We start from the raw sequence: 112875 nt of genomic DNA on the forward strand, positions 1-112875 counted from the left end.
GTGGGCCACCAGTTGTTGGAGAAGTTGCTGCACACCGCGCGCTGGCTCGGGGTTCGTCGCGTTTTCTGCCTGACCTTCGAAGTGGACTTCTTCGGCAAGCACGGCTTCGTGGAGATCGGTGAGACGCCGGTCGACACCGATGTCTACGCGGAGCTGATGCGTTCCTATGACGAGGGCGTAGCGGAGTTCCTCGGACTCGAACGAGTGAAACCGAACACCTTGGGCAACAGCCGGATGCTTCTGCATCTGTGATCGTGCCCCCTCATTCCGGCGGACCTGCCTTGACCGGTGCCCTATGTCCGAAACGCGCACGTTTCCGGGCGAGGGGCGGGCTGTCGGCCTCTCCCAGGGGTTTGTGTTTTTCCGGCAAAAGCGGTTTGCTTTCCGACGTACTGCAGTACTGCATATAACAGGGCGCGGCTAAACGGCGGACGCCGCGGACCCCCGTCCCTCACGTTATCGATGAAAGGAAATCCGGTGGCACAGAAGGTTCAGGTCCTTCTTGTCGACGACCTCGACGGCGGCGAGGCTGACGAGACCGTGACGTTCGCGCTGGACGGCAAGACCTACGAGATCGACCTCACGACCGCCAATGCGGACAAGCTGCGCGGGCTTCTCGAGGCCTATGTGAAGGGTGGCCGTCGTACCGGAGGCCGTGCCGCGGGCGGGCGTGGAAAGGCGCGTGCCGCTTCCGGCAGCAGCCAGGACACCGCTCAGATCCGCGCGTGGGCGAAGGAGAACGGTTTCGAGGTCAACGACCGTGGCCGCGTTCCGGCGACCATTCGCGAGGCTTACGAGAAGGCCAACGGCTGAGCGGCGAGCCGACGCAGCCGGACACGGTGACAGTGCGCTGCCAGCGTGTCCACCAACCGCACCAGATCGGGGGCGTCCTTCACGCCCCCCGACGCCGACACCGTCGGCAGCGAGGCCTCGACCTCGCACCCCGCCACGGGGGGCCGCAGCCATACGGCGGCCCCCTGCACCGGCGTTACCGGCGTACGGCGCCGGCAGCCCGGGACGAGCCCCGGCGGCATCGGCGCTTCCATGAGGGAGCCCTCGCCGAGCGCCGTCAGATCCAGCGGCAGCCCGCCCCACTCCAGCCACTGGAGGATCCCCGGCAGCTCCTCGGCGCTCCCGGCGGCCACCAGGAGCCGCATCCGGCAGCCCGTGCCGCTCCCCTCCCCGCCGGTCGCGCCCGTAGAGGCGGTCCTGCCGGTCCTGCCGATCGCGTCCGTCCCGCCGGTCGCCTCCGTCCTGCCGGTCCGGCCCGTACCGCCGTGCACGGCCACCGGGAAGTCCGGTGCCCGGCGCCCCAGCGCCGCGCGGCCCGCCTCCGCGGGGACCTCCAGGACGTCGAAGCGGTCGCCCACCGAAAGTCGTACCGGCTCCCCGGGCACGGTCGCCCACCCCAGTTCGTTCTCGTACCAGCCGCGGACCGGCCCGTCCGGGCGGCGGGGGAGAGGGATGGAGCGGACCATGCCGAGCAGAACCATCGGAAGAGCCCCGGAGTTACGCTGGGTTCCGTCGCGGTCGCGCACAGTGGCGAACGGCGGTGCGCGCAAGGGGCTCGGGAGGCGCAAGGTTGTTCGCCCGTAGCGGAGGGAAAGGGTGCGCACGGCATGGACTGTCCGTCCCGGCGGGTAAGACTTCCCTAGTGGGAGGGGGCGACACGCAGGAAAGGACGTCTCACGTTCGCCATCGGCGTACTGATGGTGAGGGTAACTGCCTGGCCTGCGGGAACATCGTCTCGCACCATCGGGTTGGAGCATATGTCGGCGTTCGGGGTCAGGAGGCCATCGACGGTGTCGGCAGTTGGAATGAGCGGTCCCTGCTTGCGGGACTAAGCTGCGGTAGGACAGGGAGGGGAAGTTCCCCCCACTGCCTGACCGCTCTGAGGAGCGATTAACGATGTTCGAGAGGTTCACCGACCGCGCGCGGCGGGTTGTCGTCCTGGCTCAGGAAGAAGCCCGGATGCTCAACCACAACTACATCGGCACCGAGCACATCCTCCTGGGCCTGATCCACGAGGGTGAGGGTGTCGCCGCCAAGGCCCTTGAGAGCCTCGGGATTTCGCTCGAGGCGGTCCGCCAGCAGGTGGAGGAGATCATCGGCCAGGGCCAGCAGGCCCCGTCCGGGCACATCCCCTTCACCCCCCGTGCCAAGAAGGTCCTGGAGCTGTCGCTCCGCGAGGCCCTTCAGTTGGGCCACAACTACATCGGCACGGAGCACATCCTGCTCGGCCTGATCCGCGAGGGCGAGGGCGTCGCCGCCCAGGTCCTCGTCAAGCTGGGCGCAGATCTCAACCGGGTGCGGCAGCAGGTCATCCAGCTGCTCTCCGGCTACCAGGGCAAGGAGACCGCCACCGCCGGCGGGCCTGCCGAGGGCACCCCCTCGACGTCCCTGGTCCTCGACCAGTTCGGCCGGAACCTCACCCAGGCCGCTCGTGAGTCCAAGCTCGACCCGGTCATCGGGCGCGAGAAGGAGATCGAGCGGGTCATGCAGGTGCTGTCCCGCCGTACCAAGAACAACCCGGTCCTGATCGGTGAGCCCGGCGTCGGCAAGACCGCCGTCGTCGAGGGCCTCGCCCAGGCCATCGTCAAGGGCGAGGTGCCCGAGACCCTCAAGGACAAGCACCTCTACACCCTCGACCTCGGCGCGCTGGTCGCCGGCTCCCGCTACCGCGGTGACTTCGAGGAGCGCCTGAAGAAGGTGCTCAAGGAGATCCGCACCCGCGGCGACATCATCCTGTTCATCGACGAGCTCCACACGCTGGTCGGTGCGGGTGCCGCCGAGGGCGCCATCGACGCGGCCTCCATCCTGAAGCCGATGCTGGCCCGCGGTGAGCTCCAGACCATCGGCGCCACCACGCTCGACGAGTACCGCAAGCACCTGGAGAAGGACGCGGCCCTCGAGCGCCGCTTCCAGCCCATCCAGGTCGCCGAGCCGTCGCTGCCGCACACCATCGAGATCCTCAAGGGTCTGCGTGACCGGTACGAGGCGCACCACCGCGTCTCCATCACCGACGAGGCGCTGGTCCAGGCCGCCACCCTGGCCGACCGGTACATCTCGGACCGCTTCCTGCCGGACAAGGCGATCGACCTGATCGACGAGGCCGGTTCCCGGATGCGCATCCGCCGGATGACCGCTCCGCCGGACCTGCGCGAGTTCGACGAGAAGATCGCCGGCGTCCGCCGCGACAAGGAGTCCGCGATCGACTCGCAGGACTTCGAGAAGGCCGCCTCCCTGCGCGACAAGGAGAAGCAGCTCCTCGCCGCCAAGGCGAAGCGCGAGAAGGAGTGGAAGGCCGGCGACATGGACGTCGTCGCCGAGGTCGACGGCGAGCTGATCGCCGAGGTCCTCGCCACGGCCACCGGCATCCCGGTCTTCAAGCTCACGGAGGAGGAGTCGTCCCGCTTGCTGCGCATGGAGGACGAGCTCCACAAGCGGGTCATCGGCCAGGTCGACGCCGTCAAGGCGCTGTCCAAGGCGATCCGCCGTACCCGCGCCGGTCTGAAGGACCCGAAGCGTCCGGGTGGCTCGTTCATCTTCGCCGGCCCGTCCGGTGTCGGTAAGACCGAGCTGTCCAAGGCGCTCGCCGAGTTTCTCTTCGGCGACGAGGACGCGCTGATCTCCCTCGACATGTCGGAGTTCAGCGAGAAGCACACGGTCTCGCGGCTCTTCGGCTCCCCGCCCGGATACGTGGGCTACGAGGAGGGCGGCCAGCTCACCGAGAAGGTCCGCCGCAAGCCGTTCTCCGTCGTCCTCTTCGACGAGGTGGAGAAGGCCCACCCGGACATCTTCAACTCGCTGCTGCAGATCCTGGAGGACGGTCGCCTGACCGACTCCCAGGGCCGGGTCGTGGACTTCAAGAACACGGTCATCATCATGACGACCAACCTCGGCACCCGGGACATCTCCAAGGGCTTCAACCTGGGCTTCGCGGCCTCGGGCGACTCGAAGAGCAACTACGAGCGCATGAAGAACAAGGTGTCGGACGAGCTCAAGCAGCACTTCCGCCCCGAGTTCCTCAACCGTGTCGACGACGTGGTCGTCTTCCCGCAGCTCACGCAGGAGGACATCCTGCGGATCGTCGACCTGATGATCGGCAAGGTGGACGAGCGCCTGAAGGACCGGGACATGGGCATCGAGCTCTCCCAGTCCGCCAAGGAGCTGCTGTCCAAGAAGGGCTACGACCCGGTGCTGGGCGCGCGTCCGCTGCGTCGCACGATCCAGCGCGAGATCGAGGACACGCTCTCCGAGAAGATCCTCTTCGGCGAGCTGCGTCCCGGTCACATCGTGGTCGTGGACACCGAGGGCGAGGGTGACACCAAGACCTTCACCTTCCGCGGTGAGGAGAAGTCGGCCCTGCCCGACGTCCCGCCGATCGAGCAGGCGGCCGGCGGCGCCGGTCCGAACCTGAGCAAGGACGCGTAGGCGCCGCGCTCGGTCTGAGAGCACAAAGGGGCTGCCCCGGGACTCACGTCCCGGGGCAGCCCCTTTTTCACGGTGCCTTCCGTCAGGAGAGCTGTCCGTCGTAGTCCGGCAGCTTGTACGTCTTCTCGGCGTGGCCGCCCGACAGGTCGGTGGCGCTGTTGCCGATGTTCGCGATGATCGTGTAGCCCTTGTTCTCGATGTCGACGCGCTGGGCGGTCTTGTAGGCGGCGACGTCCTTGAAGAGGTCGAGCAGGCCGCGGACGTAGAGCCCGGAGACCTTGTAGCCGACGTACTTGAGGTTGTAGTCGGTGAAGGAGTAGATGATGTCCGGGCGGGCGGTGACGAAGAACAGCGCGACGCCGTGGTCCTGGGCGTACTTGGCGACGTCGAGGACCGGCTTGTTGGCCGGCTGCGGGTAGCTGAAGCCGAAGTCGGTCTCCAGGGTCGTGTTGTCGATGTCGAAGACGATCGCCTGCTTCTCGCCGGTCTTGGCGGCGGCGATGCGCTGCTTCAGATAGGGCAGGGCCTCGTTCATCACCGACTGGCAGTCGGCCTGCCAGGTGGCGTAGTCGACGTCCTCCGCGGCGGCGGTGGCGACGGTGGAGGTGCTGGTGGCCGTAGCGGCCTGGGCGCCCGCCGGGACGGCCATGGCGGTGACGGCGGCCGTTGCCACGGCCGTCATGGCTATGCGGCGCTTCCAGGTGCCTGTGGTCATGTGAGGTCCTCTCGCGTCCTGGCCTGCCTGTGTCGTGGGCATGCTGCGCTGTGGGGATGGCCTGAGGGGAACCAGCGGGTTACCGGGGGAAACCTGCGGGTTACTGGACGGTAAGGGGCGGTGAGACTCCGCTCACAGACCCGTGCACAGTTCGTGACGCGGGTCACAAGTCCCCCATGCGGCAGGGGAGTAGCCCCCGTCACATCCCGAAGTCCCTTTTGATGGGCGGCCGGTGACAAGCGGCACAGGTCATCGGTGGGCTACTAGCGTGGATAGTGGCAGCGCAAAATCTGGCAAAAAGGACATAGCGTTCGGAGCCCCCGGAGGCTGTGCGGCCTCCGGCATGGATCGCCGTCAAATGGGGCGTCCCGGGTCATCTGTCAAGAAGGTGGAAATTCTGGGGTGAAGTACTAGCTTCCGTCGTACGTCACACGTTTGGGGGTCCATCGCCCTCGGGGTTACCAAGGGATGGCCCACCCGGCAGGCGTTCCTGCGCCGGGTGGTCTTCCTGTCCCCGAACCCACGAGGTCTTCATGTTCCAGCGCGTCACGTCCCGTTCTTCCCGTACGTCCCTGCTCCGCACCCGCGTGGCCGTCGGGGCCGCCGCCCTGGGTGCCACGGCCGTGCTGGGAACCGGGGTGGCGTCCGCCGCCGTACCCGCCGCCAAGACGGCCGTCTCCGCCAACGCCTGGGTCAAGCCGGTGGCGCACTACACCAAGTCCGCGACCTTCCACCAGGCCGGTGCCATGTGGCAGTCCACCCACAGCGGCCAGGACTTCGCCGTGCCGAGCGGCACCAAGGTCGTCGCCGCCCACGGCGGCACCGTGGTCAAGGCCGGCGGCAACGGCGCCGGTGACGGTCCGGCCTACGGCAACGCCATCGTCATCAAGCACGCCAACGGGACCTACTCGCAGTACGCCCACCTGTCGCACATCGACGTCAAGGTCGGCCAGATAGTCAAGACCGGCCAGCGCATCGCCCTGTCCGGCAACACCGGCAACTCCAGCGGTCCCCACCTGCACTTCGAGATCCGCAAGACCGCCAACTACGGCTCGGCGATCGACCCGGTCGCCTTCCTGCGCGCCCATGGGCTGACCGTCTGACGGTGACGGGTGATCAGGCGCCCTGATGCGCCTGGGTCACGAGATCGACGGCGACCTCGAGGACGGCTGCGCGCTTGTCCTCCGGGTCGCCTTCGAGGTCCTGGAGGAAGAACATCCCGGCGTGCAGCGTGAAGATCGCGCTCACACAGCGGACCTGGTCGGTGAGCGGGGCGTCCGGGTCGATGATGATGTCCCGCAGCCCGCGCATCCGGTCCTTGAACGAGTCGCCGATCTGCAACTCCCGTACCGTCGCCTGGTTCTCCTGCATGAAGCGGAAGAGCGGGGTCGCCTCGGCCAGGGCGCGGCTGTAGCGCCGTACGAGTTCCTGCTTGGTCTCCAGGGTGTGCGGCTGGCTCGCGCCCCACTCGATCAGGTCTTCGATCGGTTTCGTCAGATCCGTGAAGATGCTGACGATGATCTCTTCCTTGGTCTTGAAGTGGTAGTACAGGGCCGCCTTCGTCACCTCCAGCCGCTCCGCGATCTCGCGGAGGGAGGTCTTCTCGTAGCCCTGCTCGGCGAAGAGTTCGAGCGCGACGTCCTGGATGCGCTGGCGGGTGTTGCCGCGGCGCTGCTGCTTGGTGCCGTCCATGGTGCCGTCCATCCTCGTACTCCTCGTGCTCCCACGGAAACTTACTTGACGACCGGCTAGTGACAGGTCTACTTTCCTCAGTGTAGTGAACTAGCCGGGCGGCAAGTAAGTGGGCGGCCCGAGGCAGTGCCCAGGGGAGTGGAATCAATGGCGGACACCCAGACGGTCGAGACCGAACCGGAGAAACAACCGAAGAGTGTGCGGGTCGTCCTGCTCGCACTGATGATCACGATGATGCTCGCGATGCTCGACAACATGATCGTGGGCACCGCGATGCCGACGATCGTCGGCGAACTCGGAGGGCTGGAGCACCTCTCCTGGGTCGTGACCGCCTACACCCTCGCGACTGCCGCGGCCACCCCGATCTGGGGCAAGCTCGGTGACATGTACGGGCGCAAGGGCGCCTTCATGACCTCGATCGTGATCTTCCTGATCGGCTCCGCGCTCAGCGGCATGGCCCAGAACATGGGCGAGCTCATCGGCTTCCGCGCCGTGCAGGGCCTCGGCGCCGGTGGTCTGATGGTCGGCGTCATGGCGATCATCGGCGACCTGATCCCGCCGCGAGAGCGCGGCAAGTACCAGGGCATGATGGCCGGCGTCATGGCGCTCGCGATGATCGGCGGTCCGCTCGTCGGCGGCACGATCACCGACAACTGGGGCTGGCGCTGGTCCTTCTACATCAACCTGCCGCTCGGCGTGATCGCCCTGGCCGCGATCAGCGCCGTCCTGCACCTGCCGAAGAAGCGGGCCAAGGCGGGCATCGACTACCTCGGTGTCGTGCTGCTGACCGTGGGCATCACCTCGATCGTCCTCGTCACCACCTGGGGCGGCACGGAGTACGCCTGGACCTCCGCGCGGATCATGGAACTGATCGGGATCGGCGTCGCCTCCCTCATCGGGTTCGTGTTCTGGCAGACCCGGGCCGCCGAGCCGATCGTGCCGCTGCACATCTTCCGCAGCCGCAACTTCACCCTGATGTCCGTCATCGGCTTCATCACCGGCTTCGTGATGTTCGGCGCCACCCTCTTCCTGCCGCTCTACCAGCAGTCGGTGCAGGGCGCCTCCGCCACCAACTCCGGTCTGCTGCTCCTGCCGATGCTCGGCGCGATGCTGGTGACCTCCATGGTCGCGGGCCGCATCACCACCAGCACCGGCAAGTACAAGGTCTTCCCCGTCGTCGGCAGTGTCCTGATGGCCGTCGGCCTCTACCTGCTGTCCACGATGGACACCGGCACCTCCCGCTTCACCTCCGGCGTCTTCATGGCCGTCGTCGGTCTGGGCATGGGCTGTCTGATGCAGATCACCATGCTGGTCGCGCAGAACAGCGTGGAGATGAAGGACATGGGCGTCGCCTCGTCCTCCACCACCCTGTTCCGTACGCTCGGCTCGTCCTTCGGTGTCGCGATCATGGGCGCGCTGTTCAACCACCGCGTCCAGGACGTCATGGCCGAGCGGGCCGGCGCCCTCGGCTCGAAGATCACCGAGCAGTCCGCGCAGCTGGACGCCGCCAGCCTGGCCAAGCTGCCGGCCGCGGCCCGCGAGGCCTACCAGCATGCGGTGTCCGCGGGTACCCACTCGGCGTTCCTGCTGGGCGCGATCGTCGCGGTGGCCGCGCTGCTCGCCGCCGTGTTCGTCAAGGAGGTTCCGCTCAAGGGGGCAGGACCGCAGAAGGCGGACGAGGAGCCGGCAGCCGTCACCCCGCCGGTCGTCGAGGCCGTCTGACCACCGTTCCACCGAAGGCCCCCGGGAGTCCGCCCCGGGGGCCTTCGCCATACCCCCACCCCCGGCCCGCCCGAACCACCGCCCGAGCGGCCAGCCGAGCGGCCAGGCGGACGGCGGCTTCGCCGGACGACAGCTTGGCCGCTTGGCCGCTTGGCCGCTTTGCTGGTCCGGCGGGCTGCTGGACTGCTGGGGCGCCGGGCGCCGGGCGCCGGGCCCCGGGGCGCTGGCCGCCGCGCCGCCAAGCCGCTGGATCGCCGGAGCGTCAGGCTGCGGGGTCGCCGGGGCGCTGGGTCGCTGGACTGCCGGGGCTGGGCCGCTGGACTGCCGGTCGGTCGGGCCGCCGGGGGTGCCAAGCCGCTGGAGCGCCGGGCCGCTGGGGTGCCGGAGCGTCAGGCCGCCGGGGCACCGGGTCGCTGGACTGCCGGGGCTGGGCCGCCGGGCCGCCGGGCGGTCGGGTTGCCAAGCTGTTGGTGCACCGAGCCGCTCGTCCGGCGGGTCGCCAGGCCGCTGGGTCGCTGGGCCGCCGGGCGGTCGGGTGGCTGGAATGCCAAGCAAGCCAGAAGGCTGGCGCCGGTCTCGACACCTTCGCCCAGCGCCGGCCCGAGGCCGCCGCACAGGGGCTGAGGGTGTTCGAGGTCGACCGGCCAGGCCCCCAGGCCTGGAAGCGCCGACGCCTCCTGGACCTCGGCCTCGGTGTCCCCGACTGGCTGCGGCTGGTGCCGGTCGACCTCGAGGGCGACTGGTGGGGTTCGCTGCTCACGGCCGGACTCGACCCCGCGCGGCCTGCCGGCGTGGCCTCCACCGGCGTCACCATGTACCTCACCGCCGAAGCCGTCGAGGCGACCTTCCGCCATGTCGCCGGCCTCGCCCCGGGGTCGACCTTCGTCACGAGCTTCCTGCGGCCCCTGGAGGACGTCGTACCGGAGGAGCAGGAACAGCTCCGGATCGCGATGAACGGCGCCCGCGCGGCCGGGACCCCGTTCCTCAGCTTCTACACCCCACCGCGGATCCTCGCCCTGGCCCACGAGACCGGCTTCCATGAGGCCCGCCATGTCTCGGCGGCGGACCTGGAACAGCGGTACTTCGCGGGCCGGACGGACGGGCTGCGACCGTCGAGGGGCGAGGAGCTGCTGGTCGCCGTCGTCCGAGGGGCTACCAGCAGCTCCTCCGATGACGGCCTCCGATGACCGCATCCGACGGCGACCACCGCCGTGGCCCGCCACGCCGTCATCACCGCCCGCTACGGCATCATCGGGTAGCTTCCCGTGTTCGTCGGCGCGTGCTCGGGCAGCCACAGGACCGCCACCGCGCCCTCGGCCGGTATGTGCTCCGGCGCCCCGGCGGGGCGGACATTGCGGAAGGTGAGACGGGCGCCCAGGACCCGGGCCTGGCCCGCCGCGATGGTCAGGCCGAGGCCGTGGCCCTGCCCGGCCCGGTCGGCGCTGCCGGTGCGGAACCGGCTCGGGCCCTCGGCCAGCAGGTCCTCGGGGAACCCGGGGCCGTGGTCGCGGACCCGGATCACCCGGCCCTCGACGGTGACCTGGATCGGCGGCTTGCCGTGCCGGGCGGCGTTGGCGAGGAGGTTGAAGAGGACCCGCTCCAGACGGCGGGGGTCGGTCGTGACCATCGACTCATGGACGACCCGCACCTCGACCGCCGGGTCCTTGGCCGCCACCCGCCGTGCGACGAACTCGCCCAGCAGGAGGTCCTGCAACTCCGCCCGCTCCGAGGCGCTGTCCAGGCGGGCCACCTCCAGGACGTCCTCCACGAGCGTGCGCATGGCCTTCGCCCGGTCCAGGACCAGCTCGGTGGGCCGGCCGGGCGGCAGCAGCTCCGCCGCGGTCAGCAGACCGGTGACCGGGGTGCGCAGTTCGTGCGCGATGTCGGCGGTGACCCGCCGCTCGGCCTCCAGGCGCTGCTGGAGCGCGTCGGCCATGGCGTCCACCGCGCTCGCCAGGTCGTCGGTCTCGTCCCGGACGACCCCGCCGATCGCGTCCCGCACCCGGACGTCGGACTCGCCCTTGGCGACCTGGTGGGCCGCGGCCGCCGCCTTGCGCAGCCGGCGCGAGAGCTGTCCGCCGATGAGCACCCCGAGCGCGCTGCCGCCGAACACGACCGCGATCGAGCCGATCACCAGTGCCTGGTCGAGGTCGTTGAGGATGTCGGTGCTCCGGTCGGTGAAACCGGTGTGCAGGGACATCACCCGCCCGTCCTTGAGCGGTACGGCCGCCCAGATGTCCGGCGTGCCCCCCGCACGGTCGGACACGTAGGTCACCCGGCGGCCCTGGGAGACCTTCTCCCGCACCTCCGACGGCAGCCGGGAGTCGTCGATCTTGATCTGGGGGAAGTTCGGGCGCCCGGTCATCTCGAAGTTGCGCTGGGCGATCTGGATGCGCTCGTCCGCGAGGTCGCGCGCGTTGTCCAGCATCGAGACCCGGGCCGCGTTGTGCACGACGAGACTGAGCGCGATCGCCACCAGCGCGCCGACCAGCGCGATCGCCGCGCTCAGCTTCCACCGCAGACCGGTACGGATGCCCGCGCCCTGTGCGCGGCCCGGAACCAGGTGCCGGATCATCCCCCTCACCCCCCGCCCGCTCAGGCCTTCAACTTGTAGCCGAAGCCGCGGACCGTCTCGATACGGTCCTGGCCGATCTTCGTCCGCAGCCGCTGCACATGGACGTCCACGACGCGGGTGTCACCGCCCCAGCCGTAGTCCCAGACGCGCTCCAGGAGCTTGTCCCGCGACAGGACCGTGCCCGGCGCGGAGGAGAACTCCAGCAGCAGCCGCATCTCGGTCGGCGTCAGGGCCACCGGCCGGCCGGCCCTGCGCACCTCCATGCCCTCGGTGTCGACCTCCAGGTCGCCGAAGGTCAGCACACCGCCCGCGGGCGCGGTGTCGTCGGTCCGGTCCCCGCCGCCCGCGTGCCCGAAGCGGCGCAGCACCGCGCGGATCCGGGCGACCAGGACGGCGCCGTCGAACGGCTTGGTCACATAGTCGTCGGCGCCGGCCTCCAGGCCCAGGACGACGTCGATGGAGTCGGCGCGCGCCGACAGCATGATCACGGGCACGGTGGACTCGTCCCGGATGCGTCGGCAGAGGCTGACCCCGTCCAGGCCGGGCACCATGACGTCCAGCAGGGCGATGTCGGGGCGGTCGGCCCGGAACGCGTCCAGGCCGGAGAGACCGTCGGGCATCGCGGTGACCACGAAGCCGTCCCGCTCCAGGGCGAGCTGGGTGGCCTCGCGGATGACGTCGTCGTCCTCGACGAACAGGACGTGGGTCTGGTCTGCCATCCCGGTGCTCTCAGTCCTCGTGTTCGGTGGTGCGTCGTCGGTGGTGCGTCGGTGATGCGTGTCTTCGGGCGCCGTACACATGCCCGGGTGCCCCTTGAAGGGGACGCCGGAGGCTTCCGCCGCGTTCACTCCCGGTGCGCCCACTCATTGATCGGATCGGGCGGCCCGATCGGTTCACGCCTTCCGGAGATTTTTCCAGCCCGCCCGAAGTCCGAGGTCAGCCGGTCCCGGGCACCGGCGTCGGGTCCCCGTCCCCGTCCACGATGCTGCTGTACTCGTTGTGGATGGTGAACTCCTTGACGAAGTGATCCGCGCTGGTCCAGCGGTAGGTGATCACGTTCTCACCGGACGGGCTGGAGACGGAGTCGCCCTTCGCGTACACCTGCTTGGTCACCACCAGGTCGCCGCGGTCTATCTCGGCGTAGACCGGGGGCTCCTCGGTCTTGAAGACGTTCTCGTACCGGCCGTCCTTCTCCCGGTACACGTACGAGCCGACACCGACCGCGTCGCCGCAGGTCAGCACGTTCACCACGATGTCCGTGACGGGACCGCCGGTCAGATCGCCGTAGGAGACGTCGACCGGGTACTCGTCGCCGACGCACGGCTTCAGCTCGCCCTTGACCTCCGCCGAGACCTCGGGGTCGGCCTTGACGAGCTGGACCGCGTCCACCCGGGAGGGGGTGCGGGTGGGCGCGGCCGAGGGAGTCGCCGTCGCGGCGCCGGGCACCGCGTCCGCGTGCGCGGGGCCCTCGTCACGGGTGCCGGTTCCGCCGGTGGCGCACGCGGACACGAAAAGGGCGAGGGCGGCGAGCACGGTCACCGCCGTGATCGCCGCCTGGAAGGTGCCTCGGGCCGCTGTGGGCCCTGCCTGGGCCGGTGTCGGCCCGGCCTCGGTCAGGCCGCCGCGCAACGCTCCCGCTCCTCACGCTCCAGCGCGCGTGCGTCCAGATCGCGGGCCTCCAGCTCCTCGCGGAGCCGGGCGAGCGCCCGGTGCAGCGTGCTCTTGACCGTTCCCGCGGACATGCCGAGGGCGGCGGCCGTCTCCTCCGTGGACATCTGCTCCCAGTGTCGCAGCACGACGACGCTTCGCTGCTTCGGAGCGAGCACCTTCATCGCGTCCATCAGCAGGGCGCGGTCCGCGTGCTGTTCGGTGGAGTCGTCGATGCAGGCGTCCGGGAGCTGCTCGGTGGGGACTTCCTCCAGCTTGCGGGCCCGCCACCACTCGGTGCGGGTGTTGATCATGACCCGGCGCAGATAGGCGTCCGCGAGCCGCTTGTCCGCGATGCCGTCCCAGCGGCCGTACGTCCGCGCCAGCGCGGTCTGCAGCAGGTCCTGTGCGTCGACCGGGTCCGGGACCAGCCGGCGGGCGCTGCGCAGCAGCGCGTCCTGCCGGGTGCGGACGTACTCCTCGAACTCGAGCACCTCGCCCTGCGCCATGGTCAACCCCTCCGTCTACCCCGTTTGCGGCGCGCGGTCGTCCGCCGGATCTCCGCGTGGTCTGTCGCCGTCGTGCCCTCGGTGGGCACGCAACTGAAGCTACGGAGCTGTTGTCACGGGGCTGTGCGGAGCAGCCTGCGGCCAGCGCGCGGCTGTCCGTCGGTTGTGTAACGGAACGGGGTTCTGGGTAAAGAGGCAGCCCGAAGAGTAGGCGTATGTACTGATTTATTCGGCCGTCGAAGGTGACAGACGCCGGGCGGGGGCCGTGACGAAGCCCGTTGTCTGTGACATGACCGTGCGTCAGGTGAGCGGCAGACGGTACAGACCGTCCGGCAGCGGCTCCACCAGTCCGTCCGCCACGAGCCCGTCCAGGGCCCGCGCGCGCTGCACCGGCTCGTGCCACACCCGGTCCAGCGCCGCCTGCGGCACGGGCGCGTGCGCCTCCCGCAGCACGGCGAGCAGCTTGCCGCGCACCTGCCGGTCGGTACCGGCGTACGTCTGTCCGCGGCGCGGCGGGCCCTCGTGCTCCGGCTTGCCCGCGAGCCGCCACGCGCACTGCGCGGCGATCGGGCAGCGCACACAGGTCTCGTTCTTCGCCGTGCACACCAGGGCGCCCAGCTCCATGGAGGCCGCGGCCCAGCGGGCGGCGGTCCGCTCGTCCTCGGGCAGCAGGGCCCGGGCCAGCTTGCGCTCGGCGGCCGTGGTGGCGTTCGGCGGGTAGCGCACGCCCGTGACGGCCCGGGCGAAGACCCGGCGGACGTTGGTGTCCAGCACGGCGTGCCGCTGCCCGTACGCGAACGAGGCGACCGCGGCGGCCGTGTACTCGCCGATGCCGGGCAGCGCGAGCAACTGCGCGTGGTCCGCCGGTACGTCGCCCCCGTGCCGTTCCGTTATGGCCACCGCCGCGCCGTGCAGCCGCAGGGCGCGGCGCGGGTAGCCGAGCCGTCCCCACGCGCGTACGGCCTCGCCGGGGGCCTCCGCGGCCAGGTCGGCGGGGCGCGGCCAGCGGGCGAGCCACTGCTCGTAGACCGGCAGGACGCGGCTGACCGGCGTCTGCTGGAGCATGAACTCGCTGACCATCACACCCCAGGCACCGGCCTCGGGGTGCCGCCAGGGCAGGTCGCGGGCGTTGTCCTCGAACCAGTCGATGACGGGGGCGTGCAGGTCCGCGCCGGCGGCGGCGTCGGCGGGGCTGCGGTGCGGGGGCTTCGTGGGCGCAGTCATGACCCTTCCGATCCTGCCATGGGCGATGGGGCACGCGTGCGTACCGCCACTCGTCCGGGTGGCCGGCCGGGAGCGTGGCCCCGCGCCGCGCGCCCCGGTCGTGGCCAGAGGTGCAAGCGGCGCCCCCGCAAAGCGCCGGGGGTCTGCGCGCAGGGTGAAGTCGGGGGCAAGGATGCGGAGTCCGGGATGATGATCCGGAAAAGTTGTACTCCGGGCGGCGGGTAGGGCCGGTTAACGCGGCGATCTCTCGTACAGTTTGCGCCGTGGGATCTCTGCGCAATCCGATCGGGCCGCTTCCCTCCTCCATCTACTGGCGCCGGAGGGTCGTACTGCTGTCCGTGATCGCCCTGTTGGCGCTGGTCGTCACCTGGGTCGTCACCTCCGACGGCGGTGGCGGCTCCCACGACGCGAAGGGGTCCGGCGGAAAGAATCCCGCGTCCTCGATCACGCCGGGGCCGTCCGGCTCGGGGCCCGCGATCAGCCAGGCGCCGGGCGGGCGCGACGAGTCGAGCGAGGGCGCCACCGAGGGCTCGGACTCCGGCTCCGGGTCCGGCTCGGACACCGGTTCGGGCGGCGACGGCTCCGGGTCCGACGGTTCGGGGTCCGACGGCTCCGGCTCGGACACGGGCGGCGGCACGGACGACGGGGCCAACGGCAGCGGTTCGAGCGCGACCCTCCCGGCCGGTACGACCCTGCCCAACTGCACCGCCAGCGTGGTCAAGTTGACCCTGCGCAGCGTCCGGAACTCCTACTCGCCCGATGAGACGCCCACGTTCCAGCTCGTCGCGAAGAACTCCTCCGGCAGCGACTGCAAGGTCGACCTCGGGCCGAAGACGGCGGTACTGACGATCACGCAGGCGGGGAGCGCGGACGACTACTGGTCGTCGGCCGACTGCCCGAAGGCCTCCGGGAGTCTGCTGTACCGCGTGCCGGCCGGCGGGACCTTCACCTACACCCTGAAGTGGGACCGCAAGCCGAGTGCCGCCGAGTGCGCGACGCCTCCGGCGGGCACGGCCGGGGCGGGGACGTATCTGGTGGAGGCGAAGGCTCCGGGGTTCACCACGGCACAGACGTCGTTCGTGCTGGCGGCCGACTAGGACCTCGGACCGTCAGACGTAGCGCTCCAGGATCGACGACTCCGCCAGCCTCGACAGGCCCTCGCGGACGCTGCGGGCCCGGGCCTCGCCCACACCGTCGACCGTCTGGAGGTCGTCGACGCTCGCGGCGAGGAGTTTCTGCAGACCGCCGAAGTGCTCCACCAGGCGGTCGATGATGGCGCCGGGCAGCCGGGGCACCTTGGCGAGGAGGCGGAAACCGCGCGGGGAGACCGCGGAGTCCAGTGCCTCGGGAGAGCCCGTGTAGCCCAACGCGCGGGCCACCGTGGACAGTTCGAGCAGCTCGGCGTGGGTGAGGGCGTCCAGCTCGGACAGCGCCTCGTCTACCGTGCGGGAGCGCTTGGCGGTGGGCTCGGGGACGTAGTCCCGGACCACCAGCTCGCGCTCCGGCTCCACGCCCGCGATCAGCTCGTCGAGCTGGAGCGCCAGCAGACGGCCGTCGGTGCCCAGTTCGACCACGTACTCGGCGATCTCGGTGGCGATACGGCGCACCATCTCCAGGCGCTGGGCCACCGCGGAGACGTCCCGGACCGTCACCAGGTCCTCGATCTCCAGCGCCGACAGCGTGCCCGCGACCTCGTCGAGCCGCAGCTTGTAGCGCTCCAGGGTGGCGAGGGCCTGGTTGGCGCGGGACAGGATCGCGGCCGAGTCCTCCAGCACACGGCGCTGGCCGTCGACGTACAGGGCGATCAGCCGCATCGACTGGGAGACCGAGACGACCGGGAAGCCGACCTGCTTGGAGACGCGGTCCGCCGTGCGGTGCCGGGTGCCCGTCTCCTCCGTGGGGATCGTCGGGTCCGGGACCAGCTGGACGCCGGCCCGCAGGATCTTCGACAGGTCGGAGGAGACCACGATGCCGCCGTCGAGCTTGCACAGCTCCCGCAGCCGGGTGGCGCTGAACTCGACGTCCAGGACGAACCCGCCCGTGGACATCGTCTCGACGGTCTTGTCGGAGCCGAGCACGATGAGCCCGCCGGTGTTGCCGCGGAGCACCCGCTCGAGCCCGTCGCGCAGGGCGGTGCCCGGAGCCACCGCGCTCAGTGCGGCGCGCATCAGGCTCTCGGTACGGGAACTCCCACCGGACTTTCCGGGAGCTGCCGCCCGGTCGTTGGCTGCCACTGCACTCCTCCGGTCGCAGGTTCTTCAGGCGCTCCCGTGCGCGCACTCGGTTCGTACGGACGGGCGAGACCAGGGCAAAGTCTACCGGCGCTCCTCCGCCTCCCGTGGGGCCTCTCGGCGACGGGACCTCGGCAGGACCCGCAGCGCGTCCCCCATGTCGGCGACCTCGAGCACCTTCATCCCGGGCGGGACCTTGCCGGGATCGCCCGGCACGAGCGCGTGCGTGAAGCCCAGCCGGTGGGCCTCGCTCAGTCTGCGCTGGACGCCCGTGACCCGTCTGACCTCGCCCGCGAGACCGACCTCGCCGATCGCGACCAGGTTCTTCGGCAGGGGGGTGTCGCTCGCCGCGGAGGCCAGGGCCAGCGCGATCGCCAGGTCAGCCGCGGGCTCGGAGAGCTTCACCCCGCCGACCGTCGCCGAGTAGATGTCCCGCTTGCCGAGCGCGCTGATCCGGCCGCGCTGCTCCAGCACCGCCAGCATCATCGAGACCCGGGAGGTCTCCAGGCCCGAGGTGGTGCGCCGGGGCGAGGGGATCTGGGAGTCGACGGTGAGCGCCTGGACCTCGGCGACCAGCGGGCGGCGGCCCTCCAGGGTGACGGTCAGACAGGTACCGGGGACCGGTTCGTCACGTCTGGTCAGGAAAAGTCCACTGGGGTCGGCGAGACCGGTGATGCCCTCGTCGTGCAGTTCGAAGCAGCCGACCTCGTCCGTCGCGCCGTACCGGTTCTTCACGCCGCGCACCAGGCGCAGGCGCGCGTGCCGGTCGCCCTCGAAGTGCAGGACGACGTCCACCAGGTGCTCCAGCAGACGGGGGCCCGCGATCGCGCCGTCCTTCGTGACATGGCCCACCAGCAGCGTGGACATGCCGCGTTCCTTCGAGGCGCGGATCAGGGCGCCGGCGACCTCGCGCACCTGTGCCATGCCGCCCGGCGCCCCGTCGATCTCGGGGGAGGCGACCGTCTGCACCGAGTCGAGGATCAGCAGCGACGGCTTGACCGCGTCCAAGTGGCCGAGGACGGCGGCCAGATCGGTCTCGGCCGCCAGATACAGATGGTCGTCGATGGCCTTGATCCGGTCCGCGCGCAGCCGGACCTGGCTCGCGGACTCCTCGCCCGTCACATACAGGGTGCGGTGTTCGTCACTCGCCGACTTGGCCGCCACGTCCAGCAGCAGGGTCGACTTGCCGACGCCGGGCTCGCCCGCCAGCAGCACCACCGCGCCGGGCACCAGACCGCCGCCGAGCACCCGGTCCAGCTCGGGCACACCGGTCGTACGGGCGGTGGCCTGCCGGCCGTCGACCTGGCCGATGGGCACGGCGGAGGTGGTGACCCGCCCCGGTGCCGTCGTACGGACCGCGGGCGTGCCGTACTCCTCGATCGTGCCCCAGGCCTGACACTCGGGGCAGCGGCCGAGCCACTTGGCCGTCTGCCAGCCGCATTCGGTGCAGCGGTAGGACGGGCGGTCCTTGGTGGTCTTCGTACGGGCAGCCATGGGGAAACCGTAACCGCCGCCACCGACAGCCGGACCGGCCTGTGGACAACCGGCCGGCTCCCACAGGGGACACCTGTGGAGAATCCGGACACCCCCTGTGATCCGGCCACGCCCCCTCACGAACGAGCCACGGAACCCCCCATTCCTGTCCCCTTATGAGGGATCGTTTCACCCGTACGGATTAAAAGGACTCAAGGGACAAGAAGAGCCCGTTCCGCGCCGCCTACGGTCCACGGGTGATGAGCAGCAGCCCCGAGATCTCGACCCGCACGACCGGCGCACACCGGGCGCACCGGGAGGCGCGCGATCGCGCCGCGGGGCGCACGCTCGCGCAGCGTCCGCCCGCCCGCTACGAGCCGTATCTGGACGGACTGTTCACCTACTGTCTGTCCGCGCTGTGCGACCACGACGCGGCCACCGCCGCCCTCGGGGACGTCCTCGCGCTCGCCGAGCGGCGCGGGCAGCGCATCCCGGAGGCCGGGGAGCGCCGGGCCTGGCTCTACGCACTGGCCCGCTGGGCCTGTCTGCGCAAGCTGGCCGAGGCCAGACAGAAGCGCCAGAGCGCGCATGCGGCCGGGCGCACCGCGGCCCACCGCCCGCCCGGCGCGCACTCCGGCGCACAGACCGGCGCCCCGTCCGGCACCCCCGGCCCGGACAGCCCGGCCGCACCCGACGGCCTCCAGGAGGAGCGCCGCCGCGAACTCGCCCTGCTGGCCTGGCCGGAGGCGGCCGGCACCACCCCCGAGCAGCGCGAGGCGCTCGAACTCGCGGTACGCCACCACCTCGCCGCCCACGAGGTCGCCGCCGTCCTCGGCATGGACCACGCCGCCGCCCGCGAGCTGCTCGCCTCGGCCGCCTGCGAGGTCGAGCGCACCCGCGCGGCCCTCGCCGTGGTGGAGACCGGCGGCTGCCCCGGAGTGGCCCGCCTCACCGGCGAGCACCAGCTCGTCCTCAGCGCCGCCCTGCGCCGCGAGCTCGTCCGGCACGTCGACGACTGCCCCCGCTGCCGCCGGGCCGCCGAGCGCGCCGTCCCCGGCCGCTGGCCCGGCGCCGGGGTCACCCCCGCCGAGCTGCCCGTCCTGGAGGCGCCCCGCCCGGCCCTGCGCGTCGCCATGGCGCACCTGCCCCGCGCGCGGGGTGCCGCCGCGCCCCGGTTCGACCGGCGCGGCTTCCCGATGGACCCCAAGGACCGCGCCGCCCGCCGCGACCGGCTCCGCGCGCGTGCCGTCACGACCACCGTGGTCGCCACCGTCGTCGCGGCCCCCGTGCTCGCCCTGTGGGCGGCCTACCGCAGCGCCCCCGCCGGGGACGCCGACGGCCGCCCGGCCAGCGCCGGCGAGGCGCACGGCCCCGGCAGCCCGGACGGCGAGGGCACGAGCGGCTACGAGAACGCGGGGAACGCCAGGACCAGGCCCGGCACCGGCTTCGGCAAGGGCCCCAAGCCGGATGTGTCCGTGGAGGTCGTCAGCGTCGCCGGGATCGGCGCGAGCGACGCGAAGCGGCTGACCGTGAGCGCCGTCACCAGCGGCGACACCACGCTGATCACCCTCACCGCCGCCCGGGACGCCGACGGCCCCGTCCGCTGGTCCGCCGCCACCGGGGCCGCCTGGATCTACCTCAGCCGCGCCAACGGCACCCTGTACCCCAGCGAGTCGGTGACGATCAAGGCGTACGTCGACCCCCTGCGTGAACCCTCCGGGCACTGGCACGCGCGCGTGGCGATCGCCCCGGCGGGCGCCGTGGTCACCATCGAGGGCTACGGCACCGCGTCCGGCCCCGCCCCCGGCACCGGCGAGGGAACCCGCCCGGGCACCCCGGCCCCGCCGACCTCCCGCCCGGACCCGGATCCTCCCGTTCCGCCGGTTGTGGACCCCACCCCGAGCACGCCCCCGCCCTCCACCGATCCGCAGCCCACCCCCAGCGACTCCCCGACCGCCCCCGGGGGCTCGACCCCGCCACCGGCCGACGGCGGCACCACCGGCCCCGCCACCCCCTAGGGGTGTCGGCCGGACGTCAGTCGACGGGATCCGCCGGATGCGGTGCCAGCAGCGGAAGCCGCGAGGCCAGACGCTCCTCGCACAGCTCGACGAGACGGTCGTAGCCGGCCTTGCCCATCAGCTCGGTCAGCTCCGCCCGGTACGACACGTACACCGGGTCGCCCGCGCCGTGCGCCGAGGTCGCCGACGTGCACCACCAGTGCAGGTCGTGACCGCCCGGACCCCAGCCGCGGCGGTCGTACTCGCCGATCGACACCTGGAGCACGCGCGTGTCGTCCGGCCGGTCGATCCAGTCGTACGTCCGCCGCACCGGAAGCTGCCAGCAGACGTCCGGCTTGGTCTCCAGGGGCTCGCGGCCCTCCTTGAGCGCCAGGATGTGCAGCGAGCAGCCCGCGCCACCGGCGAAGCCCGGACGGTTCTGGAAGATGCAGGAGCCCTGGTAGGGGCGGGTCTGGCGGTCCCCGTCCTCGTCCTCGGCCACCCAGCCGTTCAGCAGCCCCTCGGCGTGGTGCTGCCAGATGTCGGGGGTGAGCCGCGCCACATGAGAGGCGACCCGCCGCTCGTCGTCCTCGTCGGAGAAGTGGGCGCCCAGCGTGCAGCACCCGTCGTCCGCGCGGCCGGCCTGGATGCCCTGGCAGCCACTGCCGAAGACGCAGTTCCAGCGAGAGGTCAGCCATGTCAGATCACACCGGAAGACCTGCTCGTCGTCCGCCGGATCCGGGAACTCCACCCACGCACGCGCGAAGTCGAGCCCCTTCTCGTCCGACGCCGCCGTCACCGGGTTCGCCCGCGAAGGACCGCCGGTTGTTTTGTCGGTCTTCGCCTTTTTCGTCTTTGGCACCCGTCCAGGGTAAGTCGCCGAAGGCTGCTTCGGGGACGGCCCATGGCCTCACTGGCAGTAGCGTTCCCTTCATGAGACTCGGTGTCCTCGACGTGGGATCGAACACGGTGCATCTGCTGGTGGTGGATGCACACCCCGGCGCGCGCCCGCTGCCCGCGCACTCGCACAAGGCCGAACTGCGCCTCGCCCAACTGCTCGACGGGGACGGCGCCATCGGCCCCGACGGCGTCGACAAACTGATCACGGTCGTCCATGAGGCGCTCCAGGCCGCCGAGGACAAGGGCGTCGAGGACCTCCTGCCGTTCGCGACCTCCGCCGTGCGCGAGGCCACCAACGCCGACGACGTCCTCGCGCGCGTGCAGGCCGAGACCGGCGTCGAGCTCCAGGTCCTCACCGGCTCCGAGGAGGCCCGGCTGACCTTCCTCGCCGCCCGCCGCTGGTTCGGCTGGTCGGCCGGCAAGCTGCTCGTCCTGGACATCGGCGGCGGCTCCCTGGAGATCGCCTACGGCATCGACGAGGAGCCCGACGCGGCCGCCTCCCTGCCGCTCGGCGCGGGCCGCCTCACCGCGGGCTGGCTGCCCGGCGACCCGCCCGCCCCCGAGGACATAAGGACCCTGCGCCGCCACGTCCGGGCACAGATCGCCCGGACGGTCGGCGAGTTCAGCCGCTTCGGCGCCCCCGACCACGTCGTCGCCACCTCCAAGACGTTCCGGCAGCTCGCCCGCATCGCCGGAGCCGCCCGCTCCACCGAGGGCCTCTACGTGCAGCGCGAACTCAAGCGCGAGTCCCTGGAGGCCTGGGTGCCCCGCCTGGCCGGCATGACCTACGCCCAGCGCGCGGAACTCCCCGGCGTCTCCGAGGGCCGCGCCAACCAGCTCCTGGCCGGCGCCCTGGTCGCCGAGGGCACGATGGACCTGTTCGGCGTGGAGACGGTGGAGCTCTGCCCCTGGGCCCTGCGGGAGGGAGTGATCCTGCGGCGCCTGGACCACATGGGATCGGAACGGCCGGCCTAGGCCCTGTCGTCACATTCCCGCCTGCCCCGCCCTTCGGGCGACGGCGGGAATCTGACGACAGGGCCTAGGGGCGCGGGGCGCTGTCCGATATGCGGCTCCGTCGCGGGGCGCGAACCACCACGACGGCGCCGCACCCGCCTATGGCGAACACCACAACGGCGATTGGGCGCCCGGCACTCAGCCAACCGCACCCCGTAACCTGTCCCCCATGGCAGAGCCAGTCGTACGGATCCCGGACGCGAAGGTCGCCCTGTCGACGGCGTCCGTGTACCCGGAGCCGACGGCGACGGCCTTCGAGATCGCCGCGCGCCTCGGATACGACGGCGTCGAGGTCATGGTGTGGAACGACCCCGTCAGCCAGGACATCGAGGCGCTGCGCAGGCTCAGCGACTACCACGGCGTCCCCATCCTCGCCGTGCACGCCCCGTGCCTGCTCATCACCCAGCGGGTCTGGTCCACCGACCCCTGGGTGAAGCTCCAGCGGGCCCGCGCCGCCGCCGAGAAGCTCGGCGCGACCACCGTCGTCGTGCACCCGCCCTTCCGCTGGCAGCGGCAGTACGCGCGGGACTTCGTCCAGGGCATCTGGCGGATGGCGCACGAGACGGATGTGCGCTTCGCCGTCGAGAACATGTACCCCTGGCGCTACCGCGACCGCGAGATGCTCGCGTACGCCCCCGACTGGGACGTCACCAAGGACGACTACCGGCACTTCACGATCGACCTCAGCCACGCCTCCACCGCCCGCACGGACGCCCTCCAGATGGTCGACCGCATGGGCGACCGCCTCGGCCACGTCCACCTCGCCGACGGGAACGGCTCGGCCAAGGACGAGCACCTGGTCCCCGGCCGCGGCGGCCAGCCCTGCGCCGAGCTGCTGGAGCGGCTCGCGCTGAGCGGCTTCGACGGCCATGTCGTCATCGAGGTCAACACCCGGCGTGCCATGTCCGGCGCCGAACGTGAGGCCGACCTCGCGGAGGCCCTGGCGTTCACCCGGCTGCACCTGGCGTCGGCGGCAAAGGTGCCCCGCCCGTGAGCGAGCCGGACGGGACCTCCCGGCGCCGCGGCCGACCCCCTCGTACGGCGGCGTCCGGCACCGGCGGGACCGCCCGCAGACGCGGCCGGCCCCCGCGTACCGAGGCGGCCGACACGCGCGACCGCATCCTGGCCGCCGCGCGGGAGGAGTTCTCCGAGCGGGGGTACGAGAAGACGTCCGTGCGCGGGATCGCCAAGGCGGCCGGGGTGGACTCCGCGCTCGTGCACCACTACTTCGGCACCAAGGAGCAGATCTTCGAGGCGGCGATCGAGGTCGCCTTCGCACCCGCGTTCGAGGCGCCCCTGGCGATCGTCGAAGGGCCGCTGGACGGCGTGGGGGAGCGGATGGCCCGGTTCGTTCTCGGCGTCTGGGAGAACCCCGCCACGCGCGCGCCCCTCCTCGCCATCGTGCGCTCGGCCGTCAACAACGACACCGCGGCCGCCGTCTTCCGCCGGCTGGTCGCCTCCCAGGTACTGCGCCGGGTCGCCGCCCAGGTCGACCTGCCGGACGCCGAACTGCGCGCCGAGCTGGCGGCCGCGCAGCTCGTCGGCTGCGCGATGCTGCGGTATGTGATCAAGGTGGAGCCGCTGGCCTCGGCGGACGTCGAACTGATCATCGCGCGGGTGGCGCCGGTCGTACAGGGACACCTCACCGCACCCTGACACCGAGACGAGCATCCCGCATTCCGGACACCTCGTCCCGCACCCTGGATGACCGGCGTACGCTCATTAGCAGCCCTATCTGTCAGATAGCAGCCCTATCAGTCTCAAGGAGCGAGCGACGATGCCCGAGCTGAGGTCCCGCACAGTCACCCACGGCCGCAACATGGCGGGCGCCCGCGCCCTTATGCGCGCCTCCGGTGTACCCGGTGCGGACATCGGCCGGAAGCCGATCATCGCGGTGGCCAACAGCTTCACCGAGTTCGTGCCCGGTCACACCCACCTCCAGCCGGTCGGCCGGATCGTCAGCGAGGCGATCACCGAGGCCGGCGGAATCCCCCGCGAGTTCAACACGATCGCCGTCGACGACGGCATCGCCATGGGCCACGGCGGCATGCTCTACAGCCTGCCCTCCCGCGACCTGATCGCCGACTCGGTCGAGTACATGGTCGAGGCCCACTGCGCCGACGCCCTGGTCTGCATCTCCAACTGCGACAAGATCACCCCGGGCATGCTCATGGCCGCCCTGCGGCTGAACATCCCGACGGTCTTCGTCTCCGGCGGCCCCATGGAGTCCGGCCGCGCCACCCTCGTCGACGGCACGGTCCGCACCCTCGACCTGGTCGACGCGATCTCCGACGCCGTGAACGACAAGATCTCGGACGAGGACATCCTCCGCATCGAGGAGAACGCCTGTCCGACCTGCGGCTCCTGTTCCGGCATGTTCACCGCCAACTCGATGAACTGCCTGACCGAGGCCATCGGCCTCTCCCTCCCCGGCAACGGCTCGGTCCTCGCCACCCACACCGCGCGCAAGCAGCTCTACGTCGACGCCGCGCGCACGGTCATGGACATCACCCGCCGCTACTACGAGCAGGACGACGAGACGGTCCTGCCGCTCAACGTCGCGACCTTCGCCGCGTTCGAGAACGCCATGGCGCTGGACATCGCGATGGGCGGCTCCACCAACACGATCCTGCACCTGCTGGCCGCCGCCCAGGAGGCGGGCGTCCCCTTCGGCCTGGAGCAGATCGACGCCGTCTCGCGCCGGGTGCCGTGCCTGGCGAAGGTCGCGCCCAACGTCGCCAAGAACCGCACGTACTACATGGAGGACGTGCACCGCGCCGGCGGCATCCCCGCCCTCCTCGGCGAACTGCACCGCGCGGGTCTGCTCAACGAGGACGTGCACGCCGTCCACAGCCCGTCCCTGGCGGACTGGATGAAGACCTGGGACGTGCGCGGCGGCTCCCCGTCCGCCGAGGCCGTGGAACTGTGGCACGCGGCGCCGGGATGTGTGAGGTCCGCCGAGGCATTCTCCCAGTCCGAGCGCTGGGAAGCCCTCGACGACGACGCCGAGGGCGGCTGCATCCGCTCCGCCGAGCACGCCTACTCCAAGGACGGCGGCCTCGCGGTCCTGCGCGGCAACCTCGCCGTCGACGGCTGTGTCGTCAAGACGGCCGGCGTCGACGAGTCGATCTGGACCTTCGAGGGCCCCGCGGTCGTCTGCGAGTCGCAGGAGGAGGCCGTCGAGAAGATCCTCAACAAGCAGGTCACCCACGGCGACGTCGTCGTCATCCGCTACGAGGGTCCCAAGGGCGGCCCCGGTATGCAGGAGATGCTCTACCCGACGTCCTTCCTCAAGGGCCGCGGCCTCGGCAAGACCTGCGCGCTGATCACCGACGGCCGCTTCTCCGGCGGCACCTCGGGCCTGTCCATCGGCCACGCGTCCCCCGAGGCGGCCTCCGGCGGCACCATCGCCCTCGTCCGGGACGGCGACCGCATCCGCATCGACATCCCGGGTCGCTCGATCGAGTTGCTCGTCGACGACGCGGAACTCACCCGCCGTGAGCAGGCGTTGAACGGGGTGTACGCCCCGTCCGGCCGGGAGCGCAAGGTCTCCGCCGCGCTGCGCGCCTACGCCGCGATGGCCACCAGCGCCGACAAGGGCGCCGTGCGGGACGTGTCCAAGCTGGGCTGACCGCCGACCGGTGATCCACAGCCTGTGGACGAAGGGGCCGCCTCATGAGGGGCGGCCCCTTCGTGTCGTTCCGACCGGCGCGACCTACCAGCCCGAGGGATCCCGCCCGTCCACCGCGAACACGCTCCCGTCGGGCGCGCCGGCGTAGACCCGGCCGTCGACCGGCAGCGGCGCCGGCAGCGAGGCCGCCACCCGGTCCGAGTTCTTGCCGAGCCGCGCCCGCGTCTGCCCGAGCAGCTTTCCGCTGCGGGCGTCCACGCCGAGGAGCCGTCCGTCCGCGCCGGTGACGTACACATGCCCGTCCCCGACGGCCGGCCGCGAGCCGCGGAACAGGCCCGTCTCCAGGCTCCACAGCCGCTTGCCCGCCGCCGTGTCGACGGCCTCCAGCGCCCCGGCGGTGGACATCAGGTAGACCACGTCGCCGTCCACGGCGGCCGCCGGGGCCTGCCGCGGCACGGGCAGCGCCACCCGGCGCGTCTTCCGGGTCTCCGGGTCGTAGCGCACCACGGCCTCGGTGTCCGAGGTCGTCCGGTCGTCGGAGAGGAAGAAGACGTCCCCGTCATGGCTGCCGACCCCCTCCAGCGAGCCCTCCAGCCGCGCGCTCCACCGCACCTGTCCCGAGTCCGGGTCCACCGCGGTGACCTCGGTCGTCCCCGTGTCGGAGACGTTCACCGCGTAGGCCAGCGGGTCGCCGGGGAAGGAGGAGAAGTACGGCACACCCCGGTCGGTGACCGCGTGCCGCCACTTCGTCCCGCCCGTGGCCGCGTCCACGGCGGTGACCGTCCCGTCGGCCCCGCTGAACAGGAGCGTGCCGCCCACCGCCCGCGACCCGGTGTGCTCGGGCATGTCCCGCCCCCAGCTCACCTTCCCCGTCGTCGGGGCGAGCGCCTCCAGCCGCGGGTCCGGGTCCGTCAGCGGCTGGACCAACTCCCCGGCCAGCACCGGCGGGCCGCTGCGCAGGGCGTCGGCGACGGAGTGCTTCCACAGCAGGGAGCCGTCGGCCGGGTCGAGCGCGAACACCACACCGGGCTGCCCGCACAGCAGTTCGCCGGCCCCGTACGAACACTGGGGCGTGCTCTGCGTCTTCGCCACCGAGGCGACGTCCCACGCGTCGAACGCGGCCGTCGTGGTCCGCGGACTCGACTCACCCGGCGCCGGTGTGTCGCCGAGCACCTGCACCGAGGCGAACACGCCACCGGCGAGCAGACCGAGCGCGCCGGCCGCGACGGCCGCCCGCCGCACCCTTCGACGGGGACCGGCGGACGTCCGTTCCGGCCGTTCAGCCTGTGCGGCCCGTTCAGCATGTGTAGCCCGCGCAGCCTGCGCAGCCCGTGCGGCTTGTCCAGTCTTTTCAGCCCGTACGTCCCGCCCGCCCCGCCCGTCGGCTGCGTCACCGGAAGCGCCACCCGGCGCACCGGCACCCGACCCCGCACCCTCCGCCCGCTGCTCCGGTATGAACGCCTGCGTGTCGTACGACGCCGCCACCGACCGCAGTTCCCGCATCAGCTCGTCCGGCGTCGGCCGGTCCTCGGGCTCCTTGGCGAGACAGCGCACCACCAGCGGCGCGAGATTCTCCGGTACGCCCGTCAGGTCCGGCTCGTCGTGCACGACCTGGTAGGCGACGACGTACGGACTGTCGGAGTCGAACGGCCCGCGCCCGGTCGCCGCGTGCACCATCACCGACCCCAGCGCGAAGATGTCCGCCGCCGGCCCGACCTCGCGCGGCCGCCGGAACTGCTCCGGCGCCATGAAGGGCGGAGTCCCGATCAACTTGCCGGTCTCGGTCCGCAGTTCGCTGTCTTTCGGCCGGGAGATCCCGAAGTCGATGACCTTCGGACCGTCCTCCGCGAGCAGGACGTTGCTCGGCTTGAGATCGCGGTGCACGACCCCCACCCGGTGGATGTCGCGCAGCGCCTCCGCGAGCCCGGCCATCAGCCGCCGCAACTCACCCGACGTCATGGGCCCGTTCCGCTTCACCTGTTCGGCGAGGGTCGAGCCGGGGATGAACAGGGTGGCCATCCAGGGCCGTTCGGCGTCCGGGTCGGCGTCCACCACCGGGGCGGTGAACGCACCGCTCACTTTCCGCGCGGCCGCGACCTCCTGCCGGAAACGCCCCCTGAACTCGGGATCGCGTGCGTAGTCGGCATGGACGACCTTCACCGCGACCTTCATCCCGGAGGTGCTGCGGGCCAGATGGACCACACCCATGCCGCCGGAACCCAGCCGTGACTCCAGGCGGTAGTGACCGGCGTACTCCGGAAGTTCCGCTTCCGCGCCCTGCCCGGTGTTGCGCTGTGGCGACATGGACCACCCCCGTGCTGTTCTCCGCGCGCGCGACGCACGGAGCCTAGTCGATGACTTCTACGGGACAGAGGCGGCTTGCTAGCCTCCGCGTACGAATCACGTACATGTGTTTCATGGCGTGTTTTAGGGGAATGAAGGTGACCCCATGGCAGTCATGGGGTCCAACGGGGGAGGTTTCGCATGTCTGTCGACCGTGTGGAAGAGGCCGAGAACACCGGCGAGTCGGAGGCCGTCGTCACGGCGGCCGCGGCGGCCGTCACCTACTACCCGATCGCCCCGGGCGTCCGGCTGAACGTCCGCAGCGGTCCCGGCACGGGCTACAGCGTGGTGCGCGTCCTGGCCGAGGGCTCCAAGGTGCCGATCTACTGCCAGACGCCCGGCACGACGGTGACCGGCCCGTACGGCACCTCGAACATCTGGGACAACATCGCCAGCGGGGAGTACGTCTCCGACTCCTACGTCCACACCGGCAGCGACGGCTACGTCGCCTCGCGCTGCTCCTGATTCCGAGGGATCCCGGGAGATCCTGAGGCATCCCGAGGCGACCCACCCGGGAGCTCTGCCGCCGACCGGAGCCATAATCGTCCCGTGAGCGACGAGAACGGCACCCCGGACACCCCGGCGGGCTCCCGGGACACCCGGGACGCCCACGGCACGCAGGACACGTCCGCCGACCGGCCGGTGGCCCCCGGCGGCCCCCGCCCCGAGGCCCTGCGCTTCTTCGGCACCACCTGGGTGGAGCACGACCGGGGCTACACCGTCCGCCGTCTCGCCGTGGCCGTCGGCGCACTCGCCGCCACCGTCGCCTCCTGTCTCGTCCTGCGCTTCGCCTACGAGGGCCTGGCGATCGCCGAGACCGGCAGCTTCGTCACCCTGCTCGTGGTGGTCATGTTCACCGTCTGCAGCGCGCTCGCCTTCCGCACCACCTGGGACGGCTTCGCCAAGCGCCCCGACCCCGACCGCCAGGCCTCCCTGCGGGGCCTGCTGGCCATCGGCTTCGTCGGCTCCCTCGCCGCCTACTTCTTCCGCGCCCTCATCGAGGCCCCCGGCGAGAGACTCCACCGCGAGGAGTACGAGACCGCGCTCAAGCAGCACGACAAGCGCGCCGAGCGCCGCACCGGCAACCCGTCGAAGAAGCGCCGCCGCCGCTGAACGTCCGACCGGCATCCGGCGTCCCCGTGCCAGGGACGCATCAGCCGCCCCCGTCACCGCTCAACCCCGCCCCGCGCCCTGGGTGGTCGGCGTCGTACGGAAACTCGATGCCGTCACCGTGGACGGGAAGCGCCACGACGTCCCCGAGGGCGGCGCGAGGGTCGGCAACGGCAACGGCACCCTGCCCGCCGCCGACCACGTCACCTTCCTCCTCCGCGCGCGGGAAACCGCCGCCTGATCGCCCGCCCCCGGTTCACCATGGACGTATGACGGCCTCCCCCGCATCCCGGACCCAGGCTCGCGCCCACTCCTTCAACGCCGCCGCGGCCCAGTACGCCGCGAACCGCCCCTCCTACCCGGCCGCCCTCCTCGACACGATCGAGACCCTCACCGGCCGCCCCCTGGCCGGCGCCCGGGTCGCGGACGTCGGCGCGGGCACCGGCATAGCCACCGCCCTGCTGCACGCCCGCGGCGCCGAGGTCGTCGCCGTCGAACCGGGGGAGGGCATGGCGGCGCAGTTCCGCCACGGCCTCCCCGGCGTCCCGGTCGTCCGCGGCGACGGCAACCACCTCCCCCTCGCCACCGCCTCCCTGGACCTGCTCACCTACGCCCAGTCCTGGCACTGGACCGACCCGGCCCTCGCGGTCCCGGAGGCGCTGCGCGTGCTGCGGCCGGGCGGCGCGCTGGCCCTGTGGTGGAACACCAGCGCGGTCGACGTGCCCTGGATCGAGGCCCAGGCCGTCCGCATGCAGCAACTCTTCGGCATGGACCACGTCGTGCAGAACAACGGAGACGGCAGCCCCGCCGCCCTGGCCGGCCCCACCGGCGGCCTCGACTTCACCCACCGCACGGTCCGCTGGAGCCGCCGCGTCCCCCTCGACCTCCATTTGGCCAACATCAGTAGCCACTCGCTCTTCCTGGTCCACGACGAGGAGAGCACCGCAGCCTTCCTCTCCGAGGAACACCGCCATCTCCTCGCCGCGTTCCCCGACGGGACGATCGAGGAGACGTACGACGTCGAACTCCTCCTCGCCACCACACCCCACGAGGCCTGAACCCCTTCAGGACGCCGGGCTCCCCGCCGCCACCTCATCCCCCTGACGCCCCGTCGCCCGCCGTTCCCGCGCGGTGGCCCAGCTCTCCAGGGCCGCCGCGCACGCGTGGTCCACATGCCGCAGCCCACCCAGGTCCAGCCGCACCTCCCGGTCGGCCGGCAGCGCGTCCAACGCGTCCAGCAGCTTCGGCAGCCGCAGGAACGTCGCGTGCCCCAGCACCCGCACCACGATCCCGGCCTCCCCCCGGTCCTCGGTCTCCACCTGCACATGGCTGATCTCCCACGCCGTCTTGGCGACGGCGAGCGCCAGCCCGACCAGCACCCCCTCGAACAGGTTCCCCACGACGATCGCCACCGCCGTCACCCCGAGCACGAGCAGCTCCCCCCGATGCCCGCCCCACAGCGCTCGCACCTCGCGCACCGGCACGAGCTTGCACCCGGCGTACACGAGCAGCGCGGCCGGCGCCGCCACCGGAATGACCCCCAGCACCCCGGGCACCACGGCCGTGAACAGCAGCAGCCACACCCCGTGCAGCACCCGCGACGCCTTGGTCCGCGCCCCGGCCTGCACGTTCGCCGCGCTCCGCACGATCACCGCCGTCATCGGCAGCGCGCCCAGCACCCCGCACACCGCGTTGCCCGCGCCCTGCGCCATCAGCTCCCGGTCGTAGTCCGTCCTCCTCCCGTCATGCAGCCGGTCCACCGCGGCCGCGCTGAACAGCGACTCCGCCGACGCGATCAGCGCGAACGCCACGACGGTCCCGATCACCCCCACCTCCGTCAGCCGCCCGAGATCCGCCGCCTGCGGCATCCGGACGACCTCCCACAGCCCCTGCACCCGGACCCGCCGCACCTCCAGGTCGAACCCCCAGGTCACCGCCGACGCCACCGCCACCGCCACCAACGGCGCCGGAACCAGCCGCGCGCCCCGCCGCCACCGCCTCCACAGCAGCAGTACGACCAGGGTGACAGCCCCCACCGACAACGCCACCGGATCCACCCGCCCCGGCAGCGCCACCAGCCCGGCGAGCTTCCCGGGGCCGCCCGGCGGAGCGGCCGCGTCCCCGAGGGCGTACACCTGCCCGGCGACCAGCACCAGCCCGATCCCGGCGAGCATCCCCTGCACGACGGCCACCGACACCGCCCGGAACCACCGCCCGAGGCGCAGCGCCCCGAGCGCGAGCTGCACCAGCCCCGAGGCGAGCACGATCGCCCCGAGCGACTCGAGCCCGTAGGCGCGGACGGCCTCGAAGACCAGCACGGTGAGCCCGGCCGCCGGCCCGCTCACCTGGAGGCTGCTGCCGGGCAGCAGCCCGGCGACCAGCCCGCCCACGATTCCGGTGACCAGCCCCAGCTCGGCGGGCACACCCGAGGCCATGGCCACCCCGACGCACAGCGGCAGGGCGACGAGGAAGACGACAAGAGAAGCGCACAGATCGGCCTGGGCGACCTCGCGCAGACGACGGGACAGCATGGACGGCACCTCCGGTAGGGAACGGGAGATGCGTGGGCGCGCCGCACCGGGGGAGGGCACGGCGTCATGAATTCCATTGTCGGTTAACGCGAGCGGCTGGGGCAGGGGTTCGTGCACGGGACGCGTGCGGGCCGAGGCACAGGAAGCGGACCGTCCGCTTCCAATCCCACCCACGCGCGCCTGCGCCGCCGTACGCACCCACCCGCCCCGGGCCGCCCACCCGCCCAAGCCGCTTGACGGCCCGCCGCCCCGCGAGGATTATTCATCACATGATGAATTCTGTGCCCGGGCCGCCCGGCCCACCCGACACCGGCCCCGCCATCACCGCCCACGACCTCACCGTCGCCCGCGGCCCCCGCACCGTCCTGCGCTCCCTCGGCTTCACCGTCCCGCGCGGCCGGATCACCGGCCTCCTCGGCCCCTCCGGCTGCGGCAAGTCCACCCTGATGCGCGCCGTCGTCGGCACCCAGGCCAAGGTCACCGGCACCCTCGACGTCCTCGGCCACCCCGCCGGCCACCCCGCGCTGCGCACCCGCATCGGCTACGTCACCCAGGCCCCCTCCGTCTACGACGACCTCACCGTCCGCCAGAACCTCGACTACTTCGCCGCGATCCTCGACCCCGGCCGCGCCGCCGCCGACCGCCGCCACGACCACGTCACCCGAGCCATCGCCGACGTCGACCTCACCACCCACGCCGACGCCCTCGCCGGCAACCTCTCCGGCGGTCAGCGCGGCCGCGTCTCCCTCGCCGTCGCCCTCCTCGGCACCCCCGAACTCCTCGTCCTCGACGAACCCACCGTCGGACTCGACCCCGTCCTCCGCCGCGACCTGTGGGCCCTCTTCCACCACATCGCCGACACCCGCGGCGCCACCCTCCTCATCTCCTCCCACGTCATGGACGAGGCCGAACGCTGCCACCGCCTGCTGCTGATGCGCACCGGCGAGATCCTCGCCGACGGCACCCCCGACTCCCTGCGCACCCGCACCGGCGCCGACACCGTCGAAGCCGCCTTCCTGCACCTGGTCGACCAGGCGGCCGACGCCGCCCGCGCCAAGGAGACCACCCGATGACCACCGCACCCGCCGCCCCCACCCGCGGCCTCAACGCCTCCCGCACCACCGCCACCGCCGCCCGCGTCCTGCGCCAGCTCCGCCACGACCCCCGCACGATCGCGCTGCTCCTCCTCATCCCCTGCCTGATGCTGGTCCTGCTGCGCTACGTCTTCGACGGCAGCCCGCGCACCTTCGACAGCATCGGCGCCTCCCTCCTCGGCATCTTCCCGCTCATCACGATGTTCCTCGTCACCTCCATCGCCACCCTGCGGGAACGCACCTCGGGCACCCTCGAACGCCTCCTCGCCATGCCCCTCGGCAAAGGCGACCTGATCGCCGGCTACGCCCTCGCCTTCGGCACCCTCGCGATCATCCAGTCCGCCCTCGCCACCGCCCTCGCCGTCTGGTTCCTCGACCTGGACGTCATCGGCTCCCCCTGGCTCCTCCTCCTCGTGGCCCTCCTGGACGCCCTCCTCGGCACCGCCCTCGGCCTCTTCGTCTCCGCCTTCGCCGCCTCCGAGTTCCAGGCCGTCCAGTTCATGCCGGCGGTGATCTTCCCCCAACTCCTCCTCTGCGGCCTCTTCGCGCCCCGCGACACCATGCACCCCGCCCTGGAAACCCTCTCCGACGTCCTCCCCATGTCCTACGCCGTCGACGGCATGAACGAGGTCCTCACCCACACCGACATGACGGCCACCTTCGTACGGGACACCCTGATCGTCGGCGGCTGCGCCCTCCTGGTCCTCATCCTCGGCGCGGCGACACTGCGACGCCGGACAGCCTGAGGGTGGCGGGGGCGAGAGACCGACGTCCGCCCACCGGACAAGCACCCCGCACCACCCCGGACCGGTGCGAGGATGAACCCGGACGACGCAACCCCCGGAGGGCCCCGCACCATGACCCAGAAAGTCGCAGTCCTCGGCACCGGAAAAATCGGCGAAGCCCTGCTCAGCGGAATGATCCGAGGCGGCTGGCCCCCGGCCGACCTCCTCGTCACCGCCCGCCGCCCCGAACGCGCCGAGGAACTCCGCACCCGCTACGGCGTCACCCCGGTCACCAACGCGGAAGCCGCCAAGACCGCCGACACCCTCATCCTCACGGTCAAGCCGCAGGACATGGGCACCCTCCTCGACGAACTCGCCGGCCAGGTCCCCGCCGACCGCCTGATCATCAGCGGCGCCGCCGGCATCCCGACCTCCTTCTTCGAGGAACGCCTCGCCCCCGGCACGCCCGTCGTCCGCGTCATGACGAACACCCCCGCCCTCGTCGACGAGGCCATGTCCGTCATCTCCGGCGGCAGCCACGCCACCGCCGACCACCTCGCCCACGCCGAGGAGATCTTCGGCTCCGTCGGCAAGACCCTCCGCGTCCCCGAGAACCAGCAGGACGCCTGCACCGCCCTCTCCGGCTCCGGCCCGGCCTACTTCTTCTACCTGGTCGAAGCCATGACCGACGCCGGCATCCTCCTCGGCCTGCCCCGCGACAAGGCCCACGACCTCATCGTCCAGTCCGCGATCGGCGCCGCGACCATGCTCCGCGACAGCGGCGAACACCCCGTCAAGCTCCGCGAGAACGTCACCTCCCCCGCCGGCACCACCATCAACGCCATCCGCGAACTGGAGAACCACGGCGTACGGGCCGCCCTCATCGCCGCCCTGGAGGCCGCCCGCGACCGCAGCCGCCAGCTGGCCTCCGGCAAGAAGGACTGACCCTCCCGCGACCGGGGGCGGTCACCGCGCCGCGTCCACCACCTCCCGGGTGGTCACCACCCGCGCGAACCCGCCCCCGTGCAGCGACACCGCCGACGCCTGCGCCAGCTCCTCCGCACTCCGCCGCCAGCCGAACGGCCCCTCCAGGTCGAACGTGTGCGTGGCGTCGTACGCCACCACCACGTCGTACCCGAGATTCCCGCCCATACGGGCCGTCGTCTCCACACACATGTTGGTCTGGATCCCGGCCAGCACGATCTGCGAGATCCCCGCGGCCCCGAGCCAGGCCCCCAGATCCGGCGTCCCGAGGAAAGCCGAGTTCACGGTCTTCGTGACGAACAGCTCGGCACCGGCACCCTTGCCCCTCCTCTCCTCCACGTACGACTTCAGCTCGTTCCCCTCGTACCCGAGCCGCAACGGCGACCCGGGCTTCACCGAGTCATGCCGCACGAACACCACCGGCCGCCCCGACGCCTGCCATACGTCGATCAGCGCGGCGATGTTGTCATCGGCCCCCGGGTTGTTCCGCGCCCCCCAGAAACCGGCCTCCTCGAAGCCCTTCTGCACGTCCACGACCACCAGTGCTGCGTTCTCCGCGATGTCCATGCCCACGATCCTGCCGCCGGCACCGGACCCGCCCCAGAGGCATGGAAGTCATCGATCGATGGTTTACTGCCAGCCATGGCCCCCGGCTCACCCACCCACCGCGTAGCCCTCGTCGCCTTCCCCGGTATCCGCGCCTTCGACGTCTCCGTCATCACCGAGGTCTGGGGCACCGACCGCACCGACCGCGGCGCCCCCGCCTTCGACCTGCGCCGCGTCGCCACCGACACCACCCCCGTCCCGATGCGCGGCGGACTCGCCCTGCACCCCGACCGCACCCTGGCCTGGCTCACCCGCGCCGACCTGATCCTCGTCCCCGGCCTCGACGACCACCTCACCCCCGCACCCACCCCCGTCCTCGACGCACTCCGCCGCGCCCACGCCCGCGGCACCACCCTCGCCGCACTCTGCGGCGGAGCCTTCACCCTCGCCCAGGCAGGCCTCCTCGACGGCCGCCGCGCGATCACCCACTGGAACCTCATCGACCTCCTCCGCAGCCACCACCCCCAGGTCAGCGTCGTCCCCGACGCCCTCTTCATCGAGGACGACAACATCTGGACCGCCGCGGGCACGGCAGCCGGCATCGACCTCTGCCTCCATCTGGTCCGCCGCTCCCACGGCGCGGAAGCCGCCGCCACCATCGCCCGCTCGATGGTCACCGCGCCCTTCCGCACCGGCTCCCAGGCCCAGTTCATCGAGCACCCGACGACGCCCGCCGACCGCGACGCCGACACCCTCGCCGCCGTACGCGAACACGCCCTGCGCCGACTGCACGAACCACTCACCGTCGCCGACCTGGCGGCTCACGCGGGTATGTCCCCCCGCAGCTTCGCCCGCCACTTCACCGCCGCCACCGGCACCACCCCCCTCAGCTGGCTCCTCGACCAGCGCATCGCGGCAGCCCAGAAACTCCTCGAACGCACCGACCTCCCCATGCCCGAGGTCGCCCGCCGCGCCGGCTTCGGCAGCGAGGTCACGATGCGCCAGCACTTCGCCTCGCGCCTCGCCACCAGCCCACGCGCCTACCGAGCCGCGTTCAGCACCCCACCCGACACGGGCTCCGCCTCAGCCACCGGCGGCAGCAACCCGATCGCGCGATAAGCGGCGTCCACTACCGGACGCGCCATCTCCCGCGCCTTGTTCGCCCCATCCCGGAGCACCCCCTCGACATAGCCGGGATCCGCACACAACTCCTGATGCCGGGCCCGCACCGGCCGCAACACCTCGACCACGGCCTCCGCCACAGCCGCTTTCAAAGCGCCGTACGACCGATGAACGGACGCCAGCTCGGCCGGGTTCCCGTCCGTACAGGCGGCCAGGATCTCCAGCAGATTCGCGACCCCAGGCCGTCCCTCCCGGTCGTACACGACCTCCCGCCCGCTGTCCGTGACGGCCCGCATGATCTTCTTCCGCACCACATCGGGTTCGTCGAGCAGATAGACGATCCCCGTCCCGGAGTCATCGCTCTTCCCCATCTTCGACCCCGGCTCCTGGAGGTTCATCACCCGCGCCGCCACCGCAGGCACCGTCGCCCTGGGCACCACGAACGTGTGCCCGTACCGCTGGTTGAACCGCACCGCCAGATCCCGCGCCAGCTCCACATGCTGCGCCTGGTCGTCCCCCACCGGCACCTCGTCGGTCCCGTACGCCAGGATGTCCGCCGCCATCAGCACCGGATACGTCAGCAGCGACAGCCGCACGCTCCCCCCGCGCTCCCGCTCCCGCGCGGCCTTCACCTTGTACTGGATCATCCGCCGCATCTCGCCGTCGGTGGCCACGCACTCCAGCAGATACGACAGCCGCGCGTGCTCGTCGACATGACTCTGTACGAAGAGCGTGCACAGCTCGGGATCCAGTCCCGCCGCCAGGAGCAGCGTCGCCGCCTGCCGACTCAGCCGGCGCACCCGCGCCGGATCGTGGTCCACGGTCAGCGCGTGCAGATCGACCACGCAGAACAACGCGTCCGAGCGGTACTGGTCGGCCTGGACCCACTGCCGCATGGCCCCCAGGTAGTTCCCCAGGGTCAGATGCCCGGTCGGCTTGATCCCGCTGAAGACCCTCGTCATCTCCACTCCTCCTACTGGACGTCTCCGGTCGGGGCCGCCGTCCCGGCCGGCCCGACCCTCGGAGTCCCGGAGGGGGATACGAGAAACGGCCGCCGAGGCGGCGGCCGTTGAACGCATACGTGAGCGCGGCCGCCGTCAGGCGGCCCACCAGAGCTGGGTGCACGTACGCGTGGTCATGACGTCCACAGTACGCCCCGAGGGTGCCCGTGGGACGTGGGTTGACACACCCAGGACCGATACGTAGTGTTCTCCGAGTTGTCCGACGTGAGCGCCGACTCCGGTCGGTCCCCGGACAGCCATTCCGCAAGTACCAACCACTTCTCGACGAGCAGTCGTGCTGTCTGCCGTCGCGTCATTGGCGTGCGTATTCGCGAAATGAGGAATCCGCGTTCGAAAGGACACGGGCCCCGATTGGCTTCGGGAGCCGGGAATCCGCTAAAGTCTCACTCGTCGGAACGGCCGAAGGGCCGGGAAGACAAACCCCGCTGACTGGGAATCAGACGCCGAAAGGATCTGATAGAGTCGGAACCGCCGGAAAGGGAAACGCGAGAGCGAAGACCTGGAAAGCACCGAGGAAATCGGATCGAGAAAAGATCTGATAGAGTCGGAAACGCAAGACCGAAGGGAAGCCCGGAGGAAAACCTGAGAGAGTCTCTCAGGCAAGTACAAAGGAAGCTTTCGTTCCTTGAGAACTCAACAGCGTGCCAAAAATCAACGCCAGATTAGTTGATACCCCGTCCCCGGCAGTGATAGCCGAGGATGAGGTTCCTTTGAAAAAACACAGCGAGGACGCTGTGAACAGTCGGATCATTCCTCCGACTGTTCCGCTCTCGTGATGTGTGCACCGGATTACCGGTAAACATTCACGGAGAGTTTGATCCTGGCTCAGGACGAACGCTGGCGGCGTGCTTAACACATGCAAGTCGAACGATGAAGCCCTTCGGGGTGGATTAGTGGCGAACGGGTGAGTAACACGTGGGCAATCTGCCCTTCACTCTGGGACAAGCCCTGGAAACGGGGTCTAATACCGGATATCACTCTCGCAGGCATCTGTGAGGGTCGAAAGCTCCGGCGGTGAAGGATGAGCCCGCGGCCTATCAGCTTGTTGGTGAGGTAATGGCTCACCAAGGCGACGACGGGTAGCCGGCCTGAGAGGGCGACCGGCCACACTGGGACTGAGACACGGCCCAGACTCCTACGGGAGGCAGCAGTGGGGAATATTGCACAATGGGCGAAAGCCTGATGCAGCGACGCCGCGTGAGGGATGACGGCCTTCGGGTTGTAAACCTCTTTCAGCAGGGAAGAAGCGAAAGTGACGGTACCTGCAGAAGAAGCGCCGGCTAACTACGTGCCAGCAGCCGCGGTAATACGTAGGGCGCAAGCGTTGTCCGGAATTATTGGGCGTAAAGAGCTCGTAGGCGGCTTGTCACGTCGGGTGTGAAAGCCCGGGGCTTAACCCCGGGTCTGCATTCGATACGGGCTAGCTAGAGTGTGGTAGGGGAGATCGGAATTCCTGGTGTAGCGGTGAAATGCGCAGATATCAGGAGGAACACCGGTGGCGAAGGCGGATCTCTGGGCCATTACTGACGCTGAGGAGCGAAAGCGTGGGGAGCGAACAGGATTAGATACCCTGGTAGTCCACGCCGTAAACGGTGGGAACTAGGTGTTGGCGACATTCCACGTCGTCGGTGCCGCAGCTAACGCATTAAGTTCCCCGCCTGGGGAGTACGGCCGCAAGGCTAAAACTCAAAGGAATTGACGGGGGCCCGCACAAGCAGCGGAGCATGTGGCTTAATTCGACGCAACGCGAAGAACCTTACCAAGGCTTGACATACACCGGAAACGGCCAGAGATGGTCGCCCCCTTGTGGTCGGTGTACAGGTGGTGCATGGCTGTCGTCAGCTCGTGTCGTGAGATGTTGGGTTAAGTCCCGCAACGAGCGCAACCCTTGTCCTGTGTTGCCAGCATGCCCTTCGGGGTGATGGGGACTCACAGGAGACCGCCGGGGTCAACTCGGAGGAAGGTGGGGACGACGTCAAGTCATCATGCCCCTTATGTCTTGGGCTGCACACGTGCTACAATGGCAGGTACAAAGAGCTGCGAAACCGTGAGGTGGAGCGAATCTCAAAAAGCCTGTCTCAGTTCGGATTGGGGTCTGCAACTCGACCCCATGAAGTCGGAGTTGCTAGTAATCGCAGATCAGCATTGCTGCGGTGAATACGTTCCCGGGCCTTGTACACACCGCCCGTCACGTCACGAAAGTCGGTAACACCCGAAGCCGGTGGCCCAACCCCTTGTGGGAGGGAGCTGTCGAAGGTGGGACTGGCGATTGGGACGAAGTCGTAACAAGGTAGCCGTACCGGAAGGTGCGGCTGGATCACCTCCTTTCTAAGGAGCACATAGCCAGCTTCGAGCGAATGTCTCGGAGTGGTTGCTCATGGGTGGAACGTTGATTATTCGGCACGGTCTGGATGTCTTCTGCTAGTACTGCTTCGGCGTGGAACGCAGGGAGGACGAAAGGACCGGGTCGGGCACGCTGTTGGGTGTCTGAGGGAATGAACCCTCGGATGCCGGCCCCAGTGAACTCTGACCGTGTGGTTGGGGGTGATGGGTGGCTGGTCGTTGTTTGAGAACTGCACAGTGGACGCGAGCATCTGTGGCCAAGTTTTTAAGGGCGCACGGTGGATGCCTTGGCACCAGGAACCGATGAAGGACGTGGGAGGCCACGATAGTCCCCGGGGAGTCGTCAACCAGGCTTTGATCCGGGGGTTTCCGAATGGGGAAACCCGGCAGTCGTCATGGGCTGTCACCCGCTGCTGAACACATAGGCAGTGTGGAGGGAACGCGGGGAAGTGAAACATCTCAGTACCCGCAGGAAGAGAAAACAACCGTGATTCCGGGAGTAGTGGCGAGCGAAACCGGATGAGGCCAAACCGTATGCGTGTGAGACCCGGCAGGGGTTGCGCATACGGGGTTGTGGGATTTCTCTTGATCAGTCTGCCGGCTGGTCGGCGAGTCAGAAACCGTATGGATAGGCGAAGGACATGCGAAAGGTCCGGCGTAGAGGGTAAGACCCCCGTAGTCGAAATCTGTACGGCTCGTTTGAGAAACACCCAAGTAGCACGGGGCCCGAGAAATCCCGTGTGAATCTGGCGGGACCACCCGCTAAGCCTAAATATTCCCTGGTGACCGATAGCGGATAGTACCGTGAGGGAATGGTGAAAAGTACCGCGGGAGCGGAGTGAAATAGTACCTGAAACCGTGTGCCTACAAGCCGTGGGAGCGTCGGGTAGGAACTTGTTCCTACCTCGTGACTGCGTGCCTTTTGAAGAATGAGCCTGCGAGTTTGCGGTGTGTTGCGAGGTTAACCCGGGTGGGGTAGCCGTAGCGAAAGCGAGTCCGAACAGGGCGTTTTAGTAGCACGCTCAAGACCCGAAGCGGAGTGATCTAGCCATGGGCAGGTTGAAGCGGAGGTAAGACTTCGTGGAGGACCGAACCCACCAGGGTTGAAAACCTGGGGGATGACCTGTGGTTAGGGGTGAAAGGCCAATCAAACTCCGTGATAGCTGGTTCTCCCCGAAATGCATTTAGGTGCAGCGTCGTGTGTTTCTTGCCGGAGGTAGAGCACTGGATAGGCGATGGGCCCTACCGGGTTACTGACCTTAGCCAAACTCCGAATGCCGGTAAGTGAGAGCACGGCAGTGAGACTGTGGGGGATAAGCTCCATGGTCGAGAGGGAAACAGCCCAGAGCATCGACTAAGGCCCCTAAGCGTACGCTAAGTGGGAAAGGATGTGGAGTCGCAGAGACAACCAGGAGGTTGGCTTAGAAGCAGCCACCCTTGAAAGAGTGCGTAATAGCTCACTGGTCTAGTGATTCCGCGCCGACAATGTAGCGGGGCTCAAGCGTACCGCCGAAGTCGTGTCATTGCAGCAATAAGCCCCAACGGGTGCTGTGATGGGTAGGGGAGCGTCGTGTGCCGGGTGAAGCAGCACCGGAAGGTAGTTGTGGACGGTTCACGAGTGAGAATGCAGGCATGAGTAGCGATTCACACGTGAGAAACGTGTGCGCCGATTGACTAAGGGTTCCTGGGTCAAGCTGATCTGCCCAGGGTAAGTCGGGACCTAAGGCGAGGCCGACAGGCGTAGTCGATGGATAACCGGTTGATATTCCGGTACCCGCTGTGAAGCGTCAAACATCGAACCAGGCGATGCTAAGTCCGTGAAGCCGCCCCGGAGCCTTCGGGCAAAGGGGAGTGGTGGAGCCGACGGACCAGACTTGCAGTAGGTGAGTGATGGGGTGACGCAGGAAGGTAGTCCAGCCCGGGCGGTGGTTGTCCCGGGGTAAGGGTGTAGGGCGAACGGTAGGCAAATCCGCCGTTCATACAGCCTGAGACCTGATGCCGAGCCGATTGTGGTGAAGTGGATGATCCTATGCTGTCGAGAAAAGCCTCTAGCGAGTTTCATGGCGGCCCGTACCCTAAACCGACTCAGGTGGTCAGGTAGAGAATACCGAGGCGTTCGGGTGAACTATGGTTAAGGAACTCGGCAAAATGCCCCCGTAACTTCGGGAGAAGGGGGGCCACGCCTGGTGAGGGGACTTGCTTCCCGAGCTGGGGGTGGCCGCAGAGACCAGCGAGAAGCGACTGTTTACTAAAAACACAGGTCCGTGCGAAGCCGTAAGGCGATGTATACGGACTGACGCCTGCCCGGTGCTGGAACGTTAAGGGGACCGGTTAGTCACATTTCGGTGTGGCGAAGCTGAGAACTTAAGCGCCAGTAAACGGCGGTGGTAACTATAACCATCCTAAGGTAGCGAAATTCCTTGTCGGGTAAGTTCCGACCTGCACGAATGGCGTAACGACTTCTCGACTGTCTCAACCATAGGCCCGGTGAAATTGCACTACGAGTAAAGATGCTCGTTTCGCGCAGCAGGACGGAAAGACCCCGGGACCTTTACTACAGTTTGATATTGGTGTTCGGTTCGGCTTGTGTAGGATAGGTGGGAGACTTTGAAGCGGCCACGCCAGTGGTTGTGGAGTCGTCGTTGAAATACCACTCTGGTCGTGCTGGATGTCTAACCTGGGTCCGTGATCCGGATCAGGGACAGTGTCTGATGGGTAGTTTAACTGGGGCGGTTGCCTCCTAAAGAGTAACGGAGGCGCCCAAAGGTTCCCTCAGCCTGGTTGGCAATCAGGTGTTGAGTGTAAGTGCACAAGGGAGCTTGACTGTGAGACCGACGGGTCGAGCAGGGACGAAAGTCGGGACTAGTGATCCGGCGGTGGCTTGTGGAAGCGCCGTCGCTCAACGGATAAAAGGTACCCCGGGGATAACAGGCTGATCTTCCCCAAGAGTCCATATCGACGGGATGGTTTGGCACCTCGATGTCGGCTCGTCGCATCCTGGGGCTGGAGTCGGTCCCAAGGGTTGGGCTGTTCGCCCATTAAAGCGGTACGCGAGCTGGGTTTAGAACGTCGTGAGACAGTTCGGTCCCTATCCGCTGCGCGCGCAGGAATATTGAGAAGGGCTGTCCCTAGTACGAGAGGACCGGGACGGACGAACCTCTGGTGTGCCAGTTGTTCTGCCAAGGGCATGGCTGGTTGGCTACGTTCGGGAGGGATAACCGCTGAAAGCATCTAAGCGGGAAGCCTGCTTCGAGATGAGTATTCCCACCCACTTGATGGGGTAAGGCTCCCAGTAGACGACTGGGTTGATAGGCCGGATCTGGAAGCACAGTAATGTGTGGAGGTGACCGGTACTAATAGGCCGAGGGCTTGTCCTCAGTTGCTCGCGTCCACTGTGTTGGTTCTGAAACCACGAACGGCCCCACGTTGCCACAGCGTGGTGCGGCTGAAACAGTTTCATAGTGTTTCGGTGGTCATAGCGTGAGGGAAACGCCCGGTTACATTCCGAACCCGGAAGCTAAGCCTCACAGCGCCGATGGTACTGCAGGGGGGACCCTGTGGGAGAGTAGGACACCGCCGAACAATCATTCCGGGAAACCCCCGCACCGTATGGTGCGGGGGTTTTCTGCGTTTAGGGTTTGTTCCATGCGCTACGACCTGGTGATCTTCGACAACGATGGCGTCCTGGTGGACAGCGAACCCATCTCCAACCGGCTGCTGGCCGCCTATCTCACCGAGCTCGGGTACCCCACCAGCTACGAGGACTCCATCCGGGACTACATGGGGTCGGCGATGCACCGGGTCCACGACCTGGTCGAGGCACGGACGGGTGAGCGGCTGCCGGCCGAGTTCGACGACGTCTTCCACCGGAGGGTGTTCGCGGCCTTCGAGCGGGAGTTGGAGGCCGTGGGCGGGGTCGTGGACGTCCTGGAGAAGCTGGCGGCGGACGAGGTGCCGTACTGCGTGGCGTCCTCCGGCAGTCATGAGCGGATCCGGGTGGGGCATCGGACGACCGGGCTGGACCGGTGGTTCGACGAGGGGCGGATCTTCAGCTCGCAGGACGTGGGCAAGGGGAAGCCGGCGCCTGATCTGTTCCTGTATGCCGCCGAGCGGATGGGGGTGGCTCCGGGGCGGTGCGTCGTCGTGGAGGACTCTCCGCTCGGGGTCCAGGCGGCGGTGGCGGCCGGGATGGACGTGCTCGGGTTCACCGCGATGACGTCGGCCGCGAAGCTCGCGGGTGCCACGCAACTCTTCTCCGGCATGGGGGAGTTGACCGGGCTGCTGGCCTGACATTTGTCATGCCGAGTTGCTTACGATCGTTTCTACTGGCGGACCCCTGCCTGCGGCGAAGCTGAGGGCATGACGAAGAAGACGAACGCCTTTGTGCCGCTCCTCATGGACGTGGCGGTGCCGATCGGGTCGTACTACCTGTTCAAGAACGCGTTCGGGATGAGTACGTTCGCGGCGCTCGCCTGGAGCAGCGTCGGGCCCGCGGTCCGGACGGTGTGGAGCGTCGTCAAGGAGCGCAGGGCCAACGGGCTCGCCGGGCTGATCCTGCTGGTGAACGTCGTCGGGCTGCTGCTCAGCTTCGTCGCCGGCGACCCGCGGCTGATGCTCGCCAAGGACGGCGCGCTCAGCAGCACGGTCGGCATCGGGATCCTCGTGTCCGTGTGGCTGGGGCGGCCGATGATGACCGCCGGGCTCAAGCCCTTCCTGGTGAAGGGGAAGACCGACCGTGAGGCCGCCTGGGAGCGGCTGCTGTCGGGCGGGTCGGAGCGCTCGGCGGCCTTCCTGCGGGCCGAGCGGGTCTACTCGGTGGTCTGGGGCGTCGTCCTGCTGGCGGAGTGCGTGGTGCGGGTCGTAGGGGCCTACACGGTGCCTGTGGACACGATGGTGTGGCTGGGGTCCGTGGTGATGGCCGTGGCGATCGGGACCGGGGTCGTGGTGAGCGGTGGGCTGGCGGCCGGGCCGATGGTGGGGATGATCGGTGCGGAGGCCGGTGCGGAGGCCGGTGCGGCCGGTGTTCTGGTCGGCGTGAAGTAAAGCTGAGGGAAATTCATCTTTGGCTGGATCTACCCACGAGTACGCCGGGGCCCTACGCTCGCCGCCATGACAGAAGTGCTGCGGCGCGGTAGGGCCTCTTTGGCGTTCAGCTTCTTTGCGCAGGGGGCCGCGTTCGCTCTGCTCGTGACCCGGATTCCGGCGATCCAGGACCGGTACGGCGTCTCGGACGGACAGCTGCCGATCTTCCTCGCCGCGGTGCCCGTGCTGGCCGGGGTCGGGAGCGTGACGACCGAGCAGCTGGTGAAGCGGGTGCCGGCCAGTCTGCTGTTGCGGTGGTCGCAGCCGGTGGTGCTGCTGGCGCTGGTCGGGGTGGGCGCCGGGGACGGGATGGCGGTGCTGGGGGTCGCCCTGGCCGTCTTCGGGCTCGCCGTGGGGGCGCTCGACGCCTCGATGAACATGCTCGGGGTGAGCCTCCAGCGGACGTACGGGCGCAGCATCATGCTGAGCTTCCATGCGGCGTACAGCCTTGGCGGGATCGTGGGGGCCTCGCTGGCGTGGGCGGGGGCGCACTGGCATCTCGCGCTGTGGCTGTCGTATCTGCCGGTCGTGGCGGTGCTGCTGCCGGCGGCGCTGGTGGCCAGTCGGTGGTACGTCGACGGGGGCCCCGAGGATGCCGGGAGCGGGGCCGGGGGCGTCGCGGAGGAGAAGGGGAGGGACGGTGGGGGTGTCGTCTTCAAGCTGTTGCTGCCCCTCTGCCTGGTGATGTCCTTCGCCTACATCGGGGACTCGACGGTTTCCAACTGGAGTGCGAAGTATCTGCAGGACGTGCTGGGGAGCTCCGAGCAGCTCGCGACCGTGCCGTACAACGTGTACATGGTGACCACGCTGATCGGGCGCACCATCGGGGACTTCGGGGTGCGGCGGTTCGGGGCGGCGGCCGTGGTACGGCTGGGCGCGCTGGTGGCGGCGGCCGGGTTCGCGGTGGTGGCGGTGGCGCCGGGGGCCTGGGTGGGGATGGGCGGCTTCACGTTGGTGGGGCTGGGGCTGTGTGTGCTGGTGCCGCAGACCTTCGCGGCGGCGGGGCGGTTGTTCCCCGGGGCGTCGGATGCGGCCATCGCCCGGCTGAACGTCTTCAACTACGTCGGGTTCCTGGTGGGGTCGCCGTTGGTGGGGGCGTTGGGGGACGCGTGGAGCTATCGGGGGGCGATGGTGGTCCCGATGGTGTTGGTGCTGGTGACGTTGGTGTACGCCAGGTCGTTCGTCGCTCAACCGGACCGATACGGTGGCGGGCATGAGCGGCCGCGCACAGCTGATGTGGGACGAGGCAGTAACGGGCTATGACTTCGGTCCGGACCATCCGATGGATCCGGTACGGCTGGAGCTGACCCGGAAGCTGGTGGGTGCCCTCGGGCTCGACCGGGAGATGCCGGTCGTGGGGGCGAAGCCGGCTGGGGAGTCGACGTTGCGGCTGGTGCACCGGGAGGACTACGTCGAGGCCGTGAAGGCGGCTTCGGCGGATCCCGGGGCCGCTGACCAGGGGTATGGGCTGGGGACGGTGGACGATCCGGCGTTCCCGGGGATGCATGAGGTGTCGTCGGTCATCGCCGGGTTGTCGGTGGGGGCGGCGGAGGCGGTGTGGCGGGGGGACGCGCTGCACGCGGTGAACTTCGCGGGTGGGTTGCATCATGCGATGCCGGGTGGTGCGTCGGGGTTCTGTATCTACAACGACGCGTCGCTGGCCATTGCGCGGTTGTTGGAGCTGGGGGCTGAGCGGGTCGCCTATGTCGATGTGGACGTGCATCACGGGGACGGGGTGCAGGCCGCGTTCTGGGAGGATCCGCGGGTGCTGACGATCTCGTTGCACGAGCATCCTCGGACGTTGTTTCCGCAGACCGGGTGGCCGGAGGAGACCGGGGCGGGGGCCGGGGCGGGGGCGGCGGTGAATGTGGCGTTGCCGGCGGGGACCGGGGATGCGGGGTGGTTGCGGGCGTTCCATGCGGTGGTGCCGGAGCTGATCGCTGATTTCCGGCCGGATGTGCTGGTGACTCAGCATGGGGCCGATACGCATTTCGAGGATCCGCTGGCGCATTTGGCGGTGTCGCTGGATGCGCAGCGGGCCGTGCAGGTGGCTTGTCATGAGTTGGCTCATGAGTACGCCGGGGGGAAGTGGGTCGCGTTGGGTGGGGGTGGTTACGCGGTGGTGGAGGTGGTGCCGCGGTCGTGGGCGCATCTGGTGGGGATCGTGGCGGGGAGGGAGGTGGCGCCGGAGACGGTGATTCCGGAGAGTTGGCGGGCGGAGGTGTTTGCTCGGACTCGGCAGTTGGCGCCGGTGCGGATGAGTGATGGGCGGTGGCCGGTGTCGTGGGGGGAGTGGGAGGCGGGGTACGACCCTGCGGATCGGTTGGATCAGGCGGTGTTGGCTACGCGGCGGGCTGTTTTTCCGTTGCGGGGGTTGTTGGCGTAGGGGTTTTGCCCACCCGCCCGCCCGACTCGGTTGGGTGAGAGGCGCCCGTCCCCGGGGCTCCGCCCCGGACCCCACCAAGCTTGCCCACCCGCCCACCCGACTCGGTTGGTCGGGAAGCGCCCGTCCCCGGGGCTCCGCCCCCGGCCCCGGGCGGGGACTGCGTCCCCTGCACCCCTGCGGGTCTGCCCACCCGCCCGCCCGACTCGGTTGGGTGAGTGGTGCCCGTCCCCGGGGCTCCGCCCCCGGCCCCGGGCGGGGACTGCGTCCCCTGCACCCCTGCGGGTCTGCCCACCCGCCCACCCGACTCGGTTGGTCGGGAAGCGCCCGTCCCCGGGGCTCCGCCCCCGGCCCCGGGCGGGGACTGCGTCCCCTGCACCCCTGCGGGTCTGCCCACCCGCCCGCCCGACTCGGTTGGGTGAGTGGTGCCCGTCCCCGGGGCTCCGCCCCCGGACCCCGGCGGGGACTGCGTCCCCTGCACCCCTCGCGGGGCTCCGCCCCTGCACCCCTCGTGGGGCTTCGCCCCTGCACCCCCCCGTGAGACTGAGTCCCCCGTGTTCATCGTGGGGCTTTGTCCCTGTGGCCCCGTGGGGCTTCGCCGCTGTCTTTCCGGTGTTGCAGCTCTTCTTACGCCAACCGGGCCCACTTTTCGGCATTCAGAGATTCGGGGAATTGGGGGGCAGGGAGCATCGGGAGGGTGTTCAGGGATGTGGGTGGGATTCGGGGTTATCTCGTGGGGGTGGGGCTCGCGGGGGTGGTGGGGACCGCTCGGGAGGTGAGTCTGCGGAGGTATCGGGGGTTCGCTGCCCGGGATCCGCGGGTGTTGATCGGGGTGTGTCCCGAAGGGGACTGGGGGGTGAGGGAGTTGGTCGCGTTGATGGCGGAGAAGTGTGGGGTTTCGGACGATCCGCTGTGTGTTTCAGGGCAGGATGTGATTGATCCCGAACGGACGGTTGCCGCGCTGGACGCCTTCGGGGAGCGGGTGGGGGCGGTTGCCCAGCGTGGTGGGAGCGTGCTTCTCGGGACCGGGCACCCGGACCGGCTGCTGGGGTTCTACGCCGGGCTTGCGGACGCCTTGTCGGCGGGGGGATGTACTGTCCTCACCCCCGCGCAGGGTCGCTGTGTCGACATAACGACCCGGTTCGGTCTACGTACCTGCAATCTTGACTACGTCGGAGGGGTCGGGGTCGTGCGGGAGTGCGGTGGTGAACGCGCCGGTTGTGCGACCCCCGTGCACAGCCATTCCCCGCTGCCGGTTCGGGTGGCCCTCGGGGCGGCCGCCGAGGAGGGCGGGAGGCTGCCGGATCTTGTGATCGGGGACCATGGCTGGGTCTGCGGTGCAGGTCAGCTGGGGGTTGAGGCCATCGGGCTGGCTGATACGGACGACCCGGCGCTGTTCGTGGGGGAGGCGGAGGGGGCCGTATCCGTCGTCGTTCCACTTGATGACGGTGCGCGGTCCGATTACTACCTGCCGCTGACCCGCTACGTACTCAATCGAGCGTGTCTGTCACAGTAGGCCTGCGATGGGTGCACCTCTTCCCCACTCGCATCACCCGCCCCTACATTGGGGAGTGAGCACGCAACGACGAAGAGTCACCGGAAGGGGAAGCCGGTGGCCGTCGAGTGCGGAAGGTTCAGGTGTGTCATGGCTGCAGCAGGCGAAAGGCCTCTGAACGAGGTTCAGTTCCTTACCGTGGCGGAAGTCGCCTCGGTGATGCGAGTGTCCAAGATGACCGTGTACCGGCTGGTGCACAGCGGTCATCTGCCCGCGATCCGGGTGGGGCGGTCCTTCCGCGTCCCCGAGCAAGCGGTCCACGAGTACCTCCGCGAGAGTTATGTGGGGGTGGAAACCGCCTGACGGAACCCCTCCGGAGCCCTCGATTACGACCTCGGCGCTCGGGCGGGTAGGCTGGCCCCTCGTAGGTCGTATGGGCCCATGGCGCCCAAACACCGAGTGATGAGAAGTGAGCGAGGGTAGTCGTGGGCTCTGTTATCAAGAAGCGGCGCAAGCGGATGGCCAAGAAGAAGCACCGCAAGCTGCTCAAGCGCACGCGCGTTCAGCGTCGTAACAAGAAGTAAGGTCCGTCCTTCACTTCTTCGCGAGGCGTGAGCCGCCGAAGCGCGGTGTGGCCCCCAGTCGGTTCTGCCGACGGGGGCCACACGCATGTCCGGGTGGTGTGCGGCGGGCTGAATGCCGTGCGCGTGTCTGGACGGGCGGGGTGTGAGAGCCTCGCTGATCAGGTCGTATGGCCGGTCCGTGTCGTCACTTCGTGCATCGGTCGGTCATCACAGCGCAACATCGACCCGATAGGTTGGCCCGCGCACGGGGAACGCGGCAGGGTACGAGCAGTGCATCAGTGCGGACGAGAGGAAGGCGCTGGTCTTGGGGAAGGTCGTGCTCGTGACCGGAGTGGCCCGCCAGCTGGGGGGCCGGTTCGTCCGACGGATTCAGCGTGACCCGGATGTCGAGCGGGTCGTCGGGGTGGACGCCGTGCGGCCGGAGCACCATCTGGGCGGTGCCGAGTTCGTGCAGGCCGACATCCGGCAGCCCACCATCGCGCGGGTGCTGGCCGAGACCGGCGCCGACACCGTCGTCCATCTCGATGTGACGGCGACCGCGCTGGGCAGTGGCAGCCGGACCACGGTCAAGGAGACCAACGTCATCGGGACCATGCAGCTGCTCGGCGCGTGTCAGAAGTCGCCCAGTGTGAAGCGGCTGGTGGTGAAGAGCAGTACCAATGTGTACGGGTCCGCGCCTCGGGATCCTGCTGTCTTCACCGAGACGACCTCCGCCAAGTCCTTGCCCAGCGGCGGGTTCGCCAAGGACACCGTCGAGGTCGAGGGGTATGTGCGCGGGTTCGCGCGGCGGCGGCCCGATGTGGCCGTGTGCGTGCTGCGGTTCGCGAACATTCTCGGGCCGACCGCCGAGACGCCGCTCGCCTCGTACTTCGCGCTGCCCGTGCTGCCGACCGTGTTCGGCTACGACCCGCGGCTGCAGTTCGTGCACGAGGACGATGTGATCGAGGTGCTGCGGATCGCCTCGCACGAGCCGGCGCGGGGCACGCTCAACAGCGGGACCTTCAACATCGCCGGGGACGGGGTGCTGCTGCTGTCGCAGTGCTCGCGGCGGCTCGGGCGGCCCACCGTGCCGCTGCTGCTGCCGGCCGTCACCTGGGCGGGGTCGCTGGTGCGGACGCTGGGGATGACGGACTTCTCGCCCGAGCAGATCCGGCTGCTGACCCATGGACGGGTCGTGTCGACCACGCAGATGCGCGAGACGCTCGGGTTCAGCCCGCGCTACACGACGGCGGAGACGTTCGCGGACTTCGCGCGCAGCCAGGGGCCCGGGCTGCTGCCGCCCGAGGCCGTCGCGCGGGCCGTCGAGCGGGTCGGTGCGCTGCCGCCGCTCGCCCGTGGCGGCCCCGGCCCCTCCGTGGTCCACCCCCCGACGCCGAGCGCCAACTGAGGAGCGCATCAACGATGGCGGACGCCAAGGTCATTCCGTTCGACGACGACCGGACCCGCGGGGGCGCTTCGGCGCGGCCGGCGCGGCGTCGGGGTGTGGGGAGCCGGCGCAAGAACGGCGAGCCCGCACCGGTCCGTGAGATTGCCGAGGCCGGTGAGATCGGCGAGGTCCAGCCCCTGCCCACCAGGGCTGTTGGGCAGGATGATGTTCCTGTGACGACGGATGCGCGGGACGAGGGGGGCCTGGAGCGGCGTATCGCGGGCGGGCTGTCCTTCCTGCGGCGGCGGCTCACGGGCGACTACGAGGTCGACGACTTCGGTTACGACGAGGAGCTCACCGACCAGGTCCTGATGTCGCTGCTGCGGCCGGTGTACGAGAAGTACTTCCGGGTCGAGGTCAAGGGCATCGAGAACATCCCGGCGGAGGGCGGGGCGCTGATCGTCGCCAACCACTCGGGGACGGTGCCGATGGACGGTCTGATGATGCAGGTCGCCGTCCATGACAAGCATCCGGCCGGCCGTCATCTGCGGCTGCTCGCCGCGGATCTGGTGTTCGTGCTGCCGGTCGTCAACGAGCTGGCGCGCAAGCTCGGGCACACGCTCGCCTGCGCGGAGGACGCGGAGCGGCTGCTCGGGGCGGGGGAGCTGGTCGGGGTGATGCCGGAGGGCTTCAAGGGCATCGGCAAGCCCTTCAGCGAGCGCTACAAGCTCCAGCGGTTCGGTCGGGGCGGCTTCGTCTCGACGGCGCTGCGACAGGGGGCGCCGATCATTCCCTGCTCGATCGTCGGGGCGGAGGAGATCTACCCGATGATCGGCAACGCGAAGACGCTGGCGCGGGTGCTGGGGTTCCCGTACTTCCCGCTGACGCCGACCTTCCCGTGGCTCGGTCCGCTGGGGGCGGTGCCGCTGCCGACGAAGTGGACGATCCAGTTCGGGGAGCCGATCCCGACGGATGGCTATCCGCCGGAGGCGGCGGAGGACCCGATGCTGATGTTCAACCTGACCGACCAGGTCCGCGAACAGATCCAGCACACGCTGTACAAGCTGCTGGTGCAGCGGCGGTCGGTGTTCTTCTGACGCCGGGTGGGGCCGGTGGGGCCGGTGGAGGGCGGTGGCCGTCGCCGGGTGCCGCCCACCGGTGTTCTTCTGGAAGCCTTTGGGTGTACGGCGGTGGGGGCGTCCCTCTTTGAGGGGCGCCCCCACCGGGGTGCTAGCTCGCGTCCTCGCTGTCGATGCCCAGGCCGGGGAGGAGGCCGGGGAGGAGGGGCGGGATGGTGACGTCGGGGGCGGTGGAGGGGGTGCTCGTCGACGGGGAGGTCGAGTTCGTGCCCTCCGGCTGGTCCAGGAGGCCGCCCGTGCTGCCGCCCAGGAGGCCGTCGTCGGTCGTGCCGGAGCCCGCCGACTTGCTGGGACCGCTGCCCGTGCCCGTGCCGCCGGTCTGGGCGGTGTCGCCGGTGCCGGGGCTCGTGGAGCGTCCGGTGCCGGTCGAGGTGTCGGCGGACGACGAGCCGGAGCCCTGTCCGCCGGTGCCGCCCTGGGCGGGGGAACGGGGGAACCGGGACTGCAGCGGGGCGACCTCTTCGTCTATGGCCTCGAAGACCGACGAGACCTGTTGGCTCACGTCGCCCAGCTGGACGGGCAGCTTCTCGCGCAGGGCGCCCCAGGCCTCGCGGTGGGAGCGGGAGAACGCGTCCAGGGCCTGGATGGGGGCCAGGGAGTCCGGGTCGCGCTCGAACGCCTCGTGGAGCAGCCGGTGGCCCTCGGAGGCGTCGTGCTGCATGCCGTTCAGCGCGCGGCGGATCTCGCCCAGTGATTCATGGTCGAGGTGGCCGCCGCGGCCGCGCTCCATGAGGCGGCGGGCCTCACTGAGCCGGGTGGAGGCCTGGTCGAGGTAGGTCCGGCCGCGCTCGTCGTCGCCGTCGGACAGGTAGGTGAGCTTGAAGTCCTCGATGCCGCGCTTGAGGCCGTAGAGCCCGTCACCGGGCAGGGCGTCGGAACTCGCGGCCGCCACCCCGCCGAAGGCCCCCGCGGCCACGCCCACGCTCAGGCCGCCCGCGGTGAGGCCCCTGGCGATCCGGCTGCGCGGCCGGAGCTTTCCCAGGGGGCTCGCCCGGTGCGCCCCGCCCTTGGCGCGGTGGGACCGTTGTCCGGGTACCGATCCGTCCCCTGCCTCGCCTCCTGCGGTGCCCGCTTGCAGCATGGCCTCCATCGCGGCGACCAACTGGGCCCGCTGGACGACCTTGACCTCGGGGTCGAGCTCCGGTTTGGGCAGCTCGGCGAGACTCGTCGCGAGGGCCAGGAGGCGGCCCCGCTCGGTCTGGTCCGCAGCGGCCGGCGCCGGCGGTGATCCTTCGGTCTGCTCGGCCGCCGTGCCCTGGTCGGACTGCTCCTCCAGAGCCTGGGCGAAGGCGTTCGCCCGCCGGTGCGCCGATACGTTCGCGATCACTGGCGGCACCTCCTCTCGTCATGACGGTCGACTCCCCGGGGATCTCGAGGGTTGCACGGCCCGTTCTGCTTTCCCTCGATCGAGTGATCGGGGTCGGCCGGGACGTGACCACAGGGAGCCTGTATCCCGCACAACGACTGGCGCGGCACTTGGGTTACGGACGGCGGATGATCGGATCGGGAAGACAACGGACTTTCACTGAACGTGAGTTGGGGATCGCCGACAGTGGGCGCACCGGGCCCGGCCGGGCTCAGCGGGCATCGTCCGGCAGGAGCCGGGCGAGGGTGCGGACGGCGCGGTACTGGAGGGTCTTGATGGCACCCTCGTTCTTGCCCATCACCCGAGCGGTCTCGGCGACGGACAGGCCCTGCAGGAAGCGGAGGGTGACGCATTCCTGTTGCTGGGGGTTGAGCCGGCGGACGGCGTCCAGCAGGGCGGCGTTGGAGAGGGACTCCAGGACGGAGTCCTCGGGGGAGCGCTCGACCTCGTTGGCGTCGAGCATCTCGCCGGTGGTCACCTCCAGCCGGAAGCGGCTGGACTTGAAGTGGTCGGCGACGAGGTTGCGGGCGATGGTCACGAGCCAGGCGCCGAAGTCACGGCCCTGCCAGGTGAAGGTGCCGATGCGGCGCAGGGCGCGCAGGAACGTCTCACTGGTGAGGTCCTCGGCGGTCGCCTTGCCGCCGACGCGGTAGTAGATGTAGCGGTAGACGGTGTCGCTGTACTGGTCGTACAGGCGCCCGAACGCGTCGGCCTCGCCGGCCTGGGCGCGTTCGACGAGGTCCATCATCCGGGCGCTGTCGCTGTCGGCCGCGGGACGGCGGGCCGAGGTGGTCGCGCCGTTGCCCGAGCGTCCTCTTCTGCCGACCGCGGCGCTGCTTTCCGCCAGCGCGTAGCAGGGGCCCGCTGGTCCCGCGGGGACCACGGTGGCGAGGGCGGGGACGCCGTACGCGGTGGGGACGCGCAGCGACTCTTTGATCGTGGCGACTGTTGCGCGCAGCGTAGCCAGGCCCGAGGCGTCAACCCCGACGTGTGGGTACACGGGACTCCCAGAGGCAGAGCTTCCATCACGTGCAGTGCGGGACCTTTCACCCGTCGTAGCGACAGGGGGGTACCGGTTTGCGTCTGAGGAGAATAACGCTTCGTGCAGGCGCTGCTACACCGAGTTGCTCAAAACTTCGATTACGTCGCTTCTGTGCCCGATTGGCATGCGATCAAGTTGCACGGGGTGAGCGATTGTTGATCGGAAAGGTTTGAGTTTCGGGTCGGTCGGGCGCGTGTTGTGGCTGTGCGCGGACAACGCGAATAGACGGCCGCACCGGGGGGTACGACCGTCTGTTCGGCGTGGATGCGTCGAGACTCAGCGGCGTCGCTTGTGCAGGGCGATCGCCGCCGCCGTGCCGCCCGCCACCGCTCCTACCCCCGCCGCCGCCGGGATGCCGACCTTCGCCGCCTTGCGGCCCGTGCGGTAGTCCCGCAGGCGCCAGTCGAGGCCCCGGGCGTGTTTGCGGAGTTTGGAGTCGGGGTTGATCGCGTAGGGGTGGCCGACGAGGGAGAGCATCGGGATGTCGTTGTGGGAGTCGCTGTAGGCGGCGCAGCGGGAGAGGTCGAGACCCTCCGCCGCGGCCAGGGCGCGGACCGCCTCCGCCTTGGCGGGGCCGTGCAGCGGCTCGCCGACGAGCTTGCCCGTGTAGACGCCGTCGACCGACTCGGCGACCGTGCCGAGGGCGCCGGTGAGGCCGAGGCGGCGGGCGATCACCGTGGCGATCTCCACCGGAGCGGCTGTGACCAACCACACCTTCTGACCGGCGTCCAGATGGGCCTGGGCGAGGGCCCGGGTGCCCGGCCAGATGCGCTCGGCCATGTACTCGTCGTAGATCTCCTCGCCGATCGACATCAGCTCGGCGACCCGGTGTCCCTTCACGATGGACAGCGCCGAGTCGCGGGCGTCCTGCATGTGTTCGGGGTCCTCGAGGCCGGCCATCCGGAACCACGCCTGCTGCCAGGCGAACCGGACCAGGTCGCTGGTCTCGAAGAATTTGCGTTTGTACAGGCCACGGCCGAAGTGGAACAGGGAGGCGCCCTGCATCACGGTGTTGTCCAGGTCGAAGAAGGCGGCGGCCAGCGCGTCGCCGTGGACCGGGAACTGCGGTTCGGCCCCTTCTTCTTCCGGGGCCTGGTGCTGTTCTTCCTGAGTGGACTTGCGGGCGGCCTCAGCCGAGGCCTCGCCAGCCAACACGCTCCGCGCCGTGGCGGAGCGCCTACGGGGGGTGAGCCATCCGAGAGCGGCCATGGCGTGAGCATAGCCAGTTTGTTCGGTGGTTCCGGAGCCACGAGGTTCGGAGGGTGTGAACTCTCCGCGACCGCACCGTTAAAGAGGTGAGAGGAACAGGCGCGAGAATGACCCGTATGAGTCCCCTCTTTCGACGGAAGGGGCCGGCCCCGCAGGACCGGCTCGTCACGCTCATCGGGAAGCCCGACTGCCATCTGTGCGAGGACGCGCAGGCCGTGGTCGAGAAGGTGTGCGGCGACCTCGGTGTGCCCTGGGAGCACCGGGACATCACCGAGGACAAGGCGCTGTACGACGCGTACTGGGAGCAGATCCCGGTGGTGCTCGTGGACGGCAGGCAGCACACCTTCTGGCGGGTGGACGAGACCCGGCTGCGCAAGGCGCTGGGCGACGAGGGGACGACCAGGAACTGACCGACCGGTACAAGAGGTGCCCGGTGTCGCTTAGGATCGATGGCGCTTTGGTCTCGGGGGCGGGATTCACGAGGAGTGTGTCTGTTTTGTCCCCGGGGATGCTCCTAGGGATGTCCCTGGGAACGACGCGCGTGACCCCGGTCACGTTGGCCGGGCAAAACGGACACCATCTTTGTGCACGCGTTCACAAAGACATAGCCTGCTGTCGACGGGGCGGTCTGGGTCCGTGTGACCGCCCGCAGCCCCGCTCTACCCGCAGGAGCACCGTGGCAACTGGCCGAACTCACCGACCGGCGACCCGTAGCCGAGGGATTCCCGAGGCCACCGTCGCCAGGCTTCCGCTGTACCTCCGCGCGCTGACCGCGCTGTCGGAGCGCTCGGTACCCACGGTCTCCTCCGAGGAACTGGCCGCGGCCGCGGGGGTCAACTCCGCCAAGCTGCGCAAGGACTTCTCCTACCTGGGTTCCTACGGAACGCGCGGTGTCGGCTACGACGTCGAGTATCTCGTCTACCAGATCTCCCGTGAGCTCGGGCTCACCCAGGACTGGCCGGTAGTGATCGTCGGCATCGGAAACCTGGGCGCCGCCCTCGCCAACTACGGCGGGTTCGCCTCCCGCGGCTTCCGGGTCGCCGCCCTCATCGACGCCGACCCCGCGATGGCCGGCAAGCCCGTCGCCGGCATCCCCGTGCAGCACACGGACGACCTGGAAAAGATCATCACCGACAACGGCGTGTCGATCGGTGTCATCGCCACGCCCGCCGGTGCCGCCCAGCCGGTCTGCGACCGGCTCGTGGCCGCCGGGGTCACCTCCATCCTGAACTTCGCGCCGACCGTCCTGTCCGTCCCGGACGGCGTCGACGTGCGCAAGGTCGACCTCTCCATCGAGCTGCAGATCCTCGCCTTCCACGAGCAGCGCAAGGCCGGCGAGGAGAGCGCCGCCCACGAGGGCGCCGCAGTGCCGGCCGTGGCGCACGAAGAGACCACCGACCAGGGGCCCGACGGGGACGTACCCGCCGTGATGCCGGCATGAGCCTCCTCGTCGTCGGACTGAGCCACCGCAGCGCACCCGTCAGCGTCCTGGAGCGGGCCTCCCTCTCCCCGGACGCCCAGTTCAAGCTGCTCCAGGACACGGTCGCCGCCGAACCGGCCGCCGAGGCCGCCGTCCTCGCGACCTGCAACCGCATCGAGCTCTACGCCGACGTGGACAAGTTCCACGCCGGTGTCGCCGAGCTGTCCACGCTGCTCGCCCAGCACAGCGGGGTGGGGCTGGAGGAGCTGACCCCCTACCTCTACGTCCACTACGAGGACCGGGCCGTCCACCATCTGTTCTCGGTGGCCTGCGGGCTGGACTCCATGGTCGTCGGCGAGGGACAGATCCTCGGCCAGCTCAAGGACTCCCTCGCCAGGGCGCAGGAGCTGCACACCGCCGGCCGGCTGATGAACGACCTGTTCCAGCAGGGACTCAGAGTCGGCAAGCGCGCCCACTCCGAGACCGGCATCGACCGCGCCGGACAGTCGCTGGTGACGTTCGGGCTGGAACAGCTCGCCGCCGGCGCCGAGGTGCGGGACTGGGCTCAGGGCAGAAGAGCGCTGGTCATCGGCGCGGGCTCGATGTCCTCGCTGGCCGCCGCGACCCTGGCGCGGGTGGGCGTCACCGAGGTCGTCGTCGCCAACCGCACCTTCGACCGCGCCGAACGCCTCGCCCGGATACTGGGCGAGGACGAGTACACGGACGTGGCGGCCCGCGCGGTCCCGATCGAATCGGTGCCGGCCGAGCTGACACGTGCCGACGTCGTCGTCTCCTGTACGGGCGCGACGGGACTCGTCCTCACGGCGGAGGCCATCGCGGCGGCCGTCGAGGGCCGCACCGGCGAGCCCGTCGTCTTCGACGAGGAGAACCCCTCCCTGCGGACGCTGCCGCCGACCTCCCTCGGCACCGACGAGGGCTGTCCGCTGGACCTGTCCGCCGTGCAGCAGCAGCCCGGGTTCTCCGTGATGGGCGAGGCCGCCGTGGCCGGCATGGACGCGGCGACCCTGGAGCAGCACGCGGCCTGGGTCGACAACGCGACCGTCGACCGCCGTACCGCCGGCCGCCGCGGCCCCGAGGCCGACGCCGAACTGATCACCGCGCTGGCCGCCACCGCCGCCAGCGTCGGCCGCATCCCCGAGCGCCGCAGGCCCGAGCCGGTCGCCACCCCCGTACGCCCCGCACCGGTGCTGTTCCTGCTCGACCTCGCGATGCCGCGGGACGTCGACGCCGCCGCGCACCGGCTGGCCGGGGTGCGACTCGTCGACATCGAGTCGCTCGCGGAGGCCTCCGCCGACGCACCCATGGCCGCCGACGTGGACCTGGTGCGGCGGATCGTCGCCGACGAGGTCACCGCGTTCGGCGCCGCCCAGCGCGCCGCGCACATCACGCCGACCGTGGTCGCGCTGCGGTCGATGGCCGCGGACGTCGTCGCGAACGAGATGGCCCGCCTCGAAGGGCGGCTGCCCGGCCTCGACGACAGGCACCGCGCCGAGATCACCCAGACCGTCAAGCGCGTCGTCGACAAGCTGCTGCACGCGCCGACCGTCAGGGTCAAGCAGCTCGCGGCCGAACCCGGCGGCGCCGGGTACGCGGACGCGCTGCGGACCCTGTTCGACCTCGACCAGGAGGCGGTGGCCGCCGTGTCCCGGGCCGAGGACAGCACCGAGAAGAACGCAGAGAACCGAGGGCCGGCATGAGCGGCATGAGTACGAGAGCACTGAGGCTCGGGACCAGACGGAGCAAGCTGGCCATGGCCCAGTCCGGGCAGGTCGCGGACGCCGTGCGCCGGGTCACCGGCCGGCCGGTCGAGCTCGTCGAGATCACCACCTACGGCGATGTCTCCCGCGAGCACCTCGCGCAGATCGGCGGCACCGGTGTGTTCGTCACGGCCCTGCGCGACGCGCTGCTCACGGGGGAGGTCGACTTCGCGGTTCACTCGCTGAAGGACCTGCCGACCACGCAGCCCGAGGACCTGGTCCTGGCCGCCGTACCGGTGCGCGAGGACCCCCGCGACGTGATCGTGGCCCGGGACGCGCTGAAGTTCACCGACCTGCCGCGCGGCTCGCGCATCGGCACGGGTTCGCCGCGCCGCATGGCGCAGCTGAACGCGTACGCCCGCGCCCACGGGCTGGACATCGAGACGGTCCCGATCCGCGGCAACGTCGACACGCGGATCGGATACGTCAAGGACGGCGAGCTGGACGCGGTGGTGCTGGCCGCGGCCGGCCTGAGCCGCATGGGCCGGATCGACGAGGTCACCGACTTCCTGTCGATAGACACCGTCCTGCCCGCCCCCGGCCAGGGAGCCCTGGCCATCGAATGTGCCGCGCACGACGCGGACCTGATCGCCGCGCTCGGCGCGCTCGACGACCCGTTCACCCGGGTCGCCGTGGCGGCCGAACGGTCACTGCTCGCCGCCCTGGAGGCCGGTTGCAGCGCCCCTGTGGGCGCGCTGGCCGACCTTCTGGCCGACGGGCAGATTGTCAAGGAAATGCGCCTGCGGGCCGTCGTCGGGACCACCGACGGCACCCGTACGGTGCAGCTGTCCACCACCGGTCCCGTGCCCGAGACGCACGACGGGGCAATGGCGCTCGGTCGCGAACTCGCCGCCGAGATGCTCGCCCAGGGCGCGGCCGGTCTGATGGGGGAGCGAGCACTGTGAGCCCCACCGCCCTTCCTGCCGCCGCCGTTCCTGAGCACGGGCACGTCACCTTTCTGGGTGCCGGACCCGGGGATCCGGGACTGCTGACTCTGCGCGCCGTGGAGGCGCTGGCGAACGCGGACGTCCTCGTCGCCGAGCACGAGGTGCTCGACGTCGTACGGACGCACGCGCGGCCCGGCGTGTCCGTCGTGAACGCGGAAACCGGTCCCTCTGCGGACCCGCTTCCGGGCACAGGCACGCCTCACCCCAAGCTCGTTGACGGCACGTCAACAAGCGTCGAGGTACCCGCTGTGCGGGATGCCTCACATCTTGTCATGGAGGCCGCGCGGGGCGGCAGGCGGGTCGTCCGTGCGGTGTCCGGGGACCCGGGACTGGATACGTACGCGGCCGAGGAAATGCTCGCCTGCGCCGCCGCCGGGGTGCCGTTCGAGGTGGTCCCGGGCGTGGCGGCGGCGGTCGGCGTGCCCGCGTACGCCGGGGTGCCGCTGCGGGACGCCCAGGGCGCCGACGTCCGGTTCGTGGACGCGCGCACGGCCTCCGACCGCTGCTGGACGGAGGTCGGCGCCTCCGACGGCACGGTGGTCGTCTCGACGACGCTGGACTCGGTGGCGGCCGCGGCGGGTGAGCTGGTGTCCGCCGGCCGCAAGCCCGACACCCCGCTGACGGTCACGGTCGCCGGTACGACGACCCGCCAGCGCACCTGGTCGGCGACGCTCGGCACGATCGCGCAGACGCTGAAGCAGGCGAAGGTGCTGCCCTCGCCGGACGGCGGCCGCCCGGTGATAGCCGTGGTCGGCGAGCGTTCCGCCCCCGCCCAGCGCGCACAGCTGGCCTGGTTCGAGTCCAAGCCGCTGTTCGGCTGGAAGGTCCTCGTGCCGCGCACGAAGGAGCAGGCGGCGTCGCTCTCCGACCAGTTGCGGTCCTACGGCGCGGTGCCGCACGAGGTCCCGACGATCGCCGTCGAGCCGCCGCGCACCCCGCAGCAGATGGAGCGGGCCGTCAAGGGCCTGGTCACCGGCCGCTACGAGTGGATCGCCTTCACCTCGGTCAACGCGGTCAAGGCCGTCCGGGAGAAGTTCGAGGAGTACGGCCTCGACGCCCGTGCCTTCGCGGGCATCAAGGTGGCCGCGGTGGGCGAGCAGACCGCGAAGGCGCTGATCGCCTTCGGCGTGAAGCCGGACCTGGTGCCGAGCGGTGAGCAGAGCGCCGCCGGTCTCCTGGAGGACTGGCCGCCCTACGACCCCGTCTTCGACCCGATCGACCGGGTCTTCCTGCCGCGCGCCGACATCGCCACGGAGACCCTGGTCGCCGGGCTGATCGAGCTGGGCTGGGAGGTCGACGACGTCACGGCGTACCGGACCGTGCGGGCCTCTCCGCCGCCGGCGGAGACCCGTGAGGCGATCAAGGGCGGCGGCTTCGACGCCGTGCTCTTCACCTCGTCCTCGACCGTACGGAACCTGGTGGGCATCGCCGGGAAGCCGCACAACGTCACGGTGATCGCCTGTATCGGTCCGGCGACGGCCAAGACGGCCGAGGAGCACGGCCTTCGGGTGGATGTCATGGCTCCCGAGCCGTCGGTGCACAAGCTCGCGGAGGCGCTGGCCGACTTCGGGCTGCGGCGGCGGACCGCGGCGCTGGAGGCCGGGGACCCGGTGACACGGCCGAGCGAGCGGCGTCCGGGCTCGCGCAGGCGCCGGGCGACGTAGTCGCCGTCGACAGCGGCCTGAGTTCACCCGAGCGCCCCGCCGTCCCCGTAGTGGGGACGGCGGGGCGCTCCGTGTTTCCGACTCGGTGATGGTGGAGAACGTCACACCGGGGACCGTGCCGGGTCCGACTCCGCGTCGGCAAAGGCAGGGCCCGGACGGGCGTAGCGTGGACGCATGACGACGTACGGATCCTTCCCCGGTTCGCGGCCGCGGCGGCTGCGGACCACCCCCGTCATGCGGCGCATGGTCGCCGAGACCCGGCTGCACCCGGCCGACTTCATCCTTCCCGCCTTCGTGCGGGAGGGCGTGAGCGAGCCGGTGCCGATCCAGGCCATGCCGGGCGTGGTGCAGCACACCCGGGACAGCCTGAAGAAGGCCGCGCTGGAGGCGGTGGAGGCCGGGGTCTCCGGGATCATGCTCTTCGGTGTGCCGGAGGAGTCGAAGAAGGACGCCCTGGGGACGCCGGGGACCGACCCGGACGGGATCCTCCAGGTCGCCCTGCGGGACGTGCGGGCCGAGGTCGGCGACGACCTGCTCGTGATGTCCGACCTGTGCCTGGACGAGACCACCGACCACGGACACTGCGGGGTGCTCGACGACCAGGGGCGCGTCGACAACGACGCCACCCTGGAGCGGTACGCGGAGATGGCCCAGGTGCAGGCCGACGCCGGGGCGCACGTGGTGGGGCCCAGCGGGATGATGGACGGCCAGATCGGGGTCGTCCGCGACGCGCTCGACCAGATCGGGCGGGAGGACGTCGCGATCCTCGCCTACACCGCCAAGTATTCGTCCGCGTTCTACGGGCCGTTCCGGGAGGCCGTCGGCTCGTCCCTGAAGGGCGACCGGAAGACCTACCAGCAGGACCCGGCGAACTTCCGTGAGTCGATGCGTGAGCTGGCGCTGGACCTGGAGGAGGGCGCCGACATGGTGATGGTCAAGCCGGCCGGCCCCTACCTCGACATCCTGGCGCGGGTCGCGGACGCGGTGGACGTGCCGGTGGCGGCCTATCAGATCTCCGGCGAGTACTCGATGATCGAGGCCGCCGCGGAGAAGGGGTGGGTCGACCGGGACCGGGCGATCTTCGAGACGCTCACGGGGATCAAGCGGGCGGGGGCGCGGAACATCCTCACCTACTGGGCCACCGAGGCGGCGTTGAAGCTTCGGTAGTGCCGGGGCAGGTTGTCGGGTCGGTGCGGCGCCGTCGTGGCTTGTCGCGCCCCGTGGCGGAGCCGCATATCGACAGGGCCCCGCGCCCCTGCGGTGCCGGACGGGCCCTCGTCTCGTAGGCCCTGGCCGTCGTTGCAGGCGGTCAGGGTCAGCGCGGCCGTCGCGGTGAGGGCGGCGGCGAGGAGACGGATACGGAGTTCAGGCATGGGGCAAGCCTGGGTCGTACGGCCTCCGGTCTTCCACACTTGCCGGGCAACTCGGGACGCCGATCCGGTCCCATAGCGGCTGACCTGCGGAAACGACGTCCCTTCGGGACGGGCTGTGGGACGCGGTCCGGATGCCGGAAAGTCGGGTGTAGGCGGCACATATCTCTCTAGGGTGCGGGCATGACTCTCGCACCCGCCCCACCACCGGCCCTCGCCGCCCGTGCCCGGTCGACCGGAGGCTCTCCCGTCCGGGACATCCTCGCCGTCACCGCCCGCCCCGAGATGATCAACTTCGCGGGCGGGCTGCCCGCCCCGGAACTCTTCGACCGGGAAGGCGTGGCCGAGGCGTTCCGGCACGTCCTGGAGGAGCTCCCCGCGCAGGCCCTCCAGTACGCCACCACCGAGGGCGAGCCCGCCCTGCGCGAGGCGCTCGCAGCCCGGACCTCGGCACGGGGCCTCGCGACCTCCGCCGACGACCTCCTCGTCACCACCGGCAGCCAGCAGGCCCTCTCCCTCCTCGCCACGGCCCTCCTCGACCCCGGCGACACGGTCCTCGTCGAGTCCCCCTGCTACCTCGCCGCCCTCCAGGTCTTCACCCTGGCCGGGGCCCGGATCGTCGCCGTGCCGGGGGACGCGGAGGGACCCGACCCCGAGGCCCTGGCCGCACTCGTGGCGCGGGAGCGGCCCAAACTGCTCTACACCGTCCCCACCTTCCAGAACCCCACCGGCCGCACCCTGCCCGCCGCCCGCCGTGCCGCGCTCGCCTCCGTCGCCGCCCGCCACGGCCTCTGGATCGTCGAGGACGACCCCTACGGCGAACTCCGCTACGACGGTGAGCGCGTCCCCTGGATCGCCGCCCACCCCGACGCCCTCGACCGCACGGTGCTGCTCGGCTCCTTCTCCAAGGTCATGGCGCCCGGCCTGCGGCTGGGCTGGCTGCGCGCCCCCGCCGGGCTGCGCCGGGCCTGTGTCGTCGCCAAGCAGGCGGCCGACCTGCACACCCCCACCGTCAACCAGCTCGCCGCGGCCCGCTATCTGGCCGTCAACGACCTCGACGCGCATGTGGCGAAGGTGGCCGGCGTCTATCGCGAGCGGCGCGACGCCATGCTGGCGGGACTGGGCGAGGCCCTGCCGGAGGGCTCGGTCTGGAACCGGCCCGAGGGCGGCATGTTCCTCTGGGCCCGGCTGCCGGAGCCGTACGACACCACCGCCCTGCTGCCGCAGGTGGTCGCGCACGACGTGGCGTACGTCCCCGGCGCCCCCTTCTACGCCGGCGAGCCCGACCGCTCCACCCTGCGCCTCTGCTTCGTGACCCAGACACCGGAGGAGATCGGGGAGGGGCTGCGCAGGCTGGGCAAGGGGCTCAGTCCCACCAGAAGTGCCAGACACGTTCGCCGATGAGCTTCTCGGCGTAGGAGTGCAGGGTGTCGTCCTGGCCCGGCAGGACGGCGTACGGGCAGAACGCGAAATGCTCGGCGGTGATCGCCTCGGCCTCGGCCGGGCTGGTGGGCGGGGCCGCGACCGAGAGGGACAGACGGTCGTAGCCGAGTGCGACGACGCGTATGCCGAAGCGGTCCTCCCAGGAGCGCAGGACGGCGCAGAGAGGCGCCACGTCCTCGTCGTAGTTCGCGGGGCCGGTCCAGCCGACGGCCGCCGGGATGTCCGCGCTGCGGCGGGCGGCCACCAGCGACAGGTGCGGCTCCTTGAACCAGGGGAGGCCTTCCGCCAGCGCGTCGGCGACCTCGGCGGCACGGGTGTCGGGATCGGCGGTGAGGGCGAGGGGCGCGGCGAGACCCGGCCACTCCCCGTCCTCCTCCGCCGCGACATCGGCCCAGTACGCGGCGAGCACCTCGTCGGCGTCGTGGTCCCCGGGGTAGGACATCTCCCCGGGCGCCAAATCCCATTCCCCCGGCCCGCCCTGGCCGGTTCCCAGGTCCACGAGGACGGGCAGCAGCCCCGCGCGCCCACCCGGCCGCCCCAGCGCCTTCCAGCTGCCGGGTGCCGCCTGCTGTTCGGCGTGCCACAACACGACCTCGCCCGTCGTCGCGTCGATCAGCCGCCCGGGTGGCAGTTGAAGCCCCAGGGAACGACCGCTCGGGTCGGAGGCCAGCTTGGGCAGCGGGTTGGGAAGAGTCGCCATGCCCGTGACTGTAAGGGCGGGCACTGACAACGGGGTTACTTGAGGGACGCGGTGAAAGCGGTCCAGGTGGTGGGGGTGAGCTGGAAGGTGCGGCCGTTGTCGGGGGTGTGCTTGGAGTCGCGGATGTGGATGGCGGAGGGGGTGAGGGCGACTTCCAGGCACTGGCCGCCTTCGCTGCCGCTGTAGCTCGACTTCCGCCACTCGAAGGCGACTTCGAGGCATTGGCCGCCCTCGTCGCCGCTGTAGCTCGACTTGAACCACTTCAGGGCTTCGGCGCTCATTGCTCTCCTAGCAGGCGGTCGAGCAGGCCCAGCGAATCCTGGGTGGTCAGGGCCTGTGTTCGCAGCATCGCATACTTGCGCGCCAGGATGGACACCTCATCTGCGTCGGAAACCCACTGGCTGCCGCGTTGACCCTCGGCGTAGGCGAGGTGATGGTGATCAGGGGTCTCCAGCAGGGTGAAGGGGCCATCGAGTCCTGCGTGGAAGGGACTGCTCATCGGCAGGAACTGCAAGGACACGCACGGCAGTTCAGCCAGCTCCCGCAGATACCGAAGCTGTCCCTGCCGGTCCCCGATCTCCATGTACAGCACCGGCTCCCACACCACGAAACTCAAGGTGGGCGGGTTCTTCCGGCGCAGGATCTCCTGGCGGTCCAGCCGGAGCGCCGTGTACGTCTCGATCTCGTCCTCGTCGTACGCCGGAACCCTGTTGCGCAGTACGGCCCGGACGTACGGCTCGTTCTGGAGGAGGCCCGGCAGGACCGCGTTGTCGTACCAGGACAGCGCGATCGCCTCCCGCTCATGCTCCATGTACAGCTCGGCCCACAGGGGGAACTGGTCGATCTCGGGGAGGTTGGCCACTCCGGTCGCCAGCATCCCCTTGGTGTCGAGGACTTCGTCCAGCAGCGCGGCCAGATCCGGCTTCAGGGCCCGTCTGCCCTGTTCGATCGAGGCGATGGTCTCCTCGTCCAGCCGGACGAGTTCGGCGAGGCCGCCCTGGGTGTGGCCCGCCTCGCGGCGGGCCGTGCCGAGCTGCTTGCCCAGCATCCTCATGGTCGAGTGGTTCTTCCTGCGCTGGCTCATGGTGCTGCCCATCCCCGTGTGCGACGGTGCCTGACCCGGGCGGGGCCCGTACAAAAATTCCGTACGACCTCACGCACTGATCAACGATAGTCACTCTCCGCGACTCTCGTCCCGTGAACGAGACGATCCAACTCCCGCCCCTGCGCGAGAGGTTCTTCCGCCGGGAACGGCGTTCCGTGCCCGCCGCGCGGCTCTTCGCGACGGAGACCCTCGCCGGGTGGGGGCTCGCCGGCACCGAGCGGGCCGACGACGTGCTGCTCTGTGTCAGCGAGCTGGTGACCAACGCCCTGCTGCACGGCGTACCGCCCGGCCGTCAGTTTCTGCTGTTCCTGCGGTACGACGGGCGGGCGATCCGTGTCGAGGTGCACGACAGCGGGCCCGGGGTGCCCCGGGTGGTCGAGCCGGAGGGTGAGGGCGGGCGGGGGCTGCTGCTGGTCGCCGCGCTGAGTGACGACTGGGGGGTTCGGGAACGCCCGCTCGGCAAGGTGGTGTGGTGCGAGTTCGGGTGACCGGCGGTCACCTCTGTCAGTCCACCCTCGCCTCGAAACACTCCTTCGCGCCGCCTCCCGAAGGCAGGAAGCAGGCCCGGACGACGGCTGCCGGGCGGGTCACCGTCATCAGGGTGTAGACGTAGGTGTCCGCCTGCGCCTGGTTCCGTACGCGGGCCGCGCGGCCCCGCACCTCGACCCGGTCGCCGATCCGCGCACCCCACATCCGGGCCCAGCTCGCCCCGCACACCCTGCCGTACCGCAGCTGCACCGACGCCCCCGTGGCGGTGACGTGCTCGGCCAGGGTCTCCGGCTCGGCCCCGCACTTCATGGCCACCGGGTCCGCACCCTCGCAGGAGGTGTCCCGGCAGTGCGGGCCGACGGCGGACGGGGAGAGGGACGGGGACGCCGACGGGCGTGCCGCCTCGCTGCGTTGCGGCAGCAGGAGGAGGGACACCGCGATCGCCCCGAACACCAGGGCGGACACCGTCGCGAGAACCGCCAGCGCTGTCGCGCCACGGTGGCCGGTGGGAGACGGCGTGGGGGCCGGGGGCGGTGGTGCCGGTGCGGGGGTCGCCGACGGGCCGTTCTGCGCCAGGTCCCGCAGCGCCAGATACCGGCCGTCGGGCTCACCGGCCAGCCGGCACAGCTCCCGCACGGCCGGGCGCGGGGGCAGGGTCCGGCCGTTGAGATAGCGCTCCCAGGACGACTTGCTGAACGTGGTCCGCGCCGCGAGCCCCGCCAGGCTCAGGCCCGTGCGCTCCTTCAACTCCCGGAGTCCGGCCGCCAGCCGGGCGCTCTCGGGCGACGGGGACGGCTCGGGTCCGCTCATCCGCGCAGGGCCTTCCAGGTGTGCGGCCCGACCATGCCGTCCACGTCCAGACCGGCCCGCTGCTGGAGCGCCTTCACCGCCCGCTGGGTCAGCGGACCGAACATCCCGTCGATGCCCCCGGGGGAGATGCCCGCCCGGCGCAGCAGACACTGCGCCTCGGCCACGTCGCGACCGGCGCTGCCGTAGGCGAGTTCGGCGTCCTTGGTACGGCTGATGCCCGCGAACCACTGTCCGTCGACCCGTTCGATACGGCAGCTGTACACCGGTGCCTGTGCGGAGGCGCCGGTGGTGGCGGAGGCGGCGGGAGAAGCGGCCGCCGGTTCATCGCGGTCGTCGTCGAACCGTACGACGGACGGCCGAGGACACGGCCAGCACCAGCGCGACCGCACCCGCGACGAGCGCGACCCGCAGCGAACGGCCGGGAGCGGGCGCGGCTTCCGGGGCGGGCGCGGGCTCGGGCTCGGGCCCGGGAGGCGCCTCCGTCGTCGAGGCCGTCCCGCGTCGCTCGCCCCACGCGTCCGTGGCGACCTCGTGCAGCGCCAGCAGCCGTACGGGATCCGTGCCCGCGAGCCGGGCCAGGCCCTCCACGGCCGCACGCGGCGGCAGCGAGCGGCCGACCAGATACCGCTCCCACGACTTCTCGCTGTACCCCGTCTTCACGGCGAGCTGCCGGGTGCTCAGCCCGGTGTGCTCCTTCAGCTGCCGAAGCCGGGACACCAACTGGTGTACGCGCGGATCGAGTTCGGCGGACAGCGCAGTGCGGCGCGCCATGTTCCCCCCAGATGCGGTCATGAACCGTGGTCAGCGGCCCCCCGCTCCGACGCATTCTGCATGAGCATGGCCACTCCTGCCACGGCCGTCCCGCCGCTCCGTCCCACGGGACGGTGTCGGTGCAGGTCAGAGGGGGTGACGTCCCGGGAGGCCGTCACTTCGCCGACAGCCGTGGCGGAGCCGGCCGGGCGGGCCGCACGGTGGTGGCGGCACCGGCCCGCCGGACGGACGGACCGGGTGCCGAACCACGAACCCGAAAGTGAAAGAGGAACGCATGCGACCGAACGTTCTGGCCCGGACCCTCGTCGGAATCACCGCCGTCGCCGGCCTCGCCGCCGGATCCCTCGCGACCGCGGGCACCAGCTTCGCCGCGCCGGTCTCGCAGCCGGCGGTGAGCGCGCAGGCCGCCACCCTGGCCTCCTACGAGAACTTCGGCCTCACCACCGCCGAGGCCAAGAACGTGCAGAACTTCCTGGCGGACTACTGGAGCTACACCGACGACATCGACGGCAAGCTCGGCACCAACAGCTGGAAGGCGTTCCAGCGCTGCCTGAAGAAGTACTGGGGCTACACCGGTGAGATCGACGGCGACCCCGGCACCAACACCATCAAGGCCCTCCAGCGCCTGCTGAAGGACGACTACGGCTACACCGGTGACATCGACGGCATCGCCGGTTCGGGCACCCGCGCCGCCTTCAAGCGCTTCGCCGCCTGACACCCGTCATACCCGTACAACGGCCTGTGTCCGGTCCCCCGGGGGAGGACCGGACACAGGCCGTCGCCGTCGTGGTGCGGACGCTCAGAGCTTCTCGGGCGTCCGGATGCCCAGCAGGGCCATGCCCTGGTGCAGCGTGCGGGCCGTCACGTCGCACAGGAGGAGGCGGTTCTCCGCCACCTCCTTCGGCGGCTGCGGCTTGATCACCGGACACTTGTCGTAGAACGACGTGAACAGCGACGCCAGCTGGTACAGATACGCCGCCACCTTGTGCGGGGCGTACTCCGCCGCCGCCTCGAAGACCGTGTCGCCGAACGCGTCCAGGTGCAGGCCCAGCGCCCGCTCCGCCGCGTGCAGCTCCAGCTCCGGGTGCGCGGCAGGCCGTACGTCTCCCGCCTTGCGGAGGATCGACTGGATACGGGCGTACGCGTACTGGAGGTAGACGGAGGTGTCGCCGTTCAGCGAGACCATCTGGTCCAGGTCGAACTTGTAGTCGCGGTTGGCCGACGTCGACAGGTCCGCGTACTTCACCGCGCCGATGCCGACCTGGGCGGCCCGCTCCTGGATCTCGTCCTCGGTGAGGTCCTGCGCCTTCTCCCGGACGACCTCGGCGGCCCGCTGCACCGCCTCGTCCAGCAGGTCCTCCAGCCGTACGGTCTCACCCTCACGCGTCTTGAACGGCTTGCCGTCCGCGCCCAGCACCGTGCCGTAGCCCATGTTGTGCGCGGTGACGTCGTCGGTGAGCCAGCCCGCCCGCCGTGCCGTCTCGAAGACCATCTTGAAGTGCAGCGACTGCCGCACGTCCACGACGTAGATCAGCGAGGTGGCGTGCAGGTCGGTGACCCGGTTGCGGATCGCGGTGAGGTCGGAGGCCGCGTAGCCGAAGCCGCCGTCGGCCTTCTGCACGATCAGCGGGACCGGCTGGTCGTCCTTGCCCCGGATGTCGTCGAAGAACACGACGAGGGCGCCCTCCGAGCGGACCGCGACACCCATCTCCTCCAGGAGGCGGGCGGTCTCGGGCATGCCGTCGTTGTACGCCGACTCGCCGACGATCTCGTCGTCGCGGATCTCCATGTCGAGCTTCTCGAAGACCGAGTAGAAGTAGACCTTCGACTCGTCCACGAACTGCTGCCACAGGTCGAGGGTCTCCTTGTCGCCGGACTGCAGGGCGACGACCCGCTTGCGGGCCCGCTCCTTGAACTCCTCGTCCGCGTCGAAGAACGCCCGGGACGCCTTGTACACCCGGTTCAGGTTCGACATGGCCTGCTCGCCGTCGACCTCCGACGCCGGGGCCAGCTCGCCGGGGTGCTCCAGCAGGTACTGGATGAGCATGCCGAACTGGGTGCCCCAGTCGCCGATGTGGTGCCGGCCGATCGTCCGCTCGCCGGTGAAGTCGAGCATGCCGCGCAGGGCGTCGCCGATCACCGCCGACCGCAGATGGCCGACGTGCATCTCCTTGGCCACGTTCGGCTGGGCGTAGTCGATGACCGTGATGCCCGGGTCCGCCTTGGCCGCCACGCCGAGCCGGTCGCCGTCCGCGTACCGCGCGGCCAGGTTCTCGGTGATCGCCCGGTCCGCGAGCGTGATGTTGAGGAAGCCCGGGCCGGAGACCTCGACGTCCTGGATCAGCTCCGCGCCGGTGGCGATGTGGGAGACGACCTGCGTCGCCAGCTCCCGCGGGTTCGCCTTCGCCTTCTTCGCGAGTGCCAGGATGCCGTTGGCCTGGAAGTCGGCCCGGTCGCTTCGGCGCAGCAGCGGGTCGACTCCGTCGGCTTCCGGGAGGGCGGATGCGAGGGCGTCGGCGAGGCGCTGGTTGACGAGATCCGTGAGCGACGTGACCGAGGTCATGGGGTGGGAGCCGTTCTCCTCGTGGGATTGATAGACGTGGCCAGTATCCCATGGGGGGTGAAGCGGTTTTTTGGCCGCGGGCCGGTGGGGGCTGGTCGCGCAGTTCCCCGCGCCCCTGGTGGCGGCTGCGCCGCCTAAACTAGGGGCGCGGCCGTTCGACCGTAGTGGCTGCCCCGGAGAAAGAAGGACGTGCCGATCGTGGCTCAGAGCACCGAGACCACCGACTGGGTCTCCCGTTTCGCGGACGAGGTCATCGAGGAGTCGGAGCGTCGGGCCCCCGGCGCGGCTACATCAGTCGCTACCGCTCCGGTTGTCGTCGTCGCCTCCGGGCTGTCCCCCTCGGGCCCCATCCACCTGGGCAACCTCCGCGAGGTCATGACCCCGCACCTGGTCGCCGACGAGATCCGGCGCCGCGGCCACCAGGTCCGCCACCTGATCTCCTGGGACGACTACGACCGCTACCGCAAGGTGCCGGCCGGCATCGCCGGGGTGGACGAGTCCTGGGCCGAGCACATCGGCAAGCCGCTGACCTCGGTGCCCGCGCCGGCCGGGTCGTCGTACCCGAACTGGGCCGAGCACTTCAAGGCCGCGATGGTCGACTCGCTGGCCGAGCTCGGCGTCGAGTTCGACGGGATCAGCCAGACCGCGCAGTACACGGCCGGCGTCTACCGGGACCAGGTCCTGCACGCCGTCGCGCACCGGGCCGGGATCGACGCGATCCTCGACCAGTACCGCACGAAGAAGGCGCCCGCCAAGCAGTCGCAGAAGCCGGTCGACGAGGCCGAGCTGGAGGCCGCCGAGGGCTCCGGCGCGGCGAGCGAGGACGACGGCAGCTCCGGCGCCGGGTCCGTCGGGTACTTCCCGTACAAGCCGTACTGCGGCAACTGCGAGAAGGACCTGACCACCGTCACCGCCTACGACGACGACTCCACCGAGTTGACCTACTCCTGCACCGCCTGCGGCTTCTCCGAGACCGTCCGGCTGAACGAGTTCAACCGCGGCAAGCTCGTCTGGAAGGTCGACTGGCCCATGCGCTGGGCCTACGAGGGCGTGGTCTTCGAGCCCTCCGGCGTCGACCACTCCTCGCCCGGCTCCTCCTTCCAGGTCGGTGGCCAGATCGTCGGTATCTTCGGCGGGAAGCAGCCGATCGGGCCGATGTACGCGTTCGTGGGCATCTCCGGGATGGCGAAGATGTCGTCGTCGCGCGGCGGTGTGCCCACGCCCGCCGACGCGTTGAAGATCATGGAGCCGCAGATCCTGCGCTGGCTCTACGCCCGCCGCCGCCCCAACCAGTCCTTCAAGATCGCCTTCGACCAGGAGATCCAGCGGCTCTACGACGAGTGGGACAAGCTCGACGCCAAGGTCGCCGACGGCTCCGCCCTGCCGGCGGACGTGGCCGCCCACTCCCGTGCGGTCGGGACCGCCGGCGGCGAGCTGCCGAGGACGGTGCGCGCGCTGCCGTACCGGACGCTCGCGTCCGTCGCGGACATCACCGCCGGACACGAGGACCAGGCGCTGCGGATCCTCAGCGAACTCGACCCCGCCGACCCGCTCACCGCCCTCGACGAGGCCCGCCCGCGCTACGACAAGGCCGAGGCCTGGATCAACACGCACGTCCCCGCCGACCAGCGGACCGTCGTACGCGAGCAGCCCGACGCCGAACTGCTGAAGTCCCTCGACGAGGCGTCCCAGCAGTCCCTGCGGCTGCTGCTCGACGGACTCGCCGAGCACTGGTCGCTCGACGGACTGACCCACCTCGTCTACGGCGTCCCGAAGGTCCAGGCCGGATTCCCGGCCGACGCCACGCCCAAGGAACTGCCGCCGGAGATCAAGACCGCCCAGCGGACGTTCTTCGCGCTGCTCTACCACCTGCTCGTCGGCCGCGACACCGGTCCGCGACTGCCCACGCTGCTGCTCGCGGTGGGGCAGGAGCGGGTGCGGGGCCTGCTCGGCGAGTGACGCCGTGAGGAAAGCGCCCGGTGCCTTGGGGCACCGGGCGCTTTCTCATGTGGTGTTGCGTTCCTATGCGATGTGCTCGTCCGCCATCTCCGCGTTGAGACGGTTGGAGAAGCGGTTCACCATGCGCTTGGCCTCGGCCTCGGGGATCGTGATGCCGTAGATCGCCTCGACGTCGACGATGAACCCCTTGGGGGTCGGCGCTCCGTTGCCGCCCTTGATCGACTCACGGAAGACCTGGTAGTACGCGTCCTCGTCCGGCTCGTAGCCGCCGCCCTCACCCAGTTCGCGGGTACGGCCCGGACCCACCGGGATGGGGAACGTGCCGGTCTCCTCCGGGGAGGGTTCCTGGCCGGGGGCCGGGGGCTCCTCCTCGTACTGCTCGCGGTACTCCGTGGCGTGCTGCTCCTGCTCGTACCACTGGGCGTACTGCTCCGAGGGGTCGTACGTGGGGTCGTAGCCGCCGTGGTACTCGACCTCTTGCGGGGGTGTCTGGAACCAGGGGCTCTGGTCGGGGGCGGGCACCGGCTCGGGTTCGTATGCCGGTTGCCCTGCGTACTGGTTGCCGCCGGGGTGTTCGCGCTGCCCGCTGAGGGGTGCCGCCGCGCCCACCCGTGCCGCCCCAGCGGCACGATTGCCCGCAGCTAGCGAGGGCATCTCGGCCGCCATCGGGAGTTCCTGGTGCTGGGGGGCGGGCGGGAGTACCGCTGGTTCTATCCCCGCCGCCGCGAGGCCTGCTGGGGCCGTTTCCGCCAGGGGGACGCCGTAGCGGGCCAGGCGCAGGGGCATCAGGGACTCCACCGGGGCCTTGCGGCGCCAGGCGCGGCCGAAGCGGGAGCGCAGGCGGGCCTGGTAGACGAGACGTTCCTGCTCCAGCTTGATCACCTGGTCGTAGGAGCGCAGCTCCCACAGCTTCATCCGGCGCCACAGGAGGAACGTGGGCACCGGCGAGAGCAGCCAGCGCGTGATGCGGACGCCCTCCATGTGCTTGTCCGCGGTGATGTCCGCGATCCGGCCGATCGCGTGCCGGGCGGCCTCGACGGAGACCACGAACAGGATCGGGATCACCGCGTGCATGCCCGTGCCCAGCGGGTCCGGCCAGGCGGCCGCGCCGTTGAAGGCGATCGTGGCCGCCGTCAGCAGCCACGCCGTCTGCCGCAGCAGCGGGAAGGGGATCCGGATCCAGGTCAGCAGCAGATCCAGGGCGAGCAGGACGCAGATACCCGCGTCGATGCCGATCGGGAACACGTACGAGAAGTTCCCGAATCCTTTTTGCAGGGCCAACTCGCGCACGGCCGCGTACGAGCCGGCGAAGCCGATGCCGGCGATGATCACGGCGCCGGTCACGACCACGCCTATGAGAACGCGGTGCATCCGAGTCAGCTGGATTGGCGCGGACACCTACTCCCCTCCCCTTGCGTGTTGTTGCGCGCAACAGGGTGGCACATGTGTACGGCGGACGCGTGTCCGGACCATCAGCTCTTTGTGGACGAAGCCTTGGCCGAAGACTTGGAGGAGGCCTTGGAGGCCGTCGCCTTCGGGGTGGCCGACGCGGACTTCGACGCCGACGCGGAGGACGACGGGCTCGTCGTCGCGGCCGAACCGCCGCCGCTGCCCTCGCCGTTGGCGGACTCGACCGCCGCCACGACCTCCTGGGCGGCCTTCTTCGCGGACGCCGTCAGGGTGTCGGCGCTGGGCGTCTTCTCGCCGGCCAGACCGGCGCCGTTGTAGTCGAGCGTGATGACGACGTTCTCGACCCGGGCGACGACCGTCTGCTGCTTGAAGGCGCCTTCCTTCTTCTTCAGGTCGTAGCGCACCACCGTCGCCTGGTCGCCCGTGCCGGTGACGGTCTCCGTCTTGGCGTTCTTGGCGTCCGCCACCGTCTGGGCGGCTTTGACCTGCTTCGCGTAGTACGTCTGCGCCTGTGACTCGGCGTCACCGGTCGTCGCGTCCGAATCGAACCGCAGCAGGGAGACATTGAGCCAGCGGAACTGAGAGCCCTTCACCCCGTTGTTGTCCAGGCTCGACCAGGAGCAGCTGGCGCGGGCGCCGGTGTCGGAGGAGTCGCCCTCCTTGCCGGAGGACGTGCCCTTCGGCACCAGCGCCGTCAGCGTCTTCTTCGACAGCACCTTGCAGGCGCTCGGCAGCGTCGCGTACGCGGCCGCCTCGACGGCGGGGGCGGAGCTCGCGGCGGTGTCGCCGGAGCCGCCCGTGCCCTGCGCGCCGTCCGCGGCGGAGGTGGCGCCGGCCGAGTCCGAGTCCGAGCCGGAGTCCGAGGAGCACGCCGCCGCGAACACCATCACCGGCACCGCGAGCGCGGCGGCCAGGACGCGGTTCAGGCCTCCCGTGCGGGTGGCGCGCTGGTCAAACTGGTCGTCTCGCTGGGCTCGTCGCTGCATGGTTCCTTCACTCATGACGCTCGTGGTTCCTGCGGTCGGATCGGGTCCGAGGGGCCACGGTACGCGGTGAGACAGCTGTGCGGTTCCGCTTCACCCGCTTTGCGGACCTGCCGGAGACGGACGCCGAAGGCCGTTATCCGGCCAGGGAGTCGGCGAGCTGTGAAGCCAGTTTCCGGGCCTTGTCCTGCATTTCCTTGCTGTCCGGGACGGTTCCGACCGTGGCCGGCTGCTCCTCGTACCCGATGGTCACGATGACGTTGGACGTGCGGAACGCCACAGTGACGGTGCGCTGTTTGACCGTGGAACCCGAGCTGCTGAGCACGTCGTCGACGAACGCCTCGTCACCGAGGTCGTCCAGCAGGCGGGGCTGGAGGTCGGTGGGCGTGGAGGAGGGGGAGGAGCTCGCCGAGCCGGAGCCGGAGCCGGAGGTCGAGGGGGACGGGGCGGCGGAAGCGGACGCACTGGAGGTGGGGGACGAGGTGGAGGAAGGGGACTCCGAGCCGGACTCGGAGGCCGTGGGCTCCGGGAGGTCGGCGGCGGTGACCTTCTTCGCGAACAACTCCTCGGCCTCGTCGTCGTCGCTGACGGAGTTGTCGTAGGAGACGACGCGCTCGAGGTCGACGAAGAGGTGGTCCGTGGCGTCCGCCGACTGCACCTTCCAGCGGCAGCCGACCTTGCGGTCGGTGTCGAACGTCAGCGTCGCCTCGCCCTCGTAGGCGGTCTCGCGCTGCTGTTCGTCGGTGATCTCCTTGATGCCGGGCAGCAGGGAGTCGAGCGTGGAGCGGCCGACGGCGCTGCAGGCCTCGGGGAGGGTCGTGTACTTGCCGGGCTGTGCGGCGGCCGAGGCGGTGCCGGCCTCGCCGGGGTTGGAGTCGTCCGTGGAACCGCCGTTGTCGGAACTGCCGGTGCAGCCGGCCAGCAGTGCCGCGAGGAGTGCGGCGATGCCGGATACGTAGGCCTTCCGGTGCACGGTCGGCTCCTCTCGACGGTTCGCGTGGTGATCGGGTGGCGATCTTGGTCCAGTGTCCCCGCTGCTTAATCGCTTGCCGGACGGGGGCGGCCCCAGCAGACAATGTGTATCGCACGCAACACCGTGGACGCCGGTCCGATGTCCTATTCGTTGATCTTGGCGCCGGTTTTGCGACTTGGGACTTCTGTTGTGTATCCGGGGGATTGGGGACGATATGTCGTACGTGGAGATGCCGGGCGCGAAGGTGCCGATCCGGATGTGGACCGACCCGGCGTCGGTGGAGGACGTGGCGCTCCAGCAGCTGCGCAACGTCGCCACCCTGCCGTGGATCAAGGGCCTGGCCGTGATGCCGGACGTCCACTACGGCAAGGGCGCGACGGTCGGCTCGGTCATCGCGATGCGGGGCGCGGTCTGCCCGGCGGCGGTGGGCGTGGACATCGGCTGCGGAATGTCCGCGGTGAAGACCTCCCTGACGGCGAACGACCTGCCGGGCGACCTGTCCCGACTGCGCTCGAAGATCGAGCAGGCGATTCCGGTGGGGCGGGGCATGCACGACGACCCCGTGGACCCGGGCGGGCTGCACGGGTTCGGGACCTCGGGGTGGGACGACTTCTGGGGGCGGTTCGACGGGGTGGCGGAGGCGGTGAGGTTCCGGCGGGAGCGGGCTTCGAAGCAGATGGGGACACTTGGGGCCGGCAACCACCACCTTGAGGCTTCGCTCGATACCGAGGGTTCGGTGTGGCTCACCCTGCACTCCGGTTCTCGAAACATCGGCAAGGAACTGGCCGAGTACCACATTGGCGTTGCCCAGAAGCTTCCGCACAACCAGGGCCTGGTCGACCGCGACCTCGCTGTCTTCGTCTCGGACACCCCGCAGATGGCGGCATACCGGAATGACCTCTACTGGGCGCAGGAGTACGCGAAGCACAACCGCTCGATCATGATGGCGCTCCTCAAGGACGTGATCCGCAAGGAGTTCAAGAAGGCGAAGCCGAGCTTCGAGATGGAGGTCAGCTGCCACCATAACTACGTTGCGGAGGAACGCTACGAGGGGATGGACTTGCTGGTCACCCGCAAGGGTGCGATCAGGGCGGGTGCTGGTGACCTCGGAATCATCCCGGGATCGATGGGCACGGCGACATACATCGTGAAGGGGCTCGGCAACGAGAAGGCGTTCAACTCGGCTTCGCACGGCGCGGGTCGGCGCATGAGTCGTAACGCGGCCAAGCGACGCTTCTCGACGAGGGATCTAGAGGAGCAGACGCGGGGCGTGGAGTGCCGTAAGGACTCCGGCGTCGTGGACGAGATTCCTGGCGCGTACAAGCCGATCGAGCAGGTTATGGATCAGCAGCGGGATCTGGTCGAGGTCGTGGCGAAGTTGAAGCAGTTCATCTGCGTGAAGGGCTGACGCGGGTGGCCCGGCCGGGACCGGGTCACCCGCCCCGAGTCATTGGCCGCTGGGCATCGGGACTTGGCCGCTGCGCAAGCGCCAGAGGCGCAGACTGCAGCTTTGGACGGTCCTGCCGAGCGCTTCGGCTGCTGCCGTCGGGTTGTTGTGCTGGAGCAAGATGCGGTCTTCGCTCTCGTTCCAGCGGCGTTTTGAGTAGGCGGCCCTCATGCCGCGGGGTCGTGTCCAGTCGGTGAGCGAGTCGGCGGCTGCGCGCTTGCGTTCCAGGGCCAGACAGCCTGGATAGTAGAGGTGAGCTGCCAGATTCTGGGCGGTCTCCATCATGTACAGGATGTTGTAGACGTCGTCACGAGCATTGCGCCTGATGATGCGCTCGGCGCCAGTGACTTCCTTGGCGTACTGACACAGATAGGTGCCGATGGCCGTGCTGGCCGTGGTGAGCGAAATGAAGGGGAAACCCTTGCTCGTGTAGCCCACCGAGCCGTCGGCGTCGATGATGCCTCGCAGGTAGTCGCGGTCCGAGAACTCACCGTGAGGCGGAGAGATCGTCTTCGACTTCCGGCCGTAGGGCAGACCGAGTTCGCTGATCTTGGTCCTGGCTTCGAGGGAATGGAGGCTCCAGATCGCAGAGTTGTGCACTTCGGCGAAGTTCGTTGACCTCGTGCGCTCGCTGATGGTGCTGTTGTATGGCGTCAGCTTCTGGAACTTGTGCAGCAGCTCGATGTCCCGCGCGTTGATTTCCACGGTCAACCGTCCCCGCTGCCTGGACTGTTGGGAGAGATGTCCATCCGCCTGCAGAAACCCGAACATGTACGCGTACTCAGGGACCGTCAGGTCCATGAATCGGTGGGCGTTAGGCTCGCAGTCAGCCATGAGGAAGTCCTACCTTCCTTGTTGGTCAGGCCTTCGCCGGGGATGCCGCCCCGGCGGGGGCCGTTTTCGTTGGCCTTCTCTTGCGAGGCTAGATCGCCAGTTCGCCAGCCGACCGGGTGATCGATGACGTTCACCCGTGTGGGTTCAGGAGAGTCGTTTCTCCAGGAGGGTCACCGCGTACGGGCTGCCCGTGCCGCCGTCCTTCGTTCGTTGTTCTCCCACCACCCGGTAGCCCGCCGACTCGTAGTAGTCCCGCAGGCGGGGGTTGGAGGTGAGGCAGTCCAGGCGGGCGTAGGGGCGGCCCGCTGCGGCTATGCGGGATTCGGCGTGGGTGAGGAGGGCGCGGCCCGTTGCGGGGGGTGCCGTGTAGGGGGTGGTCATCAGGCGGTGGATGTAGCCGGCGTCGGGTGGGCGGGGGCCCCAGGCCGCGGGGTCGTCCCACCAGAGTTCGTAGGCGCCGGTCGGGGAGCCTGCCGTGTGGGTCAGCCAGACCTCGCCGTCCGCCATGCGGTCACGGAAGTGGGCCTCGTCCTTCTCGCCGGGCTTCCACTGGTCGATGCCGTGGGCGAGTTGCCAGAGGGCGGCCGTGTCGCGGAGGCGGACCAGGAGGGGGGCGTCCGCCGGGGTCGCCCTGCGGTGGGCCGGTTCCGGCCAGGTGGTGGGGGGCTGTTCCAGGAGGTGGGTGCGCAGGGTTTCCGAGAGGGTTGTCGCGTTCAGGCCCAGGGCGGTCGTCACGTAGGACTCCACCGAGCCGTACCGCGCCCGCAGGGACTTCAGGAACAGGCGCATCGCCGACGCGGGGGCGCGGCCGAAGGCCGGCCAGGTGGGGGAGCGGCCCTCGTTGCGGGTGCGCCAGTCGGACAGCAGGGCCTCGGTGGCGAGTTCGGTCAGGGTGAAGTCGAAGACGATCGTCTCGTCGGGGACGCCCAGGAGGGCCAGGACCAGGGCCGCGAGCTGGCCCGTGCGGTCCTTGCCCGAGGCGCAGTGGAAGGTGAGGGGGGAGCGGGTTCGAGCGATCAGTTCCAGTGCCGTCGCCAGTTCCTTCGTGCCGTCCTCCGCCACCTCCAGGTAGCGCTCGGCGAGGTAGGGGCCCGGGTCCACGTCCTGGGTCTGTGCGGCCTGGTCGTAGGGGCGGTGCTCGATGCTGAGGTTGTGGTGGGTGAAGGAGGGGTCCGGGGGGATACGGCCCCGGGCGTCGGCCTCCCAGGGGTGGCGGAGGTCGATCACCGTGCCCACGGACAGGGACAGGAAGCGGTGCCAGTCGGGGGTGTCCCTCGTCAGCTTGCCCAGGGAGTCCGCGCGGTAGAGGCGGCCGGGGCGGACCCGGAGGCCGTCGGCGGTGCGATAGCCGCCCAGGTCGCGGAAGTTGTGCAGCTTGTCGAACGGGAGGTGTCTGTCCACGGAGCGACCCTATGCGGACGGTCCGGAACCGGGTGGGTGGGAACTGGTGTCTTAAGCTGGCCAGTTCGGGTCGTTGACACGGGGGTGTCGGATGCAGCGGATGCGTGGGTCGGTGGCGGTGGCGGGGCTTGTGGTTGTGGTGGGGGCTCTGCTCGCGGGGTGTTCGCAGGGGTACGAGGACGAGCGGGGGAAGGGGGACGCGCCCGTCGCCGGGAAGGCGGGGGACGACACCCCGGCCGAGGTGTTCAACATGCCGGACGGGTTCGGGAATCTCGCCACCAAGTGCGTGGGGCACGGGTTCCGGGCGTATGTGACGACGAACGCGACCGGCCCGTCCAATGTGCAGATCGTCGAGGACAAGACGTGCGGGGGCTGAGGGCCGCGGGGGTGGTGGCCGTGCTCGTGCTCGCGCTCGGCGGGTGTTCGCAGCAGTACTACGAGGAGCGGGGGAAGGCCGACGCCCCGGTGGCGGGGCGGGCGGGGGAGGACTCGGCGGCCGAGGTCTACAACTTCCCCGACGGGTTCGGGAACCTCGCCACCAAGTGCGTGGGGAAGGGCAAGCGGGCGTACGCGACCACGAAGTTCGTGCAGCAGGAGGACGAGGACGATGTGATCATCATCCCGGCCAATGCCGTGATCGTCGACGACCCGCGGTGTCAGGCGCCCTGAGCGGTCACTTCGCGTGCCGCACCGCGTAGATCATGACGAACGCCACGATGTGGATGCCGAAGAGGAAGTAGCCGAGCCACCACCACATCTGGCGTTCGTCGTGCGGCCCCTGCGGCTCCTGCGGGTCTTTGGACGTCATCACAGTTCCCGGTGGACCTTGGTGTTCGAGGCCTGGGCGCGGGGGCGCAGCACCAGGAGGTCGACGTTGACGTGGCTGGGCCGGGTCACCGTCCAGGCGATGGTGTCGGCGACGTCGTCGGCGGTGAGGGGGTCGGCGACGCCCTCGTAGACCTTGGCGGCCTTGTCCTCGTCGCCGCCGAAGCGGGTGAGGGCGAACTCGTCGGTCCTGACCATGCCGGGGGCGATCTCGATGACGCGGACCGGCCGGCCGACGATCTCCAGGCGGAGGGTCTCGGCGAGGACGTGGGCGCCGTGCTTGGCGGCGACATAGCCGGCGCCGCCCTCGTAGGTGCCGTGGCCGGCGGTGGAGGAGACGACGACGATCGTGCCGTCGCCGCTCGCGTCCAGCTTGGGCAGCAGGGCCTGGGTGAGGTTGAGGGTGCCGATGACGTTCGTCTCGTACATCGCGCGCCAGTCGGCCGGGTCGCCGGTGGCCACCGGGTCGGCGCCGAGCGCCCCGCCCGCGTTGTTGATCAGGACGCCGACGGTCGTGAAGGCGGTCGCGAACTCGTCGACGGCCGCGCGGTCCGTGACGTCCAGCGGGTACGCGGTCGCCGAGCCGCCTGCCGCGACGATCTCCTCGGCCAGCGCCTCGATGCGGTCCTTGCGGCGGGCGGTGAGGACGACGCGGTAGCCGGCGGCGGCGAGCCGGCGGGCCGTGGCGGCGCCGATTCCGCTGCTCGCACCGGTGACCACGGCGATGCGGGAGGCGGCGGACGGGGCGGCGGTGGCCATGGGACTGCTCCTCGGGCGTGGCGTGGCGGGCGCGGAAGAATGCCGGCCTCGAAAGGCTGTCCGGCCAGGATAGGTGGGAAAATCGAGACGGGTGATCCTCTGTCCGGGAGGTGGACCATGGGACAGGCGCGAGAGGTCATGGACCGGCTGACCGAAGCCCTCACCACGAAGGCGGACCCCAAGACCGTCGGCGAGCTGTACGCGCCCGACGCGGTCGCCGTCACCCCCGACGGCGGGGAGCTGCACGGGCGCGAGAACATCGTCGACTACTGGCGTCAGATGACCGAGATGATCACCGATGCCCGCTACGAGTCGGTGTACGCGTACGAGGTCGGCGACACCGCGATCGACGAGGGGTACTACCACGGCAGGAACACGGGGCCGATCCCGCTGCCGTCGGGGGAGTCGCTGCCGGCCACCGGTAAGGAGGTCAGGCTCCGCGGGGTCGATTTCGCGGAGGTGGCGGACGGCCGGATCGTCAGTTACCGGCTGTACTTCGACCAGATGGAGTTCCTGGAGCAGCTGGGCCTGCTGCCCGAGGATCTTCAGAAATAGAGGATCTTCAGAAAAAGGAGAAGAAACCGCTCAGTCGCCGCGCGGCGCCCACATGATCACGGACATGCCCGCGAGGCAGATCAGCGCGCCCGCGATGTCCCAGCGGTCGGGGCGGTAGCCGTCGGCGACCACGCCCCACAGGATCGAGCCGGCGACGAAGATCCCGCCGTACGCGGCGAGGATGCGGCCGAAGTGGGCGTCGGGCTGGAAGGTGGCGACGAAGCCGTAGGCGCCGAGGGCGAGGACTCCGCCGGTGGCCCAGAGCCAGCCGCGGTGTTCGCGCACGCCCTGCCAGACCAGCCAGGCGCCGCCGATCTCGAAGAGCGCGGCGAGGACGAAGAGGGCGGCGGAGCGGAGGATCGGCATGCCGCCCAGCCTCGCACGGGTGTCCGCGTCACCTGTTGGAGGGCGCCTCACCGCCCGCTCCCCGTGGGATACATCCCACCGGCAGCATCGGTAGGGACCGGCCGACGGAGGAGTGGTGGCATGCGCAGGATGCGGGGGTTCGCCGTGTGGGGGGCCATGGGGATGCTGGCGGTGGGCTCGCCCGCGGTGGCGGGGGACGCGGCCGAGGCCGATCTGTCGTACCACGGGTTCGCGGTCCTGCACGGCGGGCGGGTCGACGTACGGCTGACGCCGCGCAACCACGGTCCGGCGGACGTGGCCGACGCGACGGTCCGGCTGCGCTGGTCGGTGCCGCTGGCGCGGGCCCAGCGGCTGCCGGACGGGTGCGCGCGGACCGGGGAGCGGTCGGTGGTGTGCCGTACGGGCGCGCTGGCGGCGGACACCCTGGGGGAGCGGATCGAGCTGGGGGTACGGCTGCGGGGGCGGCCGGCGGAGGCGACGCTGGACGTCGACACGGTGTGGGCGGGCGGGGCGGTGGACCGCAACCGGACCAACGACCGGCAGCAGGTGCTGGTGCTGGACACCGGGGACGCCTACTACTTCTGAGGGCCGTGATGTCTCCGTGATGTCGCTGAGTACGATCTCGGCAGGCGGCGCTGACGAAGGGGTTGGGCGATGTCCGGGAACGTGCGGTCGGGTCTGCTGGACGAGCTGTCCGTGGTCTCCCGCCGGTACGTGGCGTCGTACGCCCTGTTCAACCAGGCACTGGCGGACCGGCTCGGGCTGCATCCGACGGATCTGCAGTGTCTGAACCTGCTGACTCTGGAGCCGGAACCGGTGACGGCGGGCCGGGTGGCCGAGCTGACCGGGCTGACCACGGGGTCGGCGACGCGGCTGGTGGACCGGCTGGAGCGGGCGGGTTACGTGGTCCGCGAGCGCGACGCGGTCGACCGGCGGCGGGTGCTGGTGGCGCCGGTGCCGGAGCGGATCGCGGAGTTCGGGCGGATGTGGGAGCGGCTGGGCGGGGACCGTACGCCCCTGTTCGCGGATCTGGCGGACGCGGAGCTGGCCGTGATCGTGCGGCACATGCGGCGGACGGTGGAGTTCCACGGGGAGCGGATCGCACGACTGCGGGAAGGCCGGGTGTAGGGGGACATGCGGGACATGGGCATACGGGGCTCCGGCATACCGGACTTCCGGGACTCCGAGACGCTGGAGTTCGGCGTGGCGCAGGCCCGCCGGCAGGTGCGGGCGGCCGAGGCGGTGGCCGTGCCGGGGCGGGGGCTGCCCCGGCACTGGCTTCTGCTGCTGCTGGGTGCGGCGGTGCTGCCGGGGGCGGTGCTGGTGGTCGTGGGGCGGTCGCTGGAGGAGCCGGCCGTGCAGGCGTGGCGGACGGTGTGTCTGGCGGTGACCGTGCAGGCGCTGCCGTTCCTGTTGCTGGGGACGGCGCTGTCCGGGGCGATCAACGCGTTCGTGCCGGCGAGTGTGTTCAGTCGGCTGCTGCCGAAGCGGCCCGCGCTGGCGGTGCCGGTGGCGGGGGCGGCGGGGGTGGTGCTGCCGGGGTGCGAGTGCGCCTCGGTGCCGGTGGCGAACAGTCTGATCGGGCGGGGGGTGACTCCGGCGGCGGCGTTCGCGTTCCTGCTGTCCGCGCCCGCGATCAACCCGGTGGTGCTGACGGCGACGGCGGTGGCGTTCCCGGGCAGTCCGGAGATGGTGCTGGCCCGGCTGCTGGCCTCACTGGTGACGGCGGCCGTGATGGGCTGGCTGTGGCTCTGGCTGGGGCGCGAGGAGTGGCTGCGGCCGGCCGTACGGCACACCGGGCACCGGGCGGGGCACAGCCGCTGGGAGGAGTTCCGGCAGGGTTTCCAGCACGACTTCCTGCACGCGGGGGGTTTCCTGGTGGTCGGGGCGATGGCGGCGGCGACGTTCAACGTGGCGGTGCCGCGGTCGGTGCTGGACGTGTTCTCGGGGTCGCCGTGGCTGTCGGTGCTGTTCCTGGCGGCGCTGGCGATCCTGCTGGCGGTGTGCAGTGAGGCGGACGCGTTCGTGGCGGCCTCGCTGAGCGGGTTCTCGCCGGTGGCGCGGCTGGCGTTCATGGTGGTCGGGCCGATGGTCGACCTGAAGCTGATCGCGTTGCAGGCGGGGACGTTCGGGCGGGCCTTCGCGGTCCGGTTCTCCTCGGCGACGGTGGTCGTCGCGGTGGTGTGCAGCGCGGTCGTGGGAGGGGTGCTGCTGTGAAGCGGTTCATGCGGGTGGCTTTGCTGGTGCTGAGCGGGCTGGGCCTGTTGCAGACGGCGCTGTTCACGGACGAGTACCTGCGGTTCGTGAAGCCGGGGATGCGGTGGCTGCTGGTCGTGTCGGGTGTGGTGCTGGTGGGGCTGGGGGTCCTGGAGGCGCTGTCCGCGCGCCGACGGGACGGACAGGGCGCGCGGGGCGAGGATCATGGTCACGGGCATGACCACTCCCGGGTCCCGCGCGTCGCCTGGCTGCTGTTCCTGCCGGTGCTGAGCCTGCTGTTCTACGCGCCGCCCGCGCTCGGCTCGTACACGGCCTCGCGGGAGCCGGCCAAGGTGGTCGCGGTGGAGGACGACGGGTTCGATCCGCTGCCGGCGACCTCGCCGCTGCCGATCACGCTGACCGAATTCACCCAGCGGGTGCAGCAGGACCGCAGCCGGGCGATCAAGGGGCGTGCGGTGCAGCTGACGGGGTTCGCCTCGCCGGCCGACGGGGGCGGCTGGTATCTGACGCGGATCCTCATCAGCTGCTGTGCGGCGGACGCCACCACGCTGAAGGTGCGGGTGTACGGCGGTACGACGCCGAAGGCGGACACCTGGGTGACGGTCACCGGCACCTGGCACCCGGGCGGCAGGCTGGGCACCTCGGCGGCGGCGGTGGCCCTGGACGCCACCGGTCTGAAGAAGGTGCGCAAGCCGTCGAACGCGTACATGGACGCGCTTCCGCTGGGCTGACGGCCGGCCTCCTTCGGGGCCGGGAATAGCCGGGGGCGGGGGACCGTTCTGAGGCTATAGTTGAACGGTCAACAACCTTGGAGGGTGAGCGACCATGCAGTTCGGGATCTTCACGGTGGGCGATGTGACGCCGGACCCGACGACCGGCCGTACGCCGAGCGAACGCGAGCGGATCAAGGCCATGGTCGCCATCGCGCTGAAGGCGGAGGAGGTCGGCCTCGACGTCTTCGCCACCGGCGAGCACCACAACCCGCCGTTCGTGCCCTCCTCGCCGACCACCATGCTCGGGTACGTCGCCGCGCAGACGGAGAAGCTGATCCTCTCCACCTCCACCACCCTCATCACCACCAACGACCCGGTGAAGATCGCCGAGGACTTCGCGATGCTCCAGCACCTGGCCGACGGCCGGGTGGACCTGATGATGGGCCGCGGCAACACCGGCCCGGTCTACCCCTGGTTCGGGCAGGACATCCGGCAGGGTGACGCCCGTGGCGTCGGCGACTACGCCTCGTTGTGAAATGGTGACGCGAGGTGATGATAGGCTGGCTTCGCTCCCCTGGGAGTGTCGCGGCAGGGCTTGCCGCAGGGGTGACATCGCGTCAGCGGTCGAGCGCCCGTGAACCTCGGCCTGCGGGCCGGAATCCTCTCGCTGCGGCGCGGGGAGGAGGCCAAAACAACATCTTCTGGCCCCGGCAAGGGGTACGCGCCCAAGGACCGGGCCGCTCGGACCGGCTCCCTTCAGCGCGCACGAAGACGGGCACGCCCGAGTCGGCACCGCTGGCACGGGCGTGCCCGCGTTCATGCGGAAGAACTCGCAGGACGCGGTGCGCGAGTTCCGGCCCTACTTCGACAACGCGCCGGTCTACGGCCACGGGCCGTCCCTGGAGGACTTCACCGAGCAGACCCCGCTGACCGTCGGCACCCCCGAGCAGGTCATCGAGAAGGCCCTCGCCTTCCGCGAGTACGCCGGCGACTACCAGCGCCAGCTGTTCCTGCTCGACCACGCCGGGCTGCCGCTGAAGACCGTCCTGGAGCAGCTGGACCTGCTCGGCGAGGAGGTCGTGCCGGTGCTGCGCAAGGAGTTCGCCACCGGGCGCCCGGCCGATGTGCCGGACGCGCCCACCCACCAGTCGCTGCTCGCGGCCGCACGGAAGGAGACCGTGGCATGAAGCTCGTCGTCGTCTCGGCGGGACTGAGCGTCCCCTCGTCGACCCGGCTGCTCGCCGACCGGCTCGCCGGGGCGGTCGCGGCGCGGACGCCCGTGGACATCGAGGTCGTGGAGCTGCGCGACCTCGCGGTGGAGATCGCGCACCACTTCACCAACGGCTTCCCCGGACGGAAGCTCGCCGCCGCCCTGGACGCGGTCGGGGCCGCCGACGGGCTGATCGTCGTCACGCCGGTGTTCTCCGCGTCGTACAGCGGACTGTTCAAGTCGTTCTTCGACGTGCTGGACCCGGACGCGCTGACCGGGAAGCCGGTGCTGATCGCGGCGACCGGCGGCTCCGCGCGGCACTCGCTGGTCCTGGAGCACGCCCTGCGGCCGCTCTTCGCCCACCTGCGGGCCGTCGTCGTCCCGACCGCCGTCTACGCCGCCTCCGAGGACTGGGGCGCCGAGGGGCTGCCGGAGCGGATCGAGCGGGCCGCGGGGGAGCTGGCGGCGCTGATGGGCGGGCTGTCGGCGGTGCGCGAGCGCGAACCGGTGAAGGACGCCTTCGACGTCGTACCGTTCGCCGAGCAGCTCGCGGCGCTGCGGCCCGCGGGGTGAGGTTGCCTCCGGCTGAGTGAGAGGGGAGTAAGAAGCCCCGCGGAAGGAAGATCATCAGGTCGTCCGACCCGGAAAGCTTGGCAGACTGGCTTCGTGCCTCCCACCCTGCTGCTCGCCGAAGACGACCGCGCCATCCGCCACGCCCTGGAACGCGCCCTGGCCCTGGAGGGGTACCAGGTCACCGCGGTCGCCGACGGTGTCGAGGCGCTGGCCCACGCCCACAAGTCGCCGCCGGACGTGCTCGTCCTCGACGTGATGATGCCCGGGATCGACGGACTCCAGGTCTGCCGGGTGCTGCGCGCCGAGGGCGACCGCACGCCGATCCTGATGCTGACCGCGCTGGTGGAGACCGCCGACCGGATCGCCGGGCTCGACGCGGGCGCCGACGACTACGTCGTCAAACCGTTCGACGTCGAGGAGGTCTTCGCCAGGCTGCGGGCCCTGCTGCGGCGCACCAACCCGGGCGGTGTCCCCGTACCGGCGGAGACCGCTGCAGCCGCCCCCCGGCAGACGCCCGAGCGGTACCTGGAGGCGGCCGGGCTGCGCATGGACCCGCAGGCACGGCGGGCCTGGCGGGGCGAGCGCGAGCTGGAGCTCACCCGCACCGAGTTCGAGCTGCTGGAACTCCTCGTGCGCAACGCCGGGATCGTCCTCGACCACTCCACGATCTACGACCGCATCTGGGGCTACGACTTCGGCCCCGGATCCAAGAACCTCGCCGTCTACGTCGGCTATCTCCGCCGCAAGCTCGACCACCCGGCAGCCTCCCCGCTGATCCACACCGTGCGCGGCGTCGGATACGTGCTCCGGGAGGACTGAGTGGGCCGGCTGCGGCGGCTGGTGGGTGGGCCGCGGCCCAAACTGGTGTCGTTGCGGACGACCCTCGCGGTGTCCTTCGCGGCGGTGACCGCCGCCGTGACCGTGCTGGTGGGCGTGTTGTCGTACTCGGCGGCGGCGCGGCTGGTGCGGGTCGACCAGGAGTCGGTGTTCGACGAGGTGGTGCAGGATCTGCGGGACGAGGTGCGCGGGCACGCCATGGCGCCCGAGGACTTCTTCTCCGCGGCGCCCGGGCACGACATCGTGCGGCCCGCGCGGACCAATGTGCAGGTGCTCGGCGCCGACGGGGCGGTCGTCGACAGCGGGAGCCCGCGGCTGCCCGTGGTGGCCGCCGACCGGAAGGTCGCGGCGGCCCCGGCGGCCGGGCGGATGGCCGAGCACAAGGACGTGGACGTCGGCAGCGACGTCTACCGGGTCGCGACCGTCGCGCTCGGCGGCGGGCGCGGCGCGGTGCAGGTGGCGCAGGAGTTCAGCGACACCGAGGACCTGCTGCGGGCGCTCCAGCAGCGCACCCTGATCCTGATGACCGCCGTCGTGCTGGCCGCGGGCCTGTTCGGCTGGTGGCTGGCCCGGCGCATCACCCACCGGCTGGTCATCCTCACCACCGCCGCCGAGGACGTCGCCCGGACCCGGCGGCTCGGGGTGCAGGTGCCGGTCACCGGCCATGACGAGGTGGGGCGGCTGGGCCGGGCCTTCGACCGGATGCTGGGCCGGCTCGCCCAGTCGGAGGAGGACCAGCGGCGGCTGGTGCAGGACGCGGGGCACGAGCTGCGCACCCCGCTGACCTCGCTGCGGACGAACATCTCGCTGCTCAGGCGGATCGACGAGCTGCCGCCCGCCATGCGCGAGGACCTGGTCGCCGACCTCACCCAGGAGGCCCGCGAGCTGACCGACCTGGTCAACGAGCTCGTCGATCTCGCCGCCGGCCAGGCCGACAACGAGCCCCCGCAGAAACTGGACCTCGCCGACATCGCCGAGGAGGTCGCGGTGCTCGCCCGGCGCCGCACCGGACGGGTGATCCAGGTCCGGGCGAGCGGCGACACCACGACCGACGGCCGGCCCGGCATGCTCCAGCGGGCGGTGTCCAACCTCGTGGAGAACGCCACCAAGTTCGACCGCGCGGGCGTGGCACCCGTCGAGATCTCCGTCATCGGGCCCGCCCGGCCCGGCGTCGTCCGCGTCGAGGTCCTCGACCGCGGCCCCGGCATCGCCGCCGAGGACCTGACCCGTGTCTTCGACCGCTTCTACCGCGCCGCCGACGCCCGCTCCCTGCCCGGATCCGGCCTCGGCCTGTCGATCGTGCGGGAGGTGGCCCTCTCCCACGGCGGCGCCCCGTTCGCCCACCGGCGGGCGGGCGGCGGCTCGGTGATCGGGTTCACGGTGGGCGGGGGGTTGTGACGGGCGCGGTCGGCGTACGACGCTCAGCCCGTCGGGGGTCGGCTGTGAGGAGGGGCGGACGGGTTGCTGAGTGACCGGGAGAAGACCGTGCTGGCGGCGGTCGACGAGGCGGACGCCGTACGGACGCTGCGGGAGCTGATCGCGGTCCCGAGCGTCACCGGGAGCGCCGCCGAGTCCGAGCTCCAGCACCTGCTGGCCGGGCGGCTGGAGCGGCTGGGGCTGGACGTCGACCTGTGGTCCATGGACCTGCCGGAGCTGTGCGCGCACCCGGACTTCCCCGGGATGGAGGTGCCGCGCGAGGAGGCCTGGGGGCTGGTCGGCCACACGGCCGCGGCGGGAGACGGGGACGGGCCGACGCTGATCCTCCAGGGGCATGTGGACGTCGTACCGCCCGGTGACCCGGCCGCCTGGGAGGGCGACCCGTTCGTGCCCCGGGTGACCGGTGACCGGGTGCACGGGCGCGGGGCGTGCGACATGAAGGCGGGGCTCGCGGCGCAGCTCGCTGCGCTGGCGGCGATCAGGGCGGCCGGGGTGCGGCTCGCCGGGCGGGTCGCCGTGCACTTCGTCGTCGGCGAGGAGGACGGCGGGATCGGCGCCTTCGGGACCCTGCGGCGCGGACACGGCGGGGACGCGTGCGTGATCGCCGAGCCGACCGGGGGGACCGTGATCACCGCGAACGCGGGCGCCCTGACCTTCCGGCTCACCGTGCCCGGCCGGGCCGCCCACGCCAGCTCGCGCGAGGCCGGGGTGAGCGCGATCGACGCCTATCTGCCGCTGCACGGGGCGCTCGCCCGGCTGGAGGCCGACCGCAACCGCGACCCCGATCCGCTGCTCGCCGAGTACCCGATCCCGTACGCCCTCTCCGTCGGCACCCTGCGCTCCGGCGACTGGGCGAGCAGCGTGCCCGACACGCTCGTCGCCGAGGGGCGGCTCGGGGTGCGGCTCGGGGAGGACCCGGCCCTCGCGCGGGCGGCGCTGGAGCGGTGCGTGGCCGAGGCGTGTGCCGGCGACCCCTGGCTGCGGGCGCATCCCGCGACCGTGACCTGGCCGGGCGGGCAGTTCGCGAGCGGGCGGCTGACGGCCGGGCACCCGCTGCGGGACACCGTCGCCGAGGCGCACGCCGACGCCACCGGCGCGGCCCGGCCCCGGGAGCGCGGGGCGACGTACGGCAGCGATCTGCGCCACTACACCGGCGCCGGGATCCCGACCCTCCAGTTCGGGCCGGGGGACATCGGCGTCGCGCACAGCGCCCGGGAGCATGTGTCCGTGCGGGAGGTGACCGACGCGGCGCGGACCTTCGCGCTGACCGTGCTGCGGACGGTGGGCGTGAGGTGAGGTGAGGGGCGGCGCGCCGCCGGGTGCGGGCCTTCGCGGACGCCTGCCGCTGCCGGCGCCGTACGCCTGAGCGTGCGATCGGGAACCCCGGGCGGCCGGTTTCCCTCCTCCGGGGTGTCGGTGGTGGATGAGCGCGAGCGCGCGGGTCTGCGTACCACCGCCCGAGGGGCCCTGTGCGGATGCGAGGATGAGGCGCCATGACTGCCGGGTGGTGTACGCGCACACTGCGTGCCGCGATGTTCGCGGCCGTCTGTGTGCTGCTCGCCGCCCTGGGCCACGTCCTGATGTCCGGGGACCACGTCCCCGCCTGGGCGCTGGCCGCCGGTGCGGCCGTGACCGGCGCGGTGGGCTGGGGCCTGGCGGGCCGGGAGCGGGGTCCGGTGCCGGTGGTCGCGGTCGTGGTGGCCGCGCAGACCCTCCTGCACCGGGCGTTCGAGTACGCCCAGACGGCGGGCACGCCCCCGGCCGCGACCGGTTCGGGCTCGATGTCCATGGACGACATGAACACCATGAACACCCTGGACGCCGCTGGCGGCATGGACATGGCGCACATGGCCGGCATGGGCCACCTGGCCCACACGAGTCACGCGGGGAGCGGTGGCCGGGGTCTGCTGGAGGGCCTCGTCGGCTCCTCCTCGTCCGGGATGTTCGCCGCCCACCTGCTGGCCGCGCTGCTGTGCGGGCTGTGGCTGGCCCACGGTGAGCGGGCCGCGTTCCGGGTGCTGAGGGCGGTGGCCGGCCGGCTCGCGGCGCCGCTGCGGCTGCTGCTCGCCCTGCCCCTCGCGCCCGAACGCCCGCGCCTTCGGCCGCGCCGCCGTCACAGCGAGCGGGCGCCGCGGCTTCTCCTCGTCCACGCGATCACGTCCCGGGGTCCGCCCGCGGGGGCCGCTGCCGTCTGACGGCAGCCGGTGACCCGGGCCGCCCCTGTGCGCCCCGGGCTTCGGCCGTACGTGCGCGCAGGCGCCGTGGGGCCGTCTCCCCGTATCCGGACCGGGGCCCAGGTCCCGGCATCCGGACGACCGAGAAGGACACCCTCAGGTGATCACCTCCGTCTCCCCGTCATGCGCAGAGTTCTGTCCCGAGTCCCGTTCCGGGGCGTCCCGTGACGACTCGATCACCGCGTGGGCGCTGGCCGCGCGCGGTGGCGACCCCGCCGCCGTCGAGCGGTTCGTGCGCGCGCTGCACCGCGACGTCCTGCGGTACGTCGCCCATCTGTGCGGCGATCCCCAGGCTGTGGACGACCTCGCCCAGGACACCTTCCTGCGGGCGCTCGGCAGTCTGCACCGGTTCGAGGGCCGTTCCTCGGCGCGCTCCTGGCTGCTGGCCATCGCCCGCCGGGCGGTGACCGACAGCTACCGGTACGCCTCCGCCCGGCCGCGCCCGGCCGACGTACCGGACTGGCAGCTCGCCGTGGAGTCGGCCCAGCCGCGCGGGCTGCCCGGGTTCGACGACGGGATCGTGCTGCTCGACCTGCTGGCCGCGCTGCCGGACGAGCGGCGGGAGGCGTTCGTCCTCACCCAGCTCCTCGGACTGCCGTACGCGGAGGCGGCCGAGGTCAGCGACTGCCCGGTGGGCACGGTCCGCTCCCGGGTGGCCCGGGCGCGGGCCTCGCTGGCCGACCTGCTGGACGAGGCGGAGGAGCGCACACCTGTGGCCGCCTGAGCGGGATACGCCTGAACGGTGACCCGAATGGGTAAGAGTGCCCAATAGTGCGACATATGTGCTGTGCCGTACGCCCCGAAGCACGTCACGCACGAGAGCGAGATGAGTCGCCATGGAGGCACTCACCGCGCGGGTCACCGTCGACAAGCACGCCACCGTGACCGGCTGGAACGAGGGTGCCGAGCGGCTGCTCGGGTACCGGGCGGAGGAGATCGTGGGCCGGCCGGCGGCCGCCCTGCTGGCCGAGGAGCCGGCCGCCCGCGACCTCCCGGCCCTCGCCGCACTGCCCCGCTGGCACGGCACCCTCACCCTCCGGGACCGGTCCGGCCGGCGGCTGAGGGCGAGGGTGCTGGCGCATCACCGCGCGGCGCCGGACGGCCCCCGTGACTGGCTGCTGGTCTCCGCGGTACCGGGGTCGTGGGAGCCGCGGGGCGGGTCCGAGGACGACACGCTGATGCGGCGGGGGCTGATGCAGTCCCCGTCCTGTGCGACCTCGGTGTACGACACCGACCTGCGCTACCGCCGCTCCAGCCGGGCCGCGCAGCACGCCCTCGGTCTCGGCGAGGAGGAGCTGCGCGGGCTGCGGATGACGGACGTGATCCCGACCGCGGTGTCGGAGCTGGTGGAGCGGCGGATGCGGCTCGCCCTGGAGACGGGCGAACCGCAGTACGTCGAGAACCACGCCCGCGCCCCCGGCGAGTCCCGTGAGCACGCCTGGTCGGTCCAGCTCTACCGGGTGGAGGACCCGGACGACGGCCGGGTGCTCGGGGTGGCCGCCACCGGGCACGACGTGACCGAGCAGTACTGGGCCCGCAAACGCCTCCAGCTGATCGCCGCGGCCAGTTCGCGGATCGGCAGCACCCTCGATGTGACGCGGACGGCGCAGGAGCTGGCCGACGTGGCGGTGCCGGACCTCGCCGACTTCCTCAGCGTGGATCTGCTGACCTCCTTCGAGGAAGGCGGGGAAGGCGAGGAGGGCGGGGAGGGCGGTGGCGAGGGCGCCGGGGCCGGTGACGGGGTGTCGCTGGCGCTGCGGCGGGTCGCCCACCAGTCCGTGCTGCCGGGAGTCCCCGAGGCGGTCCTCGCGCTGGGGGAGGTGGACGAGTACCCGGAGGGCTCGCCGCCGGTGGAGAGCCTGCGGTCGGGGCGCGGTCTGTACCGCCGGGTGTTCCCGGCCGCGCTGCCCGCCTGGGTCGCCGACGATCCGCTGCGCATCTCCCGGATCCGCGACTTCGGCTTCCACTCCGTGATGGCCGTACCCCTGGCGGCGCGCGGTACGACCCTCGGGGTGGTCGTCCTCGCCCGGCACCGGCGTCCCGACCCGTTCGAGGAGGACGACCTGGTGCTCGCCGAGGAGCTGGCCGCGCGGGCGGCGGTCTGCATCGACAACGCCCGCCGCTACACCCGTGCCCGGGGCACGGCGGTCACCCTCCAACGCAGTCTGCTGCCCCAGCGGCTGCCCGAGCAGTCGGCGGTGGAGGTCGCCTCCCGCTATCTGCCGGCCGGCGCCCGGGCCGGGGTGGGCGGCGACTGGTTCGACGTGATCCCGCTGTCCGGGGCGCGGGTGGCGCTGGTGGTGGGGGACGTGGTGGGCCACGGCATCCACGCCTCGGCGACCATGGGGCGGCTGCGGACGGCCGTACGGACCCTCGCCGACATCGATCTGCCGCCCGACGAACTCCTCACCCATCTCGACGACCTGGTGGCCCGGCTGGCCACCGACGCGGACGCCGCCGAGAACGGGGAGACCGCCGGGGACGTGGGCGCGACCTGCCTCTACGCCGTCTACGACCCCGTCTCCCGGCGCTGCGCGCTCGCCCGGGCCGGGCATCCGCCGCCCGCGCTGGTCAGCCCGGACGGCGGGGTGGAACTGCTCGACCTGCCCGCCGGGCCGCCGCTGGGGCTGGGCGGACTCCCCTTCGAGTCGGTCGAGTTCGAGCTGCCCGAGGGCAGTGTGCTCGCCCTCTACACCGACGGCCTGCTCGACTCCCGCACCCGCCGGGCCGGTCCGTCCGGCGAAGGCGAGGGCGACGGCGCGGGTGTGGGCGCAGACGGCGATGACGACGACGGCGTGTCCCGGCTGTGCCGGAGCCTCGCCCGGCCGGCCGCCTCGCTGGACGCCCTGTGCGACACGGTCCTCGGCGGGATGCTGCCGCAGCGGCCCGCCGACGACGTGGCACTGCTCGTCGCCCGCACCCGGGGCCTCGACGCCTCCCGGGTCGCGATCTGGGACGTGGAGCCGGACCCGGCGGCGGTCGCCGAGACCCGCAAGAACGTGATCGAGCGCCTGGAGGCCTGGGGGCTGACCGACGCGGCCTTCGTCACCGAGCTGATCGTCAGCGAGCTGGTCACCAACGCCATCCGGCACGCCGAACCGCCGGTCCAGCTCCGACTGATCCACGACCGGGCCCTGATCTGCGAGGTCTCCGACGCCAGCGGCACCGCCCCGCACATGCGGCGGGCCCGCACCTACGACGAGGGCGGCCGGGGCCTGCTGCTGGTCGCCCAGCTCACCGAACGCTGGGGCACCCGCCCCGGCACGAGGGGCGGCAAGACGATCTGGGCGGAACAGAACGTCCGGCAGTGAGGTGACCCGGGGGAGGCGACCCGGGGGAGGCGACCCGGGGATGCGACCCGGGGATGCGACCCGGGAATGCGACCCGGAGATGTGACCCCCCTCACAGCCATCCGGGCGACTTTGCATGGTCATGCGTCATCATGCATACTCTTCCTATGTCCAAGGTCCTCACCTCCCTTCCGGTCGGCGAGCGCGTCGGCATCGCCTTCTCCGGCGGACTCGACACGTCGGTCGCCGTCGCGTGGATGCGCGACAAGGGCGCCGTCCCCTGCACCTACACCGCCGACATCGGCCAGTACGACGAGCCCGACATCGCCTCGGTCCCCGGCCGCGCGCACACCTACGGCGCCGAGATCGCGCGTCTGGTCGACTGCCGCGCGGCGCTGGTCGAGGAGGGCCTGGCCGCGCTCGCCTGCGGCGCGTTCCACATCCGCTCCGGCGGGCGGGCGTACTTCAACACCACCCCGCTCGGCCGCGCGGTCACCGGCACCCTCCTGGTGCGCGCCATGCTCGAGGACGACGTCCAGATCTGGGGCGACGGCTCGACCTTCAAGGGCAACGACATCGAGCGGTTCTACCGCTACGGCCTGCTCGCCAACCCGCACCTGCGGATCTACAAGCCGTGGCTGGACGCCGACTTCGTGACGGAGCTCGGCGGCCGCAAGGAGATGTCCGAGTGGCTCCTCGCCCACGGACTGCCCTACCGGGACAGCACCGAGAAGGCGTACTCCACCGACGCCAACATCTGGGGCGCCACCCACGAGGCGAAGACGCTGGAGCACCTGGACACGGGGATCGAGACCGTCGACCCCATCATGGGCGTCCGGTTCTGGGACCCGTCGGTCGAGATCGCCCCCGAGGACGTCACGATCGGCTTCGACCAGGGCCGCCCGGTCACCGTCAACGGCAAGGAGTTCGCCTCCGCGGTCGACCTGGTGATGGAGGCCAACGCCATCGGCGGCCGGCACGGCCTCGGCATGTCCGACCAGATCGAGAACCGGATCATCGAGGCCAAGAGCCGCGGTATCTACGAGGCGCCCGGCATGGCCCTGCTGCACGCCGCGTACGAGCGCCTGGTCAACGCGATCCACAACGAGGACACCGTCGCCCAGTACCACAACGAGGGCCGGCGCCTCGGCCGGCTGATGTACGAGGGCCGCTGGCTGGACCCGCAGGCGCTGATGGTCCGCGAGTCGCTCCAGCGCTGGGTCGGCGCCGCCGTCACCGGCGAGGTCACCCTGCGGCTGCGGCGCGGCGAGGACTACTCGATCCTCGACACCACCGGCCCGGCCTTCAGCTACCACCCGGACAAGCTGTCCATGGAGCGCACCGAGGACTCCGCGTTCGGCCCGGTGGACCGGATCGGCCAGCTCACCATGCGCAACCTCGACATCGCCGACTCCCGCGCCAAGCTGGAGCAGTACGTCGGTCTCGGGCTGCTCGGCAGCACGGCCACCCCGGCGCTCGGCGCCGCCCAGGCCGCCGCGACCGGTCTGATCGGCACCCTCCCCGAGGGCGGCGCCGAGGCGATCGCCTCCCGCGGCGAGGTCTCCGAGGAGGACGCCCTCCTGGACCGCGCGGCGATGGAGTCCGGCACGGACTGACCCGCACCGCACGGAAGACGGCAGCCGGAAGGCAGCAACGGAAGGGCCGGCCGGGCGCACGACGCGCCCGGCCGGCCCTTCGCCGTTGACGCCCGGCGGGGTTCGGCCTGGCCCTTGGTGGTCGTGACCTGCCCGCCGCCCTCGATGTACGTCACGACACCGGACCGGCGGCGGTCGGCGCCCCGGCCCTCCGCCATGGCGACGCGAGGGACAGGGCCACCTGGCGCGGTGGAAGACGGAACCGCCCTGGGTGACGTACACCCGGGCGGTCGGTCCATGGGGCACCGGGGAGCACTCGGTGCACCGCGGTGGGAGCGGCGGCCTCAGCCGTCCTTGCGTGCCACGCCGCCGTAGAAGCCGATCGGGGGCAGGGCGGGGTCGACGGGCTCGGTGGGGCGCCAGTCCGGGACCAGGACCAGGCCCGGCTCGAGCAGGGTCCAGTCGCGGAAGAACTCCAGGACCCGGGCGTGCTTGCGGGGGTTCATGCTGGCGGTGGCGCTGTTGTAGACCTTTACCGCGTCCGTGCGGCCGCCCTCCTCGAAGAGGTCGACCGTGGCGTGGGAGAGGATCAGGTACGAGCCCGTCGGCAGCGCGTCGAGCAGGGTCGCGAGGATCGCGTCCGGGTCCTCCGCCTCCGTGACGAAGTGCAGGACCGCCACCAGCATGAGCGCCACGGGCCGGTCGAGGTCGACGACCTTGCGGACTTCGGGGTGGTCGAGGACGGCCCGGGGGTCGCGCAGGTCGCCGAGGACGACGGAGGTGTTCTCGTCGTCGTCGCCCAGCAGGCTCCGGGAGTGGGCGCCGACGATCGGGTCGTTGTCGACGTAGGCGATCCGGGTGCCGGGGGCGACGGCACGCGCGATCTGGTGCACGTTGGGCTCGGTCGGCAGACCGGTGCCGATGTCGAGGATCTGCCGGATGCCGCCCTCCTCGACCACGTGCCGCACGGCGCGCTGCATGAAACTCCGGTTGGCCCGCACGGCCGCCCGCACCTCGGGGGCCGCCTTGATGAACTGCTCCGCGGCCTCCTGGTCGACCTCGTAGTTGTCCTTCCCGCCGAGGAAGTAGTCGTACATCCGGGCCGGGTGGGGCTTGCTCGTGTCGATCTTGGGAGAGGGCATGCTGCCTGGCTCCGTCCGAAACCATGGTGAGTGACTGTCAGATCATCATTTTGACACGGGTGTTGAGGCGGGTGTTGAGGCGGGCGTTGAGGCGGGCGTTGAGGCGGCCGTCCTCCGATCGGCGAGCGGCCGCTCCAGCGGGTGGCGCTCCACTGGACGGCGGGGTCCGCGAGGGCACGGTCCGGCTTGACAGGTGTCAAGTAGTGTGGGGGCGAAGCCCGGGGAAGCCGGGCCCGGCAGTGAGGAAGGCGAACGGTGGCAGCACGAGCCGCATCCGTGCGGAGGCCGGGGCGCCCCGGCGCGGACACGCCCGCGGTGCCCGAGGAGGAGAGCATCCTCCAGCGCGGCCTGGAGGCCTTCGCGGAACTCGGCTACGACCATGCCTCCGCCCGTGAGCTGGCCCGCCGCCTCGGCGTCAGCCACAACTTCATCAACGACCGCTACGGCTCCAAGGCCGCGTTCTGGCGGGCGGTCGTCGACCGCGCCCTCGGCGCCCAGCTGGCCCGGATGCCCGAGGTGGAGACCGAGGCCGACGACGCGGAGCAGCTGCGGCGGATCATCACCGGCTTCTACCGCAGCGCGGTGGACACCCCGCTGGTCGGCCGGATCTTCGTGGAGGAGCTCGCCCGGGACACCGAGCGGCTGGACTACCTGTACGAGCGGTTCATCGCGCCCACCCTCCAGATCCTGACACCCAGCATCGAGCGGCTCGTCGCCGCCGGCCGGATGGCGCCCGTCCCGATGGACGTCCTCTTCTTCGCCGTCGTCCCGCCCGTCTCCGGAATGGTCGAGGTGCCCCTCGCCCGCCGACTGGGCCGTCCGGAACCCGCCTCGCCGCAGCAACTCCTGACCACGGCCGAGACCTTGGCGGACCTCGTGGTCAGCGGACTGCTGGCGCGCCGGGGGACGACGCCGCAGTCCCCGTAGCCGGGGCGGCCGTGGCGGGGCGGGCGTCGCCGTGGAAGACCTGGCGCGTGTGCCAGTCCCGATGCGCGGCGGCGACCGGACGCGCCCCCGGCCGCGGATCGAGGACCGGACGGCCCGCGAGGGCCGTCACCTGCGCGCGGGCGGTCTCGCCGTGGCCGACGAAACGCCGGGAGACGAGCACGCGGTGTCCGTCGCCGACGCCGAGGACGCCCTTGTCGAAGAGCCTGTGGTGCAGCGAGCACAGGCACAGCCCGTTGTCGACGTCGTCCGGTCCGCCGTAGGCCCACCAGCGCACATGCGCGGCCTCCAGCCCGACCGGCACCGCGCCGATCCTGCCGTCGTAACCGCAGAACGCGCACCGGTACTCGTACGCGGTCAGCACCAGCTCCCGCATCCGCCGGTCCCGCTGCTGCCGCCGCACCGTCGCGAACGGCCGGTCCTGCGCGGGCTCCGGCTCCAGCCCGACCGCCTCGCACAGCTCGCCGTGCAGGGAGGGCGGGAAGTGCTGTTCGAGGAGCGAGCGGACGAGCCTGCCGAGCAGCTCCGGCTCCCGTCGCAGCGCCGCCCTCAGCTCCGGCACGAGCCGCCCGGTCGCCCCGGACGCCCGCAGGTCCCGCACCCCGGTCCCGGGGCTGCCCGGCCCCCGGTCGGTGCGCACCTCCCACACCCCGTCACCGACCAGGTGGTGGAAGGGATACGCGGGCGTCGTCCGGTGCGGCGGCCCGTACTCGGCCAGCAGGCGCTGGAGATCCTCCTCCACCGCGCTGTACCGCAGCGCATCGTCCGCGTCCCGCTGGAACCTGCCGAGGGCGTAGAGCAGCAGCAGCGGTTTGTGGGGAGCGCGGGTGCCGCTCCTGGTCCACTGCCTCAGTCTCGCGGCGCGCTCGACCCAGTCCATGGCGGGGGATCGTAGCGCCGAGGCCGTGCCGCGCGTCCCGAGGGAATCGTTGAACCCGACGGGCGGGACGCTCGTCGTCAGCGCTGGTCCGACGGTTCGCTGAGTACCCGCCGTGCGATCCGCCGTACATCCCCGTGCAACGCCGTACAAGGAGGTACGCCCATGACCGTCCAGCACGCACCGGCCGAGGACCTGCGCCTGACCGCCGGGGTCCATGCCGCCGTCCTGGCGCGGGATCCCGCCCAGTCCGAGTTCCACCAGGCCGTACGCGAGGTGCTGGAGTCCCTGGAACCGGTCCTCGCCCGCCGGCCCGAGTACACCCGCCACCGGATCCTGGAGCGGCTGTGCGAGCCGGAGCGCCAGCTCGTCTTCCGTGTCCCGTGGGTGGACGACGAGGGCCGGATCCAGGTCAACCGGGGCTTCCGGGTGGAGTTCAACAGCGCCCTCGGCCCCTACAAGGGCGGTCTGCGCTTCCACCCGTCCGTGAACCTCGGGATCGTGAAGTTCCTCGGCTTCGAGCAGATCTTCAAGAACGCGCTGACCGGTCTGCCCATCGGCGGCGGCAAGGGCGGCGCCGACTTCGACCCCAAGGGCCGCTCCGACGGCGAGATCATGCGGTTCTGCCAGTCCTTCATGCTGGAGCTCCACCGCCACCTCGGCGAGCACACCGACGTGCCCGCCGGGGACATCGGGGTCGGGACGCGCGAGATCGGCTATCTCTTCGGCCAGTACAAGCGGATCACCAACCGCTACGAGTCCGGCGTGCTCACCGGCAAGGGCCTGAACTGGGGCGGCTCCCACGTCCGCACCGAGGCCACGGGGTACGGCACCGTCTACTTCGTCTCCGAGATGCTCGCCGCCCGCGGCCAGGACCTCGACGGCCGCCGGGTCGTCGTCTCCGGCTCCGGCAACGTCGCGATCTACGCGGCCCGCAAGGCGCGCGCACTCGGCGCGAAGGTCGTCGCCCTGTCCGACTCCGGCGGGTACGTGGTGGACGAGGAGGGCCTCGACCTCGATGTGATCAAGGACATCAAGGAGGTCCGCCGGGCCCGGATCAAGGAGTACGCCGAGGTCGTGCCGCGGGCCCGCTACATCGAGGGCGGTTCCGTCTGGGACGTGCCGTGCACGGTGGCGCTGCCCTGCGCCACCCAGAACGAGCTCGACGAGAGCGCGGCCCGCGCCCTGCTCGACGGCGGGGTCGTGGCGGTCGCCGAGGGCGCCAACATGCCCACCACCCCCGGCGCGGTACGGCTCTTCCAGGAGGCGGGCGTGGCCTTCGGCCCGGGCAAGGCCGTCAACGCCGGCGGGGTCGCCACCTCGGCCCTGGAGATGGCTCAGAACGCCGGACGCGACTCCTGGACCTTCGAGGACACCGACCGCCGCCTCGCGGCCATCATGGCCACCATCCACACCACCTGCCGGACGACCGCCGAGGAGTACGGCGCCCCCGGCAACTACGTCGTCGGCGCCAACATCGCGGGCTTCCTCAAGGTGGCCGACACCATGCTGGACCTCGGCGTGATCTGACCGGGCCCGGATCCCGGGCCGCCTCCTTCGGTCGCAGCCCGGTGCCCGGCCAGACGGCCACGGTCACGAGCGCCGTGGCGAGGAGGACGACGTCGAGCGTGGTCCGGCGGCCCTCGCCGGTCGGATGGACGGCGAGGGCACCGACCTGAAGGAGGACGAAGCCGAGGGCGGCAGGACCAGCCCCGTGTCGCCGAGTGTTCCGACCGTCCACTGGTCGAACGAGGTGACCTCGGTGGCGCTGCCCGCGTTCATGATGAGGTGACCTTGCAGGTCACGCTGCACGCGGACGACGCCCCGCTGGCCAGCATGGGCACCGCGGCGACACTCACCCCGCGACCAGGACACCGGCGACGGGGACGGGTCTCAGGAAGCGTCTGCGCAGACGACGGCTGCCGGCGGATCGCGAACCCATGGGTGACTCCTGCAAGGTGCTGTGAAAGGCGACTACCGCTGAGTCGCCGTCAGCCGCCGTGAGATTGCCGCGACTTTGCCCACTCCACGCAGAGTGATGTGCCTCACGCCGGAATTGTTCGCGATGACGCCGATTGGCCGATTGTCGATCGCGACAACTGGCCCTCTTCCGCGCATCAGCCGCAGCCGACGTCAATTCAGTCGATTGCCCGCGCCGGTGAGCGCGGACGCGGACCGGTCTCGGGTCGTGGCGAAGGCACCCGTGGGTGGTGGAGGCGTCGAAACCTTCACCAGACGGAGGCGTTCGGTGGTCAGAGGCCGGCGCGCCCGTGACGGAAGTATCCGCGGAAGGAGATGTCGGACCTCGGCACGCGGCGCTCGCCGACGAGGTGGCGGCGGATGCCGGTGGCCATCGAGGACTCGCCGGCTGTCCAGGCGTAGAAGGGGCCGTCGGAAAGCCGGGCCTGCTTCACGGCGTCCAGGGCGAGGGTGCCGGGTTTGGAGCCGGGGTCGACACGGGGCAGCCAGTGGATGCTGCTGCCCGGCGGCATCGTGATGTCGGTCCGGACGTCGTCGGGCGAGGGGACTTCCAGGAGCGCGGTGGCGGGCAGGTCCGCGGGAGACGTCTCCAGGATGGAGAGGATCGCAGGGAGGGCGCTCTCGTCTCCGGCGAGGAGTTGCCACGTGGCGCCGGCGGGAGGGGCGTAGCCGTGTCCCTCATCGAGGAAGGCCACCTTGGTGCCCGGCGCGGCGGTGAGCGCCCACCGGGTCCCCGGGGCCGCTGCCTGGCCGGACGCGTCGATCTCGTGGAGCGAGACCTCGATGTCGAACGCCGACTCCTCTGGCCTGAACCTGCGGATCGTGTATGTCCGTACCCGCGGGCGCCGTCTGGCGCTCTGCAGGGCGAGGTGGAGCATCCATCGCTCACTGCTGGGCAGGACCACGTCCGCGTCGTCGGCAGGGTCGGCGAAGAACAGGCGGCCTGCCTGGTCGAAGCCGGTCTGTCGCAGGTGCCGGACGTCGTCCCCGCCGAGTGTGACGGTCATGAAGTGCGGGCTGGTCCGCTCGCTGGCCTGGACGGTCAGTGACAGCATCCGCCGCTTGTCGGGGCGCTGGACGGGTGGCGTCATGACGGTCCACCTCCTTGCGGAGCAGTGCCGGTAGTGGGGCTCATGGCATCACTGTCCGGGTCGGCGCCCGCCCAAGACCACCGGTAAACTGACGCCAGATGCCGAAAAGCCGCCATTCTTCGCCGCCGCCATCCGCCGTGCACGTCACGCCGCTCCAGTGGGCCGGGTGGCTGCCCCACGGCTCCCTGCTCGACCCCCACTCGCACCCTGAGGGGCAGCTCGTCTATGCCGCTGCCGGAGCGCTGGCCACGACCACGGAGCGCGGAACATGGGTCGCGCCGGCCAGCCGCGTCACCTGGACGCCCCCGCACTTCGCGCACTCCCACCGCTTCTACGGGCGGACCGACGTACGCCTCTTGCGCGTTCCGCTCGATCTGTGCGCAGAACTCGTGGACCACCCCAGCGTCTTCGCGGTCAGCCCCCTGCTGCGCGAAGCGCTTCTCGCGCTCACCGACAGCCCGGAGCGCCGCCCAGGCGCTCACCGGCGGCTGCTCACCGTGATCGTGGACGAGCTCGTCGACGCCGCCGAGCAGTCCCTCCACCTGCCCGAGGCCAACGACGACCGGCTCCGCGCCGCCACCGCGCTCCTGCACGAGGACCCTGCCCAGCCCACGACCCTTGCCGAACTGGGCCGCCGGGTGGGGGCCAGCGAACGCACCCTGAGCCGCCTGTTCCGCACCGAGCTGGGCATGAGCTTCCACCGCTGGCGCACCACCCTGCGCATCCATCACGCGCTGGCTCGCCTCACCGACGGCATGTCGGTGATCGAGACCGCGGTGGCGTGCGGGTGGTCCAACCCCTCCAGCTTCATCGACGCCTTCACCGAAGTCGTCGGTCAGACACCTGGCCGCTACCAGGCCGGCCTGCGCCACCACCACACCTGACCGCCTGCTTCTGCGCAGCTCAGGCAGCCTGTACCGCCTCCCCCGCAGTTTGGCGGCCTTCCGGTATCTGCTGTCCGATTGCCGGTGGTGTGCACTGCGGGAGGCGGCAGAGGGTGGGGACCGGACGCCGCACCACCCGGGCGGCGCCGCCGGTGGCGGCCATGCCGCGAACCGGTCCACCGCCCCGAGCACGGAGGCTCGCGCACCCTATGACCACGACACACGACGACACGGCCGTCGTCATCATCGGAGCCGGCGTCGCCGGTCTGACCCTCGGCACCTTCCTGCTGCGCAACGGCATCGACTGCATCGTGCTGGAGAAGCACCCCCGTGCCTACGTCGAGCAGCGCCAGCGCGCCGGGACCATCGACACCTTCGGGGTGCGCCTGTTCCGCGCGTGGGGACTGGAGGAGGTCCTGGCGGGCGATCCGATCCCGCACAGCGAGGGCGGCTTCTCCTTTCACATCGACGGCCAGGCGATGCCGATCGACGTGGACGAGGACAACAACGAGAGCCTGTACTGCCCGCAGCAGGTCCTCGTGCGCAACCTCACCGAGGTCTACCTGCGCGAGGGTGGCGACCTGCGCTACGAGGCCGCCGACATCACGCTGGAGAACATCGCCGGGGACCACCCCGTGGTGCGCTACCGGGCCGCCGACGGCTCGGCCCAGGCCATCGGGTGCGACTTCATCGCCGGCTGCGACGGCTTCCACGGCGTGTCCCGCCGCAGCATCCCCGCCGCGGCCCTGACCGAGTACTCCCACGAGTACGGCTACTCCTGGCTCAGCGTCCTGGCCGCCACCCCGACCAGACCGCACGGCATGGCGATCCACGAGCGGGGCCTGGCCGGCATGATCCCCCGCGGACCTCGGGCCAGTCGCATCTACCTCCAGTGCGCGGTCGACGACACCCCCGAGCAGTGGCCGGACGAGCGCATCTGGAACGAGCTGGAAGCCCGCTTCGGCACCCCTCCCGCGCGCGGCGGGATCCTTTCCCAGCAGATCGTGCCGCTGCGCAGCGTGGTGTTCGACCCGATGAGCCACGGCAGGCTGTACCTCCTCGGCGACGCCGCCCACATCGTCCCGCCGATGAGTGCCAAGGGCATCCACCTCGCCCTGTACGACGCCGAGGTCTTCGCCCGAGCCGTGATCCGCCACGCCAAGGAAGGCGACTCCAGCCTCCTCGAGGGCTACTCGCGGACCTGCCTGCCGCACATCTGGAACTACCAGGCGTTCGCCACGTGGATCACCGACACCATGCACAACGCCGGTCTCACCCGCTTCGAAGGCGAGTTCAAGAAGCAGATCGCCCGCGCCGAACTGCAGCGCCAGTTCACCTCGGACGCGGCGAACAAGCTGTTCGGCGAACTCACCGCCGGAACCAACTAGCAGGTTCCGGGTGCGGTGCTCGGGCGACGGTCCGGAACCACATCGGTGAGCACCTCGGTCAATGCGAGCTGGGCTCTCCCGTCTTCGGCATCCTCGGCGCGGCCGTCGAAGACGGGCTGTTGCCGCGCCTGACGGCCCCTCCCCGCCACCGAAGAGGGCGAGGCCCGAAGACCCCGCCCGATCTGCAAGAAACCCCAGGTCACGGCCACACAAGGCAGTACGGCTGATGCCCCGCCTCATGCAACCGGTGCGAGAAGTCCTGCCACTCGTGCAGCAGCTGGTACACGTTGAACGCGTCCCGCGGGCCGCCGCGGTCCGGGACCGTGGACCAGATGAAGGCGGCCGCGCCCACCGCCTCCTCGCCGATGTCGCGGAGGGGGTCGACGACCGTCATGGGGAGCTTCACGACCGCGTAGTCGGGATGGAGGACGACCAGCTCGAGCGGGGGGACCTTGTGCAGGGGGACGCCCTCGATGCCCGTGAGGACCATCGCGGCCATCGTCTCCGGCTTGATCTTGGTGAACATGCCGTTCATGCCGAGCTCGTCGCCGCCGAGTTCCTCGGGGCGCATCGAGATCGGGACGCGGGCCGCCGTCGCGCCGTCCGGCGCGCCGAAGTACTTGTACGTCACCCCCACCCGACCACCATTCCTGCTCCCGGCTCCATTCGGTACACCCTGGTCCTCGCCCGGGCTCATGTCCTGGCCCTGACGTGCTTCGTCGCGTCCCTCGCCCGCTTCCTCCAGGTCGCGCCGGTGCCTTCCCCGCCGGGCACGTCGAGGACCCAGGTCGTCAGTCCCCTCGCCCAGTCCGCCACCGCGATGCATATCTCCACCCGACTGCTTTTCTAGGACGCGTGGCCCCGGCCGCGCAACCCGATCATCGTGTCAGTGACCTCCCCCACGGCCGCCCGCCGAAACGTGCGTTGAAACACCTGTCCGCAGGATCTTCGCAGCCCTCGACACACGGTCATGGTGAGCTACGTCTATCAGCCTCAGTCCGTCTCATATCAGGCTCAGTCCGTCTCAGTTTCTCAGATGACGGCCGGTGCGGGAGGGGTCGGTGCCTTCCTGCCCCGCGGTCCCGCACGCCCACTGGCCTACCCTGGGGAGTCACTGGCAACCGGAGTCCAGCAAGTCGGAGAAGGTCGGAGAAGCCGCAGGTCATGAGCGAACTGCCCTATTCATACGATGCGCCCGTCTCGCAGGCGCTGTTCGACCGAGCGGCCGCCGTCACCCCGGGCGGTGTGAACTCGCCGGTCCGCGCCTTCCGCGCCGTGGGCGGAACACCCCGTTTCATGGTGTCCGGCAGCGGTCCGTACCTCACCGACGCCGACGGCCGGGAGTACGTCGACCTGGTCTGCTCCTGGGGCCCCATGATCCTCGGGCACTCCCACCCCGAGGTGATCGCCGCCGTGCGGGAGGCCGTCTCGCGCGGCACCTCCTTCGGTACGCCCGGTGAGGGCGAGGTCGCCCTCGGCGAGGAGATGGTCGCCCGGATCGAGCCCCTGGAGCAGGTGCGGCTCGTCAGCAGCGGGACCGAGGCGACCATGTCCGCGATCCGTCTCGCCCGCGGGTTCACCCGGCGGACCAAGGTGATCAAGTTCGCCGGCTGCTACCACGGGCACGTCGACTCGCTGCTCGCCGCGGCGGGGAGCGGGGTCGCCACGTTCGCGCTGCCCGACACCCCCGGCGTCACCGGCGCCCAGGCCGGCGACACCATCGTGCTGCCGTACAACGACCTGGAGGCCGTGCAGGAGGCCTTCCACCGGCACCCCGGTGAGATCGCCTGTGTGATCACCGAGGCCTCCCCGGGCAACATGGGCGTCGTCCCGCCGCTGCCCGGCTTCAACCAGGGACTCAAGGACGCCTGCCGGGCCAACGGCGCGCTCTTCGTCTCCGACGAGGTGATGACCGGGTTCCGCACCAGCCGCGCCGGGTGGTTCGGGATCGACGGCGTACGGCCCGATCTCATGACCTTCGGCAAGGTCATGGGCGGAGGGTTCCCCGCCGCCGCCTTCGGGGGGCGCGCCGACGTGATGGCGCACCTGGCGCCCGCCGGGCCCGTCTACCAGGCCGGCACCCTGTCCGGGAACCCCGTCGCCACCGCCGCCGGCCTCGCCCAGCTCCGTCTCCTCGACGACGCGGCGTACGACAAGGTCAACGCCGCGTCCGGGCAGATCCAGGCGCTCGTCTCCGAGGCGCTGACCAAGGAGAGCGTCGCGCACACCCTGCAGAGCGCGTCCAACATGTTCTCCGTCTTCTTCACCGACCGGCCGGTGCGCACCTACGAGGACGCCAAGGCGCAGGAGTCCTTCCGGTTCACCGCCTTCTTCCACTCGCTGCTGGCGAACGGCGTCTATCTGCCGCCGTCGTCCTTCGAGTCCTGGTTCGTTTCCACGGCCCACGACGACCGGGCCATCCAGCGGATCGCCGACGCCCTTCCGGCGGCGGCCCGAGCGGCTGCGGAGGCCACAGCAGCATGACCACCCCCGACAACAGCCTCAACGGCAACAGCGACCTGACCGTCGTCCATCTGATGCGGCACGGCGAGGTCGACAACCCGGACGGGATCCTCTACGGACGTCTCGGCGGCTACCACCTCTCCGAGCTGGGCCGGCAGATGGCCGACCGGGTCGCCGAGCACCTCTCCTCCCGGGACATCCGGTACGTCGTCGCGTCCCCGCTGGAGCGGGCGCAGGAGACGGCGACCCCGATCGCCAAGGCGCACGGGCTCGACCTCGCCACCGACGGGCGGCTCATCGAGGCGGACAACGTCTTCCAGGGCAAGACCTTCGGGGTCGGCGACGGCGCGCTGAAGAACCCCGAGAACTGGAAGCACCTCGTCAACCCGTTCAAGCCGTCCTGGGGCGAGCCGTACGTCGACCAGGTCGTCCGGATGAAGGGCGCGCTGGACGCCGCGAAGGACGCGGCCCGCGGCCATGAGGCGGTACTGGTCAGCCATCAGCTGCCGATCTGGATCGTGCGGTCCTACGTCGAGCGGCGCCGGCTCTGGCACGACCCGCGCAAGCGGCAGTGCACGCTCGCCTCGCTGACGACCTTCACCTACCGGGGCGACCGGATCGTCTCGGTCGGCTACAGCGAGCCCGCCCTCGACCTCGTACCGGCCCATCTGCGGGCCGGTGCCAAGCCGGTGAAGGGCGCGGCGCCGGGGCAGGGCAAGGCCTTCGGCGCCTAGTGCCCCGGCACTAGAGCCCGGTGCGCGACGCATTCCGGCCACATCTGGGTGCTTCCTGAGCGTTCGCTGTTACCGAATCCGGACGTATGAGCGGAACCCGCTCGTTCGTCGTGTCCTCTGAAGGGGTGACCACCAGAGGACGCGACGAACGGGATTGCCATGCGCGCCATCACCCGAAGGGGAGCACTCGGACTCGGTGCCGGGGCCGCCGCCGCTGCCGGACTCGTCGGATGCGGCAGCCTGACCAGTACCGATCCCTCCCCCGCGGGCGGTTCCGGGAAGGGCGGCTCCGGCAAGAAGGGCTCGCCGAAGCCGACCGCCACCGCCAAGCCGATCGGCGACGGGTCCACCGCCTTCACCGGCAAGCAGCCCCACCAGCCCGTCAAGCCGGTGCCGCTGGAGCCCGGCCAGGAGCCGCCGCAGTTCGTCGTCTTCTCCTGGGACGGCGCCGGCGAGGTCGGCAACGGTCTCTTCCCGCGCTTCCTGGACCTCGCCAAGGAGCACGGCGCGGCCATGACCTTCTTCCTCTCCGGGCTGTACCTCCTGCCCGAGTCGAAGAAGCGGCTCTACGACCCGCCGAACAACCCCGTCGGCGCCTCCGACATCGGCTACCTCACCGACGAGCACGTCAAGATGACCCTCACCAACGTCCGCCGGGCATGGCTGGAGGGGCACGAGATAGGCACCCACTTCAACGGGCACTTCTGCGGCGGCTCCGGCTCGGTCGGCAACTGGACGCCCGCGCAGTGGCGCAGCGAGATAGACCAGGCGAAGAAGTTCGTGAAGGAGTGGCGGACCACCACCGGCTGGACCGATCTGGCCGCGCTGCCCTTCGACTACGACAAGGAGCTCGTCGGCGGCCGTACGCCCTGCCTCCTCGGCCAGGACAACCTGCTGCCCACCGCCAAGGCGCTCGGCTGGCGCTACGACGCCTCCTCGCCGGGCGGGCGCCAGGTGTGGCCGCAGAAGAGGCAGGGGCTCTGGGACCTGCCGTTGCAGCAGATACCCTTCCCCGGCCGCAGCTTCGAGGTCCTCTCGATGGACTACAACATGCTCGCCAACCAGTCGGTCAACTCCACCAACGCGCCCAGCTACAACTACCCGGGCTGGCGCAAGCAGTCCGCCCAGGCCTACATCCAGGGCTTCCGGCGGGCGTACGAGTCCAACCGCGCCCCCTTCTTCGTCGGCAACCACTTCGAGCACTGGAACGGCGGCATCTACATGGACGCCGTCGAGGAGGCGTTCAAGCACATCGCCGCCGAGAAGGAGAGCGGCGCAGACGTCCGGCTCGTCTCCTTCCGCCAGTTCGTGGACTGGATCGACGTACAGAAGCCGGAGGTGCTGGACAAGCTGCGCACCCTGGACGTCGGCCAGCAGCCGGCCGGGGGCTGGAAGGAGTTCATGAAGGACACCGCCGGTTCCACCGGCTCCACGAGCTCCCCCAGCCCCTCCGAATCCGCCGCCTGAAATGCGGTTTTCCGCCCGCAAGGGGGGTGCGCAAGATCCCCGGAACGGGCATGCGAAACTTTTCACATGAGTGCCACCCGCACGCTTTCGTCCCTCGCCGTCGCCGCTGCGGCGACCCTGCTGCTGTCCGCCTGCGCCGCCGGAGGGATCTCCGGCGGTGGCGGTGACACCAAATTCATCATGGGCAAGGACGGCATCTCCACCGTCGCCCAGGGCAAGCGCGACGCGGCCCCCGCACTCTCCGGCAAGACCATCGACGACCAGCAGCTCGCCCTCTCCTCGTACAAGGGCAAGGTCGTCGTCCTGAACGTGTGGGGATCCTGGTGCGCGCCCTGCCGTGCCGAGGCCCCCAACTTCCAGAAGGTCTCCGAGGACCTGGCCGCCCAGGGCGTGCAGTTCGTCGGCATCAACGTCGCCGACCCCAAGGTCCAGAGCGCCCGCGCCTTCGAGAAGGGCTTCGGGGTCACCTACCCCAGCCTGTACGACCCGAGCAGCAAGCTGATGCTCCGCTTCAAGAAGGGCACGCTCAACCCGCAGGCCATCCCCTCCACGCTGGTCATCGACCGTGAGGGGAAGATCGCCGCGCGGTCGCTGGCCGCGCTCAGCGAGGACAAGCTGCGCAAGATGATCGCCCCGGTCCTCGCGGAGAAGTGACGTGAGCGCGCTCACCACCCTCGCCGCGGCGGACGGCTACAACGGCACGGTCCTCAACGGCGCCCTGGTCCTCGCCCTGCCCATCGCCCTGCTCGGCGGGCTCGTCTCCTTCTTCTCGCCCTGCGTCCTGCCGCTCGTCCCCGGCTACCTCTCCTACGTCACCGGCGTGACCGGCACGGACCTGGCCGAGGCCCGGCGCGGGCGGATGGTCGCCGGCGCCTCCCTGTTCGTCCTCGGCTTCACCGCCGTGTTCGTCTCCAGCGGCGCCCTGTTCGGCTACTTCGGGCAGACCCTCCAGGAGAACCAGGGCGTCCTGTCCAAGGTGCTCGGCGTCCTCATGATCGTCATGGGCGTCTTCTTCATGGGCCTGATGCCCTGGATGACCGCACGCGAGTTCCGCTTCCACAAGAAGCCCGCCACCGGGCTCGTCGGCGCCCCGCTGCTCGGCGCGCTGTTCGGCATCGGCTGGACCCCGTGCATCGGCCCCACCCTCGCCTCCGTGATCGCCCTCTCCTCCCAGCAGGGGAGTGCGGGCCGCGGTGCCATACTGACCGTCGCCTACTGCCTCGGCCTCGGAGTGCCGTTCGTCCTGGCCGCGGTCGCCTTCCGCAAGGCGCTCGGTGCCTTCGGCTGGGTCAAGCGCCACTACGTCTGGGTGCTGCGGGCCGGCGGCATCATGATGATCGTGACCGGACTGCTGCTGCTGACCGGTGCGTGGGACCGCATCGTGCAGGACATGCAGTCCTGGTCCGCCGGCTTCACTGTGGGGATCTGATCCATGAGCAAGACCACGACAAGCGACGAGACGGCGGCCGCCCCCGAGGAGGGGGACCTCGGCGCGGCCGGCTCCCAGCTCTCCACCGCGCCCGCCGAGACCGCGGCGAACGTGCCCGGCCTCGGGGTCGTCGGCTGGGCCCGCTGGTTCTGGCGCCAGCTGACCTCCATGCGGGTCGCCCTGCTGCTTCTGCTGCTGGTGGCGCTGGGCGCGATCCCCGGCTCGCTGATCCCGCAGACCGGCCAGGACGCCACCAAGGTCGCCGACTTCGCGAAGGCCCACCCGACGCTCGCGCCGGTCTACGAGAAGCTGGGCCTGTTCCACGTCTACAGCTCGGTGTGGTTCTCGGCCGTCTACATCCTGCTGTTCGTCTCCCTCATCGGCTGTATCGTGCCCCGCACCTGGCAGTTCGCCGGCCAGCTGCGCAGCCGTCCGCCAGGTGCCCCCAAGCGGCTGACCCGGCTGCCGGCGTACACCACCTGGCGCACGGACGCCGAGCCGGAACAGGTCCGCGAGGCCGCCCTCGCCCTGCTGAAGAAGCGCCGCTTCCGCGCCCTCCTCGCCGGGGACGCCGTCTCCGCCGAGAAGGGCTACCTCCGTGAGGTCGGCAACCTCGCCTTCCATATCGCGCTCATCGTGATGCTGGTGGCCTTCGCCTGGGGCCAGCTGTTCAAGGCCGAGGGCAACAAGCTCCTCGTCGAGGGCAACGCCGGCTTCTCCAACACCCTCATCGCCTACGACGACTTCAAGTCCGGCAACCTCTTCGGGACCGACGACCTGAACCCGTTCAGCTTCACCCTGGACAAGTTCAAGGGGACGTACGAGAAGACCGGCCCCAACAAGGGCACCGCCCGCACCTTCCAGGCGGCGGTCACCTACAGCGTCGGCGCCTACGGCAAGGACAAGAAGGATGTCGTCAAGGTCAACCACCCGCTGGAGATCGACGACTCGAAGATCTACCTCACCGCCCATGGCTACGCCCCGGTGATCACGGTCCGCGACGGCAAGGGGAACGTCGTCTTCCATGACGCGGTGCCGCTGCTGCCGCTGGACTCCAACGTCACCTCCAGCGGTGTCGTCAAGGTCCTCGACGGCTACAAGAACGCCAAGGGCGTCACCGAGCAGCTGGGCATCTCGGCCTTCTTCCTGCCGACGTACACCGCCGGCAGCGAGACCGCCTCGACCTTCCCGGCGCTGGACAACCCGGTGCTGAACCTGGCGCCGTACCACGGCGACCTCGGGGTCGACTCGGGGATCCCGCAGAGCGTGTACCAGATGGACAAGACCCATATGAAGGAGTTCAAGGACTCCAAGGGCGCGCAGCTGCGGGAGAACCTCAAGCCGGGCGAGACCATGACCCTCCCGGACGGCGCGGGCTCGGTCACCTACGAGGGCACCAAGCAGTGGGCCAACTTCCAGATCACCCAGCAGCCCGGCAGCGGCTGGGCGCTGACCGGTGCGATCGCCGCGATCTTCGGCCTGGCCGCCTCCCTGTTCATCCAGCGCCGCCGGGTGTGGGTGCGCGCGGTCAAGGGCGCCGACGGCGTCACCGTCGTCGAGATGGCCGGCCTCGGCCGCAGCGAGTCCGCGAAGCTCCCCGAGGAACTCGGCGACCTCGCCGGCATCCTGTACGACCAGGCGCCGGGGGCGGAGCCGGACGGCGCGTCCGACTCCGACGCCGCAGCTGCCGAAGGGGCTGAGAATTGAATCCTCTCCCTCGCGGACCCAGGGAGATTCCTGGCTCACGCCGCCCGACGGGCCAGCGGCCCGCCAGGTCTTCCACGATCAACGCCAGCCGGGTTGAAACCAGCCCGGTAACACGGCTTCAAGCTTCCTGCCCGACCTCACCGCCCGACGCAATTCGCCGGGATATTCACCCGAAGGAGTGCTGAGGTGACTTTCGCCGCCGCAACCGAGCTGGCCGCCGCCACCAACGAACACCTCGCGAGTATCAGCAACACGCTGATCTACTCGGCGATGGCCGTCTACACCCTGGCCTTCTTCGCGTACATCGCGGAGTGGCTCTTCGGCAGCCGCAGCAAGGTCGGCCGGACCGCCGCCGCGCTCACCGCCACGGCGCAGGCCAAGGCGAAGGGCCCGGCCGTCACCGTCAAGAAGGACGGCGGCACCGCCGTGCTGGAGCGCCCGCAGGTCGTGGTGCGCTCGGCGGCCGGCGCGCGGGACCTGCCCGACGGGCCCGGCGCGCACGGCGGCGACGAGCAGGGCGACATGTACGGCCGGATCGCGATCTCCCTCACGGTGCTCGCGTTCCTGGTCGAGCTGGGCGGAGTGATCGCCCGCGCGGCCTCGGTGGAGCGGGCGCCGTGGGGCAACATGTACGAGTTCAACCTCACCTTCTCCACGGTGGCCGTCGGGGTGTACCTCGGTCTGCTGGCGCTGAAGAAGAACGTCCGCTGGCTCGGCCTGTTCCTGATCACCACGGTCCTGCTGGACCTCGGCCTCGCGGTCACCGTCCTGTACACGGCGAGCGACCAGCTGGTCCCGGCGCTGCACTCGTACTGGCTGTACATCCACGTCTCCACCGCG

The 112875-nt window shown here is 70.6% G+C and carries 103 protein-coding genes, 3 rRNA genes and 2 pseudogenes (2 of these 108 cut by a window edge); 70 read left to right on the forward strand and 38 right to left on the reverse strand.

Going from position 1 to position 112875, the window contains the following annotated elements; genetic code table 11:
* On the forward strand, positions 1-252 hold the final stretch of the coding sequence (locus ACYQ8Q_RS26270) for an amino-acid N-acetyltransferase (RefSeq protein ID WP_460068278.1). 306 nt of this gene lie to the left of the window's left edge; 252 of the gene's 558 nt are visible here — the last part of the coding sequence; the start codon falls outside the window, past its left edge; its stop codon occupies positions 250-252.
* A 225-nt stretch (positions 253-477) separates the two neighbouring features.
* Positions 478-813 (forward strand): histone-like nucleoid-structuring protein Lsr2, encoded by a 336-nt coding sequence (locus ACYQ8Q_RS26275; RefSeq protein WP_460068279.1) that lies wholly within the window; start codon positions 478-480, stop codon positions 811-813.
* Here the strand turns inward: ACYQ8Q_RS26275 and ACYQ8Q_RS26280 are convergent.
* The gene (locus tag ACYQ8Q_RS26280; protein ID WP_460068280.1) at positions 792-1478 is read right to left on the reverse strand and encodes an SCO3374 family protein; all 687 of its coding nucleotides are present in this window, start codon (positions 1476-1478) and stop codon (positions 792-794) included. The two genes, ACYQ8Q_RS26275 and ACYQ8Q_RS26280, sit on opposite strands and share 22 nt — an antisense overlap.
* A gap of 430 nt (positions 1479-1908) precedes the next feature.
* Between ACYQ8Q_RS26280 and ACYQ8Q_RS26285 the strand changes: the two genes are divergently transcribed.
* A complete protein-coding gene (locus tag ACYQ8Q_RS26285; RefSeq protein ID WP_460068281.1) occupies positions 1909-4434 on the forward strand; it encodes an ATP-dependent Clp protease ATP-binding subunit in 2526 nt (841 codons plus the stop codon).
* 82 nt (positions 4435-4516) lie between these two features.
* Here the strand turns inward: ACYQ8Q_RS26285 and ACYQ8Q_RS26290 are convergent, their stop codons facing one another.
* Complete coding sequence (locus tag ACYQ8Q_RS26290; protein WP_460068282.1) at positions 4517-5149, reverse strand: HAD family acid phosphatase; 633 nt, start codon at positions 5147-5149, stop codon at positions 4517-4519.
* Positions 5150-5682: 533 nt separating this feature from the next.
* Here ACYQ8Q_RS26290 and ACYQ8Q_RS26295 point away from each other — a divergent pair.
* Positions 5683-6252, forward strand: a complete 570-nt coding sequence (locus ACYQ8Q_RS26295; protein ID WP_460068284.1) for a M23 family metallopeptidase — start codon at positions 5683-5685, stop codon at positions 6250-6252.
* Positions 6253-6265: 13 nt separating this feature from the next.
* Here ACYQ8Q_RS26295 and ACYQ8Q_RS26300 read toward each other — a convergent pair whose 3' ends face one another.
* Positions 6266-6853 carry a TetR/AcrR family transcriptional regulator gene (locus tag ACYQ8Q_RS26300; RefSeq protein WP_340377001.1) on the reverse strand — a complete coding sequence of 196 codons (588 nt, stop codon included), beginning with the start codon at positions 6851-6853 and terminating at the stop codon, positions 6266-6268.
* 135 nt (positions 6854-6988) lie between these two features.
* Between ACYQ8Q_RS26300 and ACYQ8Q_RS26305 the strand changes: the two genes are divergently transcribed.
* The gene (locus ACYQ8Q_RS26305) at positions 6989-8563 is read left to right on the forward strand and encodes an MDR family MFS transporter (protein WP_460068285.1); all 1575 of its coding nucleotides are present in this window, start codon (positions 6989-6991) and stop codon (positions 8561-8563) included.
* Positions 8564-9129: 566 nt separating this feature from the next.
* A pseudogene (locus ACYQ8Q_RS26310) lies at positions 9130-9750 on the forward strand (class I SAM-dependent methyltransferase); the annotation flags it as partial.
* A 53-nt stretch (positions 9751-9803) separates the two neighbouring features.
* Here ACYQ8Q_RS26310 and cseC read toward each other — a convergent pair.
* From cseC to ACYQ8Q_RS26335, 5 genes are all read right to left on the reverse strand, one after another.
* Complete coding sequence (cseC, locus tag ACYQ8Q_RS26315) at positions 9804-11138, reverse strand: two-component system sensor histidine kinase CseC (RefSeq protein WP_460068286.1); 1335 nt, start codon at positions 11136-11138, stop codon at positions 9804-9806.
* 20 nt (positions 11139-11158) lie between these two features.
* Positions 11159-11857, reverse strand: a complete 699-nt coding sequence (gene cseB / locus ACYQ8Q_RS26320; RefSeq protein WP_460068287.1) for a two-component system response regulator CseB — start codon at positions 11855-11857, stop codon at positions 11159-11161.
* 217 nt (positions 11858-12074) lie between these two features.
* On the reverse strand, positions 12075-12767 hold the full coding sequence (locus tag ACYQ8Q_RS26325; protein ID WP_460068288.1) for a hypothetical protein: 693 nt from the start codon (positions 12765-12767) through the stop codon (positions 12075-12077).
* A complete protein-coding gene (locus ACYQ8Q_RS26330) occupies positions 12752-13294 on the reverse strand; it encodes a SigE family RNA polymerase sigma factor (RefSeq protein ID WP_460068289.1) in 543 nt (180 codons plus the stop codon). Before ACYQ8Q_RS26330 ends, ACYQ8Q_RS26325 begins: the two co-directional genes overlap by 16 nt.
* A 300-nt stretch (positions 13295-13594) precedes the next feature.
* Complete coding sequence (locus ACYQ8Q_RS26335; RefSeq protein ID WP_460068290.1) at positions 13595-14518, reverse strand: HhH-GPD family protein; 924 nt, start codon at positions 14516-14518, stop codon at positions 13595-13597.
* A gap of 263 nt (positions 14519-14781) precedes the next feature.
* Here ACYQ8Q_RS26335 and ACYQ8Q_RS26340 point away from each other — a divergent pair, with 263 nt between their 5' ends.
* A complete protein-coding gene (locus ACYQ8Q_RS26340) occupies positions 14782-15615 on the forward strand; it encodes a hypothetical protein (RefSeq protein WP_460068291.1) in 834 nt (277 codons plus the stop codon).
* Positions 15616-15627: 12 nt separating this feature from the next.
* Here the strand turns inward: ACYQ8Q_RS26340 and disA are convergent, their stop codons facing one another.
* Together disA and radA are read right to left on the reverse strand one after the other, a co-directional pair.
* Positions 15628-16752 carry a DNA integrity scanning diadenylate cyclase DisA gene (gene disA / locus ACYQ8Q_RS26345; protein ID WP_460068292.1) on the reverse strand — a complete coding sequence of 375 codons (1125 nt, stop codon included), beginning with the start codon at positions 16750-16752 and terminating at the stop codon, positions 15628-15630.
* 81 nt (positions 16753-16833) lie between these two features.
* Entirely contained in the window at positions 16834-18243 is a 1410-nt protein-coding gene (radA, locus tag ACYQ8Q_RS26350; protein WP_460068294.1) for a DNA repair protein RadA, read from the reverse strand.
* A 236-nt stretch (positions 18244-18479) separates the two neighbouring features.
* Here radA and ACYQ8Q_RS26355 point away from each other — a divergent pair, with 236 nt between their 5' ends.
* Complete coding sequence (locus ACYQ8Q_RS26355; RefSeq protein WP_460068295.1) at positions 18480-20240, forward strand: hypothetical protein; 1761 nt, start codon at positions 18480-18482, stop codon at positions 20238-20240.
* Between the two features lie 16 nt (positions 20241-20256).
* Here ACYQ8Q_RS26355 and ACYQ8Q_RS26360 read toward each other — a convergent pair whose 3' ends face one another.
* Positions 20257-21081 carry a hypothetical protein gene (locus tag ACYQ8Q_RS26360; RefSeq protein ID WP_460068296.1) on the reverse strand — a complete coding sequence of 275 codons (825 nt, stop codon included), beginning with the start codon at positions 21079-21081 and terminating at the stop codon, positions 20257-20259.
* A 71-nt stretch (positions 21082-21152) separates the two neighbouring features.
* On the opposite strand from ACYQ8Q_RS26360, the gene ACYQ8Q_RS26365 reads away from it, so the two are divergent.
* The 4 genes from ACYQ8Q_RS26365 (at position 21153) to ilvD (ending at position 25764) form a co-directional block, all read left to right on the forward strand.
* Entirely contained in the window at positions 21153-22094 is a 942-nt protein-coding gene (locus ACYQ8Q_RS26365) for a Ppx/GppA family phosphatase (protein WP_460068298.1), read from the forward strand.
* A gap of 208 nt (positions 22095-22302) precedes the next feature.
* Entirely contained in the window at positions 22303-23127 is an 825-nt protein-coding gene (locus ACYQ8Q_RS26370; RefSeq protein ID WP_358996153.1) for a sugar phosphate isomerase/epimerase family protein, read from the forward strand.
* Positions 23124-23789: a TetR/AcrR family transcriptional regulator gene (locus tag ACYQ8Q_RS26375; protein WP_460068301.1), complete on the forward strand. Its 666-nt coding sequence runs from the start codon at positions 23124-23126 to the stop codon at positions 23787-23789. Before ACYQ8Q_RS26370 ends, ACYQ8Q_RS26375 begins: the two co-directional genes overlap by 4 nt.
* A 121-nt stretch (positions 23790-23910) precedes the next feature.
* On the forward strand, positions 23911-25764 hold the full coding sequence (ilvD, locus tag ACYQ8Q_RS26380; protein WP_460068303.1) for a dihydroxy-acid dehydratase: 1854 nt from the start codon (positions 23911-23913) through the stop codon (positions 25762-25764).
* Positions 25765-25848: 84 nt separating this feature from the next.
* On the opposite strand, the gene ACYQ8Q_RS26385 is transcribed toward ilvD, so the two are convergent.
* Entirely contained in the window at positions 25849-28068 is a 2220-nt protein-coding gene (locus ACYQ8Q_RS26385; protein ID WP_460068304.1) for a serine/threonine-protein kinase, read from the reverse strand.
* A 180-nt stretch (positions 28069-28248) separates the two neighbouring features.
* Between ACYQ8Q_RS26385 and ACYQ8Q_RS26390 the strand changes: the two genes are divergently transcribed.
* From ACYQ8Q_RS26390 to ACYQ8Q_RS26400, 3 genes are all read left to right on the forward strand, one after another.
* Entirely contained in the window at positions 28249-28572 is a 324-nt protein-coding gene (locus ACYQ8Q_RS26390; protein ID WP_460068305.1) for an SH3 domain-containing protein, read from the forward strand.
* A gap of 84 nt (positions 28573-28656) precedes the next feature.
* A complete protein-coding gene (locus tag ACYQ8Q_RS26395) occupies positions 28657-29220 on the forward strand; it encodes an EamA/RhaT family transporter (protein WP_460068306.1) in 564 nt (187 codons plus the stop codon).
* A gap of 266 nt (positions 29221-29486) precedes the next feature.
* Positions 29487-30275, forward strand: a complete 789-nt coding sequence (locus tag ACYQ8Q_RS26400) for a class I SAM-dependent methyltransferase (protein ID WP_460068307.1) — start codon at positions 29487-29489, stop codon at positions 30273-30275.
* Between the two features lie 6 nt (positions 30276-30281).
* On the opposite strand, the gene ACYQ8Q_RS26405 is transcribed toward ACYQ8Q_RS26400, so the two are convergent.
* On the reverse strand, positions 30282-31748 hold the full coding sequence (locus ACYQ8Q_RS26405) for a SulP family inorganic anion transporter (RefSeq protein ID WP_460068308.1): 1467 nt from the start codon (positions 31746-31748) through the stop codon (positions 30282-30284).
* Positions 31749-32017: 269 nt separating this feature from the next.
* Here ACYQ8Q_RS26405 and ACYQ8Q_RS26410 point away from each other — a divergent pair, with 269 nt between their 5' ends.
* From ACYQ8Q_RS26410 to proC, 3 genes are all read left to right on the forward strand, one after another.
* Entirely contained in the window at positions 32018-32821 is an 804-nt protein-coding gene (locus tag ACYQ8Q_RS26410) for an ABC transporter ATP-binding protein (protein ID WP_460068309.1), read from the forward strand.
* Positions 32818-33588, forward strand: a complete 771-nt coding sequence (locus tag ACYQ8Q_RS26415; RefSeq protein ID WP_460068310.1) for an ABC transporter permease — start codon at positions 32818-32820, stop codon at positions 33586-33588. The genes ACYQ8Q_RS26410 and ACYQ8Q_RS26415 overlap by 4 nt, the downstream gene beginning before the upstream one ends.
* A 111-nt stretch (positions 33589-33699) precedes the next feature.
* A complete protein-coding gene (gene proC / locus ACYQ8Q_RS26420) occupies positions 33700-34512 on the forward strand; it encodes a pyrroline-5-carboxylate reductase (protein ID WP_358996185.1) in 813 nt (270 codons plus the stop codon).
* A 21-nt stretch (positions 34513-34533) separates the two neighbouring features.
* Here proC and ACYQ8Q_RS26425 read toward each other — a convergent pair whose 3' ends face one another.
* Entirely contained in the window at positions 34534-35118 is a 585-nt protein-coding gene (locus tag ACYQ8Q_RS26425) for a cysteine hydrolase family protein (RefSeq protein ID WP_460068311.1), read from the reverse strand.
* A 75-nt stretch (positions 35119-35193) separates the two neighbouring features.
* Between ACYQ8Q_RS26425 and ACYQ8Q_RS26430 the strand changes: the two genes are divergently transcribed.
* Positions 35194-36216 (forward strand): GlxA family transcriptional regulator, encoded by a 1023-nt coding sequence (locus ACYQ8Q_RS26430; protein WP_460068312.1) that lies wholly within the window; start codon positions 35194-35196, stop codon positions 36214-36216.
* Here the strand turns inward: ACYQ8Q_RS26430 and trpS are convergent.
* Positions 36138-37181, reverse strand: a complete 1044-nt coding sequence (gene trpS / locus ACYQ8Q_RS26435; RefSeq protein ID WP_460068313.1) for a tryptophan--tRNA ligase — start codon at positions 37179-37181, stop codon at positions 36138-36140. The genes ACYQ8Q_RS26430 and trpS overlap by 79 nt on opposite strands.
* Positions 37182-38043: 862 nt before the next feature.
* Here trpS and ACYQ8Q_RS26440 point away from each other — a divergent pair.
* The 12 genes from ACYQ8Q_RS26440 (at position 38044) to ACYQ8Q_RS26495 (ending at position 51591) form a co-directional block, all read left to right on the forward strand.
* A 16S ribosomal RNA gene (locus ACYQ8Q_RS26440) occupies positions 38044-39569 on the forward strand.
* Positions 39570-39839: 270 nt separating this feature from the next.
* Positions 39840-42961: ribosomal RNA gene (locus tag ACYQ8Q_RS26445) — 23S ribosomal RNA — on the forward strand.
* Positions 42962-43049: 88 nt separating this feature from the next.
* Positions 43050-43166: ribosomal RNA gene (gene rrf, locus ACYQ8Q_RS26450) — 5S ribosomal RNA — on the forward strand.
* Together the 16S, 23S and 5S rRNA genes form the textbook arrangement of a ribosomal RNA operon.
* A gap of 63 nt (positions 43167-43229) precedes the next feature.
* Positions 43230-43874, forward strand: coding sequence for an HAD family hydrolase (locus ACYQ8Q_RS26455; RefSeq protein WP_460068314.1), 645 nt, complete (start codon positions 43230-43232; stop codon positions 43872-43874).
* 69 nt (positions 43875-43943) lie between these two features.
* Entirely contained in the window at positions 43944-44627 is a 684-nt protein-coding gene (locus ACYQ8Q_RS26460; RefSeq protein ID WP_460068315.1) for a VC0807 family protein, read from the forward strand.
* Between the two features lie 66 nt (positions 44628-44693).
* Positions 44694-45929, forward strand: a complete 1236-nt coding sequence (locus ACYQ8Q_RS26465) for an MFS transporter (RefSeq protein WP_460068317.1) — start codon at positions 44694-44696, stop codon at positions 45927-45929.
* Entirely contained in the window at positions 45880-47052 is a 1173-nt protein-coding gene (locus tag ACYQ8Q_RS26470; protein ID WP_460068318.1) for an acetoin utilization protein AcuC, read from the forward strand. The genes ACYQ8Q_RS26465 and ACYQ8Q_RS26470 overlap by 50 nt, the downstream gene beginning before the upstream one ends.
* 694 nt (positions 47053-47746) lie before the next feature.
* Entirely contained in the window at positions 47747-48565 is an 819-nt protein-coding gene (locus ACYQ8Q_RS26475; protein ID WP_460068319.1) for a phosphatase, read from the forward strand.
* Between the two features lie 129 nt (positions 48566-48694).
* Entirely contained in the window at positions 48695-48907 is a 213-nt protein-coding gene (locus tag ACYQ8Q_RS26480) for a helix-turn-helix domain-containing protein (protein ID WP_004984898.1), read from the forward strand.
* Positions 48908-49029: 122 nt separating this feature from the next.
* Positions 49030-49128 carry a 30S ribosomal protein bS22 gene (locus ACYQ8Q_RS26485; protein ID WP_003948845.1) on the forward strand — a complete coding sequence of 33 codons (99 nt, stop codon included), beginning with the start codon at positions 49030-49032 and terminating at the stop codon, positions 49126-49128.
* Between the two features lie 304 nt (positions 49129-49432).
* Positions 49433-50515 carry an NAD-dependent epimerase/dehydratase family protein gene (locus ACYQ8Q_RS26490; RefSeq protein ID WP_460068322.1) on the forward strand — a complete coding sequence of 361 codons (1083 nt, stop codon included), beginning with the start codon at positions 49433-49435 and terminating at the stop codon, positions 50513-50515.
* A gap of 14 nt (positions 50516-50529) precedes the next feature.
* Entirely contained in the window at positions 50530-51591 is a 1062-nt protein-coding gene (locus ACYQ8Q_RS26495; protein ID WP_460068323.1) for a lysophospholipid acyltransferase family protein, read from the forward strand.
* A gap of 133 nt (positions 51592-51724) precedes the next feature.
* Here the strand turns inward: ACYQ8Q_RS26495 and ACYQ8Q_RS26500 are convergent, their stop codons facing one another.
* The 3 genes from ACYQ8Q_RS26500 to ACYQ8Q_RS26510 form a co-directional block, all read right to left on the reverse strand.
* Complete coding sequence (locus ACYQ8Q_RS26500) at positions 51725-52960, reverse strand: DUF5667 domain-containing protein (RefSeq protein WP_460068325.1); 1236 nt, start codon at positions 52958-52960, stop codon at positions 51725-51727.
* A 250-nt stretch (positions 52961-53210) separates the two neighbouring features.
* Positions 53211-53999, reverse strand: a complete 789-nt coding sequence (locus ACYQ8Q_RS26505) for an ECF subfamily RNA polymerase sigma factor, BldN family (RefSeq protein ID WP_460068327.1) — start codon at positions 53997-53999, stop codon at positions 53211-53213.
* Positions 54000-54317: 318 nt separating this feature from the next.
* Complete coding sequence (locus ACYQ8Q_RS26510) at positions 54318-55250, reverse strand: HAD family hydrolase (protein WP_460068328.1); 933 nt, start codon at positions 55248-55250, stop codon at positions 54318-54320.
* Between the two features lie 116 nt (positions 55251-55366).
* Here ACYQ8Q_RS26510 and ACYQ8Q_RS26515 point away from each other — a divergent pair, with 116 nt between their 5' ends.
* From ACYQ8Q_RS26515 to hemB, 6 genes are all read left to right on the forward strand, one after another.
* A complete protein-coding gene (locus ACYQ8Q_RS26515) occupies positions 55367-55660 on the forward strand; it encodes a glutaredoxin family protein (RefSeq protein WP_460068329.1) in 294 nt (97 codons plus the stop codon).
* A 266-nt stretch (positions 55661-55926) separates the two neighbouring features.
* Positions 55927-56691, forward strand: a complete 765-nt coding sequence (locus ACYQ8Q_RS26520) for a redox-sensing transcriptional repressor Rex (protein ID WP_460068330.1) — start codon at positions 55927-55929, stop codon at positions 56689-56691.
* Positions 56688-58388, forward strand: a complete 1701-nt coding sequence (locus ACYQ8Q_RS26525) for a glutamyl-tRNA reductase (protein ID WP_460068331.1) — start codon at positions 56688-56690, stop codon at positions 58386-58388. The genes ACYQ8Q_RS26520 and ACYQ8Q_RS26525 overlap by 4 nt, the downstream gene beginning before the upstream one ends.
* Positions 58389-58393: 5 nt before the next feature.
* The gene (gene hemC / locus ACYQ8Q_RS26530) at positions 58394-59353 is read left to right on the forward strand and encodes a hydroxymethylbilane synthase (protein ID WP_460068332.1); all 960 of its coding nucleotides are present in this window, start codon (positions 58394-58396) and stop codon (positions 59351-59353) included.
* Positions 59350-61059, forward strand: coding sequence for a bifunctional uroporphyrinogen-III C-methyltransferase/uroporphyrinogen-III synthase (locus ACYQ8Q_RS26535; RefSeq protein WP_460068333.1), 1710 nt, complete (start codon positions 59350-59352; stop codon positions 61057-61059). The genes hemC and ACYQ8Q_RS26535 overlap by 4 nt, the downstream gene beginning before the upstream one ends.
* 174 nt (positions 61060-61233) lie before the next feature.
* Entirely contained in the window at positions 61234-62226 is a 993-nt protein-coding gene (hemB, locus tag ACYQ8Q_RS26540; protein WP_460068335.1) for a porphobilinogen synthase, read from the forward strand.
* Here the strand turns inward: hemB and ACYQ8Q_RS26545 are convergent.
* On the reverse strand, positions 62190-62432 hold the full coding sequence (locus ACYQ8Q_RS26545; RefSeq protein ID WP_460068337.1) for a hypothetical protein: 243 nt from the start codon (positions 62430-62432) through the stop codon (positions 62190-62192). The genes hemB and ACYQ8Q_RS26545 overlap by 37 nt on opposite strands.
* A gap of 180 nt (positions 62433-62612) precedes the next feature.
* Between ACYQ8Q_RS26545 and ACYQ8Q_RS26550 the strand changes: the two genes are divergently transcribed.
* Positions 62613-63833 (forward strand): aminotransferase-like domain-containing protein, encoded by a 1221-nt coding sequence (locus ACYQ8Q_RS26550; RefSeq protein ID WP_460068338.1) that lies wholly within the window; start codon positions 62613-62615, stop codon positions 63831-63833.
* On the opposite strand, the gene ACYQ8Q_RS26555 is transcribed toward ACYQ8Q_RS26550, so the two are convergent.
* From ACYQ8Q_RS26555 to ACYQ8Q_RS26565, 3 genes are read right to left on the reverse strand one after another with little or no spacing between them, the layout of a single operon-like run.
* The gene (locus tag ACYQ8Q_RS26555; RefSeq protein ID WP_460068339.1) at positions 63796-64572 is read right to left on the reverse strand and encodes a DUF4253 domain-containing protein; all 777 of its coding nucleotides are present in this window, start codon (positions 64570-64572) and stop codon (positions 63796-63798) included. The two genes, ACYQ8Q_RS26550 and ACYQ8Q_RS26555, sit on opposite strands and share 38 nt — an antisense overlap.
* A gap of 35 nt (positions 64573-64607) precedes the next feature.
* Positions 64608-64853 (reverse strand): DUF397 domain-containing protein, encoded by a 246-nt coding sequence (locus ACYQ8Q_RS26560; RefSeq protein WP_460068340.1) that lies wholly within the window; start codon positions 64851-64853, stop codon positions 64608-64610.
* A complete protein-coding gene (locus ACYQ8Q_RS26565; protein ID WP_460068342.1) occupies positions 64850-65656 on the reverse strand; it encodes a helix-turn-helix domain-containing protein in 807 nt (268 codons plus the stop codon). The genes ACYQ8Q_RS26560 and ACYQ8Q_RS26565 overlap by 4 nt, the downstream gene beginning before the upstream one ends.
* A 113-nt stretch (positions 65657-65769) precedes the next feature.
* On the opposite strand from ACYQ8Q_RS26565, the gene ACYQ8Q_RS26570 reads away from it, so the two are divergent.
* On the forward strand, positions 65770-66165 hold the full coding sequence (locus ACYQ8Q_RS26570; RefSeq protein WP_460068343.1) for an ATP-binding protein: 396 nt from the start codon (positions 65770-65772) through the stop codon (positions 66163-66165).
* A 16-nt stretch (positions 66166-66181) separates the two neighbouring features.
* Here the strand turns inward: ACYQ8Q_RS26570 and ACYQ8Q_RS26575 are convergent, their stop codons facing one another.
* The 3 genes from ACYQ8Q_RS26575 to ACYQ8Q_RS26585 are packed head-to-tail and all read right to left on the reverse strand — an operon-like array spanning position 66182 to position 67747.
* On the reverse strand, positions 66182-66976 hold the full coding sequence (locus ACYQ8Q_RS26575; RefSeq protein WP_460068344.1) for a helix-turn-helix domain-containing protein: 795 nt from the start codon (positions 66974-66976) through the stop codon (positions 66182-66184).
* Positions 66973-67239 (reverse strand): peptidoglycan-binding domain-containing protein, encoded by a 267-nt coding sequence (locus ACYQ8Q_RS26580; RefSeq protein ID WP_460068346.1) that lies wholly within the window; start codon positions 67237-67239, stop codon positions 66973-66975. The genes ACYQ8Q_RS26575 and ACYQ8Q_RS26580 overlap by 4 nt, the downstream gene beginning before the upstream one ends.
* 58 nt (positions 67240-67297) lie before the next feature.
* Positions 67298-67747, reverse strand: a complete 450-nt coding sequence (locus ACYQ8Q_RS26585; protein WP_460068347.1) for a helix-turn-helix domain-containing protein — start codon at positions 67745-67747, stop codon at positions 67298-67300.
* A 274-nt stretch (positions 67748-68021) separates the two neighbouring features.
* On the opposite strand from ACYQ8Q_RS26585, the gene ACYQ8Q_RS26590 reads away from it, so the two are divergent.
* Complete coding sequence (locus tag ACYQ8Q_RS26590) at positions 68022-68462, forward strand: peptidoglycan-binding domain-containing protein (RefSeq protein WP_460068348.1); 441 nt, start codon at positions 68022-68024, stop codon at positions 68460-68462.
* Between the two features lie 84 nt (positions 68463-68546).
* Here ACYQ8Q_RS26590 and argS read toward each other — a convergent pair whose 3' ends face one another.
* The gene (gene argS, locus ACYQ8Q_RS26595; protein ID WP_460068349.1) at positions 68547-70310 is read right to left on the reverse strand and encodes an arginine--tRNA ligase; all 1764 of its coding nucleotides are present in this window, start codon (positions 70308-70310) and stop codon (positions 68547-68549) included.
* Between the two features lie 189 nt (positions 70311-70499).
* Between argS and lysS the strand changes: the two genes are divergently transcribed.
* On the forward strand, positions 70500-72269 hold the full coding sequence (lysS, locus tag ACYQ8Q_RS26600) for a lysine--tRNA ligase (RefSeq protein WP_460068350.1): 1770 nt from the start codon (positions 70500-70502) through the stop codon (positions 72267-72269).
* Between the two features lie 63 nt (positions 72270-72332).
* On the opposite strand, the gene ACYQ8Q_RS26605 is transcribed toward lysS, so the two are convergent.
* The 3 genes from ACYQ8Q_RS26605 to ACYQ8Q_RS26615 form a co-directional block, all read right to left on the reverse strand.
* Entirely contained in the window at positions 72333-73667 is a 1335-nt protein-coding gene (locus ACYQ8Q_RS26605; RefSeq protein ID WP_460068351.1) for a DUF2637 domain-containing protein, read from the reverse strand.
* A gap of 74 nt (positions 73668-73741) precedes the next feature.
* On the reverse strand, positions 73742-74680 hold the full coding sequence (locus tag ACYQ8Q_RS26610) for a DUF3558 domain-containing protein (protein ID WP_460068353.1): 939 nt from the start codon (positions 74678-74680) through the stop codon (positions 73742-73744).
* A gap of 118 nt (positions 74681-74798) precedes the next feature.
* Positions 74799-75635: a DUF3558 domain-containing protein gene (locus ACYQ8Q_RS26615; protein WP_460068354.1), complete on the reverse strand. Its 837-nt coding sequence runs from the start codon at positions 75633-75635 to the stop codon at positions 74799-74801.
* A 214-nt stretch (positions 75636-75849) separates the two neighbouring features.
* Here ACYQ8Q_RS26615 and ACYQ8Q_RS26620 point away from each other — a divergent pair, with 214 nt between their 5' ends.
* Positions 75850-77043 carry an RtcB family protein gene (locus ACYQ8Q_RS26620; RefSeq protein ID WP_460068355.1) on the forward strand — a complete coding sequence of 398 codons (1194 nt, stop codon included), beginning with the start codon at positions 75850-75852 and terminating at the stop codon, positions 77041-77043.
* A gap of 39 nt (positions 77044-77082) precedes the next feature.
* On the opposite strand, the gene ACYQ8Q_RS26625 is transcribed toward ACYQ8Q_RS26620, so the two are convergent.
* Complete coding sequence (locus ACYQ8Q_RS26625; RefSeq protein ID WP_460068357.1) at positions 77083-77916, reverse strand: LAGLIDADG family homing endonuclease; 834 nt, start codon at positions 77914-77916, stop codon at positions 77083-77085.
* Between the two features lie 144 nt (positions 77917-78060).
* The gene (locus tag ACYQ8Q_RS26630) at positions 78061-79317 is read right to left on the reverse strand and encodes a tyrosine-protein phosphatase (protein ID WP_460068358.1); all 1257 of its coding nucleotides are present in this window, start codon (positions 79315-79317) and stop codon (positions 78061-78063) included.
* 91 nt (positions 79318-79408) lie between these two features.
* Here ACYQ8Q_RS26630 and ACYQ8Q_RS26635 point away from each other — a divergent pair, with 91 nt between their 5' ends.
* Together ACYQ8Q_RS26635 and ACYQ8Q_RS26640 are read left to right on the forward strand one after the other, a co-directional pair.
* A complete protein-coding gene (locus ACYQ8Q_RS26635; protein WP_460068359.1) occupies positions 79409-79693 on the forward strand; it encodes a hypothetical protein in 285 nt (94 codons plus the stop codon).
* On the forward strand, positions 79681-79986 hold the full coding sequence (locus ACYQ8Q_RS26640; protein WP_460068361.1) for a hypothetical protein: 306 nt from the start codon (positions 79681-79683) through the stop codon (positions 79984-79986). Before ACYQ8Q_RS26635 ends, ACYQ8Q_RS26640 begins: the two co-directional genes overlap by 13 nt.
* 4 nt (positions 79987-79990) lie before the next feature.
* Here the strand turns inward: ACYQ8Q_RS26640 and ACYQ8Q_RS26645 are convergent, their stop codons facing one another.
* Together ACYQ8Q_RS26645 and ACYQ8Q_RS26650 are read right to left on the reverse strand one after the other, a co-directional pair.
* Entirely contained in the window at positions 79991-80125 is a 135-nt protein-coding gene (locus tag ACYQ8Q_RS26645; RefSeq protein ID WP_460068363.1) for a hypothetical protein, read from the reverse strand.
* Positions 80125-80901, reverse strand: coding sequence for an SDR family NAD(P)-dependent oxidoreductase (locus ACYQ8Q_RS26650; RefSeq protein WP_460068364.1), 777 nt, complete (start codon positions 80899-80901; stop codon positions 80125-80127). Before ACYQ8Q_RS26650 ends, ACYQ8Q_RS26645 begins: the two co-directional genes overlap by 1 nt.
* A 117-nt stretch (positions 80902-81018) precedes the next feature.
* On the opposite strand from ACYQ8Q_RS26650, the gene ACYQ8Q_RS26655 reads away from it, so the two are divergent.
* A complete protein-coding gene (locus ACYQ8Q_RS26655) occupies positions 81019-81456 on the forward strand; it encodes an ester cyclase (RefSeq protein ID WP_460068366.1) in 438 nt (145 codons plus the stop codon).
* Positions 81457-81486: 30 nt separating this feature from the next.
* Here ACYQ8Q_RS26655 and ACYQ8Q_RS26660 read toward each other — a convergent pair whose 3' ends face one another.
* Positions 81487-81822: a YnfA family protein gene (locus ACYQ8Q_RS26660; protein WP_460068367.1), complete on the reverse strand. Its 336-nt coding sequence runs from the start codon at positions 81820-81822 to the stop codon at positions 81487-81489.
* 120 nt (positions 81823-81942) lie between these two features.
* Between ACYQ8Q_RS26660 and ACYQ8Q_RS26665 the strand changes: the two genes are divergently transcribed.
* The 13 genes and pseudogenes from ACYQ8Q_RS26665 to argG all read left to right on the forward strand — a co-directional run bounded on the left by ACYQ8Q_RS26665 (position 81943) and on the right by argG (position 95949).
* The gene (locus ACYQ8Q_RS26665) at positions 81943-82407 is read left to right on the forward strand and encodes a hypothetical protein (RefSeq protein ID WP_460068368.1); all 465 of its coding nucleotides are present in this window, start codon (positions 81943-81945) and stop codon (positions 82405-82407) included.
* 69 nt (positions 82408-82476) lie between these two features.
* Positions 82477-82950, forward strand: a complete 474-nt coding sequence (locus tag ACYQ8Q_RS26670) for a MarR family winged helix-turn-helix transcriptional regulator (RefSeq protein WP_460068370.1) — start codon at positions 82477-82479, stop codon at positions 82948-82950.
* A gap of 15 nt (positions 82951-82965) precedes the next feature.
* Positions 82966-84039: a permease gene (locus ACYQ8Q_RS26675; protein ID WP_460068371.1), complete on the forward strand. Its 1074-nt coding sequence runs from the start codon at positions 82966-82968 to the stop codon at positions 84037-84039.
* Positions 84036-84770 carry a TIGR03943 family putative permease subunit gene (locus ACYQ8Q_RS26680; protein WP_460068372.1) on the forward strand — a complete coding sequence of 245 codons (735 nt, stop codon included), beginning with the start codon at positions 84036-84038 and terminating at the stop codon, positions 84768-84770. Before ACYQ8Q_RS26675 ends, ACYQ8Q_RS26680 begins: the two co-directional genes overlap by 4 nt.
* A 94-nt stretch (positions 84771-84864) precedes the next feature.
* Positions 84865-85939, forward strand: a pseudogene (locus ACYQ8Q_RS26685) (LLM class flavin-dependent oxidoreductase).
* Positions 85936-86535 (forward strand): FMN reductase, encoded by a 600-nt coding sequence (locus tag ACYQ8Q_RS26690; protein WP_460068373.1) that lies wholly within the window; start codon positions 85936-85938, stop codon positions 86533-86535. Before ACYQ8Q_RS26685 ends, ACYQ8Q_RS26690 begins: the two are co-directional and overlap by 4 nt.
* Before the next feature lie 105 nt (positions 86536-86640).
* Complete coding sequence (locus ACYQ8Q_RS26695; protein ID WP_358992529.1) at positions 86641-87354, forward strand: response regulator transcription factor; 714 nt, start codon at positions 86641-86643, stop codon at positions 87352-87354.
* Positions 87355-88770 carry a sensor histidine kinase gene (locus ACYQ8Q_RS26700; RefSeq protein WP_460068374.1) on the forward strand — a complete coding sequence of 472 codons (1416 nt, stop codon included), beginning with the start codon at positions 87355-87357 and terminating at the stop codon, positions 88768-88770.
* Between the two features lie 63 nt (positions 88771-88833).
* The gene (locus tag ACYQ8Q_RS26705; RefSeq protein ID WP_460068375.1) at positions 88834-90105 is read left to right on the forward strand and encodes an ArgE/DapE family deacylase; all 1272 of its coding nucleotides are present in this window, start codon (positions 88834-88836) and stop codon (positions 90103-90105) included.
* A gap of 197 nt (positions 90106-90302) precedes the next feature.
* Positions 90303-91004: a hypothetical protein gene (locus ACYQ8Q_RS26710; protein WP_460068376.1), complete on the forward strand. Its 702-nt coding sequence runs from the start codon at positions 90303-90305 to the stop codon at positions 91002-91004.
* A gap of 139 nt (positions 91005-91143) precedes the next feature.
* Positions 91144-91767: a sigma-70 family RNA polymerase sigma factor gene (locus ACYQ8Q_RS26715; protein ID WP_460068377.1), complete on the forward strand. Its 624-nt coding sequence runs from the start codon at positions 91144-91146 to the stop codon at positions 91765-91767.
* Between the two features lie 112 nt (positions 91768-91879).
* Entirely contained in the window at positions 91880-94354 is a 2475-nt protein-coding gene (locus tag ACYQ8Q_RS26720) for an ATP-binding SpoIIE family protein phosphatase (RefSeq protein WP_460068378.1), read from the forward strand.
* A gap of 146 nt (positions 94355-94500) precedes the next feature.
* Complete coding sequence (gene argG, locus ACYQ8Q_RS26725; protein WP_460068380.1) at positions 94501-95949, forward strand: argininosuccinate synthase; 1449 nt, start codon at positions 94501-94503, stop codon at positions 95947-95949.
* Between the two features lie 323 nt (positions 95950-96272).
* Here the strand turns inward: argG and ACYQ8Q_RS26730 are convergent, their stop codons facing one another.
* Positions 96273-97070 carry an SAM-dependent methyltransferase gene (locus ACYQ8Q_RS26730; RefSeq protein ID WP_460068381.1) on the reverse strand — a complete coding sequence of 266 codons (798 nt, stop codon included), beginning with the start codon at positions 97068-97070 and terminating at the stop codon, positions 96273-96275.
* Between the two features lie 315 nt (positions 97071-97385).
* Between ACYQ8Q_RS26730 and ACYQ8Q_RS26735 the strand changes: the two genes are divergently transcribed.
* Entirely contained in the window at positions 97386-97997 is a 612-nt protein-coding gene (locus tag ACYQ8Q_RS26735; protein ID WP_460073498.1) for a TetR/AcrR family transcriptional regulator, read from the forward strand.
* On the opposite strand, the gene ACYQ8Q_RS26740 is transcribed toward ACYQ8Q_RS26735, so the two are convergent.
* Positions 97951-98895, reverse strand: a complete 945-nt coding sequence (locus ACYQ8Q_RS26740) for a phosphorothioated DNA-binding restriction endonuclease (protein WP_460068382.1) — start codon at positions 98893-98895, stop codon at positions 97951-97953. The genes ACYQ8Q_RS26735 and ACYQ8Q_RS26740 overlap by 47 nt on opposite strands.
* Before the next feature lie 162 nt (positions 98896-99057).
* On the opposite strand from ACYQ8Q_RS26740, the gene gdhA reads away from it, so the two are divergent.
* The gene (gene gdhA, locus ACYQ8Q_RS26745; RefSeq protein ID WP_460068383.1) at positions 99058-100422 is read left to right on the forward strand and encodes an NADP-specific glutamate dehydrogenase; all 1365 of its coding nucleotides are present in this window, start codon (positions 99058-99060) and stop codon (positions 100420-100422) included.
* A gap of 124 nt (positions 100423-100546) precedes the next feature.
* A complete protein-coding gene (locus tag ACYQ8Q_RS26750) occupies positions 100547-100684 on the forward strand; it encodes a hypothetical protein (RefSeq protein WP_460068384.1) in 138 nt (45 codons plus the stop codon).
* Positions 100685-101144: 460 nt separating this feature from the next.
* Here the strand turns inward: ACYQ8Q_RS26750 and ACYQ8Q_RS26755 are convergent, their stop codons facing one another.
* Entirely contained in the window at positions 101145-101963 is an 819-nt protein-coding gene (locus ACYQ8Q_RS26755) for a siderophore-interacting protein (RefSeq protein WP_460068385.1), read from the reverse strand.
* A gap of 98 nt (positions 101964-102061) precedes the next feature.
* On the opposite strand from ACYQ8Q_RS26755, the gene ACYQ8Q_RS26760 reads away from it, so the two are divergent.
* Entirely contained in the window at positions 102062-102847 is a 786-nt protein-coding gene (locus ACYQ8Q_RS26760) for a helix-turn-helix domain-containing protein (RefSeq protein WP_460068386.1), read from the forward strand.
* 209 nt (positions 102848-103056) lie between these two features.
* On the forward strand, positions 103057-104235 hold the full coding sequence (locus ACYQ8Q_RS26765; RefSeq protein ID WP_460068387.1) for a 4-hydroxybenzoate 3-monooxygenase: 1179 nt from the start codon (positions 103057-103059) through the stop codon (positions 104233-104235).
* A gap of 199 nt (positions 104236-104434) precedes the next feature.
* On the opposite strand, the gene ACYQ8Q_RS26770 is transcribed toward ACYQ8Q_RS26765, so the two are convergent.
* Positions 104435-105061 carry a hypothetical protein gene (locus tag ACYQ8Q_RS26770; RefSeq protein WP_460068389.1) on the reverse strand — a complete coding sequence of 209 codons (627 nt, stop codon included), beginning with the start codon at positions 105059-105061 and terminating at the stop codon, positions 104435-104437.
* 338 nt (positions 105062-105399) lie between these two features.
* Between ACYQ8Q_RS26770 and hemL the strand changes: the two genes are divergently transcribed.
* The 7 genes from hemL to ccsB all read left to right on the forward strand — a co-directional run.
* Complete coding sequence (hemL, locus tag ACYQ8Q_RS26775) at positions 105400-106719, forward strand: glutamate-1-semialdehyde 2,1-aminomutase (protein ID WP_460068390.1); 1320 nt, start codon at positions 105400-105402, stop codon at positions 106717-106719.
* The gene (locus ACYQ8Q_RS26780) at positions 106716-107432 is read left to right on the forward strand and encodes a histidine phosphatase family protein (RefSeq protein ID WP_460068391.1); all 717 of its coding nucleotides are present in this window, start codon (positions 106716-106718) and stop codon (positions 107430-107432) included. Before hemL ends, ACYQ8Q_RS26780 begins: the two co-directional genes overlap by 4 nt.
* A gap of 159 nt (positions 107433-107591) precedes the next feature.
* A complete protein-coding gene (locus ACYQ8Q_RS26785; RefSeq protein ID WP_460068392.1) occupies positions 107592-108899 on the forward strand; it encodes a polysaccharide deacetylase family protein in 1308 nt (435 codons plus the stop codon).
* A gap of 66 nt (positions 108900-108965) precedes the next feature.
* Positions 108966-109553 (forward strand): TlpA family protein disulfide reductase, encoded by a 588-nt coding sequence (locus ACYQ8Q_RS26790; RefSeq protein ID WP_460068393.1) that lies wholly within the window; start codon positions 108966-108968, stop codon positions 109551-109553.
* Position 109554: 1 nt separating this feature from the next.
* Positions 109555-110328, forward strand: coding sequence for a cytochrome c biogenesis CcdA family protein (locus ACYQ8Q_RS26795; protein WP_416983214.1), 774 nt, complete (start codon positions 109555-109557; stop codon positions 110326-110328).
* A 3-nt stretch (positions 110329-110331) separates the two neighbouring features.
* Positions 110332-112035, forward strand: coding sequence for a cytochrome c biogenesis protein ResB (gene resB / locus ACYQ8Q_RS26800; protein WP_460068395.1), 1704 nt, complete (start codon positions 110332-110334; stop codon positions 112033-112035).
* Positions 112036-112221: 186 nt separating this feature from the next.
* Positions 112222-112875 carry the 5' portion of a c-type cytochrome biogenesis protein CcsB gene (gene ccsB / locus ACYQ8Q_RS26805; protein ID WP_460068397.1) on the forward strand. 447 nt of this gene lie beyond the right edge of the window, so the window shows 654 of its 1101 coding nt (coding positions 1-654); its start codon is at positions 112222-112224; its stop codon lies off the right edge, out of view.

This window comes from Streptomyces sp. YKOK-I1 (genome assembly GCF_054660435.1).

Coding starts and splice junctions, on each gene's coding strand:
- ACYQ8Q_RS26280 (WP_460068280.1), bottom strand. CDS start 1,478: ATGGTCCGCTCCATCCCTCTCCCCCGCCGCCCGGACGGGCCGGTCCGC.
- ACYQ8Q_RS26285 (WP_460068281.1), top strand. CDS start 1,909: ATGTTCGAGAGGTTCACCGACCGCGCGCGGCGGGTTGTCGTCCTGGCT.
- ACYQ8Q_RS26290 (WP_460068282.1), bottom strand. CDS start 5,149: ATGACCACAGGCACCTGGAAGCGCCGCATAGCCATGACGGCCGTGGCA.
- ACYQ8Q_RS26295 (WP_460068284.1), top strand. CDS start 5,683: ATGTTCCAGCGCGTCACGTCCCGTTCTTCCCGTACGTCCCTGCTCCGC.
- ACYQ8Q_RS26300 (WP_340377001.1), bottom strand. CDS start 6,853: ATGGACGGCACCATGGACGGCACCAAGCAGCAGCGCCGCGGCAACACC.
- ACYQ8Q_RS26305 (WP_460068285.1), top strand. CDS start 6,989: ATGGCGGACACCCAGACGGTCGAGACCGAACCGGAGAAACAACCGAAG.
- cseC (WP_460068286.1), bottom strand. CDS start 11,138: ATGATCCGGCACCTGGTTCCGGGCCGCGCACAGGGCGCGGGCATCCGT.
- cseB (WP_460068287.1), bottom strand. CDS start 11,857: ATGGCAGACCAGACCCACGTCCTGTTCGTCGAGGACGACGACGTCATC.
- ACYQ8Q_RS26330 (WP_460068289.1), bottom strand. CDS start 13,294: ATGGCGCAGGGCGAGGTGCTCGAGTTCGAGGAGTACGTCCGCACCCGG.
- ACYQ8Q_RS26335 (WP_460068290.1), bottom strand. CDS start 14,518: ATGACTGCGCCCACGAAGCCCCCGCACCGCAGCCCCGCCGACGCCGCC.
- radA (WP_460068294.1), bottom strand. CDS start 18,243: ATGGCTGCCCGTACGAAGACCACCAAGGACCGCCCGTCCTACCGCTGC.
- ACYQ8Q_RS26365 (WP_460068298.1), top strand. CDS start 21,153: ATGAGACTCGGTGTCCTCGACGTGGGATCGAACACGGTGCATCTGCTG.
- ACYQ8Q_RS26370 (WP_358996153.1), top strand. CDS start 22,303: ATGGCAGAGCCAGTCGTACGGATCCCGGACGCGAAGGTCGCCCTGTCG.
- ilvD (WP_460068303.1), top strand. CDS start 23,911: ATGCCCGAGCTGAGGTCCCGCACAGTCACCCACGGCCGCAACATGGCG.
- ACYQ8Q_RS26385 (WP_460068304.1), bottom strand. CDS start 28,068: ATGTCGCCACAGCGCAACACCGGGCAGGGCGCGGAAGCGGAACTTCCG.
- ACYQ8Q_RS26390 (WP_460068305.1), top strand. CDS start 28,249: ATGTCTGTCGACCGTGTGGAAGAGGCCGAGAACACCGGCGAGTCGGAG.
- ACYQ8Q_RS26400 (WP_460068307.1), top strand. CDS start 29,487: ATGACGGCCTCCCCCGCATCCCGGACCCAGGCTCGCGCCCACTCCTTC.
- ACYQ8Q_RS26405 (WP_460068308.1), bottom strand. CDS start 31,748: ATGCTGTCCCGTCGTCTGCGCGAGGTCGCCCAGGCCGATCTGTGCGCT.
- ACYQ8Q_RS26410 (WP_460068309.1), top strand. CDS start 32,018: ATGATGAATTCTGTGCCCGGGCCGCCCGGCCCACCCGACACCGGCCCC.
- ACYQ8Q_RS26415 (WP_460068310.1), top strand. CDS start 32,818: ATGACCACCGCACCCGCCGCCCCCACCCGCGGCCTCAACGCCTCCCGC.
- proC (WP_358996185.1), top strand. CDS start 33,700: ATGACCCAGAAAGTCGCAGTCCTCGGCACCGGAAAAATCGGCGAAGCC.
- ACYQ8Q_RS26425 (WP_460068311.1), bottom strand. CDS start 35,118: ATGGACATCGCGGAGAACGCAGCACTGGTGGTCGTGGACGTGCAGAAG.
- ACYQ8Q_RS26430 (WP_460068312.1), top strand. CDS start 35,194: ATGGCCCCCGGCTCACCCACCCACCGCGTAGCCCTCGTCGCCTTCCCC.
- trpS (WP_460068313.1), bottom strand. CDS start 37,181: ATGACGAGGGTCTTCAGCGGGATCAAGCCGACCGGGCATCTGACCCTG.
- ACYQ8Q_RS26455 (WP_460068314.1), top strand. CDS start 43,230: ATGCGCTACGACCTGGTGATCTTCGACAACGATGGCGTCCTGGTGGAC.
- ACYQ8Q_RS26460 (WP_460068315.1), top strand. CDS start 43,944: ATGACGAAGAAGACGAACGCCTTTGTGCCGCTCCTCATGGACGTGGCG.
- ACYQ8Q_RS26465 (WP_460068317.1), top strand. CDS start 44,694: ATGACAGAAGTGCTGCGGCGCGGTAGGGCCTCTTTGGCGTTCAGCTTC.
- ACYQ8Q_RS26470 (WP_460068318.1), top strand. CDS start 45,880: ATGAGCGGCCGCGCACAGCTGATGTGGGACGAGGCAGTAACGGGCTAT.
- ACYQ8Q_RS26480 (WP_004984898.1), top strand. CDS start 48,695: ATGGCTGCAGCAGGCGAAAGGCCTCTGAACGAGGTTCAGTTCCTTACC.
- ACYQ8Q_RS26495 (WP_460068323.1), top strand. CDS start 50,530: ATGGCGGACGCCAAGGTCATTCCGTTCGACGACGACCGGACCCGCGGG.
- ACYQ8Q_RS26510 (WP_460068328.1), bottom strand. CDS start 55,250: ATGGCCGCTCTCGGATGGCTCACCCCCCGTAGGCGCTCCGCCACGGCG.
- ACYQ8Q_RS26515 (WP_460068329.1), top strand. CDS start 55,367: ATGAGTCCCCTCTTTCGACGGAAGGGGCCGGCCCCGCAGGACCGGCTC.
- ACYQ8Q_RS26525 (WP_460068331.1), top strand. CDS start 56,688: ATGAGCCTCCTCGTCGTCGGACTGAGCCACCGCAGCGCACCCGTCAGC.
- hemC (WP_460068332.1), top strand. CDS start 58,394: ATGAGTACGAGAGCACTGAGGCTCGGGACCAGACGGAGCAAGCTGGCC.
- hemB (WP_460068335.1), top strand. CDS start 61,234: ATGACGACGTACGGATCCTTCCCCGGTTCGCGGCCGCGGCGGCTGCGG.
- ACYQ8Q_RS26545 (WP_460068337.1), bottom strand. CDS start 62,432: ATGCCTGAACTCCGTATCCGTCTCCTCGCCGCCGCCCTCACCGCGACG.
- ACYQ8Q_RS26550 (WP_460068338.1), top strand. CDS start 62,613: ATGACTCTCGCACCCGCCCCACCACCGGCCCTCGCCGCCCGTGCCCGG.
- ACYQ8Q_RS26555 (WP_460068339.1), bottom strand. CDS start 64,572: ATGGCGACTCTTCCCAACCCGCTGCCCAAGCTGGCCTCCGACCCGAGC.
- ACYQ8Q_RS26560 (WP_460068340.1), bottom strand. CDS start 64,853: ATGAGCGCCGAAGCCCTGAAGTGGTTCAAGTCGAGCTACAGCGGCGAC.
- ACYQ8Q_RS26565 (WP_460068342.1), bottom strand. CDS start 65,656: ATGAGCCAGCGCAGGAAGAACCACTCGACCATGAGGATGCTGGGCAAG.
- ACYQ8Q_RS26575 (WP_460068344.1), bottom strand. CDS start 66,976: ATGAGCGGACCCGAGCCGTCCCCGTCGCCCGAGAGCGCCCGGCTGGCG.
- ACYQ8Q_RS26585 (WP_460068347.1), bottom strand. CDS start 67,747: ATGGCGCGCCGCACTGCGCTGTCCGCCGAACTCGATCCGCGCGTACAC.
- ACYQ8Q_RS26590 (WP_460068348.1), top strand. CDS start 68,022: ATGCGACCGAACGTTCTGGCCCGGACCCTCGTCGGAATCACCGCCGTC.
- argS (WP_460068349.1), bottom strand. CDS start 70,310: ATGACCTCGGTCACGTCGCTCACGGATCTCGTCAACCAGCGCCTCGCC.
- ACYQ8Q_RS26610 (WP_460068353.1), bottom strand. CDS start 74,680: ATGAGTGAAGGAACCATGCAGCGACGAGCCCAGCGAGACGACCAGTTT.
- ACYQ8Q_RS26620 (WP_460068355.1), top strand. CDS start 75,850: ATGTCGTACGTGGAGATGCCGGGCGCGAAGGTGCCGATCCGGATGTGG.
- ACYQ8Q_RS26625 (WP_460068357.1), bottom strand. CDS start 77,916: ATGGCTGACTGCGAGCCTAACGCCCACCGATTCATGGACCTGACGGTC.
- ACYQ8Q_RS26635 (WP_460068359.1), top strand. CDS start 79,409: ATGCAGCGGATGCGTGGGTCGGTGGCGGTGGCGGGGCTTGTGGTTGTG.
- ACYQ8Q_RS26645 (WP_460068363.1), bottom strand. CDS start 80,125: ATGACGTCCAAAGACCCGCAGGAGCCGCAGGGGCCGCACGACGAACGC.
- ACYQ8Q_RS26650 (WP_460068364.1), bottom strand. CDS start 80,901: ATGGCCACCGCCGCCCCGTCCGCCGCCTCCCGCATCGCCGTGGTCACC.
- ACYQ8Q_RS26655 (WP_460068366.1), top strand. CDS start 81,019: ATGGGACAGGCGCGAGAGGTCATGGACCGGCTGACCGAAGCCCTCACC.
- ACYQ8Q_RS26660 (WP_460068367.1), bottom strand. CDS start 81,822: ATGCCGATCCTCCGCTCCGCCGCCCTCTTCGTCCTCGCCGCGCTCTTC.
- ACYQ8Q_RS26665 (WP_460068368.1), top strand. CDS start 81,943: ATGCGCAGGATGCGGGGGTTCGCCGTGTGGGGGGCCATGGGGATGCTG.
- ACYQ8Q_RS26670 (WP_460068370.1), top strand. CDS start 82,477: ATGTCCGGGAACGTGCGGTCGGGTCTGCTGGACGAGCTGTCCGTGGTC.
- ACYQ8Q_RS26675 (WP_460068371.1), top strand. CDS start 82,966: ATGGGCATACGGGGCTCCGGCATACCGGACTTCCGGGACTCCGAGACG.
- ACYQ8Q_RS26690 (WP_460068373.1), top strand. CDS start 85,936: ATGAAGCTCGTCGTCGTCTCGGCGGGACTGAGCGTCCCCTCGTCGACC.
- ACYQ8Q_RS26710 (WP_460068376.1), top strand. CDS start 90,303: ATGACTGCCGGGTGGTGTACGCGCACACTGCGTGCCGCGATGTTCGCG.
- ACYQ8Q_RS26720 (WP_460068378.1), top strand. CDS start 91,880: ATGGAGGCACTCACCGCGCGGGTCACCGTCGACAAGCACGCCACCGTG.
- argG (WP_460068380.1), top strand. CDS start 94,501: ATGTCCAAGGTCCTCACCTCCCTTCCGGTCGGCGAGCGCGTCGGCATC.
- ACYQ8Q_RS26730 (WP_460068381.1), bottom strand. CDS start 97,070: ATGCCCTCTCCCAAGATCGACACGAGCAAGCCCCACCCGGCCCGGATG.
- ACYQ8Q_RS26740 (WP_460068382.1), bottom strand. CDS start 98,895: ATGGACTGGGTCGAGCGCGCCGCGAGACTGAGGCAGTGGACCAGGAGC.
- gdhA (WP_460068383.1), top strand. CDS start 99,058: ATGACCGTCCAGCACGCACCGGCCGAGGACCTGCGCCTGACCGCCGGG.
- ACYQ8Q_RS26750 (WP_460068384.1), top strand. CDS start 100,547: ATGGACGGCGAGGGCACCGACCTGAAGGAGGACGAAGCCGAGGGCGGC.
- ACYQ8Q_RS26755 (WP_460068385.1), bottom strand. CDS start 101,963: ATGACGCCACCCGTCCAGCGCCCCGACAAGCGGCGGATGCTGTCACTG.
- ACYQ8Q_RS26760 (WP_460068386.1), top strand. CDS start 102,062: ATGCCGAAAAGCCGCCATTCTTCGCCGCCGCCATCCGCCGTGCACGTC.
- ACYQ8Q_RS26765 (WP_460068387.1), top strand. CDS start 103,057: ATGACCACGACACACGACGACACGGCCGTCGTCATCATCGGAGCCGGC.
- ACYQ8Q_RS26770 (WP_460068389.1), bottom strand. CDS start 105,061: ATGCATCGCGGTGGCGGACTGGGCGAGGGGACTGACGACCTGGGTCCT.
- hemL (WP_460068390.1), top strand. CDS start 105,400: ATGAGCGAACTGCCCTATTCATACGATGCGCCCGTCTCGCAGGCGCTG.
- ACYQ8Q_RS26780 (WP_460068391.1), top strand. CDS start 106,716: ATGACCACCCCCGACAACAGCCTCAACGGCAACAGCGACCTGACCGTC.
- ACYQ8Q_RS26785 (WP_460068392.1), top strand. CDS start 107,592: ATGCGCGCCATCACCCGAAGGGGAGCACTCGGACTCGGTGCCGGGGCC.
- ACYQ8Q_RS26790 (WP_460068393.1), top strand. CDS start 108,966: ATGAGTGCCACCCGCACGCTTTCGTCCCTCGCCGTCGCCGCTGCGGCG.
- resB (WP_460068395.1), top strand. CDS start 110,332: ATGAGCAAGACCACGACAAGCGACGAGACGGCGGCCGCCCCCGAGGAG.